Origin of the sequence: Streptomyces sp. NPDC097981, assembly GCF_040302565.1 — a bacterium.
Taxonomy (GTDB): Bacteria; Actinomycetota; Actinomycetes; order Streptomycetales; family Streptomycetaceae; genus Streptomyces.
In genome coordinates this window covers 1-112,893 of record NZ_JBEORW010000005.1, presented here as the reverse complement: position 1 = coordinate 112,893, position 112,893 = coordinate 1, and the positions used below count along the sequence as shown (strand labels likewise).

The 112,893-nt window shown below is 71.9% G+C and carries 100 protein-coding genes, 1 tRNA gene and 5 pseudogenes (1 of these 106 only partly in view); 44 read left to right on the top strand and 62 right to left on the bottom strand.

Annotation, left to right across the window (positions count from 1 at the left end; all coding sequences use genetic code 11):
* Nucleotides 1-631, bottom strand: partial view of a 30S ribosomal protein S1 gene (gene rpsA, locus ABTY04_RS06820; RefSeq protein ID WP_030292147.1) — the 5' portion only. It extends 878 nt beyond the left edge of the window; 631 of the gene's 1,509 nt are visible here — the first part of the coding sequence; it begins with the start codon at nt 629-631; the stop codon falls past the left edge of the window.
* Between the two features lie 356 nt (nt 632-987).
* Here rpsA and ABTY04_RS06815 point away from each other — a divergent pair, with 356 nt between their 5' ends.
* Both ABTY04_RS06815 and ABTY04_RS06810 read left to right on the top strand, forming a co-directional pair.
* Entirely contained in the window at nt 988-1,881 is an 894-nt protein-coding gene (locus tag ABTY04_RS06815) for a class I SAM-dependent methyltransferase (protein WP_352212258.1), read from the top strand.
* Nucleotides 1,878-4,571: an ATP-dependent RNA helicase gene (locus tag ABTY04_RS06810; protein WP_352212257.1), complete on the top strand. Its 2,694-nt coding sequence runs from the start codon at nt 1,878-1,880 to the stop codon at nt 4,569-4,571. Before ABTY04_RS06815 ends, ABTY04_RS06810 begins: the two co-directional genes overlap by 4 nt.
* On the opposite strand, the gene pgfA is transcribed toward ABTY04_RS06810, so the two are convergent.
* From pgfA to ABTY04_RS06790, 4 genes are all read right to left on the bottom strand, one after another.
* The gene (gene pgfA, locus ABTY04_RS06805) at nt 4,561-5,544 is read right to left on the bottom strand and encodes a cell envelope lipid trafficking protein PgfA (RefSeq protein ID WP_352212256.1); all 984 of its coding nucleotides are present in this window, start codon (nt 5,542-5,544) and stop codon (nt 4,561-4,563) included. The genes ABTY04_RS06810 and pgfA overlap by 11 nt on opposite strands.
* A gap of 13 nt (nt 5,545-5,557) precedes the next feature.
* Nucleotides 5,558-5,698 (bottom strand): SPW_0924 family protein, encoded by a 141-nt coding sequence (locus ABTY04_RS06800; RefSeq protein WP_352212255.1) that lies wholly within the window; start codon nt 5,696-5,698, stop codon nt 5,558-5,560.
* A gap of 109 nt (nt 5,699-5,807) precedes the next feature.
* On the bottom strand, nt 5,808-6,860 hold the full coding sequence (locus ABTY04_RS06795; protein ID WP_352212254.1) for a hypothetical protein: 1,053 nt from the start codon (nt 6,858-6,860) through the stop codon (nt 5,808-5,810).
* A gap of 73 nt (nt 6,861-6,933) precedes the next feature.
* A complete protein-coding gene (locus ABTY04_RS06790) occupies nt 6,934-8,178 on the bottom strand; it encodes a lytic transglycosylase domain-containing protein (protein ID WP_352212253.1) in 1,245 nt (414 codons plus the stop codon).
* 164 nt (nt 8,179-8,342) lie between these two features.
* Here ABTY04_RS06790 and ABTY04_RS06785 point away from each other — a divergent pair, with 164 nt between their 5' ends.
* Nucleotides 8,343-9,221 carry a DUF4184 family protein gene (locus ABTY04_RS06785; protein WP_352212252.1) on the top strand — a complete coding sequence of 293 codons (879 nt, stop codon included), beginning with the start codon at nt 8,343-8,345 and terminating at the stop codon, nt 9,219-9,221.
* A gap of 62 nt (nt 9,222-9,283) precedes the next feature.
* Here the strand turns inward: ABTY04_RS06785 and polA are convergent, their stop codons facing one another.
* Nucleotides 9,284-12,004 carry a DNA polymerase I gene (polA, locus tag ABTY04_RS06780; protein ID WP_352212251.1) on the bottom strand — a complete coding sequence of 907 codons (2,721 nt, stop codon included), beginning with the start codon at nt 12,002-12,004 and terminating at the stop codon, nt 9,284-9,286.
* A gap of 133 nt (nt 12,005-12,137) precedes the next feature.
* On the opposite strand from polA, the gene ABTY04_RS06775 reads away from it, so the two are divergent.
* From ABTY04_RS06775 to ABTY04_RS06740, 8 genes are all read left to right on the top strand, one after another.
* Complete coding sequence (locus ABTY04_RS06775; RefSeq protein ID WP_352212250.1) at nt 12,138-14,432, top strand: FdhF/YdeP family oxidoreductase; 2,295 nt, start codon at nt 12,138-12,140, stop codon at nt 14,430-14,432.
* Nucleotides 14,433-14,486: 54 nt separating this feature from the next.
* Nucleotides 14,487-14,957 (top strand): PaaI family thioesterase, encoded by a 471-nt coding sequence (locus ABTY04_RS06770; RefSeq protein WP_352212249.1) that lies wholly within the window; start codon nt 14,487-14,489, stop codon nt 14,955-14,957.
* 371 nt (nt 14,958-15,328) lie between these two features.
* On the top strand, nt 15,329-15,580 hold the full coding sequence (locus ABTY04_RS06765) for a hypothetical protein (protein ID WP_352212248.1): 252 nt from the start codon (nt 15,329-15,331) through the stop codon (nt 15,578-15,580).
* 531 nt (nt 15,581-16,111) lie between these two features.
* Nucleotides 16,112-17,347, top strand: coding sequence for a branched-chain amino acid ABC transporter substrate-binding protein (locus ABTY04_RS06760; protein ID WP_352212247.1), 1,236 nt, complete (start codon nt 16,112-16,114; stop codon nt 17,345-17,347).
* 128 nt (nt 17,348-17,475) lie between these two features.
* Nucleotides 17,476-18,408 carry a branched-chain amino acid ABC transporter permease gene (locus ABTY04_RS06755; protein WP_352212246.1) on the top strand — a complete coding sequence of 311 codons (933 nt, stop codon included), beginning with the start codon at nt 17,476-17,478 and terminating at the stop codon, nt 18,406-18,408.
* A gap of 5 nt (nt 18,409-18,413) precedes the next feature.
* Nucleotides 18,414-20,138, top strand: coding sequence for a branched-chain amino acid ABC transporter permease (locus tag ABTY04_RS06750; RefSeq protein WP_352212245.1), 1,725 nt, complete (start codon nt 18,414-18,416; stop codon nt 20,136-20,138).
* Between the two features lie 5 nt (nt 20,139-20,143).
* Nucleotides 20,144-21,247 carry an ABC transporter ATP-binding protein gene (locus tag ABTY04_RS06745; protein WP_352212412.1) on the top strand — a complete coding sequence of 368 codons (1,104 nt, stop codon included), beginning with the start codon at nt 20,144-20,146 and terminating at the stop codon, nt 21,245-21,247.
* Nucleotides 21,244-21,960, top strand: coding sequence for an ABC transporter ATP-binding protein (locus ABTY04_RS06740; protein WP_352212244.1), 717 nt, complete (start codon nt 21,244-21,246; stop codon nt 21,958-21,960). The genes ABTY04_RS06745 and ABTY04_RS06740 overlap by 4 nt, the downstream gene beginning before the upstream one ends.
* Nucleotides 21,961-22,030: 70 nt before the next feature.
* On the opposite strand, the gene ABTY04_RS06735 is transcribed toward ABTY04_RS06740, so the two are convergent.
* On the bottom strand, nt 22,031-22,684 hold the full coding sequence (locus tag ABTY04_RS06735; RefSeq protein ID WP_352212243.1) for an ANTAR domain-containing response regulator: 654 nt from the start codon (nt 22,682-22,684) through the stop codon (nt 22,031-22,033).
* Between the two features lie 92 nt (nt 22,685-22,776).
* On the opposite strand from ABTY04_RS06735, the gene ABTY04_RS06730 reads away from it, so the two are divergent.
* Nucleotides 22,777-22,859: transfer RNA gene (locus ABTY04_RS06730), tRNA-Leu, on the top strand.
* A gap of 85 nt (nt 22,860-22,944) precedes the next feature.
* Nucleotides 22,945-23,719: pseudogene (locus tag ABTY04_RS06725) on the top strand (helix-turn-helix domain-containing protein).
* Between the two features lie 61 nt (nt 23,720-23,780).
* On the opposite strand, the gene pyk reads toward ABTY04_RS06725, so the two are convergent.
* Both pyk and ABTY04_RS06715 read right to left on the bottom strand, forming a co-directional pair.
* Nucleotides 23,781-25,208, bottom strand: coding sequence for a pyruvate kinase (pyk, locus tag ABTY04_RS06720; RefSeq protein ID WP_352212242.1), 1,428 nt, complete (start codon nt 25,206-25,208; stop codon nt 23,781-23,783).
* A gap of 135 nt (nt 25,209-25,343) precedes the next feature.
* The gene (locus ABTY04_RS06715) at nt 25,344-26,045 is read right to left on the bottom strand and encodes an SIMPL domain-containing protein (protein ID WP_352212241.1); all 702 of its coding nucleotides are present in this window, start codon (nt 26,043-26,045) and stop codon (nt 25,344-25,346) included.
* Nucleotides 26,046-26,208: 163 nt separating this feature from the next.
* Between ABTY04_RS06715 and ABTY04_RS06710 the strand changes: the two genes are divergently transcribed.
* Nucleotides 26,209-28,020 carry a bifunctional metallophosphatase/5'-nucleotidase gene (locus ABTY04_RS06710; RefSeq protein WP_352212240.1) on the top strand — a complete coding sequence of 604 codons (1,812 nt, stop codon included), beginning with the start codon at nt 26,209-26,211 and terminating at the stop codon, nt 28,018-28,020.
* 102 nt (nt 28,021-28,122) lie between these two features.
* Here the strand turns inward: ABTY04_RS06710 and ABTY04_RS06705 are convergent, their stop codons facing one another.
* From ABTY04_RS06705 to ABTY04_RS06685, 5 genes are all read right to left on the bottom strand, one after another.
* Nucleotides 28,123-29,532: a lysine N(6)-hydroxylase/L-ornithine N(5)-oxygenase family protein gene (locus ABTY04_RS06705; RefSeq protein WP_352212239.1), complete on the bottom strand. Its 1,410-nt coding sequence runs from the start codon at nt 29,530-29,532 to the stop codon at nt 28,123-28,125.
* Entirely contained in the window at nt 29,529-30,938 is a 1,410-nt protein-coding gene (locus ABTY04_RS06700; protein WP_352212238.1) for a pyridoxal phosphate-dependent decarboxylase family protein, read from the bottom strand. Before ABTY04_RS06700 ends, ABTY04_RS06705 begins: the two co-directional genes overlap by 4 nt.
* Before the next feature lie 478 nt (nt 30,939-31,416).
* A complete protein-coding gene (gene pepN, locus ABTY04_RS06695) occupies nt 31,417-33,918 on the bottom strand; it encodes an aminopeptidase N (RefSeq protein ID WP_352212237.1) in 2,502 nt (833 codons plus the stop codon).
* Between the two features lie 36 nt (nt 33,919-33,954).
* The gene (locus ABTY04_RS06690) at nt 33,955-34,293 is read right to left on the bottom strand and encodes a chorismate mutase (RefSeq protein WP_352212236.1); all 339 of its coding nucleotides are present in this window, start codon (nt 34,291-34,293) and stop codon (nt 33,955-33,957) included.
* Nucleotides 34,294-34,773: 480 nt separating this feature from the next.
* Complete coding sequence (locus ABTY04_RS06685; RefSeq protein ID WP_502996567.1) at nt 34,774-35,592, bottom strand: serine protease; 819 nt, start codon at nt 35,590-35,592, stop codon at nt 34,774-34,776.
* Between the two features lie 86 nt (nt 35,593-35,678).
* Between ABTY04_RS06685 and ABTY04_RS06680 the strand changes: the two genes are divergently transcribed.
* Nucleotides 35,679-36,575, top strand: a complete 897-nt coding sequence (locus ABTY04_RS06680; protein ID WP_352212234.1) for a hypothetical protein — start codon at nt 35,679-35,681, stop codon at nt 36,573-36,575.
* 343 nt (nt 36,576-36,918) lie between these two features.
* Here ABTY04_RS06680 and ABTY04_RS06675 read toward each other — a convergent pair whose 3' ends face one another.
* Together ABTY04_RS06675 and ABTY04_RS06670 are read right to left on the bottom strand one after the other, a co-directional pair.
* Entirely contained in the window at nt 36,919-37,827 is a 909-nt protein-coding gene (locus ABTY04_RS06675) for an SDR family oxidoreductase (protein WP_352212233.1), read from the bottom strand.
* Between the two features lies 1 nt (nt 37,828).
* Nucleotides 37,829-38,593 (bottom strand): SDR family oxidoreductase, encoded by a 765-nt coding sequence (locus ABTY04_RS06670; protein WP_352212232.1) that lies wholly within the window; start codon nt 38,591-38,593, stop codon nt 37,829-37,831.
* 56 nt (nt 38,594-38,649) lie between these two features.
* On the opposite strand from ABTY04_RS06670, the gene ABTY04_RS06665 reads away from it, so the two are divergent.
* The 5 genes from ABTY04_RS06665 to ABTY04_RS06645 are packed head-to-tail and all read left to right on the top strand — an operon-like array spanning nt 38,650 to nt 43,041.
* Nucleotides 38,650-39,405, top strand: coding sequence for an enoyl-CoA hydratase family protein (locus tag ABTY04_RS06665; protein ID WP_352212231.1), 756 nt, complete (start codon nt 38,650-38,652; stop codon nt 39,403-39,405).
* Nucleotides 39,402-40,253, top strand: a complete 852-nt coding sequence (locus tag ABTY04_RS06660) for a CoA transferase subunit A (RefSeq protein ID WP_352212230.1) — start codon at nt 39,402-39,404, stop codon at nt 40,251-40,253. Before ABTY04_RS06665 ends, ABTY04_RS06660 begins: the two co-directional genes overlap by 4 nt.
* Nucleotides 40,250-40,999, top strand: coding sequence for a CoA-transferase subunit beta (locus ABTY04_RS06655; protein WP_352212229.1), 750 nt, complete (start codon nt 40,250-40,252; stop codon nt 40,997-40,999). Before ABTY04_RS06660 ends, ABTY04_RS06655 begins: the two co-directional genes overlap by 4 nt.
* 4 nt (nt 41,000-41,003) lie before the next feature.
* Nucleotides 41,004-42,080 carry an NAD(P)H-dependent flavin oxidoreductase gene (locus tag ABTY04_RS06650; RefSeq protein WP_352212228.1) on the top strand — a complete coding sequence of 359 codons (1,077 nt, stop codon included), beginning with the start codon at nt 41,004-41,006 and terminating at the stop codon, nt 42,078-42,080.
* 31 nt (nt 42,081-42,111) lie between these two features.
* A complete protein-coding gene (locus ABTY04_RS06645) occupies nt 42,112-43,041 on the top strand; it encodes a tyrosine-protein phosphatase (protein ID WP_352212227.1) in 930 nt (309 codons plus the stop codon).
* 108 nt (nt 43,042-43,149) lie between these two features.
* Here ABTY04_RS06645 and ABTY04_RS06640 read toward each other — a convergent pair whose 3' ends face one another.
* The 5 genes from ABTY04_RS06640 to ABTY04_RS06620 form a co-directional block, all read right to left on the bottom strand.
* Entirely contained in the window at nt 43,150-44,829 is a 1,680-nt protein-coding gene (locus ABTY04_RS06640) for a DEAD/DEAH box helicase (protein WP_352212226.1), read from the bottom strand.
* Nucleotides 44,830-44,930: 101 nt separating this feature from the next.
* Nucleotides 44,931-45,134 carry a cold-shock protein gene (locus ABTY04_RS06635; RefSeq protein WP_030028954.1) on the bottom strand — a complete coding sequence of 68 codons (204 nt, stop codon included), beginning with the start codon at nt 45,132-45,134 and terminating at the stop codon, nt 44,931-44,933.
* A 191-nt stretch (nt 45,135-45,325) separates the two neighbouring features.
* The gene (locus ABTY04_RS06630) at nt 45,326-46,483 is read right to left on the bottom strand and encodes an acetyl-CoA C-acetyltransferase (RefSeq protein ID WP_352212225.1); all 1,158 of its coding nucleotides are present in this window, start codon (nt 46,481-46,483) and stop codon (nt 45,326-45,328) included.
* 23 nt (nt 46,484-46,506) lie between these two features.
* Nucleotides 46,507-47,142 (bottom strand): TetR/AcrR family transcriptional regulator, encoded by a 636-nt coding sequence (locus ABTY04_RS06625; protein WP_352212224.1) that lies wholly within the window; start codon nt 47,140-47,142, stop codon nt 46,507-46,509.
* A 15-nt stretch (nt 47,143-47,157) separates the two neighbouring features.
* A complete protein-coding gene (locus ABTY04_RS06620) occupies nt 47,158-47,943 on the bottom strand; it encodes an SDR family oxidoreductase (RefSeq protein ID WP_352212223.1) in 786 nt (261 codons plus the stop codon).
* 80 nt (nt 47,944-48,023) lie between these two features.
* On the opposite strand from ABTY04_RS06620, the gene ABTY04_RS06615 reads away from it, so the two are divergent.
* Together ABTY04_RS06615 and ABTY04_RS06610 are read left to right on the top strand one after the other, a co-directional pair.
* A complete protein-coding gene (locus ABTY04_RS06615) occupies nt 48,024-49,169 on the top strand; it encodes an acyl-CoA dehydrogenase family protein (protein WP_352212222.1) in 1,146 nt (381 codons plus the stop codon).
* Entirely contained in the window at nt 49,169-50,182 is a 1,014-nt protein-coding gene (locus tag ABTY04_RS06610; protein WP_352212221.1) for an acyl-CoA dehydrogenase family protein, read from the top strand. Before ABTY04_RS06615 ends, ABTY04_RS06610 begins: the two co-directional genes overlap by 1 nt.
* Here the strand turns inward: ABTY04_RS06610 and ABTY04_RS06605 are convergent.
* From ABTY04_RS06605 to ABTY04_RS06585, 5 genes and pseudogenes are all read right to left on the bottom strand, one after another.
* Nucleotides 50,164-50,547 (bottom strand): YrdB family protein, encoded by a 384-nt coding sequence (locus ABTY04_RS06605; RefSeq protein ID WP_352212220.1) that lies wholly within the window; start codon nt 50,545-50,547, stop codon nt 50,164-50,166. The two genes, ABTY04_RS06610 and ABTY04_RS06605, sit on opposite strands and share 19 nt — an antisense overlap.
* Nucleotides 50,544-51,284 carry a class I SAM-dependent methyltransferase gene (locus tag ABTY04_RS06600; protein ID WP_352212219.1) on the bottom strand — a complete coding sequence of 247 codons (741 nt, stop codon included), beginning with the start codon at nt 51,282-51,284 and terminating at the stop codon, nt 50,544-50,546. The genes ABTY04_RS06605 and ABTY04_RS06600 overlap by 4 nt, the downstream gene beginning before the upstream one ends.
* A 73-nt stretch (nt 51,285-51,357) precedes the next feature.
* Nucleotides 51,358-51,711: a hypothetical protein gene (locus ABTY04_RS06595; protein WP_352212218.1), complete on the bottom strand. Its 354-nt coding sequence runs from the start codon at nt 51,709-51,711 to the stop codon at nt 51,358-51,360.
* Between the two features lie 50 nt (nt 51,712-51,761).
* Entirely contained in the window at nt 51,762-52,076 is a 315-nt protein-coding gene (locus ABTY04_RS06590; RefSeq protein WP_352212422.1) for a hypothetical protein, read from the bottom strand.
* A gap of 173 nt (nt 52,077-52,249) precedes the next feature.
* A pseudogene (locus ABTY04_RS06585) lies at nt 52,250-52,987 on the bottom strand (RNA-guided endonuclease InsQ/TnpB family protein); the annotation flags it as partial.
* A 50-nt stretch (nt 52,988-53,037) separates the two neighbouring features.
* On the opposite strand from ABTY04_RS06585, the gene tnpA reads away from it, so the two are divergent.
* The 3 genes and pseudogenes from tnpA to ABTY04_RS06570 all read left to right on the top strand — a co-directional run bounded on the left by tnpA (nt 53,038) and on the right by ABTY04_RS06570 (nt 54,505).
* Nucleotides 53,038-53,466, top strand: coding sequence for an IS200/IS605 family transposase (gene tnpA, locus ABTY04_RS06580; protein WP_352212217.1), 429 nt, complete (start codon nt 53,038-53,040; stop codon nt 53,464-53,466).
* Nucleotides 53,467-53,542: 76 nt separating this feature from the next.
* Nucleotides 53,543-53,959: pseudogene (locus ABTY04_RS06575) on the top strand (VWA domain-containing protein); the annotation flags it as partial.
* A gap of 36 nt (nt 53,960-53,995) precedes the next feature.
* Complete coding sequence (locus ABTY04_RS06570; protein ID WP_352212216.1) at nt 53,996-54,505, top strand: pyridoxamine 5'-phosphate oxidase family protein; 510 nt, start codon at nt 53,996-53,998, stop codon at nt 54,503-54,505.
* Between the two features lie 268 nt (nt 54,506-54,773).
* Here the strand turns inward: ABTY04_RS06570 and ABTY04_RS06565 are convergent, their stop codons facing one another.
* Nucleotides 54,774-54,974: a DUF397 domain-containing protein gene (locus ABTY04_RS06565; RefSeq protein ID WP_352212215.1), complete on the bottom strand. Its 201-nt coding sequence runs from the start codon at nt 54,972-54,974 to the stop codon at nt 54,774-54,776.
* Complete coding sequence (locus ABTY04_RS06560; RefSeq protein ID WP_352212214.1) at nt 54,959-55,795, bottom strand: helix-turn-helix domain-containing protein; 837 nt, start codon at nt 55,793-55,795, stop codon at nt 54,959-54,961. The genes ABTY04_RS06565 and ABTY04_RS06560 overlap by 16 nt, the downstream gene beginning before the upstream one ends.
* A 277-nt stretch (nt 55,796-56,072) precedes the next feature.
* Between ABTY04_RS06560 and ABTY04_RS06555 the strand changes: the two genes are divergently transcribed.
* Entirely contained in the window at nt 56,073-56,504 is a 432-nt protein-coding gene (locus ABTY04_RS06555; protein WP_352212213.1) for a hypothetical protein, read from the top strand.
* A 217-nt stretch (nt 56,505-56,721) separates the two neighbouring features.
* On the opposite strand, the gene ABTY04_RS06550 is transcribed toward ABTY04_RS06555, so the two are convergent.
* From ABTY04_RS06550 to ABTY04_RS06540, 3 genes are all read right to left on the bottom strand, one after another.
* Nucleotides 56,722-58,182, bottom strand: a complete 1,461-nt coding sequence (locus ABTY04_RS06550) for a glutamate synthase subunit beta (protein WP_352212212.1) — start codon at nt 58,180-58,182, stop codon at nt 56,722-56,724.
* Complete coding sequence (gene gltB, locus ABTY04_RS06545) at nt 58,175-62,716, bottom strand: glutamate synthase large subunit (protein WP_352212411.1); 4,542 nt, start codon at nt 62,714-62,716, stop codon at nt 58,175-58,177. The genes ABTY04_RS06550 and gltB overlap by 8 nt, the downstream gene beginning before the upstream one ends.
* Before the next feature lie 372 nt (nt 62,717-63,088).
* A complete protein-coding gene (locus tag ABTY04_RS06540; protein ID WP_352212211.1) occupies nt 63,089-63,820 on the bottom strand; it encodes a VIT1/CCC1 transporter family protein in 732 nt (243 codons plus the stop codon).
* 259 nt (nt 63,821-64,079) lie between these two features.
* On the opposite strand from ABTY04_RS06540, the gene ABTY04_RS06535 reads away from it, so the two are divergent.
* The 7 genes from ABTY04_RS06535 (at nt 64,080) to ABTY04_RS06505 (ending at nt 72,259) form a co-directional block, all read left to right on the top strand.
* Nucleotides 64,080-65,066 (top strand): ADP-ribosylglycohydrolase family protein, encoded by a 987-nt coding sequence (locus ABTY04_RS06535; RefSeq protein ID WP_352212210.1) that lies wholly within the window; start codon nt 64,080-64,082, stop codon nt 65,064-65,066.
* A complete protein-coding gene (locus tag ABTY04_RS06530; RefSeq protein WP_352212209.1) occupies nt 65,063-66,445 on the top strand; it encodes an ADP-ribosylglycohydrolase family protein in 1,383 nt (460 codons plus the stop codon). Before ABTY04_RS06535 ends, ABTY04_RS06530 begins: the two co-directional genes overlap by 4 nt.
* Nucleotides 66,446-66,452: 7 nt before the next feature.
* Nucleotides 66,453-67,598 carry an ADP-ribosylglycohydrolase family protein gene (locus ABTY04_RS06525; protein WP_352212208.1) on the top strand — a complete coding sequence of 382 codons (1,146 nt, stop codon included), beginning with the start codon at nt 66,453-66,455 and terminating at the stop codon, nt 67,596-67,598.
* A 119-nt stretch (nt 67,599-67,717) separates the two neighbouring features.
* Nucleotides 67,718-69,232: an ADP-ribosylglycohydrolase family protein gene (locus tag ABTY04_RS06520; protein ID WP_502996572.1), complete on the top strand. Its 1,515-nt coding sequence runs from the start codon at nt 67,718-67,720 to the stop codon at nt 69,230-69,232.
* Nucleotides 69,229-70,134 carry a ribokinase gene (gene rbsK, locus ABTY04_RS06515; protein ID WP_352212207.1) on the top strand — a complete coding sequence of 302 codons (906 nt, stop codon included), beginning with the start codon at nt 69,229-69,231 and terminating at the stop codon, nt 70,132-70,134. Before ABTY04_RS06520 ends, rbsK begins: the two co-directional genes overlap by 4 nt.
* Nucleotides 70,135-70,265: 131 nt before the next feature.
* Nucleotides 70,266-71,441: a CaiB/BaiF CoA transferase family protein gene (locus tag ABTY04_RS06510; protein ID WP_352212409.1), complete on the top strand. Its 1,176-nt coding sequence runs from the start codon at nt 70,266-70,268 to the stop codon at nt 71,439-71,441.
* Nucleotides 71,438-72,259, top strand: coding sequence for an HpcH/HpaI aldolase/citrate lyase family protein (locus tag ABTY04_RS06505; RefSeq protein ID WP_352212206.1), 822 nt, complete (start codon nt 71,438-71,440; stop codon nt 72,257-72,259). The genes ABTY04_RS06510 and ABTY04_RS06505 overlap by 4 nt, the downstream gene beginning before the upstream one ends.
* A gap of 125 nt (nt 72,260-72,384) precedes the next feature.
* On the opposite strand, the gene lgt is transcribed toward ABTY04_RS06505, so the two are convergent.
* From lgt to hisI, 11 genes and pseudogenes are all read right to left on the bottom strand, one after another.
* The gene (lgt, locus tag ABTY04_RS06500) at nt 72,385-73,425 is read right to left on the bottom strand and encodes a prolipoprotein diacylglyceryl transferase (RefSeq protein ID WP_352212205.1); all 1,041 of its coding nucleotides are present in this window, start codon (nt 73,423-73,425) and stop codon (nt 72,385-72,387) included.
* 316 nt (nt 73,426-73,741) lie between these two features.
* Nucleotides 73,742-74,533, bottom strand: a pseudogene (locus ABTY04_RS06495) (DsbA family protein); the annotation flags it as partial.
* Between the two features lie 110 nt (nt 74,534-74,643).
* Nucleotides 74,644-75,456: a tryptophan synthase subunit alpha gene (gene trpA / locus ABTY04_RS06490; protein WP_352212203.1), complete on the bottom strand. Its 813-nt coding sequence runs from the start codon at nt 75,454-75,456 to the stop codon at nt 74,644-74,646.
* The gene (gene trpB, locus ABTY04_RS06485; RefSeq protein WP_352212202.1) at nt 75,453-76,697 is read right to left on the bottom strand and encodes a tryptophan synthase subunit beta; all 1,245 of its coding nucleotides are present in this window, start codon (nt 76,695-76,697) and stop codon (nt 75,453-75,455) included. Before trpB ends, trpA begins: the two co-directional genes overlap by 4 nt.
* 221 nt (nt 76,698-76,918) lie before the next feature.
* The gene (gene trpM, locus ABTY04_RS06480; RefSeq protein ID WP_352212201.1) at nt 76,919-77,128 is read right to left on the bottom strand and encodes a tryptophan biosynthesis modulator TrpM; all 210 of its coding nucleotides are present in this window, start codon (nt 77,126-77,128) and stop codon (nt 76,919-76,921) included.
* Nucleotides 77,129-77,136: 8 nt separating this feature from the next.
* The gene (gene trpC, locus ABTY04_RS06475; protein ID WP_352212200.1) at nt 77,137-77,946 is read right to left on the bottom strand and encodes an indole-3-glycerol phosphate synthase TrpC; all 810 of its coding nucleotides are present in this window, start codon (nt 77,944-77,946) and stop codon (nt 77,137-77,139) included.
* 162 nt (nt 77,947-78,108) lie between these two features.
* Entirely contained in the window at nt 78,109-78,588 is a 480-nt protein-coding gene (locus ABTY04_RS06470) for a DUF2752 domain-containing protein (protein WP_352212199.1), read from the bottom strand.
* A gap of 62 nt (nt 78,589-78,650) precedes the next feature.
* A complete protein-coding gene (locus tag ABTY04_RS06465; protein WP_352212198.1) occupies nt 78,651-78,902 on the bottom strand; it encodes an HGxxPAAW family protein in 252 nt (83 codons plus the stop codon).
* Nucleotides 78,903-79,000: 98 nt separating this feature from the next.
* Nucleotides 79,001-79,666, bottom strand: a complete 666-nt coding sequence (locus ABTY04_RS06460; RefSeq protein ID WP_352212197.1) for a TIGR02234 family membrane protein — start codon at nt 79,664-79,666, stop codon at nt 79,001-79,003.
* A 14-nt stretch (nt 79,667-79,680) separates the two neighbouring features.
* Nucleotides 79,681-81,171: an anthranilate synthase component I gene (locus tag ABTY04_RS06455; RefSeq protein ID WP_352212196.1), complete on the bottom strand. Its 1,491-nt coding sequence runs from the start codon at nt 81,169-81,171 to the stop codon at nt 79,681-79,683.
* Nucleotides 81,172-81,190: 19 nt separating this feature from the next.
* Nucleotides 81,191-81,553, bottom strand: coding sequence for a phosphoribosyl-AMP cyclohydrolase (gene hisI / locus ABTY04_RS06450; RefSeq protein ID WP_352212194.1), 363 nt, complete (start codon nt 81,551-81,553; stop codon nt 81,191-81,193).
* Between the two features lie 83 nt (nt 81,554-81,636).
* On the opposite strand from hisI, the gene ABTY04_RS06445 reads away from it, so the two are divergent.
* The gene (locus tag ABTY04_RS06445) at nt 81,637-82,269 is read left to right on the top strand and encodes a TIGR03085 family metal-binding protein (RefSeq protein WP_352212193.1); all 633 of its coding nucleotides are present in this window, start codon (nt 81,637-81,639) and stop codon (nt 82,267-82,269) included.
* A gap of 231 nt (nt 82,270-82,500) precedes the next feature.
* Here ABTY04_RS06445 and hisF read toward each other — a convergent pair whose 3' ends face one another.
* Genes hisF through hisD form a run of 8 tightly spaced genes read right to left on the bottom strand, consistent with a single transcriptional unit; the run spans nt 82,501 to nt 88,202 of the window.
* Nucleotides 82,501-83,256, bottom strand: coding sequence for an imidazole glycerol phosphate synthase subunit HisF (gene hisF, locus ABTY04_RS06440; RefSeq protein WP_352212192.1), 756 nt, complete (start codon nt 83,254-83,256; stop codon nt 82,501-82,503).
* A complete protein-coding gene (locus ABTY04_RS06435) occupies nt 83,253-83,639 on the bottom strand; it encodes a RidA family protein (protein WP_352212191.1) in 387 nt (128 codons plus the stop codon). The genes hisF and ABTY04_RS06435 overlap by 4 nt, the downstream gene beginning before the upstream one ends.
* Nucleotides 83,636-84,367: a bifunctional 1-(5-phosphoribosyl)-5-((5-phosphoribosylamino)methylideneamino)imidazole-4-carboxamide isomerase/phosphoribosylanthranilate isomerase PriA gene (gene priA, locus ABTY04_RS06430; RefSeq protein WP_352212190.1), complete on the bottom strand. Its 732-nt coding sequence runs from the start codon at nt 84,365-84,367 to the stop codon at nt 83,636-83,638. The genes ABTY04_RS06435 and priA overlap by 4 nt, the downstream gene beginning before the upstream one ends.
* Entirely contained in the window at nt 84,367-85,017 is a 651-nt protein-coding gene (gene hisH, locus ABTY04_RS06425) for an imidazole glycerol phosphate synthase subunit HisH (protein ID WP_352212189.1), read from the bottom strand. Before hisH ends, priA begins: the two co-directional genes overlap by 1 nt.
* Nucleotides 85,014-85,181 (bottom strand): CG2302 family histidine operon protein, encoded by a 168-nt coding sequence (locus ABTY04_RS06420; protein WP_352212188.1) that lies wholly within the window; start codon nt 85,179-85,181, stop codon nt 85,014-85,016. Before ABTY04_RS06420 ends, hisH begins: the two co-directional genes overlap by 4 nt.
* 2 nt (nt 85,182-85,183) lie before the next feature.
* Nucleotides 85,184-85,777: an imidazoleglycerol-phosphate dehydratase HisB gene (hisB, locus tag ABTY04_RS06415; protein WP_352212187.1), complete on the bottom strand. Its 594-nt coding sequence runs from the start codon at nt 85,775-85,777 to the stop codon at nt 85,184-85,186.
* A complete protein-coding gene (locus tag ABTY04_RS06410; RefSeq protein WP_352212186.1) occupies nt 85,774-86,883 on the bottom strand; it encodes a histidinol-phosphate transaminase in 1,110 nt (369 codons plus the stop codon). Before ABTY04_RS06410 ends, hisB begins: the two co-directional genes overlap by 4 nt.
* Nucleotides 86,880-88,202, bottom strand: coding sequence for a histidinol dehydrogenase (hisD, locus tag ABTY04_RS06405; protein WP_352212185.1), 1,323 nt, complete (start codon nt 88,200-88,202; stop codon nt 86,880-86,882). Before hisD ends, ABTY04_RS06410 begins: the two co-directional genes overlap by 4 nt.
* Before the next feature lie 124 nt (nt 88,203-88,326).
* On the opposite strand from hisD, the gene ABTY04_RS06400 reads away from it, so the two are divergent.
* The 3 genes from ABTY04_RS06400 to ybaK all read left to right on the top strand — a co-directional run bounded on the left by ABTY04_RS06400 (nt 88,327) and on the right by ybaK (nt 91,299).
* Nucleotides 88,327-89,925, top strand: a complete 1,599-nt coding sequence (locus ABTY04_RS06400) for an oxidoreductase (protein WP_352212184.1) — start codon at nt 88,327-88,329, stop codon at nt 89,923-89,925.
* Nucleotides 89,926-89,986: 61 nt separating this feature from the next.
* The gene (locus tag ABTY04_RS06395; RefSeq protein WP_352212183.1) at nt 89,987-90,727 is read left to right on the top strand and encodes an LON peptidase substrate-binding domain-containing protein; all 741 of its coding nucleotides are present in this window, start codon (nt 89,987-89,989) and stop codon (nt 90,725-90,727) included.
* A gap of 80 nt (nt 90,728-90,807) precedes the next feature.
* Nucleotides 90,808-91,299 carry a Cys-tRNA(Pro) deacylase gene (ybaK, locus tag ABTY04_RS06390; protein WP_352212182.1) on the top strand — a complete coding sequence of 164 codons (492 nt, stop codon included), beginning with the start codon at nt 90,808-90,810 and terminating at the stop codon, nt 91,297-91,299.
* Between the two features lie 118 nt (nt 91,300-91,417).
* Here the strand turns inward: ybaK and ABTY04_RS06385 are convergent, their stop codons facing one another.
* The 4 genes from ABTY04_RS06385 to ABTY04_RS06370 are packed head-to-tail and all read right to left on the bottom strand — an operon-like array spanning nt 91,418 to nt 95,312.
* Complete coding sequence (locus ABTY04_RS06385; protein ID WP_352212181.1) at nt 91,418-92,107, bottom strand: hypothetical protein; 690 nt, start codon at nt 92,105-92,107, stop codon at nt 91,418-91,420.
* 34 nt (nt 92,108-92,141) lie between these two features.
* Complete coding sequence (locus ABTY04_RS06380; RefSeq protein ID WP_352212180.1) at nt 92,142-92,912, bottom strand: ABC transporter permease; 771 nt, start codon at nt 92,910-92,912, stop codon at nt 92,142-92,144.
* Nucleotides 92,909-93,949, bottom strand: a complete 1,041-nt coding sequence (locus ABTY04_RS06375) for an ABC transporter ATP-binding protein (protein WP_502996566.1) — start codon at nt 93,947-93,949, stop codon at nt 92,909-92,911. Before ABTY04_RS06375 ends, ABTY04_RS06380 begins: the two co-directional genes overlap by 4 nt.
* A 58-nt stretch (nt 93,950-94,007) precedes the next feature.
* A complete protein-coding gene (locus ABTY04_RS06370; RefSeq protein WP_352212179.1) occupies nt 94,008-95,312 on the bottom strand; it encodes an NYN domain-containing protein in 1,305 nt (434 codons plus the stop codon).
* 218 nt (nt 95,313-95,530) lie between these two features.
* Here ABTY04_RS06370 and ABTY04_RS06365 point away from each other — a divergent pair, with 218 nt between their 5' ends.
* Entirely contained in the window at nt 95,531-95,698 is a 168-nt protein-coding gene (locus ABTY04_RS06365) for a hypothetical protein (RefSeq protein ID WP_352212178.1), read from the top strand.
* A 94-nt stretch (nt 95,699-95,792) separates the two neighbouring features.
* Here ABTY04_RS06365 and dnaE read toward each other — a convergent pair whose 3' ends face one another.
* Nucleotides 95,793-99,335, bottom strand: coding sequence for a DNA polymerase III subunit alpha (gene dnaE / locus ABTY04_RS06360; RefSeq protein ID WP_352212177.1), 3,543 nt, complete (start codon nt 99,333-99,335; stop codon nt 95,793-95,795).
* 169 nt (nt 99,336-99,504) lie between these two features.
* Between dnaE and ABTY04_RS06355 the strand changes: the two genes are divergently transcribed.
* The 5 genes from ABTY04_RS06355 to ABTY04_RS06335 all read left to right on the top strand — a co-directional run bounded on the left by ABTY04_RS06355 (nt 99,505) and on the right by ABTY04_RS06335 (nt 105,364).
* Nucleotides 99,505-100,830, top strand: a complete 1,326-nt coding sequence (locus tag ABTY04_RS06355) for a DUF2252 domain-containing protein (protein WP_352212176.1) — start codon at nt 99,505-99,507, stop codon at nt 100,828-100,830.
* A gap of 60 nt (nt 100,831-100,890) precedes the next feature.
* A complete protein-coding gene (locus ABTY04_RS06350) occupies nt 100,891-101,580 on the top strand; it encodes a hypothetical protein (protein ID WP_352212175.1) in 690 nt (229 codons plus the stop codon).
* Between the two features lie 49 nt (nt 101,581-101,629).
* Nucleotides 101,630-102,427 carry a thioredoxin domain-containing protein gene (locus ABTY04_RS06345; protein ID WP_352212174.1) on the top strand — a complete coding sequence of 266 codons (798 nt, stop codon included), beginning with the start codon at nt 101,630-101,632 and terminating at the stop codon, nt 102,425-102,427.
* A 108-nt stretch (nt 102,428-102,535) separates the two neighbouring features.
* Nucleotides 102,536-104,200: an alkaline phosphatase D family protein gene (locus ABTY04_RS06340; RefSeq protein ID WP_352212173.1), complete on the top strand. Its 1,665-nt coding sequence runs from the start codon at nt 102,536-102,538 to the stop codon at nt 104,198-104,200.
* 222 nt (nt 104,201-104,422) lie between these two features.
* Nucleotides 104,423-105,364 (top strand): zinc metalloprotease, encoded by a 942-nt coding sequence (locus tag ABTY04_RS06335; protein ID WP_352212407.1) that lies wholly within the window; start codon nt 104,423-104,425, stop codon nt 105,362-105,364.
* A 70-nt stretch (nt 105,365-105,434) separates the two neighbouring features.
* On the opposite strand, the gene ABTY04_RS06330 is transcribed toward ABTY04_RS06335, so the two are convergent.
* Nucleotides 105,435-106,013 (bottom strand): dienelactone hydrolase family protein, encoded by a 579-nt coding sequence (locus ABTY04_RS06330; RefSeq protein WP_352212172.1) that lies wholly within the window; start codon nt 106,011-106,013, stop codon nt 105,435-105,437.
* Between the two features lie 57 nt (nt 106,014-106,070).
* Between ABTY04_RS06330 and ABTY04_RS06325 the strand changes: the two genes are divergently transcribed.
* A complete protein-coding gene (locus ABTY04_RS06325) occupies nt 106,071-107,117 on the top strand; it encodes a mechanosensitive ion channel family protein (RefSeq protein ID WP_352212171.1) in 1,047 nt (348 codons plus the stop codon).
* Nucleotides 107,118-107,189: 72 nt separating this feature from the next.
* Here the strand turns inward: ABTY04_RS06325 and ABTY04_RS41090 are convergent.
* The 6 genes and pseudogenes from ABTY04_RS41090 to ABTY04_RS06295 all read right to left on the bottom strand — a co-directional run.
* A pseudogene (locus tag ABTY04_RS41090) lies at nt 107,190-107,288 on the bottom strand (hypothetical protein); the annotation flags it as partial.
* 60 nt (nt 107,289-107,348) lie between these two features.
* Entirely contained in the window at nt 107,349-108,941 is a 1,593-nt protein-coding gene (locus ABTY04_RS06315) for a Na+/H+ antiporter (RefSeq protein ID WP_352212170.1), read from the bottom strand.
* 181 nt (nt 108,942-109,122) lie between these two features.
* A complete protein-coding gene (locus tag ABTY04_RS06310; RefSeq protein WP_352212169.1) occupies nt 109,123-109,596 on the bottom strand; it encodes a GNAT family N-acetyltransferase in 474 nt (157 codons plus the stop codon).
* A complete protein-coding gene (locus ABTY04_RS06305) occupies nt 109,593-110,534 on the bottom strand; it encodes an RluA family pseudouridine synthase (RefSeq protein WP_352212168.1) in 942 nt (313 codons plus the stop codon). Before ABTY04_RS06305 ends, ABTY04_RS06310 begins: the two co-directional genes overlap by 4 nt.
* Nucleotides 110,535-110,575: 41 nt before the next feature.
* Nucleotides 110,576-111,136 carry a signal peptidase II gene (gene lspA / locus ABTY04_RS06300; RefSeq protein WP_352212167.1) on the bottom strand — a complete coding sequence of 187 codons (561 nt, stop codon included), beginning with the start codon at nt 111,134-111,136 and terminating at the stop codon, nt 110,576-110,578.
* A gap of 122 nt (nt 111,137-111,258) precedes the next feature.
* Nucleotides 111,259-112,041 (bottom strand): TraR/DksA family transcriptional regulator, encoded by a 783-nt coding sequence (locus tag ABTY04_RS06295; RefSeq protein WP_352212166.1) that lies wholly within the window; start codon nt 112,039-112,041, stop codon nt 111,259-111,261.
* Between the last annotated feature and the right edge of the window lie 852 nt (nt 112,042-112,893).

Below are 112,893 nucleotides of genomic sequence, written 5' to 3'. Positions count from 1 at the left end.
TCTGCAGGGTGGTGAGGAACGTCTGGCGGACCTCGGACTGGGTCTGCTCCAGCCAGGCGCGGCGGGACAGGACCACGTTGTTGCGGTTCTTGTCCAGCTCGATGATCTTCGCCTCGAGCTCCTTGCCCACGTAGGGCTGGAGGTCGCGGACGCGGCGCATCTCGACGAGGGAGGCCGGCAGGAAGCCACGGAGGCCGATGTCGAGGATGAGACCACCCTTGACGACCTCGATGACGGTACCGGTGACGATGCCGTCTTCTTCCTTGATCTTCTCGATCGTGCCCCAGGCACGCTCGTACTGAGCGCGCTTCTTGGACAGGATCAGACGGCCTTCCTTGTCCTCCTTCTGGAGAACCAGGGCCTCGATCTCGTCGCCGACCTTGACGACCTCGTTCGGGTCGACGTCATGCTTGATCGAGAGCTCACGGCTCGGGATCACGCCTTCGGTCTTGTAACCGATGTCGAGCAGGACCTCGTCCCGGTCGACCTTCACGATGACGCCGTCGACGATGTCGCCGTCGTTGAAGTACTTGATCGTCTCGTCGATCGCGGCGAGGAAGGCTTCCTCGTTACCGATGTCGTTGACCGCTACCTGCGGAGTGGTAGAGGTGGTCTCGGTGCTGCTCGTCATGTGGGAAAGGGCTCCGGTTACGGACAGAAAGTCGTAGGTACTGCTACGCCGGGAGCCCTTATCGGCATCTGCCGAAGAAGCCGGACAGCCAAGGAAGCCCAAATTCCGCGTCAAGCGGACCGGGCCTCGAAAACCGAGGGGTCATCTACAGATGCAAGCGCAGCCTGCTAGGTCTGAGGAGCACAGGCTCGCAGCGCAACTTGTAGCATACGGGGGCAGCCGGACAGGGTCAATGCGCGAAGGCGCACATCCCGGGCAGATCGCCGCACGACCGGCACAATTCGTGGGCAGGCGCGCGCCGATGGCCGTTCCCTGCCTCGTTCCGACTCTTTCCGCAGACTACGACGACAGGCCCCATGAACCAAGAGGACTACGCCCCCGAAGAAGCGTACGAAGCCGACGGCGACGCCGGCGAGGACGCCGAGGCCACCCGGCGTGACGCCGACGATGCGGAGAGCAGCCGGGCGAGCCGGGGCTGGTGGGACCGCAACGCCGACGAGTACCAGAGCGAACACGGAGCGTTCCTCGGCGACGACCGCTTCGTCTGGGGACCGGAGGGCCTGGACGAGGCCGAGGCCGCGCTGCTCGGCCCGGCGGACGCCCTGAAGGGCAAGGTCGTCCTGGAGATCGGCGCCGGCGCCGCGCAGTGCTCGCGCTGGCTGGCCGCGCAGGGCGCCCGCCCGGTGGCCCTGGACCTCTCCCACCGCCAGCTCCAGCACGCCCTGCGCATCGGCGCGGACGTCCCCCTGGTCGAGGCCGACGCGGGGAAGCTGCCCTTCCGCGACGGCTCCTTCGACCTGGCCTGCTCCGCGTACGGGGCCGTCCCCTTCGTCGCCGACCCCGTGAACGTCATGCGCGAGGTCCACCGCGTCCTGCGCCCCGGCGGCCGCTGGGTCTTCTCGGTCACCCACCCCGTCCGCTGGGCTTTCCCCGACGAGCCCGGCCCGGAAGGGCTGTCCGTCGCCGCCTCCTACTTCGACCGGACCCCGTACGTCGAACAGGACGAGCAGGGCCGCGCCGTATACGTGGAGCACCACCGCACGATCGGAGACCGGGTCCGGGACGTGGTGGCGGGCGGGTTCCGCCTGGTCGACCTGGTGGAACCGGAATGGCCCTCGTGGAACACCCAGGAGTGGGGCGGCTGGTCCCCGCTGCGCGGCAACCTGATCCCCGGCACCGCGATCTTCGTCTGCGAGCGAAGCGAGATGGGGGAGCCCCCGGCCGAAGGCCGGGGGGAGCGACTGACGTGATCCGTACCGCCGCCCTCGACGCCCTTCCCGTACGGGAGGCCGTGCCCGCGCTGGTCTCCGCGCTGGACACCCACGGCACGGCGGTGCTGTGCGCCCCGCCCGGCACCGGCAAGACCACGCTGGTGCCGCTGGTCCTGGCCGGGCTGGTCGGCGGCGGGCCCCGGCGCCGGGTCGTCGTCGCCGAGCCCCGGCGGATCGCCGCCCGCGCGGCGGCACGGCGGATGGCGTGGCTGCTGGGCGAGCAGGTCGGCGGCTCGGTGGGCTTCACGGTGCGCGGCGAGCGGGTGGCGGGGCCGGCGACGGTGGTCGAGGTCGTGACCACCGGGGTCCTGCTCCAGCGGCTCCAGCGCGACCAGGAGCTGGCCGGGGTGGACGTGGTGGTGCTGGACGAGTGCCACGAGCGGCACCTCGACGCCGACACGGTCGCCGCCTTCCTCCTGGACGTACGGGAGACCCTGCGCCCCGAGCTGCGGCTCGTGGCGGCTTCGGCGACGACCGACGCCGCCGGCTGGGCCCGCGTCCTTGGTCAGGGCCGTCTCGGCGGCGCGCCGGTGGTGGAGGCCGGGGGGGTCTCGTACCCGGTGGAGACGGTCTGGGCCCCGCCGGCCCGGCCGGTGCGGCCCCCGCACGGGATGCGGGTGGACCCGGCGCAGCTGGCGCACGTGGCCTCGGTGGTGCGGCGGGCGCTGGCGGAACGTTCCGGCGACGTGCTGTGCTTCCTGCCCGGCGTCGGCGAGATCGCTCGTGTCGCGGGGCAGCTCGGCGGGGTGGACGCGGAGGTCCTCCAGGTCCACGGCCGGGCCCCGGCGGCCGTCCAGGACGCGGCGCTGACGCCCGCGGACCACCGCAGGGTGATCCTCTCCACGGCGGTGGCGGAGTCGAGCCTGACCGTGCCGGGGGTACGGGTGGTCGTGGACTCCGGGCTGGCCCGCGAGCCCCGGGTGGACCATGCGCGGGGGCTGGGCGCGCTGGCGACCGTACGGGCCTCCCGCGCGGCCGGGCGCCAGCGGGCGGGCCGGGCCGGCCGTGAGGCGCCGGGGGCGGTGTACCGCTGCTGGCCGGAGGCCGAGGACGGCCGCCTGCCCGCGTTCCCCTCCCCCGAGATCCGGATCGCGGACCTGGCGCAGTTCGCGCTCCAGGCCGCGTGCTGGGGCGACCCGGACGCGACGGGCCTGGCGCTGCTCGACCCGCCGCCGGCCGGGGCGATGGCCGCGGCCCGGGAGGTCCTGTCCGCGGTCGGTGCCGTGGACCCGGCCGGCCGGGTCACCCCGCGCGGGCGGCGGATGGCCCGGCTGGGCCTGCATCCGCGGCTGGCGCGGGCACTGCTGGACGGAACGGCCGCCGTGGGGGCCCGCCGGGCGGCGGAGCTGGTGGCACTGCTGAGCGAGGAGCCGCCGCGGGAGTACGGCGACGACCTGGCCGCCGCCTGGCGCCGCGCCCGCGCGGGCGGCGACGCGTACGCCGCCCGCTGGCGCGCGGAAGCCCGCCGCCTGGAACGCGCCGCGACCCAGACCCCAGCGAACCCGCCCGCGGACCCCGCCACACCGCCCGCGGACCCCGCGAGGCCCGCCGGACCGCCCCCGCACCCCGCCGCACCCGGCGCCGGCCCGGGGGCGAAGGGTGCGGCCACCGTCGTGGGCGGCGGGCGGCCCGGGGGCACGGACCGCCCGGCATCCGTCGACGCCCGCGGGCGAGGGGGTTCCCCGGGCGACGATGCCGCTGCCGGGCTCGTCGCGGCGCTGGCGTTTCCGGAGCGGGTGGCCAGGGCCAAGGCCGAAGGGGCCTTCCTCATGGCCGGCGGGACCGCCGCCGAGCTCGGTGACGGTTCCGGGCTGCGCAGTGCGCCCTGGCTGGCCGTCGCCGTCGCCGACCGGGGCCCCCATTCCACGTCCGCCCGCGTCCGGCTGGCTGCCGTCATCGACGAGGACACCGCCCGCGCTGCCGCCGGGCACCTGCTCACCTCGGGGGAAGAGGTGCACTGGGAGGCCGGCGACGTCGTCGCCCGCACGGCGCAGCGGCTCGGGTCGGTGGAGCTCGCCGTGCGCCCGCTCAAGGACCCCGACCCGGCCCTCGTCAGGGCCGCCCTCCTCGACGGCCTGCGCAGCGACGGGCTCGGCCTGCTGCGCTGGACCGCGGACGCTCAGGCGCTCCGGGACCGGCTCGGCTTCCTGCACCGCACCCTCGGCGGCGGCTGGCCCGACGTCCGGGACGACGGCGCCCTGCTGGACCGCGCCGACGACTGGCTGGAGCCCGAGCTGTCGCGGGCCCGGCGCCGGGCCGACCTCGGGCGGATCGACGCCGGGCAGGCGCTGAACCGGCTGCTGCCCTGGGCCACCGGCGAGGCCGCGCGCCTCGACGAGCTGGCCCCGGAGCGGATCGCCGTGCCCAGCGGCTCCCGGATCCGGGTGGACTATTCCGCCGAGCACGGGCAGCCGGTCCTCGCCGTGAAGCTCCAGGAGCTGTTCGGGCTGGCCGAGACCCCGAAGGTGGCCGGGGTGCCCGTTCTGGTCCACCTGCTGTCCCCGGCCGGGCGGCCCGCCGCCGTGACCGCCGACCTGGCCTCCTTCTGGAAGGGCGGCTACCGCGCCGTCCGCGCCGAGCTGCGCGGCCGCTACCCCAAGCACCCGTGGCCGGAGGACCCGGCGACCGCCGAGCCCACCCGGCACACCAACGCCCGCCTCAGGCGCTGAGCCCCTCCTCCGCCTCGCCCCGGCGGCCACGGCCCCGCGCCTCCAGCCACAGCGCCGCCGCGAACAGGAGGAGTCCGCCCGCCGCCAGGCCGGCCGGGGCGTACGTGTGCAGCGCGAGGACCTTCGTACGGTTCGACTTGACCAGGTCGAGGGTGTACTTCGCGTAGTCCTCGCGCAACTTCACGTCCCCGGCGAAGACCGTGAGCCTGCCGTCGGGCGCGCCGGCCGCGATGCCGCCGCGCATCTCCTGCTCGATGACCTGCTCGGCGTTGACGGGCGCCCCGGTGACCGGGTCGACCCAGAACATCGCCTTGACCTTGTACCAGAGGCTGGTGCCGGTGCTCTGCTCGAAGGTCGCGGGGTCGATGCCCTCGATCGGCATCTTCTTGGGCAGGGAGACCTTCGTCCACGGCACGGTCTGCTCGTAGTAGTAGACGTCCATCCCCTTGTACGTGCGCGGGCCGACGTAGTGGACCGGCGAGTCGGTACGGGTCTGCGCGTCGAAGTAGAGGTAGTCGCGGGGTTCGGTGAAGAACGGCCATTTGAACTCGATGCCCTCGCGCCTGACCGGGTCGCCGTCCACCATCTCGCCGGTGGCGTGCACCGGGGCCTGGGTGTGGGCGTCGAAGATGTAGCGCTCGGGGATCTGGGAGACCATCTTCCCGTCGGGGCCCATGATGTACGACAGCGTGTCCCAGACGACGACGTCCTTGCCGGCGCTCGCCTCGATCTCCTTCGATGCCTCGACGTTGCCCTTCAGGGTCTGGACGACGGTGACCTTGTCGACCTTCTTCGGCTCCATGCCGGCGGTGTAGTCGAGAAGGGTCGCGTCCTTCGCCTCCAGGACCATCTCCTGGTACTGGTTCGGCGGGATCTTGGCGAGCCGGGGGTACGCGTACCAGCGCAGCAGCGGTGCGAGAGCGGCGAGGAACACGGCGAGGGCGAGCAGGACGAGGCTGGCGGTGCGTCTCAAGGCCGGGCCTCCTCTACTGTCCGGGCGCGCTGGGCGCGGTGGTGAGCAGGGGCTTGGGCGAGGTCTTGCCCTCGGGCGCCCCGAGCGCCGTGACGGCGAACACGAGGGCCAGCGCGGCGGCAAGGCCGATGGCGGCGGCGACGAGTGCGCGCATGCCGGGCTCCGGATCTGATGGGGTGTCAGGGCGGGGGCACCGTAGCAACGCGGGGTCGAGATGAGAACCGTCGGGCCGGGAGCGCCGTGCGGGAACGCCGGGCGGGCGGCTAGAGCGGGCCGCTGGACAGGCGGTCGTGGATCGCGCGCAGCCAGGGCAGGCGGACGGCGGGCAGCCGGGCCAGCGTGTAGCGGAACACGCGCGGGTCGGGGCGGAACACCCCGCCCCAGGGATGCATCGGCAGCGGATCGTCGCGCAGGACGCCGTCGGGGAGCCCGCCGCTCGCGGGGACGTGCAGCCGGTCGTTGTGGAAGGCCATGTGCATCCACACGTCCGCGGCGAGCGGCACTGTCCCGGCGGCGCCGGCCGGCGACTGCCAGGCCAGGCCCGTCTGCGGGTGCCGGGGTACGAGGACGATGTCGGGGGCGGGCTCCGGATCGGGCAGGCCCGGTCCGGCCAGGGCCAGGGTCTTCGCCGCCGGCCCGGGCGGAAGCAGCGCGTCGAGCACGCGTCCGAACGCGGTCGCGACGAGGCCGCCGGGGAGGTGCACGCGGGTCCCGCCGGAGGCGGCCAGCAGGTGGGCCAGCGCGACCGCGACGGCCGCCTCCCACTGCGGGCTCCAGCACCCGGGAGGCTCGATCGGGGGCGTGGTCCGCCGCTCCCGCAGCAGGTCCTCCCAGTCGGCCGTCCGGTCGGGGCCGTCGGCGGGGAGCCGGCGTACGGCGGTCGGGTGGAGCCGCACGGCCTGCCAGAGCGAGCAGTCGTCGATGCGGGTCGCGACCGGCCGCGCGCAGTGCGCGCAGGCCAGGTTCGGACCGTCCCGCCCGTCGAGCCCCAGGCAGTATCCGTCGCACCGCTCGGGGATCAGGACGGTGTTGCGGGTGTCGCCCGGCGCGACGACGATCGCTCCGGGCGCCCCGCACGGCAGGAAGGCGACCGGGGCGAACACGCCGCGGGCCGCCGCTTCGTCCGGCCCGACCTCGTCCCAGGGCCGCCATGGCGGACCGGAAGGCTCCGGGTCGACGGCGTAGGTCCCCGGTTCCATCAGCGCGGGGAGCATCTCGTGTCCGTAGTGCTGGTGGGCGCGGACGGGAAGCGCGATCCGCGACACGGGGGCGGTCAGCTCGGCTCCGCACCCCGCACACGCGAACACATCGGCCATGTGCCCTCCCCCGCCCGTCCCCTGAACAGCGGAGATTATTCGGGCCGGGTGATCGACCGCCACCACCTTTGTCCTAGGGGGTCCGGGACGGGCCCGTGCTCGGCGAAGCGGCGACCGGGGTCTTGGTCCCGGTCGGGGTCGGGGTCGGGGTCGGCTTGGCGCTCGCCGTGGGGCTGGGCTTCGGCGAAGGGGTCACGGGCGCGGTGGGCGCGGGCGTGGGCGTCGGCTTCGGCTTCGGCTTCGGAGACGGTGTGGGCGTCGGACTCGGGGTCGGCGTCGAAGTTGGCGTCGGGCTCGGCGTCGGCGTCGGGGTGGGCGTCGGGACCGGGGTGGGCGTCGGGCTCGGCGTGGGCGTCGGTGCGGGTGTCGGGCTCGGCGTGGGTGTGGGCGTCGGCTTCGGGACCGGCGGCGCCGGGGGCTGGGCCGTGCCGCCGTCCGGGATCTCGTGCGCCCCCTTGAGGTAGTACGTGAACCAGGACTTCACCGTCCGCAGGTACTCCCCGGACTGGTTGTACGAGAGCACCGCCCGGTCCAGATCGGCGGCCACCCGCAGGTCCCGGGTCCCCGCGCACAGGTAGCGGCCCGCCGCGAGGGCCGCGTCGTACACGTTGTTCGGGTTGCGCCGGCCGTCGCCGTCGGCGTCCTGGCCCCATGCCGCCCACGTCGACGGGATGAACTGCATCGGCCCGACCGCCCGGTCGTACCTGGCGTCCCCGTCGTACTCCCCGCCGTCCGTGTCCCGGATGTTCGCGAAACCGTTGCCGTCGAGCACGGGGCCCAGGATCGGGCGCAGCGTGGTGCCGGCAGCGTCCACGCGGCCACCGCCCGCCTGCCCGGACTCGACCTTGCCGATCGCCGCGAGCAGCTGCCAGCGCAGTCCGCATCCGAGGTCGCTCTCACCCACCTTCTTCTCCGCCAGCCGGTACGCCGCCAGGACGGTCGCCGGGATCCCCTGCGCGCCCTCCCCGCCGCCCATCGCCACCGGCTCGTTGTGCGCCGCCCCCTCGGCCGCCGCGCCCGGCTCCGCGGCCGGGGCGTCCTGCGGCAGCGGGGCCGCCGACGGCTCGGAGCCGGCCAGGGGCGGGAGTTCGGCAAAGTAGGCGGAGTCCCCGCCGGATCCGGCCGACTGCGACGGCTGCGCGGTCTGCGCACCGTCCCCGCCGGCCGCGGATATCCGCTCGCCGGGCGGGGCTTGGGAGGCTGTCACCGCGGCGGCCACGGCCGCACAGGCCAGGGCGGCGGCCCCGCCCCTGCGCAGCCCGCGTCCGAACCCGGCCGTGAACCATTGCGTCAACCGAGCCGTCTTCCGAACCGACATGATCCGGCTCCCCTCCCCCTCGAAGTCGGCGTGACCATACGTCAGCTCCCTTCACACTGCACGGATCGCTGCCCGGATTTCACGAGTTCCCCACGTCCCGTGCAGCTCACGCATACTGTCCCGACCGTTCGGGACGCATTGGCCCGAAGTAAGGAAGAGATGCAATGCCGTTCACCCTCAGCCACGCGGCCGCCGTGCTGCCGGCCGTCCGCCGGGCCGGGCGCGCCCGTGGGCCGCTGGCCGCTTCAGCGCTCGTCCTGGGATCGTTCGCGCCGGACACGTTCTACTTCGCGGACGCGGTCGTCGGGGGCGTCATGCAGTACGGCGGATTCACCCACTCGCTGCCCGGTGTGTTCACCGCGGACGCGGTGCTGACCGCCGCACTCGCCGCGTTCTGGGTGCTGCTGCGCGAGCCGCTGGTGGCACTCCTGCCGCGGGCCCGGCAGGGCCGGATGCACTCCCTGCTGCGGGGCGAGCCGTGGCGGGGCGGTCGCCGGCCGGGGCGGCTGGCGCTGTGGTTCTACCTGTCGGCGGTCGCCGGCTCCCTGACCCACGTGGTGTGGGACAGCTTCACGCACCTGGACCGGTGGGGGACGAACCTTGTGCCCCGGCTCGGTGAGCCGCTCGCGTTCGGGTACCCCCTGTACACGTTCCTCCAGTACGGGACCTCGGCGCTCGCCGCCGTCGCCCTGCTCTGGTTCACGGTGACGGCCGTGCGCCGGCTGCCCGACCGGCCCGCACCCGCGTGCGTCCCGGCCCTCGGCAGGGCCGCGCTGGCCGGCTCGTACGCCCTGATCGCGGCGTGCGTCGCGGCCGGGGTGACGCTGCGGGTGATCCGCTTCTTCACCTTCTACGACCGGATCAAGAGCCCGCTCGACATCATCCCGACCGTCTGCTTCGGCGCGGGTGGCGGCCTCGCCGTGGGCCTGCTGCTGTTCGCGGCGCTGGTCCGGCTGCGCCACCGCGGCCCCGGCCGCCCGCAGCCGCGGTTCGAGCCCGGGCCGGCCGAGGCGCAAACGCGGACGCCCGCCCCCGCCGGGTAGCGGGGACGGGCGTCACGGGGCGCTGCCGCCGTGGCCGGAGCCGGACCGGGCCGGCTCCGGCATCAGTGCGCGGCGGACTCCCAGTCGGCTCCGACGCCGACGGACACGTCCAGCGGGGCGCGGAGCTCGACGGCGGCGCCCATCTCGCGGCGCACCAGCTCCTCGACCTTCTTGCGCTCGCCCGGGGCGACCTCCAGCACGATTTCGTCGTGCACCTGCAGCAGCATCCGCGACTTCAGGCCGGCCTCGGCGATCGCCTTGTCCACGCGCAGCATGGCGACCTTGACGATGTCGGCGGCGGTGCCCTGGATCGGGGCGTTCAGCGCCATCCGCTCCGCGGCCTCGCGCCGCTGGCGGTTGTCGCTGTTGAGGTCGGGCAGGTAGCGGCGGCGGCCGAAGACCGTCGCCGTGTACCCGGTGGCCCGGGCCTCCTCGACCACGCGGCCCAGGTAGTCCCGGACCCCGCCGAACCGCTCGAAGAAGGTCTCCATCAGGCCGCGCGCCTCGGCGGGCTCGATGTTCAGCTGCTGGGCGAGCCCGAAGGCGGACAGCCCGTACGCCAGCCCGTACGACATGGCCTTGATCTTGCGCCGCATCTCGGCGTCGACCTCGGAGCGCTCCACGGCGAACACCTGGGAGGCGACGGTGGTGTGCAGGTCCTCGCCGGACAGGAACGCCTCGATCAGCCCCTCGTCCTCGGAGAGGTGGGCCATGACGCGCAGCTCGATCTGGCTGTAGTCGGCGGTCATGAGCGATTCGAAGCCCTCGCCGACGACGAAGCCGCGGCGGATGGCCCGGCCCTCGTCGGTGCGCACCGGCACGTTCTGCAGGTTGGGGTCGGTGGAGGACAGGCGTCCGGTCGCGGCGGTGGTCTGGCTGAAGCTGGTGTGCACCCGGCCGTCGGCGGCGATCGTCTTGACCAGGCCCTCGACGGTGACGCGCAGCTTGGCCTGCTCCCGGTGGCGGAGCATGATCACCGGCAGTTCGTGGTCGGTCTGCGTGGCCAGCCAGGCCAGCGCGTCCGCGTCCGTGGTGTAGCCGGTCTTGGTCTTCTTCGTCTTCGGCAGGTCCAGCTCTCCGAAGAAGACCTCCTGGAGCTGCTTGGGCGAGCCGAGGTTGAACTCGTGCCCGACCGCCGCGTGCGCCTCCTTCACCGCCTGCTGCACGGCTCCGGCGAACTGCTGCTCCATGGCCTCCAGGTGGTCGCGGTCGGCGGCGATGCCGGAGCGCTCCATCCGGGCCAGCAGCTCGGAGGTGGGCAGCTCCATGTCGTGGAGCAGCCCGGCGGCGCCCACCTCGTCGAGCTTGCCGGTGAAGGCGTCGCCGAGGTCGAGGACGGCGCGGGCCTGCGCCATCAGGGCCTCCGCCTCGGCGGTCTCGTCCGCGCCGAAGGCCAGCTGCCCGTCGGCCGCGGCGGGCTGGAGCTCCCGGTGCAGGTATTCGTTGGACAGCACGTCCAGGGCGAAGGAGCGGCGGCCCGGCTTGACCAGGTACGCGGCGAGCGCCGTGTCCATGGTCACACCGGCCAGGGTCCAGCCGTGCTCCGGGAAGACCCGCATCAGGCCCTTGGCGTTGTGCACGACCTTCGGCTTCGCCGGATCGGCGGCCCAGGCCGCGAAGGCCTGCTCGTCGGCCTCGTCCAGCGCCGACGGCTCGAACCAGGCGGCGGCCCCGCCGGCCGCGGCCAGCGCGATCTCGCTGACATTGCCCTGGCCCAGCGCCCAGCTGTCCACGGTGGAGACGCCGAGCGGCCCGCCCGCGTGGCTCGCCAGCCACGGCGCCAGCTCGCCCGCGCCCAGCACGCTCGCGTCCAGCTCCACACCGGCGGCCGGAGCCGGAGCCGGCTCCTCGGCCGCACCCGGGTCCACGGCCAGCAGCCGCTCGCGCAGCGAGGCGTTGCGGATCTCCAGCACGTCCAGCACCCCGGTGACGGCCGAGCGGTCGTACGGGGCACGGGCCAGGTCGGCCGGGGCCTTGGGCAGCTCGACGTCCTTGACCATCTCGGTCAGGACCCGGTTGAGCTTCACGGCCTCCAGGTGGTCCCGGAAGTTCTGCCCGGCCTTGCCCTTGACCTCCTCGGCGCGCTCCACGAGCTCCGCGAACGACCCGAACTGGGTGATCCACTTCGCGGCGGTCTTCTCACCGACGCCCGGGATACCCGGCAGGTTGTCGGACGGGTCGCCGCGCAGCGCCGCGAAGTCCGGGTACTGCTGCGGGGTGAGCCCGTACTTCTCCTCGACCTTCTCCGGGGTGAACCGGGTGAGCTCGGAGACGCCCTTGGTCGGGTACAGCACGGTGGTGTGCGCGGAGACGAGCTGGAAGGAGTCCCGGTCGCCCGTGACGATCAGCACCTCGAAGCCGAGCGCCTCCGCCTGCGTCGCCAGCGTGGCGATCACGTCGTCGGCCTCGAAGCCGTCGACCGCGAACCGCGGCACGTTCATCGCGTCGAGGAGCTCGCCGATCAGCTCGACCTGCCCCTTGAACTCGTCCGGGGTCTTGGAACGGTTCGCCTTGTACTCGGGGAACTCCGTCGAGCGCCACGTCTTGCGCGAGACGTCGAACGCCACCGCGAAGTGCGTGGGCGCCTCGTCGCGCAGCGTGTTCGCCAGCATCGACGCGAAGCCGTAGATGGCGTTCGTCGGCTGGCCGCTCGCGGTCGTGAAGTTCTCCGCGGGCAGCGCGAAGAACGCCCGGTACGCCAGGGAGTGCCCGTCCATGAGCATCAGGCGGGGGCGGTCCGCTGCGGTCGTCTGGTCGGTCTTCTTCGATGCGTTCTCTGCCACGCCCCCGATCCTAGGCGGCCCCGCTGACAATTCCGGCGTCGGCGATGTCCGCAGGGCATGACAGGATCGGACGCCCACGCGAATACGTACAGCGGCCGACGCCGCGACGCCCGACTGCTCAAAGGGGAGCGACATGGCCGCCAAGCCGCCCGCAGGTGATCCCGCACAGGACGCGCCGCAGGTCGCGCCCCCCAGGCAAGCCGCCGCCGGCCTGCCCGCGATCGGGCACACCCTGCGCATCGCGCAGCGGCAGATGGGCGTCGCCCGCACCGCGCGCACCCTGCTCAAGGTCAACCAGAAGGACGGCTTCGACTGCCCGGGCTGCGCCTGGCCCGAGGGCGACAAGCGGCACACCGCCGAGTTCTGCGAGAACGGCGCCAAGGCCGTCGCCGAGGAGGCCACGCTGCGCCGGGTCACCCCGGACTTCTTCGCCCGCCACCCGCTGTCCGGCCTCGCCGGCCGCTCCGGCTACTGGCTGGGCCAGCAGGGCCGCATCACTGAGCCCATGTACCTCCCCGAGGGCGCCGACCGGTACCGGGCGATCTCCTGGGAGCAGGCCTTCGAGATCATCGCCGAGGAGCTGACGGCCCTCGACTCCCCCGACGAAGCCCTCTTCTACACCTCGGGCCGCACCAGCAACGAGGCCGCGTTCCTCTTCCAGCTGTTCGCCCGCGAGTTCGGCACCAACAACCTGCCCGACTGCTCCAACATGTGCCACGAGTCCTCGGGCTCCGCACTGAACGAGACCATCGGCATCGGCAAGGGCAGCGTCTCCCTCGAAGACCTCCACCAGGCCGACCTGATCATCGTCGCCGGGCAGAACCCGGGCACCAACCACCCGCGCATGCTCTCCGCCCTGGAGAAGGCCAAGTCCGCCGGCGCGAAAATCATCTCGGTGAATCCGCTGCCCGAGGCCGGCCTGGAGCGCTTCAAGAACCCGCAGACCCCGGTCGGCATGCTCAAGGGCACCGCCCTGAACGACCTCTTCCTCCAGATCCGCATCGGCGGCGACCAGGCCCTCTTCCGCCTCCTCAACAAACTCGTCATCGAAGCATCCGAGAGCGCCTCCGGCGCGGGCTCCGGCGCCATCGACGAGGCCTTCATCCGCGAGCACACCCACGGGTACGAGGAGCTCGCGGCCGCCGCCAAGGAAGCCGACTGGGCCGAGACCCTCACCGCCACCGGGCTGACCCGGCCCGAGATCGAGCGGGCCCTGGCCATGATCCTGGCCTCCGAGCGCACCATCGTCTGCTGGGCCATGGGCCTCACCCAGCACAAGCACGCCGTCGCCACCATCCGCGAGGTCGTCAACCTCCTGCTGCTGCGCGGCAACATCGGCCGCCCCGGCGCCGGCGTCTGCCCCGTCCGCGGCCACTCCAACGTCCAGGGCGACCGCACCATGGGGATCTTCGAACGCCCCGCCCCGGCCTTCCTCGACGCCCTCGACAACGAATTCGGCATCACCTCGCCGCGCGGCCACGGCTACGACGTGGTCCGCTCCATCGAGGCCATGCGCGACGGCAAGGCCAAGGTGCTCTTCGCCATGGGCGGCAACTTCGTCGGCGCCACCCCCGACACCGACGTCACCGAGGCCGCGATCCGCCGCACCGCCCTGACCGTGCACGTCTCCACCAAGCTCAACCGCTCCCACGCGGTCACCGGGCGGCGCGCCCTGATCCTTCCCACCCTCGGCCGCACCGACAAGGACATACAGGCGGGCGGCAAGCAGTTCGTCACCGTCGAGGACTCCATGGGCATGGTCCACGCCTCCCGCGGCAACCTCGCCCCCGCCTCCCCCCACCTGCTCTCCGAGCCCGCCATCGTGGCCCGCATGGCCCGCGCGGTCCTCGGAGCCGCCTCCGCCACCCCGTGGGAGGAGTTCGAGCGCGACTACGCCGCCATCCGCGACCGGATCTCCCGCGTGATCCCCGGCTTCGAGGACTTCAACGCCCGCGCGGCCCGCCCCGAGGGCTTCCGGCTCCCGCACGCCCCGCGCGACGAGCGCCGCTTCCCCACCAAGACCGGCAAGGCCAACTTCACCGCCGCGCCCGTCCAGTACCCGAAGATCCCCGAGGGCCGGCTGCTGCTCCAGACCCTGCGCAGCCACGACCAGTACAACACCACCATCTACGGTCTCGACGACCGCTACCGCGGGATCACCGGCGGCCGCCGCATCGTCATGGTCAACCCCGAGGACGCGGCGGAGCTCGGGCTCGCGGACGGCTCGTACACGGACCTGGTCGGCGAATGGAAGGACGGGGTGGAGCGGCGCGCGCCCGGCTTCCGCGTCGTGCACTACCCGACCGCCCGGGGCTGCGCGGCCGCGTACTACCCCGAGACCAACGTGCTGGTCCCCCTCGACTCCACCGCCGACACCAGCAACACCCCTGCCAGCAAGTCCGTCGTCATCCGCTTCGAACCGGCCTGATAGAACGATCTCAGGACAAGATGGTTAACGATCGTTGACGAACGGAGCCTGCCCATGGGCGAGCAGCACGCTGTGAAGTTCCCGCAGGAGGTCCTCGACGAGTACGCAGCCCTGGGCATAGACCTGCCCGCGCTGTTCTCGGCAGGCGACCTCGGCGAGCGGATGGACATCCGCATCCTGGAGGCCTCGGCCGAGCGGGTCGTCGGAACCATGCCGGTCAAGGGCAACACCCAGCCGTACGGGCTGCTGCACGGCGGGGCCTCCGCCGTCCTGGCCGAGACCCTGGGCTCCGTCGGCGCGATGATGCACGGCGGCATCAGCAAGATCGCCGTCGGCGTGGACCTGAACTGCACCCACCACCGCGGCGTCCGCTCCGGCACCGTCACCGGCGTCGCCACCCCCGTGCACCGGGGCCGCTCCACCACCACCTTCGAGATCGTGATCAGCGACGAGGAGGGCCGGCGGGTCTGCAGCGCCCGCCTGACCTGCCTGCTGCGCGACGCGGGCCCCGCCGCCGAGGCCTGATCCGCCCGCCACGGACCCCGCAGGCCCGGATCCCGCCCCGCAGAGGGCAGGGTCCGGGCCTGCCGCGCACCACGGGCCGGGCCGCCGCCCCTGCGGATCCGATCCGCTGCTTCCAGACCCTCCAGGCCCGGCAACCGCCCGGAATCCGCCAGTCCGCGCACGGTGCCGCGACGACTGTTGTGTCACCGAAGGTGACCGCCTACCTTCCTTTCATGGGCACCCAGCCACGCATCGCGGCCCGCTGCGGGGCCGCCGTACTCCTCACGGCGCTCGCCTTGTCCGGATGCTCCACTTCCGCCCCAGACGCCCGGCAGGCCCCCTCAACACCTGAATCCAGCCCTTCCTCGCCTGCCCAGATCTGTACAAGTCTCGTGTCCTACTGGGCGAAGGAGACCCTCAAGGGCGGCAAATGGTCCGGTCTGGACTGGGAGCAGAAGGGCCTGTCCAACGATCAGTACGCGATCCACGAGGAAGCGGTCGCCGCAGGCCGCGCCGAGGAGCGAACTGCCGGTCTGGACAAGGCACTTGAGCTGGTCGACCGGCTCGTGGCGCAGCGCTGCGCGGCGCAGAACGGGGCCACCTGGAGCTCCGAGAACTGGCGCCTGCCGAGCCCGGGCCGGTGACCGGAATCCCGAGCGCGCTGTCCGGCTTCCGGGCACCTTCCGGCGTACGGCCGATCCGCAGGTCAAAAGCCTGTAGCACGCCATACCAAGATCGATTCACGCGAAGTGGATCAAGGGGAGAAATTACCCTCAGTAATGGAGACGCCCCACAGAATCCCCTTTTTCCCCTCCGGAATGCCACCCGCTGGAATCCTCCGAGCACAGTCAGCGACAATTGGCCCCTTTTGGTCAATGACAGGAGCGTGAACCCCTCAAGCCCCTTAGGGGAACGGTGAATTCTCACGATGCGGACATTCTCCGAAGTCACAGAATGTCCGTTTTGTTCGCACTCCCGCCACACATTCTTGTCCCCGGCATAACAAGACAGTCACATCCTCCTTTCCCCGCTCCCCGCGCTCGCCACCTCGGCCTAGAGTCACGGCCAGTCACCGCGCCGCAGGGCGCGACCAGCACGGCCGTGGACATCCCAGTGCGGCCCGGCGACCCAACGGCACCTCATCTGAGGGGGCCGCGCCAGGGAAAGGAATAATCGTGCGACACCGTTCTCTGCTCGTCCTCACCACCGTGATCACCACGGGAGCACTGACCCTCACCGCTTGCGGTTCGCGCGACGAGGCGAAGGGCGGGGACAAGGCCGACGGCTCCAAGACCGTCGTCGTCATCGGCGTGGACGCCCCCCTTACCGGCTCGCTCTCCGCGCTCGGCCAGGGCATCAAGAACTCCGTCGACCTTGCGGCCAAGACGGCCAACAAGAACAACGAGGTCCCGGGCATCGAGTTCAAGGTCGAGGCCCTCGACGACCAGGCGGTCCCCGCCTCCGGTCAGGCCAACGCCACCAAGCTCGTCGGCAACAAGGACGTCATCGGCGTCGTCGGCCCGCTGAACTCCGGCGTCGCCCAGTCCATGCAGGGCGTCTTCGGCTCCGCCAACCTGGCCCAGGTCTCCCCCGCCAACACCAACCCCTCGCTCAGCCAGGGCGACAACTGGGGCAAGGGCGAGTTCAAGCGCCCCTTCAAGACCTACTTCCGCACCGCCGCCACCGACGTGGTCCAGGGCAAGTTCGCCGCCCAGTACCTCTTCAAGGACGCCGGCAAGAAGAAGGTCTTCGTCGTCGACGACAAGCAGACCTACGGCGCCGGCCTCGCGGCGATCTTCTCCGACGAGTTCAAGAAGCTCGGCGGCGAGGTCGTCGGCACCGACCACGTCACCGTGAAGGAGACCGACTTCTCCTCCACCGCCGACAAGGTCAAGTCCTCCGGCGCCGACTCCGTCTACTTCGGCGGCCAGTACCCCGAGGGCGGCCTCCTCGCCGACCAGGTCAAGAAGACCGGCGCCAACATCCCGCTCATGGGCGGCGACGGCATCCAGGACCCCGCCTTCATCACCGCCTCCGGCGAGGCCAACGAGGGCGACCTCTCCACCTCCATCGGCTACCCGGTCGAGAAGCTCCCCACCGCCAAGACCTTCATCGCCGACTACCAGGCAGCCGGCTACAAGGACCCCTACGCGGCCTACGGCGGCTACTCCTACGACGCCGGCTGGTCCGTCATCCAGGCGGTCAAGGCCGTCGTCGCCGCCAACAGCGGCAAGCTGCCCACCGACGCCCGCGCCAAGGTCGTCGAGGCTCTCGGCAAGGTCTCCTTCGAGGGCGTGACCGGCAAGGTCGCCTTCGACGAGTACGGCGACACCACCAACAAGCAGCTCACGGTCTACAAGGTCGAGGGCGGCAAGTGGGTCGACGTCAAGAGCGACACCTTCAACCAGTAGTCGCCACGCACCACCCGAATCACCCAGGCCCCGGCCTGATCCTCCCCAAATGAACCACGCCGCGCGAGGGCGCAAACAGCGCCCTCGCGCGGACTCATATATCCGACACGCACATCGGAGGCCCTGCGGTGCACGAACTGCCGCAACAGCTGGCCAACGGCCTTTCCCTCGGTGCCCTCTATGGCCTCATAGCCATCGGGTACACCATGGTTTACGGCATCGTCCAGCTCATCAACTTCGCCCACGGCGAGATCTTCATGATCGGCGGCTTCGGCGCCGTCTCCACCTACGCCGCCCTCCCGAGCGGCACCTCCCTGCTGGTGGCGATACCGCTCATGATCATCGGTGGCGCGATCGCCTCCGTAGCCGTCGCAACCGCGGCGGAACGCTTCGCGTACCGCCCCCTCCGCTCCGCCCCCCGACTGGCCCCGCTCATCACCGCGATCGGCCTGTCCATCGTCCTTCAGCAGCTCGTCTGGGGCTTCTACCCCGACGCCAAGAAGGCCGTCAGCTTCCCCGAGTTCACCGGCGAAGCCTTCAAGATCACCTCAAGCCTCTCCATCCAGCGCTCCGACGCGTTCGTCCTCATCCTCGCCCCGCTCTGCATGCTGGTCCTCGGCGTCTTCGTCCAGAAGAGCCGCAGCGGCCGCGCCATGCAGGCCACCGCGCAGGACCCGGACACCGCGAAGCTGATGGGCATCAACACCGACCGCATCATCGTCATGGCCTTCGCCATCGGTGCCGCGTTCGCCGCCGTCGCCGCCGTCGCCTACGGCCTCGACAAGGGCCAGATCAACTTCGAAATGGGCTTCATCCTCGGCCTCAAGGCGTTCACCGCAGCCGTCCTCGGCGGCATCGGCAACATCTACGGCGCCATGGTCGGCGGCGTCGTCCTCGGCCTCGCCGAGGCCCTCTCCATCGCCTACATCGAAGACATCCCCGGCATGCAGCAGCTCGGCGGCGGAGCCTGGTCCAACGTCTGGGCCTTCGTACTCCTCATCGTCGTCCTCCTCGTGCGGCCACAAGGCCTCCTCGGCCAGCGCGTCGCGGATAGGGCGTGACAACCATGACCAACGAAGCCACCCTCCCGCTCGACGCCGAAACCTCCGGCGCCACCTCCCGCACCGCACTGCTCTACGCGGTCATCGGCGGCAGCCTCCTCACCGTCGTCAGCGCCTTCCTCGCCTGGACCTGGACCACCGAGTTCCCCGGCAACCTCACCATCAACGGCAACCCCGCCCAGCTCCAGCTCCTCACCCTGGTCGGCGCCGTCCTCACCGCCCTGCACGCGCTCTCCGCCCTCGGCATCAAGGGCCTCGGCTGGCTCACCCCCGCCGGCTCGCGCAAGGCACTGTGGATCCTCTCCCTCGGCACCTTCGCGACCACCCTCTACACGGCCGTCGCCATCGCCTGGGTCCTCGGCGGATTCGTCCACCTCGAACCCGGCGCCTACGTCGCCCTCATCGGAAGCCTCGTCCCGGCCCTCGCCGCCTACAAGCTCCCCGACGACACCCGCAAGGCCGCCCCGGCGAAGAAGCTGTCCTCCTGGGCCGAAATCCTGATCATCGTCGCCGTCTTCGCCGTCGGCCTCTACGTGATCACCTTCGGCATCGGCACCGACGACAAGGAACCGCAGCTCTTCACCGCGTACCTGATCCTCGTCGCGTTCGCCTCCTTCGCGGTCATGAAGTCCGGCCTCACCGAGCGCCTGACCGAAATCACCGCGAACAACCGCCAGATCACGGTCATCGCCGCCTTCGTCGCAGCCATCGCGTTCCCCCTCACCCAGCAGGGCGGCGACACCTACACGCTGATCGCGGTCAACATCCTGATCTTCGCGACCGTCGCCCTCGGCCTCAACGTCGTCGTCGGCCTCGCCGGCCTCCTCGACCTCGGCTACGTCGCCTTCCTCGGCGTCGGCGCCTACACCGCGGCCCTCGTCTCCGGAAGCGCGTCCTCCGCCTTCCACGTGCACTTCCCCTTCTGGGCCGCAGTCCTCACCGGCGCCCTCGCCTCCCTGGTCTTCGGCGTCATCATCGGCGCACCCACCCTGCGCCTGCGCGGCGACTACCTCGCCATCGTCACCCTCGGCTTCGGAGAAATCTTCCGCATCGCCATGGGCAACCTCGACGGCGTCTCCGGCCCCAAGATCACCAACGGGCCCAACGGCATCACCAACATCCCCGACCTGGAGATGTTCGGCTGGAACTTCGGGGAATCCCACACCGTCCTCGGCGTCCAGCTCGGCGCCTACGCCAACTACTACATGCTCATGCTGCTCGCGATGGTCCTCGTGGTCGTCGTCTTCAGCCGGGCCGGCAGCAGCCGCATCGGACGCGCCTGGGTCGCCATCCGCGAAGACGAGACCGCCGCCACCGCCATGGGCATCAACGGCTTCCGCGTCAAGCTCATCGCCTTCGCCCTCGGCGCCACCCTCGCCGGCCTCGCCGGCACCGTGCAGGCCCACGTCCAGCACACCGTGGTCCCCGAGATGTACCAGTTCGCCGGCCCCGTGCCCCCGAACTCCGCGTTCCTCCTCGCCGCCGTCATCCTCGGCGGCATGGGAACCATCCGCGGCCCCATCCTCGGCGCCTCGCTCCTCTTCCTGATCCCGGCCAAGCTGTCCTTCCTCCAGGACTACCAGCTCCTCGGCTTCGGCATCGCCCTCATCATCCTCATGCGCTTCCGCCCCGAAGGCCTCATCGCCAACAAGCGCGCGAAGCTTGAGTACCACGACGACACCGCTGACCAGGCCCCCGCGGACCTGGCCACCGCCAAGGCGGGTGTGTGAACACCATGACGACCACCACCGAAACCACCACCCCCGCCGCCACCCCGGCCGGCGAGACCGTCCTCGAAGCCAGCGGCGTCACCATGCGCTTCGGCGGCCTCACCGCCGTCCGCTCCGTCGACCTCAAAGTCAACGCAGGCGAAATCGTCGGCCTCATCGGCCCCAACGGCGCCGGCAAGACCACCTTCTTCAACTGCCTCACCGGGCTGTACATCCCCACCGAGGGAACCGTCAGCTACAAGGGCACCGTCCTGCCGCCCAAGCCCCACCTCGTCACCAAGGCAGGCATCGCCCGCACCTTCCAGAACATCCGGCTCTTCTCCAACATGACCGTCATGGAGAACGTCCTCGTCGGACGCCACACCCGGACCAAGGAAGGCCTCTGGTCCGCCCTCCTGCGCGGCCCCGGCTTCAAGAAGGCCGAAGCCGCCTCCGAAGCCCGCGCCATGGAACTCCTTGAGTTCATCGGCCTGGAGCACAAGGCGCAGCACCTCGCCAAGAACCTCCCCTACGGCGAGCAGCGCAAGCTCGAAATCGCCCGCGCCCTCGCGAGCGACCCCGGCCTCCTGCTCCTCGACGAGCCCACCGCCGGCATGAACCCGCAGGAAACCCGCGCCGCCGAAGAACTCATCTTCGCCATCCGCGACATGGGCATCGCCGTACTCGTCATCGAGCACGACATGCGCTTCATCTTCAACCTCTGCGACCGCGTCGCCTGCCTCGTCCAGGGCGAAAAGCTCATCGAAGGCACCGCAGCCGAGGTCCAGGGCGACGAGCGCGTCGTCGCCGCCTACCTCGGCGAGCCCTTCGAGGGCGACCCGGGCGCGGCGGAGGCCGCCGAGGTCGAAGCCGCCGAAGCGCATGCCGCGGCCGCGGCGGAGACCGAGGCAGAGGCCGAGACCGAGGCTCCGGCAGAAGCCGAGGCTGAGGCTGAGGCCGAGGCCGACACCGAGGCTCCGGCCGAGGCTGAGGCCGACACCGAGGCTCCGGCCGAAGCCGAGGCCGAGGCCGAAGCCACCGCAGAGACCGACGCCCCGGCAGAAGCCGAAGCAGACGCCGACGCGGACAGCACCACCAGCACCACCAGCACGGACGGAGACGCCAAGTGACCGCACTGCTCGAGGTCAAGGACCTCAAGGTCGCCTACGGCAAGATCGAAGCCGTCAAGGGCATCTCCTTCGAAGTCAACGAAGGCGAAATCGTCTGCCTCGTCGGCACCAACGGCGCCGGCAAGACGACCACCCTGCGCACCCTCTCCGGCCTCCTCAAGCCCGCCGGCGGCACCGTCACCTTCGACGGCAAGCCCCTCGCGCAGGTCCCCGCCCACAAGATCGTCTCCCTGGGCCTCGCCCACTCCCCCGAGGGACGCCACATCTTCCCCCGGCTGACGATCGCCGAAAACCTCCAGCTCGGCGCCTTCCTGCGCACCGACAAGGACGGCATCGAGAAGGACATCCAGCGCGCCTACGAGATGTTCCCCATCCTGGGCGAACGCCGCAAGCAGGCCGCCGGCACCCTCTCGGGCGGTGAGCAGCAGATGCTCGCCATGGGCCGGGCCCTCATGTCCCAGCCCAAGCTGCTCATGCTGGACGAGCCCTCCATGGGCCTCTCCCCGCTGATGATGCAGAAGATCATGGCGACCATCGCCGAACTCAAGGCCACCGGCACCACCATCCTGCTCGTCGAGCAGAACGCCCAGGCCGCCCTCTCGCTGGCCGACCAGGCCCACGTGATGGAGATCGGCAAGATCGTGCTCTCCGGCACCGGCCAGGAGCTCCTCCACAACGAGGACGTCCGCAAGGCGTACCTCGGCGAGGACTGATCACCCCGCTGTAGACGCGTGAGGCCCGCCACCATCCCCCGGTGGCGGGCCTCACGCGTACTCCCCTCCGCTACCCCTTGGCAGCGTTCTTCTTCTCCTCGTCGTCCTCGATGACCGCCTCGGCAACCTGCTGCATGGACATACGGCGGTCCATGGACGTCTTCTGGATCCACCGGAACGCCGCGGGCTCCGACAGCCCGTACTGCGTCTGCAGAATGCTCTTCGCCCGGTCCACGAGCTTGCGGGTCTCCAGCCGCTGCGAGAGGTCCGCGACCTCCTTCTCCAGCGCCCGCAGCTCCGCGAACCGCGACACGGCCATCTCGATGGCCGGAACGACGTCGCTCTTGCTGAACGGCTTCACCAGGTACGCCATGGCCCCGGCGTCCCGCGCCCGCTCGACGAGGTCGCGCTGCGAGAACGCGGTCAGCATGAGCACGGGGGCGATGGACTCCTCCGCGATCTTCTCGGCCGCGGAGATCCCGTCCAGGACCGGCATCTTCACATCGAGGATCACCAGGTCAGGACGGTGCTCCCGGGCCAGCTCGACGGCGGTCTGCCCGTCCCCGGCCTCGCCGACCACGGCGTAGCCCTCCTCTTCGAGCATCTCTTTCAGATCGAGACGGATGAGCGCCTCGTCCTCGGCGATGACGACGCGGGTCGTCAGCGGCGGAACGTGCGACTGGTCGGCGTCGGGCGTGGGCGTCGACTCGTGCTCGGCGGTCACGATGGCTCCTCGGTGCGGGGCGGTGCTGCTTGGATGAGCCTACCTAGGAGCGCTCCCGCATGGTCACCCGGTACACTCCGACTTGCGACCTTGCCGGGTTGGCGGAATGGCAGACGCTGATGTCTCAAACACATCTGTCCGAAAGGACGTGCGGGTTCGAATCCCGCACCCGGTACTTGTCCGAAAAGCGGACGTTCACCTTCGCGTGAACGTTCGCTTTTTGCCATCCGTGACCATGGGCGCTCAAGCACATTTGCCTCATGGAGTTCCACAGCCTCGAAACACGGCAAATGGCCCTCTCTCTACTCCGAGGCGGCGCAAGGAACGCTGACGTCGCCCGACAACTCGACGTCCCCCTGGGCACCGTCGGCTACTGGAAGCACATGGACCGCGCCAAGCGCGGCGAGTGCCCCGGATCACACGATCCCGACTGCCCACGGTGCGATCGCAGCCCTCTCGACGAAACGGCGTACGCGTACCTCCTGGGCCTCTATCTCGGCGATGGCCACATCAGCCACTACTCGGGGCATCGCGTACCCAACCTGATGATCACCTGCGGGAACACCTGGCCCGGCCTGATGGACTGCGCTGAACAAGCCATGCGCCGGGTCTTCCCGTACAACCAGGTGTGCCGCGTGCGCAGAATCGGTTGCCACAACATCAAGGTGTACTCGAAGCACCTGGAGTGCCTGTTCCCGCAGCACGGGCCGGGCAGGAAGCACGAGCGGCGGATCGCTCTGGAGGACTGGCAGCAGGAGATTGTGGACGCCCATCCCTGGGAGTTCGTCCGGGCTCATCCACTCCGACGGGTGCCGGATCACGAACTGGACCGTGCGGAACGGCAAGCGCTACGAGTACCCGCGGTACTTCTTCACCAACAAGTCCGACGACATCCGTCGGCTGTGCACGGACACGCTCACCAAGGTCGGCGTCGAGTGGACCGTCCTGGCGCGCGGCAGTGACCCCTTCAACGTGTCCATCGCCCGGAAGGCATCGGTCGCCTTGATGGACGCCCACATCGGGCCGAAGTACTAGCGACGGGCCGCGTGGCCGCGTCGGGCGGGACGGGGCCCGACGCGGTGGGTGGTGCGGGCGGTCAGCGTACGGGGTCGCCGATGTGGTGGACGCGGACCAGGTTGGTGGATCCGGTGACACCGGGGGGCGAGCCGGCGGTGATGACGACGACGTCGCCGGGTACGCAGCGGCCGATGCGCAGGAGTTCTTCCTCGACCTGGGCGACCATCGCGTCGGTGGAGTCGACGTGGGGGCCGAGGAAGGTCTCCACGCCCCAGGTGAGGTTCAGCTGGGACCGGGTCGCCGGGTCGGGGGTGAAGGCCAGGAGCGGGATCGGCGAGCGGTAGCGGGAGAGCCGGCGGACGGTGTCTCCGCTCTGGGTGAAGGCGACGAGGAATTTGGCGCCGAGGAAGTCGCCCATTTCGGCGGCGGCGCGGGCGACGGCTCCGCCCTGGGTGCGGGGCTTGCTGCGTTCGGTCAGCGGGGGCAGGCCCTTGGCGAGGATGTCCTCTTCGGCGGCTTCGACGATGCGGGACATCGTCTTGACGGTTTCGACGGGGTATTTGCCGACGCTGGTTTCGCCGGAGAGCATGACGGCGTCGGTGCCGTCGATGACGGCGTTGGCGACGTCGGAGGCTTCTGCGCGGGTGGGCCGGAAGTTGTCGATCATCGAGTCGAGCATTTGGGTGGCGACGATGACGGGTTTGGCGTTGCGCTTGGCGAGTTTGACGGCGCGCTTCTGGACGATGGGGACTTGTTCGAGGGGCATTTCGACGCCGAGGTCGCCGCGGGCGACCATGATGCCGTCGAAGGCGGCGACGATGTCGTCGATGTTCTCGACGGCCTGGGGCTTTTCGATTTTGGCGATGACGGGGAGGCGGCGGTCTTCTTCGTCCATGATGCGGTGGACGTCTTCGATGTCGCGGCCGCTGCGGACGAAGGAGAGGGCGATGACGTCGGCGCCGGTGCGCAGGGCCCAGCGGAGGTCTTCGATGTCCTTTTCGGAGAGTGCGGGGACGGAGACGGCGACGCCGGGGAGGTTGAGTCCCTTGTGGTCGGAGACCATGCCGCCTTCGATGACGGTGGTGCGGACGTGGGGGCCGTCGACGGCGGTGACTTCGAGGGTGACGCGGCCGTCGTCGACGAGGATGCGTTCGCCGGGGGTGACGTCGTCTGCGAGGCCCTTGTAGGTGGTGCCGCAGGTGTGGCGGTCGCCTTCGTGGTCTTCGACGGTGATGGTGAATTCGTCGCCGCGTTCAAGGAGTACGGGGCCTTCGGCGAATCGGCCGAGGCGGATCTTCGGGCCTTGAAGGTCTGCGAGGATGCCGACGCTGCGGCCGGTTTCGTCGGCGGCCTTGCGTACGCGCAGGTAGCGCTCTTCGTGTTCGGCGTAGGTGCCGTGGCTGAGATTGAGGCGGGCGATGTCCATTCCGGCTTCGACCAGGGCTTTGATCTGGTCGTATGAGTCGGTGGCGGGGCCCAGGGTACATACGATTTTTGCTCGGCGCATGGGGCGAGCGTATGCCCCTACCAGGCAGTAGGAGTTTGGTTCCGGGTGTCCACTCAACAACCTTTGGGCAAATGGTTGTTGACAATTGTTGAATGTGCGGGAGGGTGCTCTGATGAGCACCCCCGGAGTGTTGTTTCAGAGTCGGGGCGGGGTCATGGTGAAGCGTGCGTTGACCTGGGCGTAGACGGTCTGGCGTTGGGGTTCGAGGTCGAGCGGCGGGGCGGCTTCCTCGGTGGTGCTGAAGGCCATGGTGCGCATTCCGGCGCCGGGGGCTGCTGCTTGGTAGGGGAGGGCGTTCTCGGCGCCGAGGTCGGCGAGTTCGACGAGGGCGGCGAGGTCGGCGCCGAGGGCTGTGGCGTATTCGCGGGCGCGTTGGACGGCTTCGAGTACGGCTTGGCGGCGGGCTTCGCCGTGGGCGGGTGAGGTGGGGCGCAGGGCCCACCAGGGGCCGTCGACGCTGGTGAGTTCGAGGTCGGCGAGGCGGGTGGTGAGTTCGCCGAGGGCGGTGAAGTCGGCCAGCTCGGCGGTGATGTGGACGCGGCCGTGGTAGGCGCGGATGCGTTCGGCGCGGCCGTGGCGGGTGAGTTCGGGGTTGATGGAGAAGGAGCCGGTTTCGAGTTTTTCGACGGCGTCGCCGTAGCTCTTGACGAGGTCGAGGACGGTGTTGTTGCGGCGGGTGAGGTCTTCGAGTGCGGTGCGTCGGTCGGTGCCGCGGGCGGTGACGGTGATGCCGATGCGGGCGATTTCGGGGTCGACTTCGAGGCGGGCTTCGCCGCGGACCGCGACGCGGGGGACTTCGGGGGTTCCGTAGGGCTGGGGTGCGGGGTCCTGGGTCATGGTTTCACTGTCGCACCGTCAGGTGGCCGGTGCCCGGCCGCGCGACGCGGTGGTCATCGGATCGCAACCTGCCGGGGGTGTTGCCGCTTGTTACCGATCAGTCAGAATCTACGCGCGTTGTTCACGCCTCGACAGTTGTTCACGCCTCACAAGGGGAGATGGCATGGCGTTCGACCGTAGGACGTTTCTGGGTACTTCGGCCGCCACGGGTGCGGCCGTCGCGCTGGCGGGGGCCACGAGCTCCCCGGCCGCCGCGGCGGAGGAGGCCTCCGGGGCCGCCGCGTCCGCGCATGCGCGGACGTACTCGTTCACGGTGATGGGCACGACCGACCTGCACGGGAATGTCTTCAACTGGGACTACTTCACGGACAAGGAGTTCGACGACAAGGCGCACAACGACGTCGGCCTCGCGAAGATCTCGACGCTCGTGGACCAGGTGCGGGCCGAGAAGGGGCGCCGCAACACGCTGCTGATCGACGCGGGCGACACGATCCAGGGCACGCAGCTGTCGTACTACTACGCGAAGGTGGATCCGATCACCGCCAAGCGGGGTCCGGTGCACCCGATGGCGCAGGCGATGAACGCGATCGGCTATGACGCGGCGGCGCTGGGGAACCACGAGTTCAATTACGGCATTCCGGTGCTGCGGAAGTTCGAGGAGCAGTGTCATTTCCCGCTGCTGGGGGCGAACGCGCTGGATGCGAAGACGCTGCGGCCTGCGTTCGCGCCGTACAGCATGCACCGGCTGCGGACCCCGTGCGGGCGGGACGTGAAGGTGGCGGTGCTGGGGCTGACGAACCCGGGTATTGCGATCTGGGACAAGGCGAACGTGCAGGGGAAGATGACGTTCCCGGGTCTGGAGGAGCAGGCGGCGAAGTACGTGCCGAAGCTGCGGTCGATGGGTGCGGACGTGGTGATCGTGTCCGCGCACTCGGGTTCGAGCGGTACGTCCTCGTACGGTGACCAGCTGCCGTACATCGAGAACGCGGCGGGGCTGGTGGCGGAGCAGGTGCCGGGGATCGACGCGATCCTGGTGGGGCACGCGCACACGGAGATCCCGGAGTACCGGGTGAAGAACAAGGCGACCGGCAAGGACGTGGTGCTGTCGGAGCCGCTGAAGTGGGGGCAGCGCCTGACGGTGTTCGACTTCGAGCTGACGTGGTCGAAGGGCTCCTGGTCGGTGGCGAAGGTGTCGGCGAAGGTGCTGAACTCGAACACGGCCGTCGAGGACCCGAAGATCGTGCGGCTGCTGTCGGACGAGCACCGCAAGGTCGTGGCGTACGTGAACCAGGTGATCGGTACGTCGACGCAGGCGATGTCGTCGGCGGACGGTCCGGTCAAGGACGTCGCGATCATCGATCTGATCAACCATGTGCAGGCGGAGACGGTGAAGGGGGCCCTGGCCGGTACGGAGTGGGCGGCGCTGCCGGTGCTGTCGCAGGCGTCGTGCTTCTCGCGGACGGCGGCGATCCCGGCCGGGCAGGTCACGATCAAGGATGCGGCGGGGCTGTACCCGTTCGAGAACACCCTTGAGGCGCGGGTGCTGACGGGTGCGCAGCTGAAGGACTATCTGGAGTACTCGGCCAAGTACTACGTGCAGACGGCTCCGGGTGCGCCGGTGGATCCGGCGGCGCTGACGAACGCGGAGAGCACGCCGGACTACAACTACGACGCGGTGTACGGGCTCGCGTACGACATCGACATCGCGCAGCCGAAGGGGTCGCGGATCGTGGGGCTGTCCTTCCAGGGGAAGGCGGTGGATCCGGCGGCGCGGTTCGTGCTGGCGGTGAACAACTACCGGGCGTCGGGTGGTGGGAACTTCCCGCACGTGCCGCAGGCCAAGCAGGTGTGGGCGAATTCGGACGAGATCCGTAACACGATCATCCAGTGGGTGAAGGCGAAGGGGACGATCGATCCTGCGCAGTTCGCTTCGGTGGACTGGCGGCTGACGCGGGCCGGGGTTGCGGTGTTCTAGTCCGTTCGCGGTGGTGTGCGGCCGGGGCCTGCGGGGGCGGGTCCTGGCCGCGTGCGTTGTGGGGGGCGGGGCGTGGCGGTGTGCGTTGCCCGGTTCGGGGGGCTACGGGTGGTCGACGAGCGGGAGCAGTTCGATCGTGGGGACGGGCCGGGTGTGTTCCCGTTGTTCGAGGCCGAAGGTGGTGAAGGCGGTGCGGGTGGGCTGGGGGTAGGGCTCCTTGCCGGTGAGGGTGTTCAGGATGGCGGCGCTGCGCCAGGCGGCGAGGCCGAGGTCGGGGGCTCCGACGCCGTGGGTGTGGCGTTCGCCGTTCTGGACGAAGATGCTGCCGGTGACGCCGGGGTCGAGGATCATGCGGTGGTTCTCGTCGATGCGGGGGCGGTCGGAGGAGTCTCTGCGCAGGTAGGGGTCGAGGCCGGCGAGGAGGCTGGTGAGGGGGCGTTCGCGGTAGCCGGTGGCGAGGACGACGGCATCGGTGGTGAGGCGGGAGCGGGCGCCTTGCTGGGTGTGTTCGAGGTGGAGTTCGACCTTGGTGGTGGCGACGCGGCCGGCGGTGCGGACGCTGACTCCGGGGGTGAGGACGGCGTCGGGCCAGCCTCCGTGGACGGTGCGGCGGTAGAGCTCGTCGTGGATGGCGGTGATGGTGGCGGCGTCGATGCCTTTGTGGAGTTGCCACTGTGCGGGGACGAGCCGGTCGCGGACGGGTTCGGCGAGGGCGTGGAAGTAGCGGGTGTAGTCGGGGGTGAAGTGTTCGAGGCCGAGCTTGGAGTACTCCATGGGGGCGAAGGAGGGGGTCCGGGCGAGCCAGGTGAGGCGTTCGCGGCCGGCGGGGCGGGAGCGGAGCAGGTCGAGGAAGACCTCGGCGCCGGACTGGCCTGATCCGATGACGGTGACGTGGTCGGCGCCGAGGATGCGCTGGCGGTTGTCGAGGTAGTCGGCGGAGTGGATGACGGGGACGGTGGGGGCTTCGGCGAGGGGGCGCAGGGGTTCGGGGATGTAGGGGGCGGTGCCGATGCCGAGGGCGAGGTTGCGGGTGTAGGTGCGGCCGAGGGCTTCGGCTTCGCCGTCGGTGTCGATCTGGGTGTAGTCGACTTCGAAGAGGTCGCGTTCGGAGTTCCAGCGGACGGCGTCGACCTGGTGGCCGAAGTGGAGTCCGGGGAGGCGGCCGGCGACCCAGCGGCAGTAGGCGTCGTACTCGGCGCGCTGGATGTGGAACTGCTCGGCGAAGTAGAAGGGGAAGAGCCGTTCCTTGTGCTTGAGGTAGTTGAGGAAGCTCCAGGGGCTGGCGGGGTCGGCGAGGGTGACGAGGTCGGCGAGGAAGGGGACTTGGAGGGTGGTGCCGTCGATGAGGAGTCCGGGGTGCCAGCGGAAGTCGTGGCGCTGGTCGTAGAAGGCGGTGGTGAGTTCGCCCGCTCCTCGGGTGGGGAGGCCGTGGGCGAGGGCGGCGAGGGACAGGTTGAAGGGGCCGATGCCGATTCCGACGAGGTCGTGGGGTGCATCGAGCTGGGCGGTCATCGGTGGCTGCTGCCTTCCAGGAGGGTGACGAGGCTGTCCAGGTCCTGCGCGGTGGTGTGGGGGTTGAGCAGGGTGGCTTTGAGCCAGAGACGGCCGTCGGCGGTGGCGCGGCCGAGTACGGCGTGGCCGTCGAGGAGGAGGGTGCGGCGCAGGGCGGCGAGGTGGGTGTCGTCGGTGTGGGTGGGGCGGAAGAGGACGGTGCTGATGGTGGGGGGTGCGTGGAGTTCGAAGCGGGGGTGTGCTGCGAGGAGGCGGGCGAGGTGGTGGGCGAGTTCGCAGGTGCGGTCTATGAGGTGGGCGAGGCCGTCGCGGCCGAGTGAGCGCAGGGTGGCGGCGATTTTGAGGGCGTCGGGGCGTCGGGTGGTGCGCAGGGAGCGGCCGAGGAGGTCTGGGAGGCCGGCTTCGGTGTCGTCGGGGGCGTTGAGGTAGTCGGCCTGGTGGGCGAGGGGGGCCAGCAGGGCGGTGTCGGGGACGGCGAGGAGGCCTGCGGCGACGGGCTGCCAGCCGAGTTTGTGCAGGTCGATGGTGAGGGAGTGGGCGCGGCCGAGGCCTGTGAGCCGGGTGCGGTGGCGGGGGCTGAGGGCGAGGAGGCCTCCGTACGCGGCGTCGGTGTGGAGGTCGGCGCCGTACTGGTGGCAGAGGTCGGCGATGGGGTCGAGGGGGTCGATGAGGCCGGCGTCGGTGGTTCCCGCGGTGGCGGTGACGAGGGTGGGGCCGGGGGTGGAGGCGAGGGCTTCGGCGAGGCGGGCGGGGTCGAGGGTGCCGGTGGGGGTGGGGAGGCAGGTGGTGGGGGGCAGGCCGAGGAGCCAGGCGGCGCGGGGGATGGAGTGGTGGGCGTTGGCTCCGTGGAGGACGGTCAGGCGGGGTCCGTGGCGTTCGCGGGCGAGGAGCAGGGCGAGTTGGTTGGCTTCGGTGCCGCCGGTGGTGACGAGGGCGTCGGGGGTGGGGGTGTCGTAGAACTCGGCGGCGAGGGTGCGGGTGAGGAGGGCTTCGATCGCGGAGGCGGCGGGGGCCTGGTCCCAGGAGTCGAGGGAGGGGTTGAGGGCGGAGGCGGCGAGGTCGGCGGCGGCTGCGACGGCGAGGGGCGGGCCGTGGAGGTGGGCGGCGCACAGGGGGTCGGCGGGGTCGGCGGCGCCTGCAGCGAGGGTGTGGACGAGGGTGCGGAGTGCTTCGTGATCGCCGTGCCCGTGTTCCGGGAGTACGTCGCCCAGCGCGGCCGCGACGCGGGCGGTGACGGTGTCGGGGCCGCCGGCGGGGAGGGGGCCGCCGCGCTCTCGGGCTCCGGTGTGCAGGGCGTCGAGGACGGTGTCGAGCAGGGGGCGCAGGGCGGCGGCTCCGGCTCGGCCGCCGGCGAGCGGGGGCAGTGGGGGCGGCGGTGGGGGCGGGGTGCCGGGCTGCGCTGTCATGCGGTGTCCTCACGGGAACGGGTCTGCGGCAGGGGCCGGCCCTGTCGTGGGGTGCCTGGCGGCGGGCGCCGCTGCGGTGACAGCCTGGGCCCGACCGGTACAACGATCAGACCCGAATGGGGTAACCGCCGGGGTGTGCCGGGTGTCGTTTGCGCCGGGGGCGCGGCCGGGTCCGGTCCGGGCACACAGCCGAACCGCGGCCGGGCAGGGACGGGTACGAGACCAGGACCGGAAAGAGTTCCGGACCCGCGGCCAGAGCCGGAGCCGAGGCCAGGGCCGGAAGGAGGTCCGAAACCGGAGCCGGAGCCAGGGCCGGAGCCGCGGCCGCGGCCTGGCCGGGAACGGGGCCGGGAACGGGCACGCCGCCGGGGCGGGGATGGGCCAGGGGCAGGAGCAGGCTGGGGATGGGCACGCTGCTGGGACGGGGCGCGGGTGGCCGCCGGCCCCGGCCGTGGCGGCGGGGCCGGCGGCCGGGGGGTCAGGCGGAGCGGACGCGCAGGGCGCGCGCGAGGTCGTCGAGCTGGTCGACGAGCTTGCGGCGCAGGCCGGGGACGATGGCGGAGTCGGCGAGGGCGGTGTGGCCGGCCTGGAGGCTGTCCTCGTCCACGGCGTGTCCGGGGAAGGCGTAGCGGCCTGCGGCTTCGGCGATGGCGGGGCCGCGGCGGGCGCCGAGGGCGATGGCTTCGGTGTAGTAGCGCGCCACGTACTCCCGTACGAGGTCGGCCTGTTCGGGCTGCCAGAAGCCTTGCGCGGTGGCGCTGAAGAGGTAGTTGGAGAGGGAGTCGTCGTGGAAGAGGCGCTCCCAGGCGGCTGCCTTGGCCTCGGTGGTGGGGAGGGCGGCGCGGCAGCGGGCGGCGCCTTCCTCGCCGGTGGCGCTGGGGTCGGCGGCGAGGGCGGCGTCGATCTCGCGTTCTCCGACGGCGCCGAGGACGCTGAGGCGGGCGAGGATGCGCCAGCGCAGCTCGGGGTCGAGTTCGGGGCCGCCGGGGACGGTGTCGTCCTCGAACCAGGCGGCGAGGGTGTCGGGCTGGGTGGCGGCGTCGACGAGGGCGCGTACGGCGGCGAGCCGCAGGCCGGGGTCGGAGCCGTCCTCGGTGCGCCGCAGCAGGGCGCGTGCGATGGAGGTGAGGGTGGCGAGGGCTTCGGTGCGGTGTTCGGGGGCGAGGTAGCGGTCGGCGATGTGGTGGCGGGCGAAGGCGAGGACGCCCTGGACGATGGCCAGGTCGGCTTCGGCGGGCAGGTGTGCGTCGGCGGTGGCCAGGTAGGCGGCGGGTTCCAGTTCGCCGTCGCGGACCATGTCGCGCAGGGAGTTCCAGACGACGGCCCGGGTGAGGGGGTCGGGGATGGCGGAGAGGTCGCGCAGGGCGGTCTCGACGGAGGTGTCGTCGAGGCGGACCTTGGCGTAGCCGAAGTCGCCGTCGTTGAGTACGAGGAGGGCCGGGCGGGGGCCGCTGACGGAGACGATCTCGTCGGAGGGGACGTCGACGGTGAGGAGTTCGCGCGGTTCGAGGATGTTGTCGGGGTCGCGGTCGTAGAGGCCGACGGCGATGTGGTGGGGGCGGGTGCCCTGGCGGTCGACGGTGAGGGTCCAGCCTCCGTGGTTCTCTTCGATGCGGGGGGTGAGGGTGTCGATGCCGGTGGTGCGCAGCCAGATGTCCGCCCAGGCGTGGACGTCGCGGTCGGTGTGGGCGGCGAGGGAGTCGACGAAGTCGGCGAGTGAGGCGTTGGCGAACTTGTGGCGGGTGAAGTGGGTGTTGATGCCGGCGAGGAAGTCCTTCTCGCCGAGCCAGGCGACGAGTTGGCGCAGGGCGGAGGCGCCCTTGGCGTAGGAGATGCCGTCGAAGTTGAGGAGGGCGCTGGCGGTGTCGGGGACGGCGTCGGGGTCGGGGGCGACGGGGTGGGTGGTGGGCCGCTGGTCGGCGTCGTAGCCCCAGGACTTGCGGGTGACGCCGAATTCGGTCCAGGTGCCGGTGAAGCGGGTGGCTTCGGTGAGGGTCTGGTACCCCATGTACTCGGCGAAGGACTCGTTCAGCCAGATGTCGTCCCACCAGCGGAGGGTGACGAGGTCGCCGAACCACATGTGGGCCATTTCGTGGGCGATGACCATGGCGCGGGTCTGGCGTTCGGTGTCGGTGACGGCGGAGCGGAAGACGAATTCGTCGCGGAAGGTGACCAGGCCGGGGTTCTCCATGGCGCCGGCGTTGAATTCGGGGACGAAGGCCTGGTCGTAGGAGTCGAAGGGGTAGGGCTCGGAGAACTTCTGGTGGTAGCGGTCGTAGCAGTCGGTGGTGATGGAGAGGATTTCCTCGGCGTCGGTGTCGAGGTGGGGGGCGAGGGACTGGCGGCAGTGGATGCCGAAGGGGAGTCCGGCGTGCTCGGTGCGGATGCTGTGCCAGGGGCCGGCGGCGACTGCGGCGAGGTAGGTGGAGATGACGGGGGTGGGGGCGGACTTCCAGATCCCGGCGCCGTCGGTGTCGCGGTCGCCGACGCGCTCGGTGATGCCGTTGGCGAGGACGGTCCAGTGGGCGGGGGCGGTGACGGTGAACTCGAAGACGGCCTTGAGGTCGGGCTGGTCGAAGGCCGGGAAGACGCGCTGGATGTCGTCCATGAACATCTGGGTGTAGACGTACGCCTCGCCGTCCGCGGGGTCGGTGAAGCGGTGCAGGCCTTCGCCGGTGCGGGAGTAGCGCATGCGGGTGGCGATGCGCAGCTCGTGGGGGCCTTCGCCGAGGCCGGTGAGGGGGAGGCGGTTTCCGGCGAGGGTAGCGGGGTCGAGGGGGTTGCCGTCGAGTTCGGCGGAGTGCAGTTCGTCCGGTTTCAGCTCGACGAAGGTGTCCGCGGTGGTGCGGGCGGTGAAGCGGATGACGGTGGTGGATTCGAAGGTGTCGTCGCCGCCGGTGAGGTCGAGGGTGACGGCGTAGTGCTGGACGTCGAGGAGCCGGGCTCGGAGCTGCGCTTCGTTGCGCGTCAGTGCGGACATGGGGCCCATGCTGCCCGAAGGGTGGGCCCCGGCCGTCTACTCTTCGCCCGCAGCGATCGTCTCGTGGTGGCGGATGACCTCGGCGATGATGAAGTTGAGGAGCTTCTCGGCGAAGGCGGGGTCGAGTTTGGCGTTCTCGGCGAGCTGGCGGAGCCGGGCGATCTGGCTGGCCTCGCGGGTCGGGTCGGCGGGGGGCAGCTGGTGTCTGGCCTTGAGGTGGCCGACCTGCTGGGTGCACTTGAAGCGCTCGGCGAGCATGTGGACCACGGCGGCGTCGATGTTGTCGATGCTGTCGCGCAGGCGGGCCAGCTCGGCGGTGACGGTCTCGTCGATGGGGCCGGTGGCGGCGGCTTCGTCGGGGGCGCTGTTGTTCATGGTTCCCGAGAATACGTGGCGGTCGGGTGCGGGTCTTCGGTGAGTCGGTCCGTGAGACGGGCGGCGGCGGTCGGAGCGGGGGCCGGGCGGGCGGGGCTGTGACCGGCCGTTCTTCGTCGGGGGTGGGTCCGGCGGTGCGGGGGGCTCGGGGTGGGCCTGCGTGCGGACCGCTGCGCGGGCCTCCGTGCGGGCCGTCTCAACCGGTACGGCCGGGGCTGCGTCTTCCAGGGGGAGGCGGATGCTCCCGCGGTGAGCGCCGTGTGGACGTACGCGTCGAGGCCGAAGGTGGTGACGATGACGGTGTGCGGGCCGTCCCGGCCGGTGGTCGCCCTGTGCCGCCCGCCCCGCCGGCGCCTGCGGGGGGCGGGGGCGGTGGTGCTGTGGCCCCGCGGGTCTGCGGCCGGCCGTGGGTACGCACACGGCAGGGAGCCCCGTCCTTCCGGCCCTGGTGCGCCGGGCCGGAGGGGCGGGGCGAGGGGGTCAGAGGCCGGCCGCCGCCGTCTTGATCGCGTCGGCGAAGGTGGAGACCTCGGTGTAGACGCCGGGGTAGCCGGCGCGGGCGCAGCCTTCGCCCCAGCTGACTATGCCGACCTGGATCCAGGCTCCGCCGTTGTCGCGGCGGAACATGGGGCCGCCGGAGTCGCCCTGGCAGGTGTCGACGCCGCCTTCGTCGAAGCCGGCGCAGATCTCCTCGCCGGGGACGAGGGAGCTGCCGTAGGCGCTCTGGCAGTCGGCGTCGGAGACGAAGGGGACGGTGGCCTTCATGAGGTAGCGCTGCTGGCCGCCGCCTTCGCGGGTGGCGCCCCAGCCGGCGACGGTGAAGGTGCCGTTGTCGAAGGCCTTGGTGTCGGCGATTTTGAGGGTGGGCTGGTTGATGGGCTTGGCGAGCTTGATGAGGGCCCAGTCCTTGCCGGAGCCGTTGTAGCCGGGGGCCTGGAGGACCTTGGTGGACTTGACCTTGACGGCGCTGGAGCTGTTGAGGTCGACGGCTCCGGCGGTGGCGGTGATGGAGGTGTTGTTGCCGGAGCCGCTGACGCAGTGGGCTGCGGTGAGGACGATCTGCTGGGTGTAGAGGGCGCCGCCGCAGCCCATGGAGAGGCGGACCATGAAGGGGAACTCGCCCTGCGCCGCGCGGGTGCCGCCGACGACGGGGGCCTGGGAGGCGTTGGCGGCGCCGGGCTGGAGGCTGACGGCGGCGAGGGCCACCGCGCCGACGGCGAGGGTGCGCTTGAGGAGTGCGGCAAGGGTGGACACAGTCGACACACTGCCTTTCGTGGGGGGTTGGGCCGTGCGCGTCATCGGGTGAATGACACGTACATGTCACACCCGTGGTCCGCCGGGCATCAAGGACGCGTTTTCGGACAATGTGCGGCGCGGGGGGCGGCATGACGAAGAACGGGAGCCCCGGCAGGCGCGGCAGCCCGATCGAGCACGGATCTCCCCATCTCGACACCGTCCGCGCCGCGATCACCGCACTGTTCCGGCGGCTCTCGTACGACGGGATCCTGGCCTACGGCACGAGCTTCGCCCCCGCCGACGCCGCCTTCACCGACGCCGACGACCTCCACCTCGGGGCGCACCGCGTGGCCTCGGCGGTCGTGCGCGCCCTGCGGCTGCCCGACGCCCGGATGGTGGTCTCCTTCCGGGCGATGGAGGAGGCGGCCACCGTGGAACTGGCCGCGGGGCCCGAGTACTTCATCGAGGTCAACGACCGCTTCCGCACCCACCGCCGCGACCTGGCGGCCGCCCTGGCGCACGAGGTCACACACGTCCTGCTGCACCGGCTGGACCTGGGCTTCCCCACGACCGCCGACAACGAGATCCTCACCGACACCGCCGCCGCCTACCTGGGGGCCGGCTGGCTGCTCCTCGACGCCTACCGCGAGGACGAGCTCACCCACCAGAAGCTCGGCTACCTCACCCCCGAGGAGTTCGGCTACGTCCTCGCCCGGCGCGCCCTCCTGCTCGGCGAGGACCTGTCGGCCTGGTTCACCAGCCCCCAGGCGTACGAGGCATACGTGCGCGGCCGCGCGCTCGCCGGCCGGGAGCTGCGCCGGGCTCCGCTGGCGGCCGCGGACCGGGCGCAGCGGCGCCGCTACGCCCGGGACCGGCGGGCGGGCGCCGCCGCGCCGGGGGCCTCGTACCGGTTCGAGCAGCACCCGGCCGGGACGCGGGTGAGCTTTCCGTGCCCGGTGTGCGGGCAGCGGCTGCGGCTGCCGGTCCGCGGGCCGGTGCGGGCCCGCTGCGGGCTGTGCCGCACGGTGCTGGACTGCGACACCTGACCGGGTTCGGGGCCCGGGTCCCGGGTCACGGGGTCCCTGGCGCGGGCGCGGGCGGGGGCGGGGCGGAGAACATGTCGGGGCCGCTGCGGTTCGGCACGGGGAAGAAGTGGGTAGTGATACCTCATCGCACGAATGAAGGACCCGGTCCCGACCCCTCGCCAGGGGGCCGGGGCCGTTCCCTGTTCCGGGCCCTCCAGGACCTCACGCGGCCGCCGGCCCGGCGGCCGGTGCCGGGTCGGGGGACACCGCGGTGCGCGGCAGGGCGAGGCAGAGCACGGCCGCGGTGGCCGGCCCCGCACCTCGGACCCGGCAGCAGCCGGGGAGGTGCGGGGCCGGGGCCCGGTTACTGGGTGCCGTAGACCGGCTGGGGGGGTTCCGAGGCGGCGAGGAGTTTCGTCGCGGCCTCGCCCGCCCCGGCCGGGGTCCAGCGGGCTCCGCGGTCCGCCGTCGGGCCCGGGCGCCAGCCCTCCATCACCGTGATCCGGCCGCCCTCGGCCTCGAAGACCCGGCCCGTGACCCCCGCCGAGGCGTCCGAGCCCAGCCACACCACCAGCGGCGACACGTTCTCTGGGGCCATCGCGTCGAAGGCGCCCGCGCCCGGGTCCGCCATCGTCTCCGCGAACGTCCGCTCCGTCATCCGCGTCCGCGCCGCCGGGGCGATCGCGTTGACCTGGACCCCGTACCGGCCCATCTCCGCCGCCGCGACCAGCGTCATCCCGAGGATGCCGGCCTTGGCCGCGCTGTAGTTGCCCTGCCCGACCGAGCCCAGCAGGCCCGCCCCCGAGGAGGTGTTGACCACCCGCGCCGCCACCGTCCGGCCCGCCTTCGCCTCCGCCCGCCAGTGCGCCGCCGCGTACTTCAGCGGCAGGAAATGCCCCTTCAGGTGCACCCGCATCACCGCGTCCCAGTCCGCCTCCTCCAGGTTCACCAGCATCCGGTCGCGCAGGAATCCGGCGTTGTTGACCAGTGTGTCCAGCCGGCCGAACGCCGACAGGGCCGCCCCCACCAGGGAGGACGCGCCCTCCGGCGACGCGATGTCCTTGCCGTGCGCCACCGCCTGACCGCCCAGCGCCCGGATCTCCGCGACCACCTGTCCGGCCGGGCTGTCCTCCCCCGGCTGCCCGTCCAGCCCCACCCCCAGGTCGTTGACCACGACGTTCGCCCCCTCCGCCGCGAAGGCCAGCGCGTGGGCCCGGCCCAGCCCCCGTCCCGCACCCGTCACGATGACCACACGACCCTCGGCCAGTCCCATCTCAGCTCCCCTTGTTGACAGTTGCCGCATCCAGAAACGCCGGGCGCTCCCCGCCCCCGTGAACGAGCAGGCTCGCCCCGCTGACATACCCCGCCCGGCCGGAGGCCAGAAACACCGCCGCCGCCCCGACGTCCGCGGGTTCCGCCAGCCTCCCCAGCGGAACCGTCGCGCCCACGGCCGCGACCCCCGCCTCGTCCCCGTAGTGCAGGTGCGCCAGCTCGGTCCGCACCATGCCCAGGACGAGCGAGTTCACCCGTACCTCGGGGGCCCATTCCACGGCCATGGACCGGGCCAGGTTCTCCAGCCCGGCCTTCGCCGCCCCGTACGCGGCCGTCCCGGGCGAGGGCCGGGTCCCGCTGACGCTGCCGATCATCACGACGGAGCCGTGCGCCTCGCGCAGGTGCGGATACGCAGCCAGCGCGGCCGTCATCGGCGCCACCAGGTTCAGTTCGACGACCCGCGCGTGCCGCTCCGCCTCGCCCTCCCCCAGCAGCCGGTACGGGGTCCCGCCCGCGTTGTTCACGAGGCAGTCGAGCCGCCCGTGGCGGAGGCCGACCCCCTCGAAGAACTCCCGCACTGCGGCCGGATCGCGCAGGTCCAGCGCGGCGTACGAGGCCGTGCGCCCTTGCACGGCGACCGGTTCGAGCGGCGGCCTGCGGGCGCAGACGACGACCTCCGCGCCCGCTTCGAGGAACGACCGGGCGATGCCGGCGCCGACGCCGCGGGTTCCGCCGGTGACGACCACAACCCTCCCGTCCAGCTCCATGGGCTGCTACCTTCCTCACCTAACAAATGTTTGGTGGAAAGGTAGCTGATCCTCTCATGGGTGTCTCCACCTCAAGCCCCGGCAAGGGCATCGCACTGGTCACGGTCGACTTCCCGCCCGTCAACGCGCTTCCGGTGCAGGGCTGGTACGACCTCGCCGACGCAGTGCGCGCCGCCGGCCGCGACCCCGGGACCCGGTGCGTCGTCCTGGCCGCCGAGGGTCGCGGCTTCAACGCCGGCGTCGACATCAAGGAGATGCAGCGCGACACCGGCCACACCGCCCTCATCGGCGCCAACCGCGGCTGCTCCGAGGCCTTCGCCGCCGTGTACGAGTGCGAGGTTCCGGTCGTCGCGGCCGTGCACGGGTTCTGCCTGGGCGGCGGCATCGGCCTCGCCGGCAACGCCGATGCGATCGTGGCGAGCGAGGACGCGTCCTTCGGGCTCCCCGAGCTCGACCGGGGGGCGCTCGGCGCCGCCACCCACCTGGCCCGACTGGTCCCCCAGCACCTGATGCGCACCCTCTACTACACCTCCCGTACCGCCACCGCCGCCGAACTGCACGCGCACGGCTCGGTCTGGAAGGTGGTCCCGCGCGCGGAGCTGCGGGCGGCGGCACTCGCACTGGCCGCCGAGATCGCGCAGAAGGACGGCTCCCTGATCCGGCTGGCCAAGGCCGCCATCAACGGCATCGACCCCGTGGACGTGCGGCGCAGCTACCGCTTCGAGCAGGGCTTCACCTTCGAGGCCAACCTCAGCGGGGTCGCCGACCGGGTCCGCGACACCTTCGGGAAGGGACAGGGGGACACCGCATGACGGACAAGAGCATGACGCCCGACGAGGTGGCCGGGCAGCTGCGCAGCGGCATGACCCTGGGCATCGGCGGCTGGGGCTCGCGGCGCAAGCCCATGGCCCTGGTGCGGGCACTGCTCCGCTCCGAGATCACCGATCTCACCGTGGTCTCGTACGGCGGCCCCGACGTCGGCCTGCTCGCGGCGGCGGGCCGGATCCGCAGGCTCGTCGCCCCCTTCGCCACCCTGGACTCCATCCCGCTGGAGCCGCATTTCCGAGCCGCCCGCGAGAGCGGCGCATTCACCCTCACCGAGCTCGACGAGGCCATGTTCATGTGGGGCCTGCACGCCGCCGCCAACCGGCTCCCCTTCCTCCCCGTCCGCGCCGGCCTCGGCTCCGACGTGATGCGGGTCAATCCGGAGCTGCGGACCGTCACCTCGCCCTACGCCGACGGCGAGGAGCTCGTGGCCGTCCCCGCCCTGCGCATGGACGCCGCCCTGGTCCACCTCAACCGCGCCGACCGCCTCGGCAACGCCCAGTACCTGGGACCGGACCCGTACTTCGACGACCTGTTCTGCGAGGCCGCCGACGCCGCGTACGTCTCCTGCGAGCAGCTCGTGGAGACGGCCGGCCTCTCCAAGGCCGGGCCCCCGCAGTCCCTGCTGGTCAGCAGGCACTCCGTCACCGGTGTCGTCGAGACCCCGAACGGCGCGCACTTCACCTCCTGCGCCCCCGACTACGGGCGCGACGAGGCCTTCCAGAAGCTGTACGCGAGTACCCCCTGGCCCGAGTTCCGCGCCCGCTTCCTCTCCGGCGGCAGCGAGCACGCCTACCAGTCCGCCGTCCAGGCCTGGCACGAGGAGCAGCATTGAGCACAGCGACGGCCGCGTCCCGCGCGGAGTACTGCGTGATCGCCTGCGCCGAGGCATGGCGCGGTGACGGCGAGGTGCTCGCCAGCCCGATGGGCCTGATCCCCTCCTTCGGGGCCCGGCTGGCGAAGCGGACCTTCTCCCCCGGCCTGCTGCTGACCGACGGCGAAGCCATGCTCGTCGGCCTGGACGGCGAGACCGAGGGCTGGCTCCCGTACCGCCGCCACCTCACGATGGTCACCGGCGGGCGGCGGCACGTGATGATGGGCGCGAGCCAGATCGACCGGTTCGGCAACCAGAACATCTCCTGCATCGGTGACTGGGCCCGGCCGGCCCGCCAGCTCCTCGGGGTGCGCGGGGCACCCGTCAACACCCTGAACAACCCGGTCAGTTACTGGGTTCCGAAGCACTCCCCGCGGGTGTTCGTCGAGCGGGTCGACATGGTGAGCGGGGTCGGGTACGACCGGGCCGAGGCGGCCGGGGTGACCCGCTTCCACCGGCTCCCGCGGGTGGTCAGCGATCTCGGCGTCTTCGATTTCGGCGGGCCGGACCACTCGATGCGCCTGGCCTCCCTCCACCCGGGTGTGAGCGTCGAACAGGTCCGGGCGGCCACCGGGTTCGGCCTGGCGGTGGACTCCGCCGACGGCGAGGCCGCCGCGTACACGCGGGAGCCGAGCGCCGAGGAGCTGCGGCTGATCCGCGAGGTGATCGACCCGGAGGGGCTGCGCGACCGGGAAGTGCGGGTCTGAAGCGATGGAGACGGCATTCACCAGGCTGGTCGGTGTCGAGCACCCGATCGTTCAGACGGGCATGGGCTGGGTGGCCGGTCCCCGGCTGGTCTCGGGCGCCGCCGGCGCGGGCGCCCTGGGCATCCTGGCCTCGGCGACGATGGGCGTGGACCAGCTGCGTGCGGCGGTCCACGAGGTCAAGTCCCGTACGGACGCCCCGTTCGGGGTCAATCTCCGTGCGGACGCCGCGGACGCCGCCGAGCGGGTCCGGCTGATCATCGACGAGGGCGTACGGGTCGCCTCGTTCGCGCTCGCGCCGTCCCGGGAGCTGATCGCCCGGCTCAAGGACGCGGGTGTGGTGGTGATCCCGTCGGTCGGCGCCCGGCGGCACGCCGAGAAGGTCGCGGCCTGGGGGGCCGACGCGGTGATCGTGCAGGGCGGCGAGGGCGGCGGGCACACCGGGGACGTGGCCACGACGGTGCTGCTGCCCCAGGTGGTCGACGCGGTGGACATCCCGGTGGTCGCGGCGGGCGGCTTCCACGACGGACGCGGCCTGGTCGCCGCCCTGTCGTACGGGGCCGCGGGCATCGCGATGGGCACCCGCTTCCTGCTGACGTCGGACTCCACCGTCCCCGACGCGGTCAAGGCCCGGTACCTGGCGGCCGGTGTCAAGGACGTCACCGTCACGACGGCCGTGGACGGACTGCCCCACCGGATGCTCCGCAGCGAGCTGGTCGCGTCCCTGGAGCGGGCGGGCCGCACCCAGGCCCTGGTCCGGGCGGTCCGCCACGCGGCCGCGTTCCGCAGGCTCTCCGGCCTGTCCTGGCCGCAGATGGTGCGCGACGGCCTCGCGATGAAGCACGGCAAGGACCTGTCCTGGAGCCAGGTCCTGCTCGCCGCGAACACCCCCATGCTCCTCAAGGCGTCCATGGTCGAGGGCCGTACGGATCTCGGCGTCATGGCATCGGGCCAGGTCGCGGGCGTGATCGAGGATCTTCCGTCCTGTGCGGAGCTCGTCTCCCGCGTCATGGCCGAGGCACACACCGTGCTGGCACGACTGGAACACCTGCACTCGCTCGACGCCCTGCCACCACCAGGGTGATCCCCCTTCTCCCTCACAGGAGTCGCCACAGATGAGCCGTGCCCGAACCCGCCTGGTGACCGCGGTACTCGCTTCCGCTCTCGCCATCGGCACCCTGCCCGCCGCCTCCGCGTACGCCGCGCCGGCGGCGGGTGCCACCTCCTCCCACCGGTACCGCCAGCAGGCGGAAACGATTCACCAGATCCCTCTCCAGGGCGCGGTCAACGTCCGCGACCTGGGCGGTTACCGCACCTGGACCGGCGGTCAGGTCCGCCAGGGGCTGGTCTACCGCTCGGATGCGCTCGGCAAGCTGACCCCGGCGGACACCACCGCCGTCTCCGGTCTCGGCCTCACGAGGGTCGTCGACTTCCGGATTCCCCTGGAGCTCCAGTACGACGGCGCTGACCGGCTGCCCGCGGGGCTCACCCCCACCTCCCGCCCGGTCAGCGACCTCGGCCTGTACGGGACCCTCCTCGGCGTGATCTCCAGCGGCGACCCCGCCCGGCAGGAGCAGATGCTCGGAGGCGGCCGCGCCGAGGCCTACATGCGCGACATCTACCGCACGTTCGTGACCAGCCCCGAGAACCGGGCGCAGTTCGCGGCCACCCTGCGGGAGATCGCGGACGGCAGGCAGGGACCGCTCCTGTTCCACTGCACCTCGGGCAAGGACCGGACGGGCTGGATGAGTTACGTCCTGCTGCGCGCCCTGGCCGTCCCCGAGGACGCGGCCGCGCGCGACTACCTCGCGTCGAACACCTTCCGCGCCGCGTACGACGCGCAGGTGCGGGCGGGCCTGAAGCAGTCCGGGCGGATGCAGAACCCGGACCTGCTGATCCCGCTCCAGGAGGTCCGCCAGGACTACCTGGACGCGGCGACCTCGCAACTGGCCGCGGACTACGGCGGTTTCTACGGCTACCTCACGGACGGGCTCGGACTGGACCTGCCCACGCTCGCGAAGCTCCAGACCAAGCTGGTCCGCTGACCGCTGACCGCTGACCGCTGACCGCCGGCCACCGGCCGTCGCGGAACGCGAAGGAGCCGGGCGGCGCATCCTGCGCCGCCCGGCTCCTTCGTACGTGTCCCGCCCAGGTCAGACCGCGCGGCGGCGGCCCTGGCCGCCGCTGCCGACGCGGCTGCGCGCGGAGGCCGCGGCCGCGCCGCCGGAGGCACCGCCCCCGATGCGTCGGCCCTGGCCGGCGGAACCGGCGCCGGAGCCGCCCTGAGCGCCCTGGCCGCGCCGGGACTGGCCCGATCCGGAGGCCGCGGGGGCCTGCCCGGACGCGCCGGTGCCGGTCCGGCGGCCGCGGCCGCCGCCCGCCGGGGCGCCGCCCGTGGCGGAGCCGGTGCGCGGGCCGCCCGAACGGCGGCGCGAGCCCGAGCCGCCGCCCGAGCCGGAGCGCGGCTTGGCCGGAGCCTGCTGCGGCACCTCCAGCACCACCGGGATGCCCGAGGGCTCCTTGGCGCCGGTGAGCCGGGACAGCTCCTCGTCGGAGGACTTGATCTGCATGGTGCGCGGGGAGATCCCGGCGTCCGACATGAGGCGGGTCATGTCCCGCTTCTGGTCGGGCAGCACGAGGGTGACCACGCTGCCGGACTCGCCGGCGCGGGCGGTACGGCCGCCGCGGTGCAGGTAGTCCTTGTGGTCGGTGGGCGGGTCGATGTTGACGACCAGGTCGAGGTCGTCGATGTGGATGCCGCGTGCGGCCACGTTGGTGGCGATGAGCGCGGTGACCTCGCCCGTCTTGAACCAGTCCAGGGTGCGGTTGCGCTGCGGCTGCGAGCGGCCGCCGTGCAGGCCGGAGGCGCGGACGCCCTCCGCCAGGAGCTTCTTGACCAGGCGGTCGACACCGCGCTTGGTGTCCACGAACATGATCACCCGGCCGTCGCGTGCGGCTATGCGCGTCGCCACGGCCTTCTTGTCGGTCTCGTCCATGACGTACAGGACGTGGTGCTCCATGGTGGTGACCGCGCCGGCCGACGGGTCGACGGAGTGGCCGACCGGGTCGTGCAGGAACATCTTGACGAGCTTGTCGATGTTCTTGTCGAGGGTCGCCGAGAACAGCATGGTCTGGCCCTCGGGCTCGACCTGCTTGAGCAGCGCGGTGACCTGCGGCATGAAGCCCATGTCGGTCATCTGGTCGGCCTCGTCGAGGACGGTGACGGCGACCTGCGAGAGGTCGGCGTCACCGCGGTCGATGAGGTCCTTCAGGCGGCCGGGGGTGGCGACGAGCACCTCGGCGCCGCGGCGCAGGGCGCCGGACTGCCGGTTGATCGACATGCCGCCGACGACGGTCGCGATGCGCAGGTTGACGGCCGTGGCGTACGGGGCCAGGGCGTCGGTGACCTGCTGCGCGAGCTCGCGGGTCGGTACGAGGACCAGCGCGAGCGGCTGCTTCGGCTGCGCGCGGCGGCCGGCGGTGCGGGCCAGCAGCGCGAGGCCGAAGGCCAGCGTCTTGCCGGAGCCGGTGCGGCCGCGGCCGAGCAGGTCACGGCCGGCGAGCGAGTTCGGCAGCGTCGCGGCCTGGATCGGGAACGGCTCGGTGACGCCCTGGGCGGCGAGGGTCTTCAGCAGCGCCTCGGGCATGTCCATGTCCTCGAACGCGGCCACCGGCGGCAGGGCCGGGGTCAGCGGTTCGGGCATGGTGAATTCCTGGGGCCGGGCGACGGGGGCGGACTTCTGCCGTCCCGCGCCAGCCTTCGGACGCCCCTGGGCCGCACCTCGACCCCGGGTGGGGCGGCGGCTGGGTCGTGCGGAGCTGGAGCTGGTCATGCGAGAAAGCCCTCCTGAAACCGGCAGGTAAAACAAAGGTCGAGACAGCAGACAAGCCGGGGCCCGCACCTCGCGGTGCGGACCCCGGCATGCTGAAGAACTTAGGCGGGGATGATGTTCTCCGCCTGGGGGCCCTTCTGGCCCTGGGTGACGTCGAAGGACACGCGCTGGCCCTCGGTGAGCTCACGGAAGCCCTGGGTGGCGATGTTCGAGTAGTGGGCGAAGACGTCCGGGCCGCCGCCGTCCTGCTCGATGAAGCCGAAGCCCTTTTCCGAGTTGAACCACTTCACGGTGCCAAGTGCCATTTTGAATCTCCTGAATAGGCGGCAAAGGGCCCCATCCGGAGAGTCCGGCAAAACAATAAAAGCGCCTGCGGAGCATTCCCGTCAGGCGCACATAAAGTTCATGGGTACCACAACTGCAACGCTCCTAAAGCTAGCACACCTCGGCGCGGGCCGGGGGCGGAGCCCCCGGCGGCGGCACCGGGGGCGCAGGACTACAGCCGCTCGATGATGGTCACGTTGGCCTGGCCGCCGCCCTCGCACATCGTCTGGAGGCCGAACCGGCCGCCCGTGCGCTCCAGTTCGTGGAGCAGCGTGGTCATCAGCTTCACCCCCGTGGCACCCAGCGGGTGGCCCAGGGCGATGGCCCCGCCGTTGACGTTCACCCGATCGGGGTCGGCGCCGGTCTCCTTCAGCCAGGCCAGGACGACGGGGGCGAACGCCTCGTTGATCTCCACCAGGTCGATGTCGGCCATCGACATGCCGGTCTTCTTCAGGGCGTGCGCCGTCGCCGGGATCGGCGCCGACAACATGCGGATCGGGTCCTCGCCCCGCACCGACAGGTGGTGGATTCGCGCCCTGGGTGTCAGGCCGTGCTCCTCCACCGCCCGCTCGGAGGCGATCAGCATCGCCGCCGCGCCGTCCGAGACCTGGGAGGAGACGGCCGCGGTGATGGTGCCGCCCTCCATCACCGGCTTCAGGGCCGCCATCTTCTCCAGCGAGGTGTCCCGGCGAGGGCCCTCGTCGACCGCCACGTACCGGTACGGCACGATCTCCCGCTCGAAACGCCCCTCGTCGATCGCCCGCAGCGCCCGCCGGTGGGACCGCAGGGCGAACTCCTCCATGTCGCGGCGCGTGATCCCCCACTTCTGCGCGATCAGCTCGGCTCCGTGGAACTGGTTCACCGGCGCGTCCCCGTAGCGGTCCCGCCAGCCCTCGCTGCCCGCGTACGGGCCTTCCGTGAGGCCGAGCGGCTCCGCCGCCTGCCGGGAGGCGAAGGCGATCGGGATCATCGACATGTTCTGGGTGCCGCCCGCGACGACCAGGTCCTGGGTCCCGGAGAGCACGCCCTGCGCCGCGAAGTGGACGGCCTGCTGCGAGGACCCGCACTGGCGGTCCACCGTCACCCCGGGCACCTCCTCGGGCAGGCCGGACGCCAGCCACGCCGTCCGCGCGATGTCCCCGGCCTGCGGGCCCACCGTGTCGAGGCAGCCGAACACCACGTCCTCCACGGCGGCCGGGTCCACCCCGGACCGCTCGACGAGCGCCTTCAGGACGTGTGCGCCCAGGTCGGCCGGGTGGACGGCGGACAGGCCGCCTCCTCTGCGCCCCACGGGGGTGCGTACCGCGTCGACTATGTAGGCCTCGGGCATCGGGACTCCTCTGATCGGTCGGGTCAGCTGCGTACGGCGATCCCGTCCAGCACCATCGACAGGTACTGCCGGGCGATCTCCTCGGGGCTGTGCTGTCCTCCCGGCCGGTACCAGGACGCCGCCACCCACACCGTGTCGCGGACGAAGCGGTAGGTGAGGCGGATGTCGAGGTCGGCCCGGAAGACCTTGGCGGCGACCCCGCGCTCCAGCGTCCCCAGCCAGGCGTTCTCGAACTTCACCTGCGAGTCGGACAGGTAGTGGAAGCGGGGCTGCGCGGACAGGTGCCGGGACTCCTTCTGGTAGATCGCGACGGCGGCGCGGTGCCGGTCGATCTCCCGGAAGGACTCGGTGACGAGGGCCTCGATGGTCTCCCTGGGGCCGAGGCCGGCGGCGAGGACGGTGTCGTACCCCTCCCACAGCTCGGTCAGGAAGGCCGAGAGGATCTCGTCGAGCATCGATTCCTTGGAATCGAAGTGGTAGTAGAGGCTGCCGGCGAGCATGCCGGCGGCGTCGGCGATCTTGCGGACGGTGGTGGCGTTGTAGCCCTGCGCGGCGAAGACCTCGGCGGCGGTGTCGAGGAGCTCGCGCCGGCGCTCGGGCGAGGCCGTCACCTGGGGCTTCTTCTTGGCTGTCGGCCGGGTCGGCTGGTTCGTTGGCACGCGCCCATTCTCGGCCTATGCGCGCTGGCTGCTGACCGGGACGGTCTCGCCCGTCATGTACGACGCGTAGCCGCTGGCCAGGAACACGATGACGTTGGCGACCTCCCACGGCTCGGCGTACCGGCCGAAGGCCTCGCGGGCCGTCAGGTCGCGCAGCAGTTCCTCGCTGGTGACCTTCACCAGGTGCGGGTGCATGGCCAGGCTCGGGGCGACCGCGTTGACCCGTACGCCGAACTCGGCCGCCTCCAGCGCCGCGCAGCGGGTCAGGGCCATCACCCCGGCTTTGGCGGCGGCGTAGTGGGCCTGGCCGGTCTGGGCGCGCCAGCCGACGACGGAGGCGTTGTTGACGACGACCCCGCGCCCGGTGCCGGCCGCCTTGAAGGAGCGCAGGGCGGCGCGGGTGCAGCGGAAGGTGCCGTTCAGGGTGACGTCGAGGACCTTGCCCCATTGTTCGTCGGTCATGTCGACGAGGGCGGTGGTGCCGCCGAGGCCGGCGTTGTTGACGACGACGTCCAGGGCTCCGTGGGTTTCCTCGGCCAGCGCGAACAGGGCCCTGACCTGGCCCTCGTCGGTGACGTCGCACGGCAGGGAGGTGACGCGGCCGGCGCCGAACTCGGCGGCTAGGGCTTCTTCGGTCTCCTTCAGGCGGCGGGCGTGCGCGTCGCCGATGACGATGCGGGCGCCCTCCTCCAGGAAGCGGCGGGCGGTGGCTCCGCCGATCCCGGCCCCGGCTGCGGCGGTGATGACGGCGCTGCGGCCTTCCAGCAGGCGGTGGCCGGCCACGTAGCGGGGCTCGTTCATGCGCACTCCTCGACGCTGGTCATGGCCGTACGCTAACCTACCAAACACTTGTTAGGGAAGCGTGGAGGGGCGGGCACCCGATGGATCTGACCCATGCACCGGAGGTGGCGGCCTTCCGGGCCGAGGCCCGGGCCTGGCTGGCCCGGCACGTGCCCGCGTCCCCCCTCCCCTCCCTGGAGACGGCGGAGGGCTTCGCGGCGCACCGCGCGTGGGAGGCCCGCCTCCACGCGGACCGCTGGTCGGCGGTGTCCTGGCCCGAGGAGTACGGAGGCCGGGGCGCCGACATCGAGCGGTGGCTGGTCTTCGAGGAGGAGTACTGGGCGGCGGGCGCGCCCGGCCGGGTCTCCCAGAACGGCATCAGCCTCCTCGCGCCGACCCTCTTCGACCACGGGACGCCCGAGCAGCGGGCCCGGGTGCTGCCGCCGATGGCGAGCGGCGAGGTGATCTGGGCGCAGGCCTGGTCGGAGCCGGAGTCGGGCTCCGACCTGGCCTCGCTGACGTCGCGGGCGGTGCGCGCCGGGGGCGGCTGGCTGCTGTCGGGGCAGAAGACCTGGTCCTCGCGGGCGGCTTTCGCGGACCGGGCCTTCGGGATCTTCCGTACGGATCCGGGGGCCGCGAAACCGCACCAGGGCCTGACGTACCTGATGTTCGACCTGCGGGCGCCGGGGGTGACGGTGCGGCCCATCGGCCGGCTGGACGGGAAGCCCGCCTTCGCCGAGCTCTTCCTCGACGAGGTCTTCGTACCGGACGCGGACGTGATCGGGGAGCCGGGACAGGGCTGGCGGATCGCCATGTCGACGACGGGCAACGAGCGCGGGCTGACGCTGCGCTCGCCGGGGCGGTTCCTTGCGGCGGCGGACCGGCTGGTCGCCCTGTGGCGGGCGGCCGGGGACCCGGCGGACACTGCGCTGCGCGACCGGGTGGCGGACGCGGTGGTCGGGGCGCGCGCGTACGAGCTGTTCACGTGGGCGGGTGCCGCGCGGTTCGCGGCGGGTGAGGCGATCGGCGCCGAGTCCAGCCTGAACAAGGTGTTCTGGTCGCAGTACGACATCGCCCTGCACGAGACGGCGCTGGACCTGCTGGGCGCGGACGCGGAGCTGGCGGAGGGCGCGTGGGCGGAGCCCTGGATCTTCTCGCTGGCCGGGCCGATCTACGCGGGCACGAACGAGATCCAGCGCGACATCATCGCCGAGCGTCTGCTCGGCCTCCCGAAGGGCCGCCGCTGATGCGCTTCCTGCCGACCGCCGAACAGTCGGACTTCGCCCGTACGCTGCACGGCCTGCTCGGCGCCTCGGACGTCCCGGCGGCCGTACGGGCCTGGGGCGCCGGGGACCACGGACCGGGGCGGGCGGTGTGGTCGCGGCTCGCGGGGACGGGCCTGTTCGCGCTCGCGGCGGACGAGGCGTACGGCGACCTGGGAGGGCTGGGGCTGCTGCCGGCGGAACTGGCCGTCGGTTTCGTGGAGCTGGGCCGGGCGGGGATGCCGGGCCCGGTGGTGGAGACGGCCGCGGCGGCCGTGCTCCTGTCGGCGCTCGGGGAGGCCGGGGAGGAGGGGCCGGCGAAACGCTTCCTGCCGGGGCTGGTGGCGGGCGGGGCCCTGGCCACGCTGACGCTGCCCGGCGGGGGTCCGTACGCCCTCGACGCGGACGCGGCGGCGCACTGCTTCACGGTGTCGGCGGCGGGCGAGCTCCGCGTCGCGAGTGGCTCCGCGGGCGGGGAGGGCGGGCTGCTGCGGTCCACGGACCCGGCGCGCCGGCTGTACCCGCCCGCGGCGGACGGGGAGTTGCTGGCCGCCGGCCCCCGGGTCCTGGCGGCGGCGGGCACGGCCCTGACGTGGGCGCGGCTGCTGACGGCGGCCCAGTGCCTGGGGGTGGGCGAGGCCCTGCTGGCCCGCACGGTGGAGTACGCGAAGCAGCGCACGCAGTTCGGCACGCCGATCGGCGGCTTCCAGGCGGTCAAGCACCGGCTGGCGGACACGCTGCTGGCCCTCGAATTCGCGCGGCCGCTGGTGTGGGCGGCGGCGCTGGGCCCGGCACCGTGGGAGGCCGCGGCGGCGAAGCTGGCCGCGGGCGAGGCGGCGTACGCGGCGGCCATGACGGCGCTGCAGCTCCACGGGGCCGTCGGCTACACGGAAGAGCTCGACCTGTCCCTGTGGCTGCGCAAGGCCCGGCCGCTGCGCGATGCGTGGGGGTCGCCGGCGGCGTGCCGGACGGCGGTGCTTCAGGAACGGGAGTGGTAGCCGGGGCGGTAGCGAAGGCGGTAGTACGTGGCGAGAGCGGTGTTCACCAGGACGATTCCGGCGAACCAGAGGCTCCCTGCCCGCTGCCCGAGCGCGAGGAGCGCGAGGGCGGCGGCGCCGAACACCAGCGCCTTCACCGCGAGCTGCGCGGCGAGCGGGACGGCGAAGCGGGCCTTGGGCGCGGCGAACGCCCCCCACAGCACGGCGGCGGCGAGCGGCGCGGCCACGGCGAGCCAGAGCCCGGTGGTGGAGCCCCACCAGGTGAGGGCGCCGAAGGCCACCAGCTCCAGTACGAGGGCGAGGCCCTCGTTGGCCAGGAGGAACGGGCGCGCGGCGGGGTGTCCCGCTCCGGGCTGCCGGCTCATATGACGGCCACGCTGAGGGTGACGACGTAGCGCTCCTCGACCGTCCCGTCGGGGAACAGGGCGGTCAGCCGGGCCCGTTCCGCGTCCAGGAACTCCCGGGTGCCGGCCGGGCCGAGCATCAGGAAGGCGGAGTGGCTGGCGTGGTTGGCGAGGTGGACGTCGAGCGGGATCCGGCGCGACCAGCGCACTTCGCGGGTGGTGAAGTCCAACCGGGCGGGCAGGCCGCGGAAGGTGGCCCCGTCGGCGTTGAACAGGGCCCGGATCCGCTCGTCCTGCTCGGCGATCCACGGGACCGCGGGGTCCATGTCGTTCCACCAGAGCGCGAGCGCACCGCCGGGGCGCAGCACGCGCCGGGCCTCGGGGACGGAGCGGGCGGGGTCGGTCCAGTGCCAGGCCTGGGCGTACGTGAGGAGGTCGAACCCGGCGGTGACGAGCGGCAGCCGGTCGCCGTCCCCGCGTACGAGCGGGATCCGGGGGTTCGTGCGCAGGAACTCGGCGGCCATGCCGTCGCCGGGCTCGACGGCGACGACGTCCGCCCCGCGGGCGTGCAGCAGCCCGGTGGCGATCCCGGTCCCGGCCCCCACGTCGGCGACCCTGGCCCCCCGCAGCGGCCGCCCGGCCAGCACCTCAAGGGCGTCGAACAGCTCCTCCGGATACCCGGGCCGGTTCGCCGAGTACAGCGGGGCGGCGGTGTCGAAGGACCGGGCGCGGATGCGGGGCGGCAATGTGGACGTCATACCGCCATTGTTTTCGATCTCCGCCCCGCGGTGAAGGGTTTTTCCGCCGACGGCCGGGCGGGGCGGCCCCGGCTCAGCGGAACTCGCGGACCACTTCGATCCGGCCCACGATGTGCGCGTTGAACTCGTCCAGCTCCTCCGCCGGCACCCACAGCTCCAGGATCGTCTCCCCGCCCGCCTGCCTGACCGGGTACCGGGCCAGGAACCCGGTGTCGACCTCGAAGCGCGTCACGAATCCCGCGCCGCTGTGCTTGACGTTCCAGTCGCGGGCGATGCGGATCGCGTAGTCCTCGTTCAGGACGGGGTAGAAGATCGGCTGCTCCGGCAGCCTCGGCGGCCAGCCCCGCCAGTCGAGCGCGCGGACGAGGTCGAGCTCCACCGGGCCGGTCGGGCGCCAGAGGGTGGTCGTGGGCCTGGTCGTGTTCATGGGGATGGACCCTAGACCCGGCCGATCCCGCCTGACCAGCGGGTTTCGGTTCACGCGGAGCGGCGCGAGGAGTAGCGGAGCAGGATCAGCGTCTGGACGGCCAGGAGGATCGCGCCCCCGGTTCCGGCCGCCCAGAGGGCGTCCGGCGAGGCCCAGGCCCGGCTGCCCAGTTCGGCGACGCCCACCGCGGTCAGTGCGACCAGGAACCGGGGCACGAACTCGGCCTCGGTGCCGTGCAGTACGCCCGAGCCGACGACAAAGACGGCCAGCAGGACCGGGATCCAGGGGGCGTCCGGCTCGCGCAGCAGCAGCGCGGCGCCGAACTCCATCGCCAGGACGAGGAGGTTGCGGAGCAACATCGACATGAGCACATCATGCCGGGGACATCCGCGTGCGCCGCCGCCGGGGTTCCACGGCCCCCGGCTGACGTACCCTCGGGCCATGACGGGCAGCGCGATCGACCTCCGCAAGGTGACTCCTCCCCCTCGTGAACGAGGGGGCTTCTCGCTATGCCTGGTTGGCGTCGCGACGGACCAGCCCGGCCCGTAGAACGTTGAGCGCTCCGACGACGTCGGCGTGCGCGGTGTGGCCGCAGGCGACGCTGTGCGGCTTCGAGCCTCTTGGCGGCCTTGCGGGCGTGGCGCGGGTTTGGGATGTGCTCGCCGTTGGACGTGGTGAGGAACGAGGCGATGCCCAGGTCGATCCCGACCACACTGCCCGTCGCGGGAAGCGGCTCGGGCTGCTCCTGCTCGGCAGTGAGCACGACGAACCACTTACGTCCCTCACGCTTGACCGACACGGTCTTGACCTTGCCGGCCACCGCACGGTGCTGGTTGACCTTGACGTGACCGACGCCCTGGAAGCGGACGCGGGTGACGGGGTCGTGCGGGGTGGAGTCCCACCGGCAGCCGTCGCCGTCCTTGGGGAAGTCAACAGTGTCGAACCAGTTCACCCCGCGAAAACGCGGGTAGCCCGGCGTGTCACCGGCCTTGATCCGGCGGAAGAACGCGGCGAACGCCTTGTCCAGACGGCGCAAGGTGGCCTGCTGCGAGGAGAAGGACCAGCGGCCCTGACGCTCCGGGTCGAACGCCCGGATGTCCCTGAGCTGCGCCGACTGCATCCCGTACTTCACGGACGTCTTTGACGCGTGCCGGTAGGCATCCCGGCGTTCCTGCAACGCGCCGTTGTAGAGCGAGCAGTGATCCCGCAGCATCTCACCGAGCGCGATCTGCTGGCCCACGGTGGGCCTCATGAGGAACTTGTACGCACGGATCACCCAGCCCACCCCCTTCGGTCAAGTTCGCTTGACCATACTGGCCTTGGTGTATGACACCACGCTGGGAACCAAACCCTGATGTCCGCACGGGACGACATGTCGCCTGTAACTTGCACGCACACTTGGTGTTCGTGACCAGATATCGGCGTGATGTATTCGATGACGACATGCTCAAGCGGTGTGAAGAGATCATGCGGGAGGTATGCGGCAGCTTCGAGACCGAGCTGCGCGAGTTCAACGGCGAAGCCGACCATGTCCACCTGTTGGTGCACTACCCGCCGAAGGTTGCCCTGTCGAAGCTGATCAACTCGCTCAAGGGCGTCAGCTCCAGGTATCTGCGGGCGGAGTACACCGGCCGGATCAACCGGATCGGCACGGGGTCTGCGTTCTGGTCACGCTCGTACTTCGCCGGGTCCTGCGGCGGCGCACCGCTGACCGTGACCCGCCAGTACATCGAGGGCCAGAAGCGGCCCGCCTGACCGTCAACCCAGAGGTGCAGAGAACTCCGGCGCTCCGCGCCTCCGGGCCAAGGATGCGTTTCCCTCCCCGGCTGAAGCCGGGGATACCCACGCAAGATCAGGGATGGGCAAGACGGCGTACCACGCGGTGATGGACGCGGTGATGGACCACTATCTGGATTCGGGATCGGTGAAACCCGCACTCGTCGTCTTCCAGACGGACGGCGGCCCGGTCAACAAGCTCGCGGCGGAGAGGTACCTGTGCAAGGCGGCCCGGCTCCCGCTGTTCTGGCAGTTCGTCGGCTTCGGCCAGACGCGCAGCTCACAGTTCGACTTCCTGCGGCGGCTGGACGAACTGCCGGTGCCGGCCCGGCGGGTGGTGGACAACGCGGGCTACTTCCACGCGGGGCCGGACCCGCGCGAGGTACCGGACCCGGTGCTGTTCGACCGGCTGGTCATGGAGTTCCCGTCCTGGCTGGCAGCGGCCCGCGCGGCGGGCATCGTGCGCGCCTGAGCCGCCGCTGTCGGTGCCAGGCGCTTTGATGGGCGTATGACGCACATCAACTGGGCAGCGTTCGAGAAGGCGGAGCCGGAATTCGCGGAGGCGGTCCGGGCCCGCTTCGCGCAGTACCCGCACCATGTCCTTGCCACCCTCCGCAAGGACGGCTCCCCCCGGGTGAGCGGTCTCAATGTCGACATCCGCGGTGGGGAGCTGTGGCTCGGCATGATGCCGGGCTCCCTGAAGGCCAGGGACCTGCAGCGCGACCCGCGCTTCGCGCTGCACACCAACCCCGGCGAGGGCGAGGAGATGCCGGACGGGGACGTACGGATCTCCGGGCGCGCGATCGAGCTCGTGGACCCGCCCGAGCTGCACCGGTACGCGGAGGAGACGGAGACCCCGCACCCCTTCCACCTCTTCTACGCGGACCTGACGGAGGTGGTCCGCGTCGGCATCGACGGGGACGACCTGGTGGTGCGCTCGTGGACCCCGGCGCACGGTCTGCGCACCATCCGCCGTGGCAACGACGACGAACCGCCGCGCGAGGAACCGGCTGGCTGAGACGCGGCTCGGCTGCCTGCGCGGGAGCGCCGGGGGCGGCGGGGTCGATGTCGATCCGACTGCTGTCGATGTTGATCGTGGCCCCGTCGTACGTCTCGTCGTGGTCGCCGAGGTACTGGTGGGCTCGGCGCGGGCCGGCCCACTGAGCCGTGACCCGGCGCCCCTCAACCGGACCCGGAATCCCTGCAGCTGGTCCGTCCGGCTCATCCCGGCCCAGACGTGCCCGCCGGGGTGCGTCACCTGCACGAGTGAAACCGGCCCGGGCCGGTCAGGCCCAGGTCTTCACGCCCCGGACGAAGGATGACCAGGCCGCGGCCGGGAACGTCAGGACCGGGCCGGCGCCGTCCTGCTTGCTGTCGCGGACGGGGACCAGGCCGGGGAGGTCGTCGGACACCTCGACGCACTCGCCGCCCTCCCCGTTGCTGTACGAGGACTTTCGCCAGGACAGGCCGTTCATGTCTGCGCACACTTCGCATGCTCCTTCGCCACCGACTCGATCAAGGCCAGTGAAGCCTCCGGCGACAGCGCGGCAGCCCTGGCAAGATCGTATGACTTCCAGTGACGCCCGACCAGGGCCGGATAGTCGAGCAACTGCCCGGCGTGGGGCCCCTCCGTGTAGGCCACGTCAGGTGCGTCAGCGAACTGCATGATGCGCACATACGCTCCCTGAGCACCATGGGCACCCGCCGCGAACGGCACCACCTGGACGGTGATCCGATGAGTGCGGACATATGAGGAGATGTGCCGCAGCTGAGCAGCCATCACAGCGTGCCCGCCGACTGCCGTCCGCAGTACAGCCTCGTGCAGAACGACCCACAATTCGGGGGTAACCGGGTCCTCAAGAAGTCGGGCACTCTCTATGCGAGCGGCAATCAGGGAATCGACACGTTCAGCCAGACCGGTGGGACTAGCGGCCCGAATGACGGCGCGCGCATAGTCCGCTGTCTGGAGCAGGCCGGGAACCAGCGTGGGGGCGTAGTCGTAGACGGCCGTCGCCAGACGTTCCAACTCGGCCGCGACGGCGAAGTACTCGACGTGCTTCGACTTGAACGCCCTGGCCAGGCGAGTGAAGTAGTCCCCGGTGCCGAGCACCTCGTCGATCAGCTCCGCGATCTCCGGCCGCAGCCGCCGCGTCCCGCACTCCATCTGGCCGACGTACGCCCCACTCGTGAAGATCCGCTCGCCCAGGCCCTCCTGGGTCAGCCCGGCCGTTTCCCGGTGGCGCCGCAGCTCCTCGCGGGCGAACTCCTCCGGCGTCTGCGCCCCACCCAGGTCCTTCGGCTTGACCATGAGCCAACTCCCCGCTTCCGCAGTGCCCTCGCTCCGCGGAAAAGCGTAGTCCCCGCCAGGTCGACGAAACCTCGGAACGGATTGATACGACTGCACGACGCCACAGCGCCGAGGTTCCGGTCGAGGTCGACGACCCGCCCGCCGGCTGGAGAGAAGACGCTGAGGCCCACCCGCCCGGGCTCTGTCATCAGGCGATGAGGTGCACGAAGGCCGCTGTCAGTGCCGCTGGTTAACGTGACGGGTGTCAGTCGGAACCGCAGACACCATGGGGGATCACATGAAGCACGCACACCTGCGCGGCAAGACCGCCGCGATCGCCACACTGACGGCGGCGCTCATGCTGGCACTTGCGGGCGGCACGGCCCAGGCCGCACCGGGTGACGAGATCATCGGCTACCCGGGGCCCGACGGGCTGATCTGGATTCCCGGGCAGACCGGCTCCAGCGGCTTCGTCTCCGGCGGTCTCTCTCCCCGACTGGACACGTTCATCACCTTCGGCTGCGCGGGCGGCGGCACCATCGAGGTGGCTTTCCGCCTCGACGACCACCCGGACCGCGACCCGGCCCCCTTCACGGTCGACTGCCCCGAGACCGACCCGGCCCGCGTCACCGTCCCCCTCGGCACCGGCCTCCAGGGCGGCTTCGGAGCCTGGGTGACGACCTCGACCCCGTCCACCCGCTGGGGCGCCACGGTCGTCCAGCCCGAATAACCCCACACACGCCACTGCGCCCGCCATCCCTGGTCGGGGACATGGCGGGCGCAGTGTCAGAGTTCCGCACACCGTTGTACGGACCGTATGAGGGATCCTCCCCGCGGGGAGGGGCCTTGCGTGGCGCCAGCCCCGCACCGACGGCCGGAGGCCGGCGCAGCCGGGCGAAGCCCGGGAGGCCGCCTGCGGCCGAGCGGTGCGAGCACGGCGGTGAGGATCAGACCATCAGGGAGCGGTCCGTCGGCTTGACCGGGTACGGGAGGGTGCTGGTGCCGGTCAGGAAGCGGTCCACGCCGCGGGCGGCCGAGCGGCCCTCCGCGATCGCCCAGACGATCAGGGACTGGCCGCGGCCCGCGTCGCCGGCGACGAAGACGCCGTCGACGTTGGTGGCGTACGACGCGTCGCGGGCGACGTTGCCGCGCTCGTCCAGCTCCAGGCCGAACTGCTGGACCAGGCCGTTGGACTGGTCCGTGCCCGTGAAGCCCATGGCCAGGGTGACGAGCTGGGCCGGGAGGACCCGCTCGGTGCCCGGCTTCTGCTCCAGCCTGCCGTCCTTGAACTCGACCTCGACCAGGTGCAGGGACTGGACGTTGCCGTCCTCGTCGCCCTCGAAGTGGGTGGTGGAGACGGAGTAGATCCGCTCGCCGCCCTCCTCGTGCGCCGAGGTGACCTTGTACAGCATCGGGAACGTCGGCCAGGGCTGGTTCGCGTTCCGCTCCTCGCCGGGCTTCGGCATGATCTCCAGCTGCGTGACCGAGGCCGCGCCCTGGCGGTGGGCGGTGCCCACGCAGTCCGCGCCGGTGTCGCCGCCGCCGATGACGACCACGTGCTTGCCCTCGGCCGTGATGGGGGGCGCAACGAAGTCACCCTCCTGGACCTTGTTGGCCAGGGGCAGGTACTCCATCGCGAAGTGGATGCCCTTGAGGTCGCGGCCCGGGACCGGGAGGTCGCGGGAGACCGTGGCGCCGGCCGCGATGACGACCGCGTCGAACCGCTTGCGCAGGTCGGTCGCGGACAGGTCGCGGCCGATCTCGATGCCGGTGCGGAACTTGGTGCCCTCCGCGCGCATCTGCTCGATGCGGCGGTTGATGTGCACCTTCTCCATCTTGAACTCGGGGATGCCGTAGCGCAGCAGGCCGCCGATGCGGTCCGCGCGCTCGTACACCACCACGGTGTGGCCGGCCCGGGTCAGCTGCTGGGCCGCGGCAAGGCCGGCGGGGCCCGAGCCGATGACGGCTGCCGTCTTGCCGGACAGGCGCTCCGGCGCCTGCGGGGTGACGTCGCCGTTGTCCCAGGCCTTGTCGATGATCGAGACTTCGACGTTCTTGATGGTGACGGCCGGCTGGTTGATGCCGAGGACGCACGCCGACTCGCACGGAGCGGGGCACAGGCGGCCCGTGAACTCCGGGAAGTTGTTCGTGGCGTGCAGGCGCTCGGAAGCCGCGGACCAGTCCTCGCGGTACGCGAAGTCGTTCCACTCCGGGATCAGGTTTCCGAGCGGGCACCCGTTGTGGCAGAACGGGATGCCGCAGTCCATGCAGCGGCCGGCCTGCTTGCTGATGATCGGCAGCAGCGAGCCCGGAACGTAGACCTCGTTCCAGTCCTTCAGCCGGTCGGCGACCGGACGGGAACAGGCGGTCTCGCGCTGGGTGGTGAGGAAGCCCTTCGGGTCAGCCATGGGTCGCCGCCTCCATCATCTTCTCCGTGGTCTCGGACTCCGAGAGTCCGGCCAGCTCAGCGGCGTCCTTGGCGGCGAGCACTGCCTTGTACGTGGTCGGGATGATCTTGCTGAAGCGGTCCACCGAGACGGACCAGTCAGCCAGGAGCTTCGCGGCCACGGTCGAGCCGGTCTCCTCCTCGTGGCGGCGCACCACATCGTGCAGCCACTGCTTGTCGGTGTCGGAGAGGGCCTCCACGGCGCCTGCGTTGCCGACGTTGACGTTGTCGATGTCGAGGTCGACGACGTACGCGACGCCGCCCGACATGCCAGCCGCGAAGTTGCGGCCCGTCTCGCCGAGCACGACCGCCGTGCCGCCGGTCATGTACTCGCAGCCGTGGTCGCCCACGCCCTCCGAGACGACCAGGGCACCGGAGTTGCGGACGCAGAAGCGTTCGCCGGTGCGGCCGCGCAGGAACATCTCGCCGCCGGTGGCGCCGTAGCCGATGGTGTTTCCGGCGATGGTCGAGTACTCGGCGAGGTGGTCGGCGCCGCGGTCCGGGCGGACCACGACCCGGCCGCCCGACAGGCCCTTGCCGACGTAGTCGTTGGCGTCGCCCTCCAGGCGGAGGGTGATGCCCTTCGGCAGGAAGGCGCCGAAGGACTGGCCGGCGCTGCCCGTGAAGGTCAGGTCGATGGTGTTGTCGGGCAGGCCCGCACCGCCGAACTTCTTGGTGACCTGGTGGCCGAGCATGGTGCCGACGGTCCGGTTGATGTTCCGGATCGCGACCTGGGCGCGGACCGGGCGGGCCGCCTCGACGGACTCGGCGTTCAGCGCGTCGGCCGCGAGCTCGATGAGTTCGTTGTCGAGCGCCTTCTCCAGGCCGTGGTCCTGCTCGATCAGGGCGTGGCGGACCGCGCCCTCGGGCAGCTCCGGCACGTAGAAGAGGGGCTCCAGGTCGAGACCCTGTGCCTTCCAGTGCGTGACGGCCTTGCTGGTGTCGAGGAGCTCGGCGTGGCCGACAGCCTCCTCGATCGTGCGGAAGCCCAGCTCGGCGAGGAGCTCGCGGACCTCCTCCGCGATGAACTCGAAGAAGTTCACGACGAATTCGGGCTTGCCGGAGAACCGGTCGCGCAGCACCGGGTTCTGGGTGGCGATGCCGACCGGGCAGGTGTCCAGGTGGCAGACGCGCATCATGACGCAGCCGGAGACGACGAGCGGCGCGGTCGCGAAACCGAACTCCTCGGCGCCGAGCAGCGCGGCGATGACGACGTCGCGGCCGGTCTTGAGCTGGCCGTCCGTCTGGACGACGATGCGGTCGCGAAGCCCGTTGAGCAGCAGGGTCTGCTGGGTCTCGGCGAGGCCGAGCTCCCAGGGGCCGCCCGCGTGCTTGAGCGAGGTGAGCGGGGAGGCGCCCGTACCGCCGTCGTGGCCGGAGATGAGGACGACGTCCGCGTGGGCCTTGGAGACACCCGCGGCGACGGTGCCGACACCGACCTCGGAGACCAGCTTCACGTGGATGCGTGCGGCCGGGTTGGCGTTCTTGAGGTCGTGGATCAGCTGAGCCAGGTCCTCGATGGAGTAGATGTCGTGGTGCGGCGGCGGGGAGATCAGGCCGACGCCCGGGGTGGAGTGCCGGGTCTTGGCGACCCACGGGTAGACCTTGTGGCCGGGCAGCTGGCCGCCCTCGCCGGGCTTGGCGCCCTGCGCCATCTTGATCTGGATGTCGTCCGCGTTGACCAGGTACTCGCTGGTGACGCCGAAGCGGCCGGAGGCGACCTGCTTGATCGACGAGCGGCGCGCCGGGTCGTACAGGCGGTCCGGGTCCTCGCCGCCCTCGCCGGTGTTGGACTTGCCGCCCAGCTGGTTCATGGCGATGGCGAGGGTCTCGTGAGCCTCGCGCGAGATGGATCCGTAGCTCATGGCGCCGGTGGAGAAGCGCTTGACGATCTCGGAGACCGGCTCGACCTCGTCGATGGAGATCGACGGGCGGTCCTCGCTCTTGAACCCGAACAGGCCGCGGAGCGTCATCAGGCGCTCGGACTGCTCGTTCACCCGGCCCGTGTACTTCTTGAAGATGTCGTACCGGCGGTTGCGGGTGGCGTGCTGGAGGCGGAAGACCGTCTCCGGGTCGAACAGGTGCGGCTCGCCCTCGCGGCGCCACTGGTACTCGCCGCCGATCTCCAGCGCGCGGTGCGTGGCCGCGATGCCGGAGGCCGGGTACGCCTTGGCGTGGCGCGCGGCCACCTCCTTGGCGATGACGTCCAGGCCGGCGCCGCCGATCTTGGTGGCGGTGCCCTGGAAGTAGGCCCCGACGAACTCCTCGTTCAGGCCGACGGCCTCGAAGACCTGGGCGCCGCGGTAGGAGGCGACGGTGGAGATGCCCATCTTGGACATGACCTTCAGGACGCCCTTGCCGAGCGCGTAGATCAGGTTCTTGATGGCCTGCTCCGGCTCCAGGCCGGACAGGAACGTACCGGCGCGCAGCAGGTCCTCGACGGACTCCATGGCGAGGTACGGGTTCACGGCGGCGGCGCCGTAGCCGATGAGCAGGGCGACGTGGTGGACCTCGCGGACGTCGCCGGCCTCGACCAGCAGGCCCACCTGGGTGCGCTGCTTGGTGGCGATGAGATGGTGGTGCACGGCGGAGGTGAGCAGCAGCGAGGGGATCGGCGCGTGCTCGGCGTCCGAGTGGCGGTCCGAGAGGACGATCAGGTGGGCGCCGTTCGCGATGGCCGCGTCGACCTCGCCGCGGATCTCCTCCAGGCGGGCGGCCAGTGCCTCGCCGCCGCCGGAGACCCGGTAGAGGCCGGAGAGGGTGGCGGCCTTCATGCCCGGCATGTCGCCGTCGGCGTTGACGTGGATGAGCTTGGCGAGCTCGTCGTTGTCGATCACCGGGAAGGGCAGGGTGACGCTGCGGCAGGACGCGGCGTTCGGCTCCAGCAGGTTGCCCTGCGGGCCCAGCGAGGACAGCAGGGAGGTGACGAGCTCCTCGCGGATGGCGTCCAGCGGCGGGTTGGTGACCTGCGCGAAGAGCTGCGTGAAGTAGTCGAAGAGCAGCCGGGGGCGCTCGGAGAGGGCCGCGATCGGGGAGTCCGTGCCCATGGAGCCGAGCGGCTCGCCGCCGGTACGGGCCATCGGCGCGAGGATGACGCGCAGCTCTTCCTCGGTGTAGCCGAAGGTCTGCTGGCGGCGGGTGACCGAGGCGTGGGTGTGGACGATGTGCTCGCGCTCGGGCAGGTCCGTCAGCTCGATCTCGCCGGTCTCGAGCCATTCGGCGTACGGCGCGGCGCCGGCCAGCTCGGCCTTGATCTCGTCGTCCTCGATGATCCGCTTCTGGGCGGTGTCGACGAGGAACATCTTGCCGGGCTGCAGGCGGCCCTTGCGGACGACCTTGGCCGGGTCGATGTCGAGCACGCCGACCTCGGAGCCGAGGACGACGAGGCCGTCGTCGGTGACCCAGTAGCGGCCGGGGCGCAGACCGTTGCGGTCGAGGACCGCGCCGACCTGGGTGCCGTCGGTGAAGGTGACGCAGGCCGGGCCGTCCCAGGGCTCCATCAGCGTGGAGTGGTACTGGTAGAACGCGCGGCGGGCCGGGTCCATGGAGGTGTGGTTCTCCCACGCCTCCGGGATCATCATCAGCACGCTGTGCGGCAGCGAGCGGCCGCCGAGGTGCAGGAGCTCCAGGACCTCGTCGAAGGAGGCCGAGTCGGAGGCGTCCGGGGTGCAGATCGGGAAGATCCGCTCCAGCGCGCCGTCACCGAAGGCGTCGGAGGCCAGCTGGGACTCGCGGGCCTTCATCCAGTTGCGGTTGCCCTTGACCGTGTTGATCTCGCCGTTGTGCGCGACGAAGCGGTACGGGTGGGCCAGCGGCCAGGACGGGAAGGTGTTCGTCGAGAACCGCGAGTGGACCAGGGCCAGCGTCGAGGCGAAGCGGCGGTCGGAGAGGTCCGGGAAGAAGGGCTCCAGCTGGCCCGTGGTGAGCATGCCCTTGTAGACGATGGTGCGGGCGGAGAGCGAGGGGAAGTAGACCCCGGCCTCGCGCTCGGCGCGCTTGCGCAGGACGAACGCCTTGCGGTCCAGCTCGATGCCGCTCGAACCGTTGCTGACGAACAGCTGCGAGAAGGCCGGCATGGTGGCGCGGGCGCCGTTGCCGAGCAGGTCAGGGGTGACCGGGACCTCGCGCCAGCCGAGGACCGTGAGGTTCTCCTCGGCGGCGATGGCCTCGATCTGCTCCACGGCGACGGCCTGTGCGGTGCCGTCGGCGGGGAGGAAGGCGATGCCGACGGCGTACGCACCGGCCTCGGGGAGCTCGAATCCGGCCACCTCGCGCAGGAACGCGTCCGGGACCTGGGACAGGATTCCGGCGCCGTCGCCGGAGTCCGGCTCGGAGCCGGTGGCACCACGGTGCTCAAGGTTCCGCAATACGGTCAGCGCCTGCTCGACCAGCGTGTGGCTGGCCTCGCCGCTGAGGTTGGCCACAAAGCCGACGCCGCAGGCGTCGTGCTCGTTGCGCGGGTCGTACATGCCCTGCTGGGCGGGGCGACCGTCCATGGGCGACCAGGCGGTGCTGAGGCCGGTCGCGGAGTGCGTGGATGCGGAACGCATCGGCTCTCCCGTCGTCGTCGTGGCATATGTGCATAGCCGAGGGACGACGTTGGCCCTCTGCGAAATTTCGTGCAGGTTACATGATGACGCCAATCCCGAGAAGCGGATACGGCGTTTCAGCATGCGGACAGGCACGAGGCAGAAAGTGGAGACCTTCGCGGTCGGATCAAGGGCACACCACGGAGCGAAGGTCCCGGCGCTGGATGGGCATCATTGCCCGGCGCGCCCTGGTGTGATGCCCGACGGACATGGAATCGAAACCGCCGGGTAACGGACTACTTATGTTGCGCAGTGCATAGTGTCTCACTGCTAGTGCGGTCAGCCTACGGCTCCGCCGATCCAGGTTCCCAGGACGTACGTCACACCTGCGGCCGCACCGCCCAGCAGCAGCTGCCGCAGACCGCTGTACCACCAGGTGCGCGCGGTGACCCGGGAGACGACCGCGCCGCAGGCGAAGAGCCCGGCCAGCGCGAGCAGCACCGCGGGCCACAGGGACGTGGCGCCGAGCAGGTACGGCAGTACGGGCAGCAGCGCGCCCAGCGCGAAGGAGCCGAAGGACGAGACCGCGGCGACCATCGGCGACGGCAGGTCGTCGGGGTCGATCCCGAGCTCCTCGCGGGCGTGGATCTCCAGTGCCTGGTCGGGGTCGCGGGACAGCTGCATGGCGACCTCGCGGGCGAGGGACGGCTCGACGCCGCGCGACACGTACAGCTCGGCCAGCTCCTCCATCTCGTCGACGGGGTGCTTGCGCAACTGCTGGCGCTCTATTTCGAGTTCGGCGAGGACCAGCTCGCGCTGCGAGGCGACGGAGGTGTACTCGCCGGCCGCCATCGAGAAGGCTCCGGCCGCGAGGCCCGCCAGCCCGGTGATCACGATGACCTGCGGGGCCACGGCGCCGCCGGCCACGCCGGTCATCAGGGCGAGGTTGGAGACGAGCCCGTCCATGGCACCGAAGACGGCCGGCCGCAGCCATCCGCCGTTGACGTCACGGTGGGTGTGGTTGTCGCGGTGCGCGGTGTGCAGCGGTGCTTCGATGTCGATGATGGACATGCGGCGTATCTCCCCTTTTCGTGCGAGTGGGTACGCGAAGCCGACGCGCAGGCATCCACTCCCCCTGAACACCTCGAAACTACGCACGATTTCTGCCGCCCGCCAGCAAGGAAGGCCGTACTTACCTGGGGTTTCGCGGGTCGGCGACCGGGTGACGGGGGCGTGGGCGGGGTGTTTCGCGGCGAGCGACAAACCACATGCCGTGGCACAAATCCCCCATGGGGCCCACGATGGGTCCCTTCAGATGGAGAGGCGCGCCATGGAGCAGATTGCATGCCATCCGCAGGTCCTCCTCGAACGGGCCAGGGGCGCTCTTCTGGGCCTCGCGGCGGGTGACGCGCTCGGCGCCCCCGCCGAGAACATGAAGCCCTCGCAGATCCGGGCGAAATGGGGCCGCATCGAGGGCTTCGTGTCGGAGGACCCGGCGGGCACCGATGACACCGAGTACGCGATCTTCTCGGGGCTGCTGCTGGCCCGCCACGGGTCGGCGCTGACCGTCTCCCACGTCGAGCGGGCATGGCACCACTGGATCGCCGACCTCGACGAAGGGCCGTTCCGCGGGGCGGGCTTCAGTGAGCGCGGCACCCTGGAGAACCTCCGCCGGGGGCTGGCGGCGCCCATCTCTGCGCAGCACCGCCACGCCTGGTCGGACGGCCTGGCGATGCGGGCGGCCCCCTTCGGGGTGTTCGCGGCGGGCCGTCCCGCCGAAGCCGCCCGGCTGGTCGCGATCGACGGCAGCGTGAGCCACGACGGGGAGGGCATCTACGGCGGCCAGGCGGTGGCGGCCGGCGTCGCCGCGGCGATGGCCGGCGGCAGCCCTGCGTCCGTGGTCTCCGCCGCGCTGTCCGTCATCCCGTCGGACTCCTGGACCGCCCGCTCGCTGCGCCGGGCCGTCACGGCGGCCCCGCGCGGCGAACGGGCGGTGCGCTCCGCGGTGGTGATCGGCGGCTATCCGTGGACCGACCTGGCCCCGGAGGCGGTGGGCCTGGCGTTCGGGGCCTTCGCCGCCTGCCGGGGCGATTTCGCCGCCTCGGTCCTGACGGCGGTGAACATGGGCCGCGACGCGGACACCACGGCGGCGGTGGCGGGCGCCCTCTCCGGCGCCCTGTCGGGCGTCGCCGCGATCCCGGCGGACTGGGCGTCGGCGATCGGCCCGGTCCGGGGCAGCTGCCTCCCCTCGATGCGCGGCCACCACGTCCTGGACATCGCGGACCTCCTCACCCCGGAAGCCGAGACCCCCCGATGACCCGGCCCCCGGCCCCCCTGGACCCCGCGACCCCCTGGCCCCCCGAGGGCGGCCCCGCCGCAGCCGGTCCCGACGACGGCCCGCTGTCCCGGCACCACACCACCCCACCGGAACCCGCCCCCGACGACGGGCTGCGCGTGGAGCGCGCCACCGGCCCGGCGGAAGCCGGACCCCGGCCCGGCGACGGGACGGGCGCGGAGCTCCGGACCGGCCCGGCCGGGGCCGGCGCGCGGGCCCGGACCCCGCAGCCCCCCGCAGGGGACCGGCGGATCGAGGGGTTGCTGCTCGGGCTCGCCTCGGGCGACGCCGCCGGGTGGCCCGCCGCCCGGCACCGGGCCAGCCGCATGCCCGAGTGGACCCGCCGCCTCACCCGCGAGCTCGACACCTTCGCCGAGCAGAACCAGACGACGACCCTCCCCGTGCCCATCGCCCTGAACCAGCCCCCGGAACCCCTGTGCCTCGGCCCCTCCGACGACGCCGAGTGGGCCGCCTTCGCCGCCGAATCCGTGCTGACCGCAGCCGGCGTGCTGCTCAGCGACCTCAGCCGGTCCCGCCGCATGCGGGCCGCCATCGACCTCGCCTGGAACGCCCTGGCCAGCGAGATCGCCGCCGCGGCCGAACGCGCCCCCGAGGTGGAGTCGGCCGTCCTCCCGCTCCGCGCCCGCATCTCCGTCCGCGCCGGCCTCGGCAACCTCGCCGCCGGCCTGCGCCCGCCCGCCACCGGCCACGACAACCCGCACTACTTCGACGACGCCGCCTGCGTCCGCGCCTGCGTCCTCGCCGTCGTCCACCCCGGCGACCCGGCCGCGGCCGCGGACCTCGCCGAGTTCGACGCCCGCTACACCCAGGACGGCGACGGAGTCCACGGCGCCCGCGCCATGGCCGCCGCCATCGCGGCCGCCCTCGCCGGCGCCGACACCGGCACCGCCGTCGACGCCGCCCTCGGCCAGCTCCCCGAGGCCACCGAGATCGGCCGCAACGCCCGCCACGCCGTCAAGCTCGCCCGTGCGCACACGGACGGCGGCGGCGCCTTCGCCATCGTCCCCACCCTGGAGCACGAGATCGTGGACCACGTCTACAGCTACGGCATTGCCGCCGCCGAGACCGTCCCCGTGGCCCTCGCCCTAGCCACCGCCGCCCGCGGCCGGGTCGGTGAGGCCGTCCCGGCCGCCGCCTGCCTGTCCCGCGTCGCGGACTCCGCCCCGGCCCTCGCCGGCGCCCTCACCGGCGCCCTCGGCGGCGGCAGTTCGATCCCCGCCGCCTGGCGCGAAGCCTGCCGCACCCTGTCCGGCTGCGCCCTCCCCCGCCTCGCCGGCACCGATCTGGTCGAACTCGCCGCGCTCCTGGCTCGCACGGAACTCACCTCACCCAAGGGATGATTCGGACATGACGCTCACTCTGGAAGACCGGGCGGCCGGCTGCCTCGTCGGAGCCGCCGTCGGCGACGCGCTCGGCGGCCCGGTGGAGGGCTGGTCCCCGGACCGGATCGTGGAACGGCACGGCGGCCGCGTGCACGGCATCGTCGGCCCGTGGCACGAGGACTGGCGCACGGCCCGCCCCATCGCGCCGTACCACAAGGGGGACGGCCACGTCACCGACGACACCCTCATGACCCATGCGCTGGTGCGCGTCTACGAGGCTGTACGGGACCACCTCGACGCGTACGCGATCGCCGACCACCTGGTCCCGGACCTGATGACGAACCCGCGCTGGATCCCCGAGCTCGAAGCCGAGGCCCTCCCCCTCCAGCGGATCTTCCTCGCGGAGAAGTGGATCGTGACCCGGCTGCACTACGCGCACGCGGACCCGCGCGAGGCGGGCAGCGGCAACATCGTCAACTGCGGTGCGGCGATGTACATGGCACCGGTCGGCATCGTCAACGCGGGCAATCCGGCGGGCGCGTACGCGGAGGCACTGGACATCGCCGGCGCGCACCAGTCCTCGTACGGGCGGGAGGCGGCGGGCGTGTTCGCGGCGGCGGTGGCGGCGGCGTGCGTGCCGGGGGCGACGGCGTCCTCGGTGGTGGACACGGCCCTCGCGCTGGCCAAGGACGGCACCCGGGAGGCGATCGCGGCGGTGTGCGAAGTGGCGGGCCGCCACCGGGACTTCGAGTCGGCGCTGGCCCCGCTGCGGGCGGCGGTCGCGCCGTACGACTCCGTCGGCCCGGACTACCGCAAGCCGTCCCTCGGCGCCCGGCGGCCGTCGCGGCTGCACGCGATCGAGGAGCTCCCGATCGCGCTCGGCATGCTGGTCGTCTCCGACGGGGCGTACGAGGGTTCCGTGCTCGGAGCCGTCAACTACGGCCGGGACTGCGACTCCATCGCCACGATGGCGGGCGCGGTCGCCGGAGCCCTGTCCGGGGCCTCGGCCGTCCCGCCCCCCTGGGCCAAGCAGGTCGCCGAGGCCAGCCGCCTCGATCTGCACGCCCCGGCGTCGGCTCTGGCCGCGGTGGCCCGTGAGGTCTTCGCCCTGGACCGGGCCCGCCGCCGCGCCCACGAGTCGGCCTTCACTTCGATCGCCGCCCCGCAGTGACCGGCACCCCGCCCCGCGATGCCGCTGCGGCCGGCCCCGCTCCGCTCCCGGACCCGCCGCTCCCGGCCGGGGCCGTACGGCTGACCTGGGCCCAGCCGGAGGACCTGGTCGGGCACGAGCTGCGGCAGGCCGTCGAGGACGGCCGGGCAGCGGCCGCCGAGCCGCTGCTCCGCACCTGGCTGGCCGCGGGCGGCCGCCCCGCCCCCGCCCGCGCGGGCAGCTCTCCCTCCCCCGCCTCCCCCGGGCTCCGCGCCCTGGCCGAACACCTCCTGACGGCCCTGGACTCCCTCCCGCTCCCCCTGGCGGCGGACGAGCCCCTCTCCTGGCCCGCCATCACCGCGACCTGGCCCGAGCCCGCCACCGGCCCGAGCCGGCCGGACCCGCTGCCGTGGCCCGACGGCCCCGCACGGGCCAGCGGTGCCGCGGCACCCGCCCCGGCCCCCGCCGCACCCGGGCGGAGCGGCCCGGGCACGGTCGCGGCCGGTGAAGCGCCGCCAAGTCACGGTGGAGCGCGCCCGGCATCCGAAGCCGCTGCCGGGCCCGGCTCCCCGGTTGCCGGGGCCCCGCGGAGCGAGGGGGCGGACGGGTTGTCCCGGATGCTGGAGGCGGCCTGGACGGGCCGGGCCGTCGGGTGCGTACTCGGGAAGCCCGTGGAGAAGCTGCCGCTGGAGGGCATCCGGGCCCTCGCCCGGGCCACCGGGAACTGGCCCCTCGACGACTGGTTCACCGCGGAGGGCGTACCCGCGGAGCTGCTGGCCGCGTACCCGTGGAACCGGCACTCCGCCGCCACCTCCCTCGCCGAGAACATCGACGGCACCCCCGAGGACGACGACCTCGACTACCCGCTCCTGAACCTGCTGCTGCTCCGGCGCCACGGCAAGCGGTTCACCACCGCCGACGTCGCCCGGCTCTGGCTCGACGAGCTCCCCGCCGGCCGGGCCTTCACCGCCGAGCGCCTGGCGTACCGGAACCTGCTGCTCGGGCTGGAGCCCCCGGCCACCGCCACCCGCCACAACCCCTTCCGCGAGTGGATCGGCGCCCTCATCCGGGCCGACGTCCACGGCTGGACCAACCCCGGCGACCCGACCGCCGCCGCGGCCCAGGCGTACCGGGACGCCGCCCTCACCCACACCGGCAACGGCCTGTACGCCGCGCTCTTCACGGCCGCCGCCATCGCCGAGGCCGTGGGGGGGCGGGCCGACATCCACTCCGCGCTCCGGGCCGGTCTGGCCGTCGTACCGCCCCGCTCGCGGCTCGCCGGGGCCGTCCGCGACGCCGTCGACGCAGCGGCGCGGCACACCGATTTCGACCGTGTCGTGGACCACCTGCACGCCCGGCACGGCCACTACCACTGGGTCCACGCCGTTCCCAACACCGCCCTGATCGCCGCCGCCCTCACCCACGCCGACGGGGACTTCACCCGCTCCGTGTGCCGTGCGGTGTCCGGCGGCTGGGACACCGACTCCAACGGGGCCACCGCCGGCTCGCTCGCCGCGCTCGTCGACGGGAACGGCGTCCCGCACCGCTGGAGCGCCCCCCTGAAGAACCGCCTCGCCACCACCGTCCGCGGCTTCGACGGCATCGGCTTCGACACCCTCGCCCAGCTCACCGCACAGGAGGCAGTACGCCCATGACGGCCATCGCCGTGCTCGGCAGTACGAACATGGACCTCGTCGCCTACGTCGCCAAGGCCCCCCGCCTGGGGGAGACCGTCACCGGCCGCGAGTTCCGCACCGTCCCCGGCGGCAAGGGGGCCAACCAGGCCGTCGCCGCCGCCCGCCTCGGCGCGGAGGTGGTGATGATCGGCGCGGTCGGGGCCGACGAGTTCGGCGTACGGCTGCGCTCCGCGCTCGCCACGGCCGGGGTCGAGACGGCGGCCCTGCGCACCGTCGAGGGCGCCAGCGGCACCGCGCACATCACCGTGGACGACGAGGGCGGGAACAGCATCGTCGTCATCCCCGGCGCCAACGCCCGCGTCACCGGCCTGGAGGCCGGCGACGAGAGCCGGATCGGCGCCGCCGACTCCCTCCTCCTCCAGCTCGAACTGCCCCTGTCCGTCGTCCTCGCCGGTGCGACCGCCGCCCGCGCCCACGGGGTCCGTACGATCCTCACCCCGGCCCCCGCCCGGCCGCTGCCCGCGGAACTCCTGGCCGCCACCGACCTGCTGGTGCCCAACGAGCACGAAGCCGCCGCCCTCACCGGGCTCACCCGCCCCCAGCAGGCCGCCGAGGCCCTGCTGGGCGAGGTCCCGGAGGTCGTCATCACCCTCGGCGCGGCCGGGTCCCTGTACGCCGCCCGCGGGCGGGAGCCGGTGACCGTGCCCGCGCCCCGGGTCCGCGCCGTGGACACGACCGCCGCCGGGGACACGTTCGTCGGCGCGCTCGCCGTGGCCCTCGGGGAGGACCGCCCCATGCCGGAGGCGTTGCGCTGGGCCTCGGCGGCGGCGGCGCTGTCCGTCCAGCGCCCCGGCGCCCAGGACTCGATGCCGGCCCGCGCCGAAGCGGACGCGTTCGCCGCATCCGGAGCCGCCTCGTGACCCCCGCCGGTCCGCCGCCGTCTTCCCCGGCCCCGGCGGACACCCCGCCCGCCGGGCGATCCGTACGGGGGGCCGCCCCGGAAACCGGGTGCCCGGGGCCCGCGCCCGGGTCCGGCCGGCGGCCCGGCCCCCTGCAGGGGGTGCGGGTGCTGGACCTCGCCACGCTGTTCGCCGGGCCGCTCGCCGCCACCCTGCTCGGTGACTTCGGCGCCGAGGTCGTCAAGGTCGAGCACCCCGAGCGCCCCGACCCCTCGCGCAGCCACGGCCCCGCCGAGGACGGCGTCGGACTGTGGTGGAAGCTCCTCGGCCGGAACAAGCGGACGATGACCCTCGACCTGTCCACCCCGGGCGGCCGCGACACCCTGCTGCGGCTGGCCGCCACCGCCGACGTGGTCGTGGAGAACTTCCGCCCCGGCACCCTGGAGAAGTGGGGCCTGGGCTGGCCCGAGCTGTCCGCCGTCAACCCGCGGCTGGTCCTGGCCCGCGTCACGGCCTTCGGCCAGCAGGGCCCGTACGCGCACCGCCCCGGCTTCGGCACCCTCGCGGAGGCGATGAGCGGCTTTGCCGCGATCACCGGGGAGCCGGACGGACCCCCGACCCTGCCGCCGTTCGGGCTCGCGGATTCGATCGCCGCGCTGACCACCGCGTACGCCGTGATGACCGCGCTGGCCGGCCGCGACCGCACCGGCCGCGGGCAGGTGGTGGACCTGGCCATCATCGAGCCGATCCTCACCGTGCTGGGCCCGCACCCGCTCTGGTACGACCAGCTCGGCTACGTCCAGCCGCGCACCGGCAACCGCTCCGCCAACAACGCCCCGCGCAACACCTACCGCAGCGCCGACGGCCGCTGGCTGGCGGTGTCCGCCTCGGCCCAGTCCGTCGCGGAGCGCGTCATGTGCCTGGTCGGCCGGCCCGAGCTGATCGCCGAGCCGTGGTTCGCGTCCGGCTCCGGCCGGGCCGCCCACGCGCCCGTCCTCGACGAGGCGGTCGGCGGCTGGATCGGGCGCCACAAGGCGGACGACGTGGTCGCCGCCTTCGAGGAGGCCCAGGCCGCCGTGGCCCGGGTCTACGACGTACGGGACGTCATGGCCGATCCGCAGTTCGCGGCCCTGGACACCGTCACCGAGGTCGAGGACCCCGAGCTCGGCCCGCTCCGGATGCAGAACGTCCTGTTCCGGCTGTCCGAGACCCCCGGGAGGATCCGCTGGGCGGGCCGCGCACACGGCGCGGACACCGACGCCGTACTCACCGAACTCGGCCTGTCCGAGGCCGAGATCAGCGCACTCCGGATGGAGGGGGCCCTGTGATCCTGACCTGGCTCTATGTACCCGGCGACCGCCCGGAGGTGGTCGCCAAGGCCCTGGACTCCGGGGCCGACGCCGTCATCGTCGACTTGGAGGACGCGGTGTCGGCCTCCCGCAAGGAGTACGCCCGGGCCGCTACCGCGGAGCGGCTGGCCGAGTGCCAGCCGGTCCCCGTCGTCGTCCGCGTGAACGCCCTGGCCTCCCCCTGGGCCGGCGCCGACCTCACCGCCCTGACCGGGCTGCGCGGCCTCGCGGGGCTGCGGCTGCCGAAGGTCTCGGCCCCGGAGCAGATCGCCGCGGTCGCCGACCGCACCGGAGGGGTGGCCCTGTACGCCATGCTCGAATCGGCGCTGGGCGTGGAGCGCGCGTACGAGATCGCCCGTGCGCACCCCGCCCTGCGCGGGCTCTCCCTCGGCGAGGCCGACCTCCGCGCCGATCTGGGCATCAGCGCGGAGGCGGGCCTGGACTGGCCCCGCTCCCGGGTGGTGATCGCGGCCCGGGCGGCAGGGCTGGCTCCGCCTGCCCAGTCGGTCTTCCCCGACATCCGGGACCTGGAGGCGCTGGCCGTCTCCTGTGCCCACGGCCGGGCGCTGGGCTTCCTGGGCCGGGCGGCGATCCACCCGCGCCAGCTGCCGGTGATCGAGCGGGCCTATCTGCCCGGCCCGGAGGAGGTCACCGCAGCGCAGGAGATCGTCGCGGCCGCCCGTCGCAGCCCGGGTGCGGTGGCCCTGCCGGACGGCCGGTTCGTCGACCCGGCGGTCCTGGCGGGCGCGGAACGGGTCGTCGCGCTCGCCCGCCGGGAGTCCCCCGTACCCTCGTGAGCGACGAGCGCCTCCGGGGCCGGCGGCCTGCTCCGGCGCGCCGCCGAACGGAACACGGAGCACGGGAACGCAGAACGGGAGGGGCGTCGCGCATCCGCGCGGCGCCCCTCCCGTTCGATGGACGGTCAGAGCTTCTTGGCCCCGGCCTCCGGCTTCGTCGTGCCCTCGGAGCCGGCGTCGGCCGGCTCCGCGTCGGCCTTCGCCGGCTCGGCCTTCGCCGGCTCGGCGCCGGACTCGGCCTTGCCTTCCGCATCCGGCTTCGCGGCGGCCTCGGCATCGGCCTTCTCGGCGCCGCCGTCCTTCGCGTCGTCCTTCGCCTTGTCCTTGGCCGCCGGGTCGGACGCCGCGGGCCCGCGGTCCGGCTCCACGACCTCCTCGCGGCCCGGCCTCAGCTTGGCCGAGAGCACGAAGTAGACGACGGCCAGGATGAAGACCACGATCGCGGTCCACACGTTCAGCCGGACACCGAAGATGTGGTGGGCCTCGTCGACCCGCATGTACTCGATCCAGCCGCGGCCCACGCAGTACGCCGCGACGTACAGGGCGAACGCCCGGCCGTGGCCGAGCCTGAAGCGGCGGTCCGCCCAGATCACGAGCGCGGCGACGCCGAGGCACCACAGCGACTCGTAGAGGAAGGTCGGGTGGTAGGTGCCGGCGACCCGGTTGGGGCCGTCGCTGATCTCCAGCGCCCACGGCAGGTCGGTGGCGCGGCCGTACAGCTCCTGGTTGAACCAGTTGCCCCAGCGTCCGAAGGCCTGGGCGATGGCGATGCCGGGAGCCAGGGCGTCGGCCCAGGCCGGGAGCGGGATGCCGCGCAGGCGGCAGCCGATCCAGGCACCCACCGCGCCCAGCGCGATCGCGCCCCAGATGCCGAGGCCGCCCTCCCAGATCTTGAAGGCGTCGACCCAGTTGCGGCCCTCGACGAAGTACAGCTGGTAGTCGGTGATCACGTGGTAGAGGCGACCGCCGACCAGGCCGAACGGCACCGCCCACACGGCGATGTCCGCGACCGTGCCCGGCTTTCCGCCGCGCGCGATCCACCGCTTGTTGCCGAGCCAGACGGCGACGAAGACGCCGATGATGATGCAGAACGCGTAGCCGCGCAGCGGGATCGGTCCGAGATGGATCACGCCGGTCGACGGGCTGGGGATATAGGCAAGGTTCATGGCAGTGCCGACGCTACCCTGCCGGGCGGTGCGGACCGCAACCCGCCCGGCAACCCGGCACCAAATCGAGACGGGGCGCTCAGCCCTCCGCGGCCCCCTTCGAAGCCCCGGCCGAACCGGCCCTCGACCCCGTCGAGGAGGACCCGGCCGAGCCGGACGAGGTGGTCGAGGACCTCGCCGCGCCGTGGGAAGAGGCCGAAGAGGAGGCCGGCGCCGGCGCGGACCCCGAGGTCTTCGCCCCCTTCGGGGAGACGCCCTGCGAGGCGGACGGCGAGGCGCTCGGCGAGGCGGACGGCGCGTTTCTCGCGCCCCCGGTCCCCTTGGCGGCGCCCTCCAGCTGCTCCTTGAGCTTCTGCGCGGTGAGCGGGTTGGCCTCGTCGGCGAAGATGTCCTTGCCGTCCAGCAGCACGCTCGGGGTGCCCTTGAACTTCCCGGCGCGGAAGGCCTCGAAGGACTTGTTCACCCAGCTGTTGTGCGTCCCGTCCTCGACGCACTTGCGGAACTCCGGAGTGTCCAGACCGTCCACCTTGGCGGCCAGCTCCAGCAGCCTGGCGTTCTTCCCGTACCCGTCGTCGGTCTCCGGTGGCTGGTTCTCGAACAGGACGTCGTGGTACGCGGCGAACTTCCCGGCGTCCTGTGCGCAGGCGGCCGCATTGGCGCCCTTCAGGGAGCCGGTGCCGCCCATGTTCCCGTCGATCAGGGTGACCAGGTGGTAGTCGACCTTGAGCAGGCCCTTGTTCTCCAGCTCGTGGATCGTGTCCCGGTAGTTGGTCTCGAAGGACTTGCACGCCGGGCAGCGGAAGTCCTCCCACACCGTCAGCGTGGACTTGGCCTCGGGTTTGCCGCTCTGGATGGCCAGCGCGTCCTTGCCGGTGGCCCCGGAGGGGGCGGTCACCGGGCCCGCCTCGGCGGACTTGCCGCCCTTGTCGGTGTTGGCCGCGATCAGGCCGATGACGGCCGCCAGGCCGAGGACGCCGACCACGGCCGACGCCACGATGAGGGTCCGCCGCCGCTTCTCCCTCTTCTTCTCGCGCTCGCGCTCCGCCTGGAGCCGCTCACGGGCCGATCGTTTCGCTTCGCGGTTCGCACCGTCGTTCTTCTCGCTCACGCTCGGCCAAACGAAGCGGGGAGGCACTCGCGTGCCTCCCCGCTCCCACTTCCACCCGATCGGACTACAGAACCCGCTCGGGGATTCGTGTCAGTGATCGAACGCGCGGCTCAGCTCCTGCGTACGCCGTCCGCGAGCTCGCCCGCCAGCGCCCGGACGGCGGCCAGCCCGGCCGGCAGGTCGGGCGCGTCCAGCAGCAGCTTCACGAAGGCCGAGCCGACGATCACCCCGTCGGCGAAGCCCGCGACCTCCTTGGCCTGCACCGCGTTGGAGACGCCGAGGCCCACGCAGACGGGGAGCTCCGTGGTGGTGCGGGTGCGGCCGACCAGTTCCCGGGCCTCGTGGCCGACCGACTCGCGGGTACCGGTGACGCCCATCAGCGAGGCGGCGTAGACGAAACCGGAACCGGCGGCCGTGATGGTCGCCAGGCGCTCGTCCTTGCTGCTGGGGGCGACGACGAAGACGGTCGCCAGGCCGTGCTTGTCGGCGTGCTCACGCCACAGCGCGGATTCCTGGACCGGCAGGTCGGGCAGGATGCAGCCCGCGCCGCCCGCGGCGGCCAGCTCGGTGGCGAACCGTTCCACGCCGTAGCGGTCGATGGGGTTCCAGTACGTCATCACCAGCACCGGGGCCCCGGTCGCCTCGTGGGCCTCGCGCACGGTGCGCAGCACGTCGGCGATCTTGACGCCGCCGCGCAGGGCGATGTCGTCGGCGGTCTGGATGATCGCGCCGTCCAGGACCGGGTCGCTGTGCGGGAGGCCGACCTCGACGACGTCCGCGCCGCCCGCGATGACGGCCTTGACGGCCTCGATGCCGCCGTCGACGGTCGGGAAGCCGGCCGGGAGGTAGGCGACGAGGGCCGCCCGGTCCTCGGACCTGGCCTTGGCGAGGGTGGCCGAGAGGAGTTCGATGTTGCCGCTCACTTGGTCTCCCCCTCGGAGTCGTACAGGTTGAAGTAGCGGGCCGCCGTGTCCATGTCCTTGTCGCCGCGGCCGGACAGGTTGACGACGAGCAGTCCGTCCTTGCCCAGCTCCCGGCCCAGGTCGAGGGCGCCCGCGAGGGCGTGCGCCGACTCGATGGCCGGGATGATGCCCTCGGTGCGGGAGAGCAGGCGCAGGGCCTGCATCGCGGCGTCGTCGGTGACCGCGCGGTACTCGCCGCGGCCGGAGTCCTTGAGGAAGGAGTGCTCCGGGCCGATGCCCGGGTAGTCCAGACCGGCCGAGATCGAGTAGGGCTCGGTGATCTGGCCCTCCTCGTCCTGGAGGACGTAACTGCGGGAGCCGTGCAGGATCCCGGGCTCGCCGGCGGTCAGCGTGGCCGCGTGCTCGCCGGTCTCGACGCCGTGTCCGGCGGGCTCGAAGCCGACCAGGCGGACACCGCTGTCCGGGATGAAGGCGTGGAAGAGGCCGATGGCGTTGGAGCCGCCGCCGACGCAGGCCGCGACGGCGTCGGGCAGCCGGCCGGCGCGCTCCAGGATCTGGCGGCGGGCCTCGACTCCGATGACCCGGTGGAAGTCGCGGACCATGGCGGGGAAGGGGTGCGGGCCGGCGACCGTGCCGAAGAGGTAGTGGGTGCGGTCCACGTTGGCGACCCAGTCGCGGAACGCCTCGTTGATGGCGTCCTTGAGGGTCCGGGAGCCGGACTTCACCGCGATGACCTCGGCGCCCAGCATCCGCATGCGGGCCACGTTCAGGGCTTGGCGCTGGGTGTCGATCTCGCCCATGTAGATGGTGCATTCGAGGCCGAAGAGCGCGCAGGCGGTGGCGGTGGCCACGCCGTGCTGGCCTGCCCCGGTCTCGGCGATGACGCGGGTCTTGCCCATGCGCTTGGTGAGCAGTGCCTGGCCCAGCACGTTGTTGATCTTGTGCGAGCCGGTGTGGTTGAGGTCCTCGCGCTTGAGGAAGATCCGGGCGCCGCCGGCGTGCTCGGCGAACCGCGGCACCTCGGTGAGGGCGCTGGGCCGGCCGGTGTAGTTGACCATCAGGTCGTTGAGCTCGGCCGCGAAGGCCGGGTCGCCCTTGGCCTTCTCGTACTCGACGGCGACCTCGTCCACGGCCGCGACGAGCGCCTCCGGGATGAACTTGCCGCCGAAGTCGCCGAAGTAGCCCTCGGCGTCGGGGACGTGACCCTCCGGGTCCGGAATGAAGAACGAGCTGCTGGACATGCCCAGTACTCCTACGGGTGCGATGGGATGGATGCACCGTATTGCGCCGTGGGCCCGCCGCACGTGCACCCCGCTGCGGGGGTGCGATGCGTACGGGCGCAGCGGCCCACGCCCGGAGCCGGCGGCTCGGGGCGACGGGCCGTAAGCGAGCACCGCGCGGGGCGGTACGCCTGGCGGCGTCGGGCGACGACGTCAGACGGACCGGACCGGGACGGCCCTCGTTACAGCGCGCCTGTGGTGCGCCATCGCATGCCGTTGACCTGACCGGGTTCGGAGCCGATCACGTACCTGACCCGCCGCCCGTGCACGCGCCGGGCCGGGGCACGGCAGCCGCGGGGGCGGCAGCCGCGCGCCAGCGGCGCGTGCGCCGTCGGCACGCCGGCCGGGCCGGGGCCCGGTCGGGTGCGGACGGAGGGGCGGTTGGGGGCCATGGGACGGGTCAGCTCCGTCCGTGGCGCAGGGCGGGGTGGGCGCCGGCGGCGACGAGGTCGGCCACGGCCGCCTTCGGGTCGCGTCCGGTGACCAGGGACTCCCCGACGAGGACGGCGTCGGCGCCCTCGTTGGCGTAGGCGATCAGGTCATGCGGCCCGCGGATGCCGGACTCGGCAACCTTGACGATGTGGGCCGGGATCTCGCCGACGACGCGCTCGAAGGTGGAGCGGTCGACCTTGAGGTCCTTGAGGTTGCGGGCATTGACGCCGATGATCTTGGCGCCGGCCGCAACCGCACGCTCGATCTCGTCCTCGTCGTGGACCTCGACGAGCGGGGTGAGGCCGATGGACTCGGCCCGCTCGATGAGGGAGACGAGGGCCTCCTGCTCCAGGGCCGCGACGATCAGCAGCGCGAGGTCGGCGCCGTAGGCGCGGGCCTCCCACAGCTGGTACGCCGTGACGATGAAGTCCTTGCGCAGGATCGGGATGTCCACGCGGGCGCGGACGGCCTCCAGGTCGGCCAGCGAGCCGCCGAAACGGCGCTGCTCGGTGAGGACGGAGATGACCGCCGCACCGCCCGCCTCGTAGTCGGCGGCGAGTCCGGCCGGATCCGCGATCGCGGCCAGCGCGCCCTTGGAGGGGCTGGAGCGCTTGACCTCGCAGATCACCTTGACGCCGTCGCCGCGCAGGGCCGCGACGCCGTCCTTGGCCTGGGGCGCCTTGGCGGCACGCTCCTTGAGCTCGTCGAGGCTCACGCGGGCCTGCCGTTCGGCAAGGTCTTCGCGGACCCCTTCGATGATCTCGTCGAGCACACTCACGCGAGCGGCCCCCTTCCGGGTCGATGACGGTCGGCCGCCTTGCAGACACGTACAACTGCAAGGTCAGCAATTCAAATGGTATCCGCAGGAGGCCTTACCCTCCGCACGCGGTTGACGGCGTCCCAATGACTGGACATTCGGAATCCGGGATTCATACGGGCCTCATGGGGCCAGCGCGGACCCGAAGGGCAGGTTCCGGACAACCACGAAGACCAGGGCCAGCACCCCGAGGGCCCACCAGTACGGACGCCGCAGGGCGAAGCGCGGGGCCGGGGCGCCGCGACAGGCGCGAACCAGCCACAGGACCATGTAGCCGGCGAAGACGAAGTAGCCGACGACAGCCAGGGCATTTGCCCCGAAAGCGGTGATCAGATCGCCGTGGGCGAACGCGTGCGCACTGCGCAGTCCGCCGCATCCGGGACACAGGATTCCGGTGACCCGGAAAAGCGGGCATACCGGATAATGACCGGGTTCATTGGGATCCACGGCCCCCACGTACGCAAAGGCCAGGGCCGCCGAGGCCAGCGTGAGCGCCGGGGAGGCCAGCCGCCGGACGCGGCTCCAGCCCTCGGGCTCCGGGGGGATCGCGGGCACGGCGAAGGGGCTGCGAGAGGCGTCCACCCGCTGATTCTCTCCGCTCATGGCAAAAGGCGCAGCCCGGCGGGACCGCGCCTTTCGAAGGTGTGCACAGGTGCTCGGCCCGGTCAGACCTTCGCGGCGGCCTTGTTGGAGGCGATGACCACGGCCAGGTCGTCGTGGGCGGGCTTCGGCATGCCCATGCCCGCGGCCTTCATCGCCATGCCGACGACACCACCCAGTGCGACGACCACGAGACCGGCCCAGAACCCGAGGGGGTTCGCCATCACCATGAAGGCGCCGGAGATGCAGAAACCGATGAAAGCGATGGTGACACCGGTCCAGGCGGCCGGGGTGTGTCCGTGGTTAGTGCCCGCCATGAGTTGCTCCTCGTTTGCTCTGTCGCATTGCTGTCAAGAAATCGCGGTCTGTGTCGAATACTCGGTGCCCATTGTCCCGCACGGGGCTCGGTGCGCGGTCAGCGGGTCGGGTCCTCGCCCCGGTCCAGGGCCTTCCACAGGTCCTCCGGCCGGTCGGGGTCCACGGCCGCCTGCTTGCGGGCCCGGGGGCTGCCGTCCCGCTCGTAGCGGCCGCCCATCGCGGGCCAGCTGCGGCCGAAGCGCAGGGCCAGCAGTCCGGCGGCCAGGATCAGCGCCGCACCGGCGGCCGTGACGTACGGCCAGGCCGTGTGCGTCAGCGCCCCCACCTGCGCCGCGGTGTCCGCCGTCGTACGGGCGGCCTGCGCGTCCAGCGCCTGCCGGTCGTCGGCCGCCAGCACCGCGGAGAGCGCCGCGCCCAGGCCGCTCAGCGCGAGCAGCCCGGAGACCAGCAGCCGGCTCCTGCCGCGTACGGCGAACACGGCCACCAGGGCGGCGAGGCCCACGATGGCCAGGGCCGCCGGGAGTCCGGTGACGGCCCGCCCGTCCGCGGTCAGCGGCAGCGAGCCGCCCCCGACGGCGGCGGTGCCCCGGGCCCAGACGCGGCCGGAGGCGAGCAGGACGACGGTGGCACCGAGCGCGCCGAGCAGCAGGGCGACGGCCACACTGCGGCGGCCGCCGCGGGCGTCCGGGGTGTCCGGGGTGTCCGGGGCGTCGGTGTCGTCGGTGTCGTTTCGGGGTGGGGGTACGGCGCTCACATACCCCACTATCCCCTACCGGCTCAGGAGCTGCGGAGCCGGTTCGCCGCTCCCACCGCGCGCAGTACGGCGGCCGCCTTGTTGCGGCACTCCAGGTCCTCCAGCTCGGGCACCGAATCCGCGACGACCCCCGCGCCGGCCTGGACGTACGCCGTGCCGTCGCGCAGCAGCGCGGTACGGATGGCGATGGCCGTGTCGGAGTCCCCGGCGAAGTCGAGGTAGCCGACGCAGCCGCCGTACAGGCCGCGGCGGGACGGCTCCAGTTCCTCGATGATCTGCATGGCGCGCGGCTTGGGCGCGCCGGAGAGGGTGCCGGCCGGGAAGCAGGCGGTGAGCACGTCGAAGGCGGTCCGGCCCTCGGCGACCCGGCCGGTGACGGTCGAGACGATGTGCATGACGTGCGAGTACCGCTCGATCGACATGAAGTCGACGACCTCGACCGATCCCGGCTCGCAGACCCGGCCCAGGTCGTTGCGGCCGAGGTCGACGAGCATCAGGTGCTCGGCGCGCTCCTTGGGGTCGGCCAGCAGCTCCTCGGCGAGCTCGTGGTCCTGCTGCGGGGTGGCCCCGCGGTGGCGGGTGCCGGCGATCGGGTGGACCATGGCCCGCCCGTCCTCCACCTTGACCAGGGCCTCGGGGCTGGACCCGACGACGTCGAAGCCGTTCTCGAAGCGGAACAGGTACATGTACGGGGACGGGTTGGTGGCCCGCAGCACCCGGTAGACGTCCAGCGCGGAGGCGTCGCAGCGCGTCTCGAACCGCTGCGAGGGCACCACCTGGAAGGCCTCGCCGGCCCGGATCCGCTCCTTGATGTCCTCGACGGCCTCCTGGTACTTCTCGCCTCCCCACAGGGCGGAGAACTCCGGCAGCTCGGAGGCGGGCAGCGGGGTGGGGGTGTACGGGGCGGGCCGCGCGAGGTCCGCCTCCATCGCGTCGAGCCGGGCCACCGCGTCCGCGTACGCCTCGTCCACACCGGTGTCGAGGTCGTTGTGGTTGATGGCGTTGGCGATGAGCTGGACCGTGCCGTCCCAGTGGTCCATGACCGCCAGGTCGGAGGTGAGCAGCATGGTCAGCTCGGGCAGCTGCAGGTCGTCGGCGGTGTGCTCGCCGATGCGCTCCAGGCGGCGCACGATGTCGTAGCCGAGGTAGCCGACCATGCCGCCGGTGAAGGGCGGCATCCCGCCGGCCAGGTCGCGGGGCGTGTGCAGGGCCTCGACGGTGGCGCGCAGGGCGTCGAGGGGGTCGCCGTCGGTGGGGACGCCGACGGGCGGGGTGCCGATCCAGTGCGCCCGGCCGTCGCGGACGGTCAGCGTGGAGTCGCTGCGGACGCCGACGAAGGAGTAGCGGGACCAGGAGCGGCCGTTCTCGGCGGACTCCAGGAGGAAGGTCCCCGGGCGTTCGGCGGCCAGCTTCCGGTAGAGCCCGACGGGGGTGTCGCCGTCGGCCAGCAGCTTGCGGCTCACGGGGATGACGCGGCGGTCCGCCGCGAGCTTGCGGAACGTCTCAAGATCCATGGGGTGGGACCCTACCTACCTATTCGGCCAGCGGAAGGACATCGGCGTCGAAGCACGTACGGGCGCCCGTGTGGCAGGCGGCGCCGACCTGGTCGACCTTCACGAGGAGGGTGTCGGCGTCGCAGTCGAGGGCGACGGACTTCACGTGCTGGAAGTGGCCGGAAGTATCCCCCTTCACCCAGTACTCCTGGCGGCTGCGGGACCAGTACGTGCAGCGGCCGGTGGTCAGGGTGCGATGCAGGGCCTCGTCGTCCATCCAGCCGAGCATGAGCACCTCACCGGTGTCGTACTGCTGGGCGATGGCCGGTACCAGGCCGTCGGCGGAGCGCTTGAGCCGGGCGGCGACGGCGGGATCGAGGGAGGACGTACTCATGGGGGACATTGTGCCGCGAGCGGGGCCCGGTGACGGATCACTGTCCGCCTGATGAGCAGCACGGGGCGGGTTCCAGCCGTAGGCTGGCCCCCATGTCTACCCATGCGAAGCGCGAACGCCTGCTGCTGGCGGACCTGTTGGAGGCGGTGGGGCCCGAGGCGCCGACGCTGTGCGAGGGCTGGCGTGCCCGGGAGCTGGCGGCGCACGTGGTGGTCCGGGAGCGCCGCCCGGACGCGGCGGGCGGTCTGCTGCTGAACGTCCTGAAGGACCGGCTGGACAAGGCGATGGCCGAGTACACGGCCAAGCCGTACGAGGAACTGATCCAGCTGATCCGGACCGGCCCGCCGAAGCTGTCCCTGTACTCGGTGAAGCAGATCGACGAGGCGGCGAACGCGGTGGAGTTCTACGTCCACGCCGAGGACGTACGGCGCGCCCAGCCGGACTGGTCGCCGCGGCAGCTGGACCCGGTGTTCTCGGGCGCCCTGTGGTCCCGGCTGGAGAAGCTGGCCCGGCTGACGGGCCGCCGCTCCCCGGTGGGCCTGGTGCTGCGCCGCCCGAACGGCCAGACGGCGGTGGCGCACAAGGGCACCCCCGTGGTGACGGTCACGGGCGAGCCGGGCGAGCTGACCCTGTTCTGCTTCGGCCGCCAGGACGCCGCCGCCGTGGAACTGGACGGCCCGCCGGAGGCCATCGCCAAGCTGACGACGGCGAAGCTCGGCATCTGACTTTCCACGGCGCCCTCGCACCGGTCGGCCCTGGCGGGCCTCCCGGGCTTCGGGCGCCTGCGCCGGACTCCGTCCGCCGACCGGGGGTCACGCCCCCCGCCGAAGGGCCGGGGCCCGGCCACGGCTCGGGAGGTCTACGGCAGGCCGGGCCGCGGCACGGCGGCGGGCGCAGCCTCGCGGGGTGCCCGGGGCAGCGCCCCGGGCACCGTCACCGCCGCCCCGGCCAGGGCATCAGCGGACCGGGTGGCCCGCCTCGCGGAGGGCTTCCTTGACCTGAGCGATCCGCAGGTCGCCGAAGTGGAACACCGAGGCGGCGAGCACGGCGTCGGCGCCGGCCGCGATCGCCGGCGCGAAGTGCTCCAGCCGGCCGGCCCCGCCCGAGGCGATCACCGGGACCGTGACGTGCCTGCGCACAGCCGCGATCATCTCGGTGTCGTACCCGTCCTTGGTGCCGTCCGCGTCCATCGAGTTCAGCAGGATCTCCCCGGCGCCCAGTTCGGCCGCCCGGTGCGCCCACTCGACGGCGTCCATGCCGGTGCCCCGGCGGCCGCCGTGCGTGGTGACCTCGAAGGAGCCGGAGTCGGTGCGGCGGGCGTCGACGGACAGGACGAGGACCTGCCGTCCGAAGCGCTCCGCGATCTCCTGGATCAGCTCGGGCCGTGCGATCGCGGCGGTGTTCACGCCGACCTTGTCCGCGCCGGCCCGCAGCAGCTTGTCCACGTCGTCCGCGGTGCGGACGCCGCCGCCCACGGTCAGCGGGATGAAGACCTGCTCGGCGGTCCGCCGCACCACGTCGTACGTGGTCTCGCGGTTTCCGGACGACGCGGTGATGTCGAGGAAGGTCAGCTCGTCGGCGCCCTCGGCGTCGTACAGCTTGGCCATCTCCACCGGGTCGCCCGCGTCCCGCAGGTTCTGGAAGTTGACGCCCTTGACGACGCGGCCGTTGTCCACGTCCAGGCAGGGGATCACTCGTACGGCGAGGGTCACCGCGCCACCTCCCCGTAGGCCTCGACCTCGACCTCGACGACCATGCTCGGGTCGACGAAGCCGGAGACGATCAGCATCGTGGCGGCGGGGCGGACGGAGTCGAAGAGCGTCTTGTGGGCGCGGCCCACCTCGTCCACGTCCCGGGCGTGCGTGAGGTACATCCGGGTGCGGACGACGTTCTGCGGACCCAGGCCCGCCTCGGCGAGCGCCTTGAAGGCGACCTCGAAGGCCTTGACCGTCTGGTCGTACGGGCCGCCCGCGTCGCCCGCGGTGCAGCCGGAGACGAGGACGATGCCGTTCGGGAGCTGCACGGCGCGCGAGTAGCCGATGACGTCCTCGTAGGGGCCGCCGGAGGAGATCCTGCGCACTTCTGCGGAGCTCATGCGGAGACCACCTCCAGGGCCTCTTCCAGGGTGAAGGCCTTGGCGTACAGGGCCTTGCCCACGATGGCGCCCTCGACGCCCAGCGGCACCAGTGCGGACAGGGCCCGCAGGTCGTCGAGCGAGGAGATCCCGCCGGAGGCCACGACCGGGCGGTCGGTGGCGGCGCAGACGTTCTTCAGCAGCTCCAGGTTGGGGCCGGTCAGCGTGCCGTCCTTGCCGATGTCGGTGACGACGTACCGGGCGCAGCCCTCGGAGTCCAGGCGCGCGAGGGTCTCGTAGAGGTCCCCGCCCTCGCTGGTCCAGCCGCGGCCCTTGAGGGTCGTACCGCGTACGTCGAGCCCGACCGCGATCTTGTCGCCGTGCTCGGCGATGGCCTTGGCGGCCCACTCGGGGGTCTCCAGGGCGGCGGTGCCGAGGTTGACGCGGGTGCAGCCGGTGGCGAGGGCCGCGGCGAGGGTGGCGTCGTCGCGGATGCCGCCGGACAGCTCGACCTTGATGTCCATGGCGCCGGTGATCTCGGCGACCAGGGCGCGGTTGTCGCCGGTGCCGAAGGCGGCGTCCAGGTCGACGAGGTGCAGCCATTCGGCGCCGGAGGCCTGCCAGGCGAGGGCCGCCTCCAGCGGGGAGCCGTAGGAGGTCTCGCTTCCGGACACCCCGTGCACGAGGCGGACGGCCTGCCCGTCGCGGACGTCGACCGCGGGGAGGAGTTCCAGCTTGTTGACGGGCATCAAAGGGTCTCGATCCAGTTGGTGAGGAGCTGGGCTCCGGCGTCGCCGGACTTCTCGGGGTGGAACTGGGTGGCCCACAGGGCCCCGTTCTCCACCGCCGCGACGAAGCGCTCGCCGTGGGTGGCCCAGGTGACCTTGGGGGCGCGGATCACCGGGTTGGTGACCTCCAGGCTCCAGCCTCGCACCGCGTACGAGTGCACGAAGTAGAAGTGGGCGTCGTCGTCCAGGCCCTTGAAGGCCTGGCTGTCCGCCGGGGCGTCCACGGTGTTCCAGCCCATGTGGGGCACGATCGGGGCGCGCAGCGGTTCGACGGTGCCGGGCCACTCGTCGAGGCCCTCCGTCTCCACGCCGTGCTCGATGCCGCGCTCGAAGAGGATCTGCATCCCGACGCAGATGCCCATGACCGGGCGGCCGCCGGAGAGCCGGCGGCCGATGATCCAGTCGCCGCGGACGTCCTTGAGGCCCTGCATACAGGCGGAGAAGGCGCCGACGCCGGGGACGAGGAGCCCGTCGGCGTCCATCGCCTTGTCGTAGTCGCGGGTGATCTCGACGTCCGCGCCGACGCGCGCGAGGGCGCGTTCGGCGGAACGGACGTTTCCGAAGCCGTAGTCGAAGACCACGACCGTCTTGGTGGGTCGGACTGCGCTCATGCCCAGATTCCTTGGATCCGCAGGACTCCGGCGGCGAGGCACATCGCGGAGCCGATGGCGAGCAGGATGACGACCGATTTGGGCATCTTCTGCTTCTGGAAGGAGTAGACGCCGCCGGCCAGGAAGAGGCCGAAGACGATCAGGATGGTGTTCAGGCCGTTCACGGCTAGAGGGCGCCCTTCGTCGAGGGCAGGATTCCGGCGGCGCGCGGGTCGAACTCGGCGGCGTAGCGCAGAGCACGGGCGAGGGCCTTGAACTGGCATTCCACGATGTGGTGGGCGTTGCGGCCGTACGGGACGTGGATGTGCAGGGCGATCTGGGCCTGCGCGACGAAGGACTCGAAGATGTGCCGGGTCATCGTCGTGTCGTACTCGCCGATCATCGGCGCCATGTTCTCGGGCTCGGTGTGCACGAGGTACGGGCGGCCGGACAGGTCCACCGTCACCTGGGCGAGGGACTCGTCGAGCGGCACCGTGCAGTTGCCGAAGCGGTAGATGCCGACCTTGTCGCCGAGGGCCTGCCTGAAGGCGGCGCCGAGCGCGAGGGCGGTGTCCTCGATGGTGTGGTGGCTGTCGATGTGCAGGTCGCCGTCCGTCTTGACCGTGAGGTCGAAGAGGCCGTGGCGGCCGAGCTGGTCGAGCATGTGGTCGTAGAAGCCCACGCCCGTCGAGACGTCGACCTTGCCGGTGCCGTCGAGGTTTATCTCGACGACGACCGAGGTCTCCTTCGTCGTCCGTTCGACCCGTCCGATGCGGCTCATGCGTGCTGCTCCTTCTTCAGTGCGCGAACCGCTTCCAGGAACGCGTCGTTCTCGGCCGGGGTGCCGGCGGTGACCCGCAGCCAGCCCGGTACGCCGTTGTCCCTGACCAGGACGCCCTGGTCGAGGATCTTCCGCCAGGCGGTGTGCGAATCCTCGAACTTCCCGAACTGGATGAAGTTCGCGTCGGACTCGGTGACCTCGCAGCCGATGGCCCGCAGCTCGGTCACGAGGCGGTCCCGCTCGGCCTTGAGCTGCTCGACGTAGCCGAGCAGGGTGTCGGTGTGCTCCAGGGCGGCCAGCGCGGTCGCCTGGGTGACGGCCGACAGGTGGTACGGCAGGCGTACGAGCTGGACGGCGTCGACCACGGCCGGGTGCGCGGCCAGGTAGCCCAGGCGCAGCCCGGCGGCGCCGAAGGCCTTGGACATGGTCCGGGAGACCACCATGTTCGGGCGGCCCTCGATCAGCGGGAGGAGGGAGTCCCGGTGGCTGAACTCGACGTACGCCTCGTCCACGATGACCAGGGACGGCTTGGCCGCCTGCGCGGCCTCGTAGAGGGCGAGGACCGTCTCCGCCTCGACCGCGGTACCCGTGGGGTTGTTGGGCGAGGTGATGAAGACGACGTCGGGCGCGTTCTCCGCGATGGCCTGCTCGGCGGCGGCCACGTCGATGGTGAAGTCCTCGTTGCGCGGGCCGGAGATCCAGCCCGTCCCGGTGCCGCGGGCGATCAGCGCGTGCATGGAGTACGAGGGCTCGAAGCCGATCGCGGTGCGGCCGGGCCCGCCGAAGGTCTGCAGCAGCTGCTGGATGACCTCGTTGGAGCCGTTGGCGGCCCATACGTTCTCCCGTGCGACCGGGTGCTTGCCCGTACGGGTGAGGTAGGCGGCCAGGGCCGTCCGCAGCTCGACCGCGTCCCGGTCGGGGTAGCGGTTGAGGGTGCGGGCGGCCTCGGAGACGCGCTCGGCGATGCGCCGGACCAGCTCGTCGGGGAGCTCGTACGGGTTTTCGTTGGTGTTCAGCTGGACGGGCACGTCGAGCTGGGGGGCGCCGTACGGGGTCTTGCCGCGCAGTTCGTCCCGGATGGGGAGGTCGTCGATCCCGAAACTCACTGGTTGGGCACCTTCCATCCGAAGCGCGCCTTGAGGGCGGCGCCGTGCGCGGGCAGGTCCTCGGCCTCGGCCAGCGTCACCACGTGGTGGGTGACCTCGGCGAGCGCGTCGCGCGTGTAGTCGACGATGTGGATGCCGCGCAGGAAGGACTGTACGGACAGGCCGGAGGAGTGGCAGGCGCAGCCGCCGGTGGGCAGCACGTGGTTCGACCCGGCGCAGTAGTCGCCGAGGGAGACCGGGGCCCACGGCCCGACGAAGATCGCGCCGGCGTTGCGGACCCGGGCGGCCCAGGCCGCGGCGTCGGCGGTCTGGATCTCCAGGTGCTCGGCGCCGTACGCGTCGACGACCTTGAGGCCGTCTTCCAGGCTGTCGACCAGCACGATCGCGGACTGCTTGCCCGCGAGCGCCGGCTTGATCCGGTCCTCGACGTGCTTGGTGGCCGCGACCTGCGGCTCCAGCTCCCTCTCGACGGCGGCCGCGAGCTCCTCGGAGTCCGTGACGAGCACGGCGGCGGCCAGCGGGTCGTGCTCGGCCTGGCTGATCAGGTCGGCGGCGACGTGCACCGGGTCGGCCGTGGAGTCCGCGAGGACCGCGATCTCGGTCGGGCCGGCCTCGGTGTCGATGCCGATCTTCCCGGTGAAGTAGCGCTTGGCGGCGGCGACCCAGATGTTGCCGGGGCCGGTCACCATGTTGACCGGCAGGCACTCCTGCGTGCCGTACGCGAACATCGCGACGGCCACGGCGCCGCCGGCCGCGTACACCTCGTCCACGCCGAGGAGCGCGCACGCGGCGAGGATCGTCGGGTGCGGCAGGCCGCCGAACTCCTTCTGCGGCGGGGACGCGAGCGCGATCGATTCGACGCCCGCCTCCTGCGCCGGTACGACGTTCATGACGACGGAGGACGGGTACACGGAGCGGCCGCCCGGGGCGTACAGGCCCACGCGCTGGACCGGAACCCACTTCTCGGTCACGGTGCCGCCGGGGACCACCTGGGTGGTGTGCTCGGTGCGGCGCTGCTCGCGGTGCACGATCCGGGCGCGCCGGATGGACTCCTCCAGGGCGGCGCGGACGGCCGGGTCGAGCGTGTCCAGAGCGGCCTGGAGTGCCTCGGCGGGCACCCTGACCTGCGAGAGCTCCACTCCGTCGAACTTCTGCGCGTACTCGATCAGCGCCGCCGTGCCACGATGATGGACGTCCTCGCAGATGGGCCGCACCTTCTCCAGGGCGGCTTCCACGTCGAACTCGGCACGGGGCAGCAGATCGCGCAGGGCGCCACCCTCGGGGAGGGCGTCACCGCGCAGGTCGATACGAGAGATCACCTCCCAATTCTCTCAGACCGCCTCCCACCGCCGTCCGCCCGTATCACTGGCTGATACACGCCCCGGACGTCACTGCCGCCCGATAGCGTTCCTGTTACACGTATGCACAGCGGAGGGGGCCGCCATGGCGGAGGCACGTGCCGGCGAGGAGCCCGCGGATCTCACCGCTGCCGAACGCCGCATGTGGGAGGCGTACCGGACGGGCAGTGTCTGCGATCTCAGCGCCCGGGCCGCCGACGAGGACGATCCGCACTCCGACCGGGTGTGGGGCCCGGGGCGCAGCGTCCGTGCCCGGGTGGTGGCGCTGCTGCTGCTCCACGGCCCGCCGCCGGTGCCGGGCCGGGTGGCCTCGCTGAAGCTGCGCGGCGTACGGATCACCGGGCGCCTCGACCTGTCCGGCGGCATCGTGCTGCCGTACGTCGAGCTCCAGTCCTGCCGCTTCGACAGCGAGATCCAGCTGTCCGAGACCCGGTTCGGCACCCTGCGCCTGGTCAACTGCGCGATACCGCGGCTGGACGCCTCCCGCCTGCACACGGAGGGCGATCTGCACCTGCCGCGCTGCCGGGTGGCCCGAGGGATCCGGCTGACCGACGCGCAGATCGGCACCGACCTGCTGATCAGCCAGGCCGTGGTGCAGCGGGACAACAGGGGCCGGGCCATCGCCGCGGACGGGATGTCGGTCGCGCAGGACTTCCAGGGCGAGCTTCTGGAGGCGTACGGGGAGGTGAGTCTGCGCGGCGCGAAGGTCGGCGTGTCGATGAACCTGCGGGGGGCCCGGCTGCGCAACCCGTACGGGCGGCGCGCGCTGAACGCCCCGCAGCTGACCGTCGAGCGGACGCTGTACCTGACCTCGATCGCCCTGGACTACGTCCTCGGCGACTCCGGCTCCTCCACTCCCCCGTACGGGCTCGGCCAGACACCCACGCGCGGGCAGCGGGCCCAGCGCTTCGAGTGCCGGGGCGGGCTGCGGCTGGACGACGGCCGCTTCGGGGACGCCGTCGACTTCTACGGCGCCCGGTTCACGCTGGCCGATGACCAGGAGGTGTCGCTGCGCCGGATACAGACCCCGGAGCTGCGGTTCGTCGGCGAGCGGCCGGAGAAGGGGCGGGTGGTGCTGTCCGGGGCGAAGGTGGTGAAGCTGGTGGACACCTCCACGAGCTGGCCCGGCCAGGGCGGCGTGTCGATCGAGGGGTTCGCGTACGAGAACCTCGCGCCCCGCGGCCACTTCCCGCTGGTGCGCCGGCTGGACTGGGTGGAGGCGGCCACCCCGGAGTACTCGCCGGAGCCGTACGAGCGGCTGGCCGCCGTACTGCGCGCCAGCGGCGAGGACGCGGACGCGCGCGAGGTGATGCTGGCCAAGCAGCGGCGGCGCCGGGCCACCCTGCCGCCGGCGCTCAAGGCCTGGGGGTACCTCCAGGACTGGACGGTGGCGTACGGGTACCGCCCCGGGCGGGCCGCACTGTGGATGGCGGTGCTGTGGGCGGCGGGCGCGCTGCTCTTCTCCCGGCACGAGCCGCCGCCGATCAAGGCGGACGAGCACCCGAAGTGGGATGCGGCGCTGTACGCGCTGGACCTGCTGCTCCCGGTGATCGATCTCGGCCAGGAGGGCCAGTGGAAGGTGGAGGGCGGCTGGCAGTGGGGCTCGGCGGCGCTGGTCCTGCTGGGCTGGATCCTGGCGACGACGGTGGCGGCGGGAGCCACACGTCTGCTGAGGAGGGGATGACCTCCGGGTGGGGAACAACTGAGGTGACAGGCCCTGGGCCGGGGCCACTACCCTGTGCCTCGTGACCTCCGTTCGCCTGCCCCTCTTCCCGCTGAACTCGGTGCTGTTCCCGGGACTCGTCCTCCCGCTGAACGTCTTCGAGGAGCGTTATCGCGCCATGATGCGCGAGCTGCTGAAGACGGGCGACGAAGAGCCGCGCCGCTTCGCGGTCGTCGCGATCCGCGACGGCCGCGAGGTCGCGCCGACCGCGCCCGGGCTGCCGGACCAGACGGCCCTGCCCGAGCGGGGCCCGACGGCGGGCTTCGGACCGGACCCCGTCCAGGCCTTCCACCGGGTGGGCTGCATCGCGGACGCGGCGACGATCCGGGAGCGGGAGGACGGCAGCTTCGAGGTCCTCGCCACCGGTACGGCGCGGGTCCGGCTGCTGTCGGTGGACACCTCCGGTCCGTACCTGGTGGCGGAGCTGGAGGAGCTTCCGGAGGACGCGGGAGACGGCGCGGGCGTGCTGGCGGAGGGGGTCCTGCGGGCTTTCCGGAACTACCAGAAGCGGCTGGCCGGAGCCCGTGAGCGGTCCCTGGCGTCGAGCCCGGACCTGCCGGACGAGCCGTCGGTGGTCTCGTACCTGGTGGCGGCGGCGGCCGTGCTGGACATCCCGGCGAAGCAGCGGCTGCTCCAGGCACCGGACACGGCGACCCGGCTCGCGGAGGAGCTGAAACTGCTGCGTTCGGAGACGGCGGTCATCCGCCACCTCCCGTCGCTCCCGGCGGTCGACCTGACGCGGGCGCCGACCAGCCCGAACTGACGGCAGGGACGTACGGCAGGGACGTACGGCACATCAGAGACGGCACAGCAGCGACGGCACGGAACGACGGCGAAGGACCGATGGCGAAGAAGAAGGCTCCGGCCGGCACCCCGGCGATCGCGGCGCTCACGTCCGCACAGGCCGCGTTCACGGTGCACGCGTACGAGCACGACCCGGCGCACCCCTCCTACGGCGAGGAGGCGGCGCAGGCCATGGGGGTCTCCCCGGACCGGGTCTTCAAGACGCTGGTCGCGGACGTGGACGGCGTCCTGACGGTGGCGGTGGTCCCGGTGTCGGGCAGCCTGGACCTGAAGGCCCTCGCCGCCGCGGTGGGCGCCAAGCGGGCGGTCATGGCAGACCCGGCGCTGGCGGAGCGCACCACGGGCTACGTCCTGGGCGGCATCTCCCCGCTGGGGCAGCGCAAGCGGCTGCGGACGGTGCTGGACGCGTCGGCGCAGGACCACGCCACGATCTGTGTCTCGGCCGGCCGCCGCGGCCTGGAGGTCGAGCTTCCGCCCGCCACCCTGACGACCCTGACGTCGGCCACCCTGGCCCCGATCGCCCGGCCGTGACCAACGCCGGCGGGGCTGCATCGCAGCCCCGCCGGCGTTGAGGCGGAAACGGTGGAAGGGCGGGGCGGGGAGGAAGCCTCCGCGCAGCGGTCCCGGCCCGGCCCGGCCCGCCTGACGGTCAGGGCCGCGGGGGCTCGGAGTCCGACGGACCTGACGCGGGCGACCGGTCCGGCCGGTCCGACGGCTCCGCGTGGACGTGGGGCGGCGGGTACACGCCCTGCCAGGCCTGCTCGTCGGCCGGATCCTGGTCGTACGGGGACCACAGGGCCGTCAGGCCCAGGTGGACGGCCACGGCGACCATCGGCCAGACCAGCAGCGCCCCGTGCGCCAGCAGCTGCAGCGGCGCGTCGAACGGCACCCCCTTGCCCGCCTTCAGCGCGGCGGCGGCCACGTCCGACGACGGTCCCAGCCACAGCCCCAGCCGCCACCCCAGCAGCGAGGCGAAGGCGGATCCGAGTACCAGGCCGACGACGAGCGGGACCCCGCCCCGGCGGCGCCACAGGAAGACGAGGACCGCGCTCAGCACGCCGAACCCCAGCGACAGCAGGAAGAACGTCCCGTCGGCCCCTATCCGGGCCTCGCTCTCGGTGTTGCGCAGGAAGACGGCCTCACCGTTCGAGACATACTGCGCCTTGGGCGCCAGCCATGCCCACAGCAGTCCGAGCAGCACACCGGCCACCCCGGTCAGCAGGGCCACGGCGGCCCCGTCGCGGATGTCCCCCGCGGTGATGCCCCCGGCGGAGCCGCCCGGCTTCTCCGGCGGCTGCGGCGGTTCGAACGGGGACGGCGTGGTCACGGCTTCGGTCACCCCCACATCGTGCCAGGTGCCGACGGCGTCGGCGTCAGCGGACTGCCGCCCGCCGGTAGGCCCACGTCGCGACGGCCAGTGAGAGGACCCCGACGGCCCCGCACACTCCGAGGTCCAGCACGACCGCCGCCCAGTCCGGATGCGGTGCGAAGGTCCGTGCGAAGGCCTCCACCCCGTACGTGGACGGCAGCAGGTCCCGCGCCCAGACGATCATGTCCGGCATCCGCTCCGGTGGCAGCACCCCCAGCAGCAGCGCCGCCGACATGCCGAGCTGTCCGGCCAGCGTGGCCAGCTCCTGCCGCGGTGCCAGCAGCCCGAGCGCGGCGCCCAGTCCGGCCAGCGCGGCTCCGGCCAGCGGTACGACCGCGGCCAGGATCCACAGCCCGCCCAGCGGCAGCCCGAACAGCAGGCATCCGAACACCGCCGTCACCAGCGTGCCCGGCAGGGTGAAGGAGGCGTACGCGGCGGCCGCGCCGAGCACCACCGAGGCGGGCGGCACGGGCAGCGTGGCGTAGTGGTCCAGACCCCCGCCGGCCCGCAGCTGCCCGAAGTACTGCGCGAGCAGGTTCAGCGCGACGAACGCGACGACCAGCACGGACGAGCCCGCGACCACGGCCCGGGCCTCCGAGCCGCCGTCCACCACGCCCCGCATCAGGATCATGATCCCGACGGACTGGAAGGTGGCCACGAACAGCAGCGGGATCCGCGACACCCGGGCCCGGGACAGCTGCGCCCGGTACACGGCGGCCAGCGACGGGAAGAGCCGGGCCCGGGGGGCCAGCACAGCCACGGTGGCAGCAGTCACGACTTCACCAGACCCTTCGACGTACGCCCGCCCAGCGCGAGATAGACGTCCTCCAGGCTCGGGGTCGCCAGCGTGAAGTCGTCGAGGGCGGCGAAGGCCGGCCCGCCGGTCACGGCGGCCACCGCGGCGCGCGCCTCGTCGGGCGCGAGCCGCAGCACCCAGCGGCGTCCGGCCCCGGCTGCGGCCGGTGCGAGCGCGGCGACCTCCGGTACCTCCAGCGGCGGCGCGGTGCGCCACACCAGCTCCAGCCGGACCTCGCCGGAGACCCGGGCCTTCAGACCGGCCGGGGTGTCGCAGGCGATGACCCGGCCCTGGTCGATGACGGCGACCCGGTCCAGGACGGTCTCGGCCTCGATGACGTTGTGGGTGACGAGCAGGACGGTGGCCCCGTGCCGGGTGCGCCGCCGGTCCACGGCCGCCCACACGGCCCGCCGGGCCACGGGGTCCATGCCGGTGGTGGGCTCGTCGAGGACCAGCACCGGCCGCTCCCCCACCAGCGAGGCGGCGAAGCAGGCGAGGCGGCGCTGCCCTCCGGAAAGCTTCTTGAGGGGCCGCCCGGCGATCTCGGTGAGCCCGAGTTCCTCCAGTACGGCGTCCCGCTCGGCCCGCGCCGCCCGTACGCCGAGCCCGCGCAGCCGGGCCGTGGTCTCGGCGGCCAGCGCCACCGTGAGCTCGTCGAGGGCGGTGGACTCCTGCCCCAGGTAGGCGAGCAGCCGGGCCGCCCGCTCGGGGTGGCGTACGAGGTCGTGGCCGAGCAGGGTCACGGCGCCCGAGTCGGGCCGCATCAGGCCGGTGAGCTGCCGGACCAGGGTGGACTTGCCGGCGCCGTTGGGGCCGAGCAGGCCGAAGATCTCACCACGCCGGACGTCCAGGGAGATCCCGTCGGTGGCCCGGGTCTCGGGCAGGGCGGGGGCTCCGCGCCGGCCCCGTACCGCGGGGTACGTCTTGACCAGGTCACGCACCGTGCAGACCACGTCTGAAGCCGCGTCCGCGGCGACTGCCGTGCTCGGTTGTGCTGATGCTGTGCCCGTACTCACGAGGGAGCAGCCTACGCGGCTTTCGGCCGGCCGCCGCCGGGAGGTGCCCCCGACCCCTCTACTCGGCCGCCGGGGCGGCCGGCCCCGCGGGCACGGCGGAGGGTGCACCGGCCACGTGCTCGGCGGCCGCGCGGACGTCGATCTCCCGCCAGAAACCGGCCCGGATGGCGTAGCGGTCGTGCTCGTCGATCTGGTCGTCCTTGTGCGCGAGCAGCCCGAACCGGGCCGCGTAGCGCAGCAGCTCCCCGTCGATGCGGTGCGGGATCCGCGGGTACATCGTGGCGAGCTTCTGCAGGTGGACGCTTTCGGGGAGGCGTTCCATCCAGCGCCTGGCGAACACCTGGCCGACCTCGAAGGGGTCGCCGCCGACTGTGGTGATGTCCTCCTCGCGGTCCGCCCAGCGCTGTTCGGCGCTGGTGAGCTGGGCGAGGGTGGGCAGCGAGGCGGTCTCGGCGGGTTCCCCCAGCGGTCCGGCCCGGTCGATCCAGCCCTTGTCGGAGGACCAGCGCAGGGCGCTGCCGGCCGGGGGCTGGGCGCTGCCGTGGCCGCCCGGGGGGCCGGGCTGCGGGCCGGGGGTGCGCAGCGAGCCGGCGAGGTCCTTGGGCGTGGGTACGGTCTTGCCCCCGGCGGCGGGCGCCGGCACGGGGGCGCCGCCCGCCTCGGGCTCGGCCGGGGCCGGGGTCGCGCCGCCGCCCCCGCCGGCGCTGCGGGCGGCCTCGGCGAGGGCCGCCTCGGGCAGCGGGGCGGAGAGGATCGCGGCGATCTCGGGGCGCGGCGCGGGGGGCGGTGCGCACAGTCCGGCGAGGTCCTTGGCGCGGACGGCCCGGGTGATCCAGGCCCGGTCCAGGACGCGTCGCTCGTCTGCCTCGGCGACGAGGTCCTCGGACTGGTTGTAGTCGCCGTCGGCGGCCTGGACGGCCCACAGGTGGACGGCGACCCCGTGTTCCTTGGCGGACATGAGGCCGGGCAGCAGGTCGCCGTCACCCGTGACGAGTACGACGTCGGAACAGGCCCGGTTACGGGCCAGCTCGGTGAGTTCGGCGTGCATGGCGGCGTCCACGCCCTTCTGCGCCCAGCGGCCGTCGCTGCGGGTCAGGGCGCCGAGGCGGACGGTGACGCGGGACATGACGCGCAGCCGCCGGTGCTCGGGCTGGGGCACCCGGTCGGGTGCGCCGTCGAACCAGTAGATGCGCAGCAGGGGCTGCTCGGTGTCGGCCTCGGCCCGCTCGCGCAGGCCCTGGATGAGGGCGGCATGGTCGACGGTGATGCGGGAGCGGGAGGGCTCCCCTGCGAGAAGGCTGGCGGCGGCGCCCAGCAGATAGCCGGCGTCCACCAGGACGACGCAGCGGTCCACGCGTACCACCCTCTTCCCTGGGGATCCCTCTGTTTGTCGCGGGTTCCCCGAGTCTGCCCGACCGCAAGGGTGTTGACGGCCGGAACTCGATCATCGGCGTGGCGGATCCGGCGGTGTGTGCGCACGGGGTCCCGGCTACGCGCAGCAAAGATCCAAAATGCGCGGTTTGCGGTGTCGTGTGAGGGTGAAGGCGGTCCTGGCCCCTAAACCCTCACGGAGGCTCCACCATGGCCAAGAACAAGAACCGTCAGCACGAGCAGAAGCAGCAGGCCCGGTCGTCGTCGCAGGCTCCCTCGAAGAGTTCGGCGGAGTCCGTGTCCGAGCCCTCGGGCGGCAGCCCGAGTCCGATGGACATGGCCCGCAAGGGCAAGCAGAAGAAATTCGGCCATAACTGACGCCTCCGCGAGCACCGCGCACGAGGGCGCGCCCAGAGCTCTGGGCGCGCCCTTCTTCACGTGCGGCGGCGTACGGAGGCCGGTGCGGCCTGTGTCATCCGGCCAGGCAGGACGGCCCGAGGAGGACCTTCAGGTCGCCGAAGAGCGCGGGGTCGGGCTGGACCCGGTGCCGGTCGAGGCGCAGCACGGTGGTGGTCCGCGGCCCCTGGAGCTTGATCCGGACCTCGGTGTTGCCCTTGTGGTGGCGCAGGATCTCGCCCAGCCGGGTGACCATCGGAGGAGTGACCTTGACGGTCGGGATGGTGAGGACGACGGGGGCGTTCGTCCCGGCCGAGGAGAGGTCGGGGACCATCATCTCCATGGCGACCAGCCGGGGGACGTCCTCGCGCTTGTCGAGGCGGCCCTTGACGAAGACGACGGTGTCCTCGACCAGCTGGGTGGAGACGAGCTGGTACGTCGCGGGGAAGAACATGCACTCGATGGAGCCGGCGAGGTCCTCGACGGTGGCGATGGCCCAGGCGTTGCCCTGCTTGGTCATCTTGCGCTGGAGGCCCGAGATGATGCCGCCGATGGTGACGACGGCGCCGTCGGAGTGCTCGCCGCCGGTCAGCTGGGAGATGCCGGCGTCGGTCTTGTCGGAGAGCACGTGCTCCAGGCCGAAGAGCGGGTGGTCGGAGACGTAGAGGCCGAGCATCTCGCGCTCCTGGGCGAGCAGGTAGGACTTCTCCCACTCGACGTCGGAGAACTCGACGTCGAGCCCGAAGCCGGGCTCGTCGCTCGCGCCCTCGTCACCCATTCCGCCGAAGAGGTCGAACTGGCCCTCGGCCTCCTTGCGCTTGACCGCGACCACGTTGTCGATCATCGGTTCGTGGTGGGCGACCAGGCCCTTGCGGGTGTGGCCCATCTCGTCGAAGGCGCCGGCCTTGATCAGCGACTCGACGGTGCGCTTGTTGCACACGACGGCCTCGACCTTGTCCAGGAAGTCGGGGAACGTGGAGTACTTCCCCTTGGCCTTCCTGGTCTTGATGATCGACTCGACGACGTTCTGGCCGACGTTGCGGACGGCGGTGAGGCCGAAGAGGATCACGTCGTCGCCCTGGGCGGCGAAGTTCGGCTCGGACTCGTTCACGTTCGGCGGGAGCACCTTGATGCCCATGCGCCGGCACTCGTTCAGGTAGATCGCGGACTTGTCCTTGTCGTCCTTGACCGAGGTGAGCAGGCCGGCCATGTACTCGGCCGGGAAGTTCGCCTTGAGGTACGCCGTCCAGTACGAGACCAGTCCGTACGCGGCCGAGTGCGCCTTGTTGAAGGCGTAGCCGGCGAAGGGGACCAGGACGTCCCACAGGGCCTGGATGGCCTGGTCGGTGTAGCCGTTCTTGCGGGCGCCCTCCTGGAAGATGGTGAAGTTCTTCGCCAGCTCCTCGGGCTTCTTCTTGCCCATCACGCGGCGCAGGATGTCGGCCTCGCCGAGCGAGTACCCGGCGATGATCTGGGCGGCCTTCTGCACCTGCTCCTGGTACACGATCAGGCCGTAGGTGACCGCGAGCACCTCTTCGAGCGGCTTCTCCAGATCCGGGTGGATCGGGGTGATCTCCTGCTGCTTGTTCTTGCGCAGCGCGTAGTTCGTGTGCGAGTTCATGCCCATCGGGCCCGGCCGGTACAGGGCCGAGACGGCGGAGATGTCCTCGAAGTTGTCGGGCTTCATCAGGCGCAGCAGGGAGCGCATGGGCCCGCCGTCGAACTGGAAGACGCCGAGGGTGTCGCCGCGGCCGAGCAGTTCGAAGGTCTTGGGGTCGTCGAGCGGGAGGGCCAGGAGATCGATGTCGATCCCCTTGTTGGCCTTCACCATCTTGACGGCGTCGTCCATGATCGTGAGGTTGCGCAGGCCGAGGAAGTCCATCTTCAGCAGGCCGAGCGACTCGCAGCTCGGGTAGTCCCACTGGGTGATGGTGACGCCGTCGGTGTGCCGCACCCAGACGGGCACGTGGTCGGTGATCGTCTCGCTGGACATGATCACGCCGGCGGCGTGCACGCCCATCTGGCGGACCAGGCCCTCCACACCGCGGGCGGTGTCGATGACCTTCTTCACGTCCGGCTCGTTCTCGTACATCCCGCGGATCTCGCCGGCCTCGCCGTAGCGGGGGTGCGAGGAGTCGAGGATGCCGGAGAGCGGGATGCCCTTGCCGAGGACGTCGGCGGGCATGGCCTTGGTGAGGCGGTCGCCCATGGCGTACGGGTAGCCCAGCACGCGCGCGGAGTCCTTGATCGCGTTCTTGGCCTTGATGGTGCCGTAGGTGCCGATCATGGCGACCTTGTCGGCGCCGTACTTCTCGGTCACGTACCGGATCACCTCGACGCGCCGGCGCTCGTCGAAGTCGATGTCGACGTCGGGCATGGAGACGCGCTCGGGGTTCAGGAAGCGCTCGAAGATCAGGCCGTGGGTGAGCGGGTCGAGGTCGGTGATGCCCATGGCGTACGCGACGATCGAGCCGGCCGCGGAGCCTCGGCCCGGGCCCACCGCAATGCCCTGGTTCTTGGCCCACATGATGAAGTCGGCGACGACGAGGAAGTAGCCGGGGAAGCCCATCGAGATGATCGTGTCCATCTCGTACTCGGCCTGCTTCATGCGGTCGTCCGGGATGCCCCCGGGGTAGCGGCGGTGCATGCCGCGCATGGTCTCCTCGCGGAACCAGCTGACCTCGGTGTGGCCGTCCGGGATGTCGAACTTCGGCATCAGGTTCCGGAACTTGAACATGCCCTCGGTGTCGATCTGGTCCGCGACCAGCTTCGTGTTGGCGCAGCCCTCCTGCCAGGCGTCCGAGGAGTCGATGGCGTACATCTCGTCCGTGGACTTCAGGTAGTAGCCGGAGCCGTCGAAGCGGAAGCGGTCCGGGTCCGAGAGGTTCTTGCCGGTCTGGATGCAGAGCAGGGCGTCGTGGGCGCCGGCCTCGCTCGCGTAGGTGTAGTGCGAGTCGTTCGTCACCAGTGGCGGGATGCCGAGCTTCTTGCCGATCTCCAGCAGCCCGTCGCGGACCCGGCGCTCGATCTCGATGCCGTGGTCCATCAGCTCCAGGAAGTACCGGTCCTTGCCGAAGATGTCCTGGTACTCGGAGGCCGACTTCAGGGCCTCGTCGAACTGGCCGAGCCGCAGCCGGGTCTGCAGCTCGCCGGAGGGGCAGCCGGTGGAGGCGATCAGCCCCTCGGACCACTTGCCGATGGTCTCCTTGTCCATGCGCGGCCACTTGGTGAGCCAGCCCTCGGCGTACGCGTCGGAGGACAGCCGGAAGAGGTTGTGCAGGCCCGTGGCGTTCGCAGCCCAGATCGTCTTGTGGGTGTAGCCACCGGAACCGGACACGTCGTCCCGCTTCTGGTGGGGCTGGCCCCACTGGATGCGGCGTTTGTTGCGCCGGGACTCGGGTGCGACATATGCCTCGATGCCGATGATCGGGGTGATCCCGGCCTTCTGTGCAGTGTGAAAGAAGTCGTACGCCCCGTGCAGGTTGCCGTGGTCGGACATGGCGATGTGCGTCATGCCCATCTCATTGCACGCGTTGAACATGTCCTTGAGCCGCGCGGCACCGTCCAGCAGCGAGTACTGGGTGTGGACGTGCAGGTGCGTGAACGGCTGCTTGGTCACGGTGGCAGACCTCCGGAGGGAACGAGGGGGGCAGCCTCGAAGTCTACGTCGGCGGAATGACACAACCGGGGCACCGACCGGTACCTTCATCCGTTGCAGGCCCAAGGACACCTGTCCGACCCTGCATGATCAAAAGCACGAGCAACCCGCGCCACCAGGAGGCCCCGCCATGGCGGTTCCCGAGACGACGAACGAGCAGCGCGCCGAGCAGATACTCGACGTGTTCGACACCGCCTTCGGTGAGCTCCTCGCCGCCGATCCCGCCGCCTTCCAGGTCAAATTCCGGAAGATGGCGGCCTCGGCCTTCGCCTTCTACCGGGGCACGGCCTGCCTCTTCTACGCCGACCTGGAGCGGGACCGGCACGGCGGGCCCTACCTGGACGAGCGGACCGGCCGGGTGTGGATCCACGGCGATCTGCACGCCGAGAACTTCGGCACCTACATGGACTCCAACGGCCGGCTGGTCTTCAACGTCAACGACTTCGACGAGGCGTACGTCGGCCCCTTCACCTGGGACCTCAAGCGGTTCGCGGCCTCCGTCGCCCTGATCGGCTACACCAAGGCGCTCAGCGACGAGCAGATCAGCGAGCTGGTCCGGACGTACGCGCGTGCCTACCGGGAGCGCATCCACGCCTTGGCCACGGGGGCCAAGCACGAGGAGGTGCCCTCCTTCACCCTGGACACCGCCGAGGGCCCGCTGCTGACGGCCCTGCGCTCGGCCCGCTCCCGCACCCGCTTCTCGCTGCTGGACTCGATGACCGAGATCCGGGACTACGAGCGCCGCTTCACCTCCGGCGGCGGCTCGATCGAGCTGGACGCGGCCACCCGCTACAAGGTGCTCGCCGCCTTCGACGGGTACCTGGAGACCCTGCCCGACGAGTCCCTGGTCCGTCCGGACTCCTACCGGGTCAAGGACGTGGTGGGCCGCCGGGGCGTCGGGATCGGCTCGGCCGGCCTGCCCTCGTACAACATCCTGCTGGAGGGGCACAGCGACGCCCTGGAGAACGACGTCGTGATCTACCTCAAGCAGGCACAGACCCCCGCGGTGTCCCGGCACATCACCGACCGGGCCGTGCGGGACTACTTCCGGCACGAGGGGCACCGCACGGTGATCTCGCAGCGCGCCCTCCAGGCGCACGCCGATCCGTGGCTGGGCTGGACCGAGCTGGACGGCTCCGGCCAGCTGGTGGCCGAGGTCTCCCCGTACGCGGTGGACCTGGACTGGTCCGATCTGGACGACCCGGAGGAGATCGCGGCCGTCGTCGCGGACCTGGGCCGGGCGACGGCGACCATGCACGCGGCGGCCGACGAGGCCGAGAGCGGGCACACGCTGGTCCCCTTCTCCACCGAGCGGGCCATCGACGCGGCCATCGCCGCCGACGAGGAGGGCTTCGCGGAGCTCCTGGTCGACTTCGCGCACGCGTACGGGGCCCGGGCGCGCGCCGACCACCAGATCTTCGTGGACCTGTTCCGCAACGGCCGGATCAGGCCTTAAGGGCGGGCGGCCGCAGACCGGGGACCCGTTTTCACAGGGACCCGTGGCAGACTCGCGGCGATGGACATATCCAGGGCAGGACTCCGAGGGCTGCGGGCCGCGCTGTTCAGCGCACTCGTCGTGCTGCTCTCGGCCGGCTCGCACGTCCTGATGTCCCGGGTTCCGCTGCCGCCCGCACTGGCGGCCGGGGCCTTCGCCGGCGTGTTCCTGACCGCGTACGCGCTGGCGGGCCGCGAACGCGGCTTCGGCGCCATCGCCGGGCTGCTGGTTCCGCTGGAGCTGGCCGCCGACACGGTCTTCACCGCCGGGCAGCACGTCTGCTACGGCCCGGCCGGCGGACCCGTCGCCGGGCCGCTGCACGCACTGGGCCTGGACGGGCTGTGCGGCGGCGCGCCGCTGGGCGGGCCGCTGGCCGAGGTGCCCGGGCCCGTCCCCGGCGCGGTGGCCCTGCTGGCCTCGCCCGGACCCTGGACCCCGTGGCTGCTGCTCGCCGCACACGTCTCGGTCGGGCTGTCCGCCGCGGCCTGGCTGCGGTACGGCGAGCGGGCGCTGGGCCAGCTGCTGCGCGCGGTGGCCGCTTTCACGTTCCGGCCGCTGCTGCTGGCGGCGGCCTCGGCGGCGGTGGCCGTCGGCCCGGTGCGGCGGGCGCTGCGCCCGGCCCTTCCGGGCGCGGGGGCCCGCACCCGCTTCCCCGTCCACTCCGTGGGACGCCGGGGACCTCCCGTACGCGGCGCGCTCGTCTGCGCCTGACACCCGTACGGCATCCCCCTTTTTTGTGTCACACCCCACGGAGATCACCATGAGTTCACGCAACAGCCAGGCGAACAAGGCGGCGGCCCGCGACCGGCTGCGCGCCGAGCGCGAGAAGCAGGCCAAGAAGGACAAGGCGCGCCGCCAGGTACTGGTGGCCGGCGCCGTCGTCGCCGTCCTCGCGCTGGCCGGCGGCATCGGCTACGCGGTCGTGAAGGCCAACCAGCCGGGCGAGTGGGACAAGGCCACCAAGGCCACGCTGGTCGCCCCGAAGAACACCACGGGCGACAACGGCACCACCGTCGTCATAGGCAAGGCCGACGCCAAGAAGACCCTCGAACTCTACGAGGACGCACGCTGCCCGATCTGCTCGACGTTCGAGCAGGGGGTCGGCCCGCAGATCAAGAAGGACGTCGACGCGGGCAAGTACAAGATCCAGTACGTCGGAGCGACCTTCCTCGACAAGGCCTTCAGCGGCAGCGGCTCGAAGAACGCCCTGAGCGCGCTGGGTGCGGCCCTGAACGTCAGCCCCGAGGCGTTCCTCGACTACAAGTCGGCGCTGTACTCCAAGGACAACCACCCGGACGAGAAGGACGACAAGTTCAGCAAGGACGACTACCTGCTGAAGATCGCGGACGGAGTGCCGGCCCTCAAGGGCAACGCCGAGTTCAAGAAGGCCGTCGAGGACGGCACGTACAACCGCTGGGCGATCGAGATGTCGAAGGTCTTCGACAAGAGCGGGGTCACGGGCACCCCCACGCTGAAGATGGACGGCAAGAAGGTCGAGATCCAGCAGATGACGCCGGAATCCTTCACGGCCGCGATCGACAAGGCCATCGCGGGCTGACCGGTCCCACCGGACCCGAGGACGGGCAGGCGAACTCCCAGAGTTCGCCTGCCCGTTGCTTTGTAAGGGGTGTACCGGCGGTTATACCCATCAGTAATATGATCGCCCGTGACCAGTCATCTCCCCTCCCCCACTGCGGCAACCCCGCGCCGCCGTACGGTCGTCAAGGCCGCTGCGGCCACGGCCGCCCTCGCGCCCTTCGCGACGGCCGCCCTGGGCATCTCCTCCGCGTCGGCGGCCTCGAACGGACCCGCCTTCCTGCACGGCGTCGCCTCCGGTGACCCGCTGCCCGACGGGATCCTCCTGTGGACCCGCGTCACCCCGACCCCCGAGTCCGTGCCCGGCTCCGGCGTCGGCCCCGCCACCGAGGTGGCCTGGGAAGTGGCCGAGGACAAGGCCTTCTCCCGGATCGTCGCGAGCGGCTCCGTCACCGCCACCGCCGCCTCCGACCACACCGTCAAGGCCGACGTGCGCGGACTGCGGCCGCAGACCCCGTACTTCTACCGGTTCACCGCCGGCGCCGCCGTTTCCCCGGTCGCGCGCACCCTGACCGCCCCCGGACACGACGCGACGACGCCTGGGGTCCGCTTCGGCGTGGTCTCCTGCGCCAACTGGGAGTCCGGCTACTTCTCGGCGTACCGCCACCTGGCCGCCCGCACCGACCTGCACGCGATCCTGCACCTCGGCGACTACATCTACGAGTACGCGAACGGGGCCTACCCCGAGGCGAAGTACGTGGTGCGCCCGCACGAGCCGCGGCACGAGATCCTGACCCTCGCCGACTACCGGACCCGGCACGGCAAGTACAAGACCGACGCCGACCTCCAGGCGATGCACGCCGTGCACCCGATCGTCGCGATATGGGACGACCACGAGTTCGCCAACGACGCCTGGTCGGGCGGGGCGGAGAACCACACGCCGGGGACCGAGGGCGACTGGGCGGCCCGCGCGGCCGCCGCCAAGCAGGCGTACTTCGAGTGGATGCCCGTCCGCACCTCCACCGCCGGCACCGTCTACCGGCGGCTGCGCTTCGGCACGCTCGCCCACCTGCACCTGCTGGACCTGCGGACCTTCCGCTCCCAGCAGGCAAAGATCGGCAGCGGTGCGGTGGACGACCCGGAGCGCACCATCACCGGCCGCGCCCAGCTGGACTGGCTCAAGTCGGGGCTGTCGAACTCGAACGCGACCTGGCAGCTGGTCGGGACTTCGGTGATGATCTCACCGGTGGCCTTCGCCTCGCTGCCCGCGCACCTGCTGGCGCCGCTGGCGAAGCTGCTGGGCCTGCCCGAGGGCGGCATCGCGATCAACGTGGACCAGTGGGACGGCTACACGGACGACCGCAAGGAGCTCCTGAACCACCTCAAGGACCGGAAGATCAAGAACACGGTCTTCCTGACGGGCGACATCCACATGGCGTGGGCGAACGACGTCCCGATGGACATGGCGACGTACCCGGGGTCTGGAACGGCGGCCACCGAGTTCGTGGTGACGTCGGTGACCTCCGACAACATCGACGACATCCTGCACGTCCCGGCGGACACCGTGTCGCTCGTAGCGGAATCGGCGATCAAGGCCGCCAACTGGCACGTGAAGTGGCTGGACATGGACGCACACGGCTACGGGGTGCTGGACGTGACGGCCGAGCGCTCACAGATGGACTACTACGTCGTGTCCGACAAGCGGAATCCGGCCGCGACGGCCGCGTGGGCCCGCTCGTACCGCACGCCGAACGGCACGCAGAAGGTGGAGAGGGCGTACCAGCCGGTCGGCTGACGATCCGTCAATTCTGTTGTGCGAAGGGGGGCCTGGCGGGGACCAGGCCCCCCTTCCGGCCCAGAAGCAACAAATCTTTTACTTACAGGGCTTGCTAAGTACATGACATGGACACATAAGCTTCGCGCCAGCGTGAGGAAATCCCTCACCCCCCACCACGCTTCGCGAGGAGTCCACGTGCGCGCCTCTGCCCGCATATCCCCCATGCTCCGCCGCCGCCTCATGGGTACGGCCGTCCTGGCCGGAACCCTGGCGTTCGCCCCGCTCACGGCCCCCACGACCGTGGCCGCAGCCGCCAAGTCCGGTTCCGAGGCCTGTGCCGACGCCGGCACCTCCGCAAACGCCCGTGTCGCCCGCCCGCAGGACCACCACGCGGCCGACCCCAACGAGGTGACGGACGCCCAGGTCAAGGCCATGGACGCCGACCTGGCCAAGAAGGGCGCCGAGCTGGGCCCGCAGCGCCAGATGCGCGCCGCCGAGGTCACCGCCGCGACGACCATCCCGGTCTACGTCCACGTCATCACCTCCGGCTCCGCCGGCAAGCTGACCGCCACGGACGTCAACAACCAGATCGCGGTCCTCAACGCCGCCTACAGCGGCAAGGGCACCGGCAACGTCGACTCGGGCTACCAGTTCTCGCTGGTCTCCACCGACTACACCGACAACGACGCCTGGTACAACGTCTCGGACGGCACCCAGGCCGAGAAGGACATGAAGAACGCCCTGCGCAAGGGCGGCGCGAACGCGCTCAACCTCTACACCGCGAACCTCGGCGGCGGCCTGCTCGGCTGGGCGACCTTCCCGAGCTCCTACGCCTCGCAGCCCAAGATGGACGGCGTGGTCATCCTCAACACCTCGCTGCCGGGCGGCTCCGCCGCCAACTACAACGAGGGCGACACCGGCACCCACGAGGTCGGCCACTGGATGGGCCTCTACCACACCTTCCAGGGCGGCTGCTCGGGCAGCGGCGACTCCGTCGCCGACACCCCCGCCGAGAAGAGCGCCGCGTTCGAGTGCCCGACCGGCCGTGACAGCTGCACCAACAAGACGGGCGTCGACCCGATCCACAACTTCATGGACTACACGTACGACTCCTGCATGTACCAGTTCACCGCGGGCCAGGTGGCCCGTATGAAGAGCATGTGGAGCGCGTACCGCGCCTGAGCACCGACCGGACGATGAGGGGCAGGGCACGATGTCGTGCCCTGCCCCTCATCGTCTTTCCCGTTACCGCCTACAGGCTGTCCAGGAAGGCGAGCGCGGCCGCCCAGGTCTGCTCCGCGGCCTGCGCGTCGTAGTCGTCGAGGTCCGGATCCGTGAACAGGTGCCCGGCGCCCGGGTAACGGTGCACCTCCACGTCCGCACCCGCGCGCTGCATCCGCAGGTACCACGCCGTCAGCCAGTCGTGGGTCTCGAACGGGTCCGGATCCGCGATGTGCAGCTGCACCGGCAGCTCGTCCACCGCGGTGTCCTCCTCCAGGTCCGCCGTCCCGTGCAGGAGCAGCAGCCCGCGCGCCTTCTCGTCGGCCAGGGCCAGGTGCTGGGCGACGGAGCCGCCGAAGGAGAACCCGGCGTAGACCAGGCCCTGGTCGGAGTAGGGGGCGGAGGCCAGCACCGCGCGCTTGAGCAGCTCGTCGCGGCCGACCTCCTCCTGGTGCGCCATGCCCTCCTCGACGGTCTCGAAGGTGCGCCCCTCGAAGAGATCCGGCACCTGGACCTGGTGACCGGCCGCGCGCAGCCGGTCGGCCGCCGCGTGCACCGCGGGCCGCAGCCCGTACGTCGAATGGAAGAGCATGATGTTCATGCACCCCATCGTGCCATTCGTCGGATGGGCGGGGCCCGGGGGCCTGTTCCGGCTACGTTGACGTGTATGGACACGGACACCGTTCTGCGCCCGATCGCGGTCATCGGCGGCTCCCTGGTCGTCACCCTGCTTTCCGGGTGGCTGCTGGACCTCCTGCTGCGGCGCGCCGACGCCCGGCACACCGAGACCCCGCTGTGGGGGCTGCTGCGCCACTGCCGCCTGCCGTTCCAGCTCGTCCTGTGCGCGGCGCTGTTGTACGGATCCCACCGCCGGGCCGGGATCTCGCCGGAGTACGTGCCCGCCGTGGGCCACGCGCTGACCCTCGTCCTGATCGCCTCGGCGTCCTGGCTGCTGGTGCGCATCGCGACGGCGGTCGTGGACTCCTCGTACGCCCGCTACGCCGCCCAGAACCCGGACGACGCGCGGGTGCGCCGGGTCCGCACCCAGGTGACGCTGATCCACCGCGTGGTCACGGCGGTGGTCGTGGTGGTCGCGGTGGCGGCCATGCTGCTGACGTTCCCGCCGATGCGGGCGGTCGGCGCTTCGATGCTGGCATCGGCGGGCGTGCTCGGCATCGTGGCCGGCATCGCCGCCCAGTCCTCGCTGGGCAACCTCTTCGCCGGACTGCAGATCGCCTTCGGCGACACGGTGCGGATCGGCGACACGGTGGTCGTGGACAAGGAGTGGGGCACGGTCGAGGAGATCACCCTGACCTTCCTGGTGGTCCGCACCTGGGACGAGCGCCGGATCACGATGCCCGTGTCGTATTTCACAGGCAAGCCGTACGAGAACTGGTCGCGCGGCGGCGCGCAGATGACCGGGACGGTCTTCTGGCACCTGGACCACAGCGCACCGCTGGACCCGATGCGGGAGGAGCTCCGGCGGATCCTGGAGGAGATCCCGGAATGGGACGGCCGGACCGGCAGCCTGGCGGTCACCGACACGACCCCGCACACGATCCTGGTCCGGGCCGTGGTCACGGCGAAGGACGCCACGGACATCTGGACCCTGCGCTGCGCGGTCCGCGAACGCCTGCTCACCTGGCTGCTGGCACACCACCCGCACGCCCTGCCCCGTACCGCGGCCGTCGACGCCCGGCCGGGGGCATCCTGACGGCTGCGCCCAGAACGTCAGGCGGTACAGGGCTCCGTCGCCCGGGGCCGGCTCCGCGACCAGCCCGGCGGCGTGCGCCCGGGCGATCCGGCGGGCCATCGCGAGCCCCGGCCCCGAGCCCGGCAGGGCCCTGGCCGCCCCCGCCCGGTAGAACCGGTCGAAGACGTACAGCAGGTCTTCGGCCGCTATGCCGGGCCCGTGGTCCCGTACCGCCCGGGGGCGGCGCCGCGGTCACGTGCTGCGGAGGCTGCGGACGTCCAGGTGGCGCAGGACCCGGTCCACGATCTCGGGGTCCGCCCCCGGCTCGCTCCGTGCCGCCAGCACCTCGTGCCGGGCCGCCGACATCATCTCCCGCTGGATCCGCTGGACGTCCCGGATCCGTTCCACCCGCTTCGCGTACGCCTCGCGCCGCTCCTCGTCGACCATGTCGGGGCTGATCCTGGCCCCCACGTCGTACGCCCGCCGGTACAGCGTCTCCATCAGGTCCTCCGGGAGGTCCTCCGCCTCCTCGATCTCCTTCAGCCGCCGCTTCGCGGCCTTCGCCGCGCGGATCGCCAGCTGCCGCTCCGTCTCCCGCTCCGCGTCCTCGTCGGACTCCACGCCCAGCATGCGCACCAGCCGGGGCAGCGTCAGCCCCTGGCACACCAGCGTCACCATGATCACGGCGAAGGCGATGAAGATGATCTGATCGCGTCCGGGGAACGGCGCCCCGCCCTCCACCTTCAGCGGAATGGCCAGCGCCAGCGCCACCGAGGCCACCCCCCGCATCCCGGCCCACCACATCACCACGCTCTCCCGCCAGCTCAGCGGGATCTCCTCGTCGTAGTCGCGCCGCTTGTGCAGCCGCTTGGCCAGCCACCCGGCCGGCAGCAGCCATACCAGCCGTACGCCGACCACCACCGCGATCACGGCGGCCGCCCACCCCGCCATCTCCCCCGCACGGCCGCCCGCGACGGCGAACACGTTGTGCAGCTCCAGCCCGATCAGCCCGAAGGCGACCCCCGTGACCAGCGTGTCCACGACTTCCCAGAAGGTGTGCCCGGCGAGCCGCCCGAGCACGTCGTCCGCGTCGTTGGCGTACTCGGCGAGGAACAGGGCAGTGGTGAGGACGGCGAGGACCCCGGAGCCCTTGAGCTCCTCGGCGACGACGTACGAGACGAAGGGCACCAGCAGCGTGAGCCCGATCTGGAGCGTGGCGTCGCCGAGCCGGTCCATGAGCGCGTTGGCAGCCCAGCCCAGGAGCAGACCGACGGCGACGGCGACCACGGCGGAGAGCACGAACTCGCCCAGCGCGTGCGGCCAGGAGAAACCGCCGCTGACGGCAGCGGCGACGGCCACGTGGTAGAGCACGATCGCGGTGACGTCGTTGAACAGGCCCTCGCCCTCCAGGATCGACACCATGCGGCGCGGCAGCCCGAGCGATCCGGCGACGGCGGTCGCGGCGATGGGGTCGGGCGGGGCCACGAGCGCACCGAGCGCGACCGCGGCCGCCATCGGCAGCCCGGGAACGACGGCCTGCGCGGTGGCGGCGACGGCGGCGGTCGTGACGAAGACGAGCGCCACGGCGAGCAGGAGGATGGGCCGGACGTTGGCGGCGAACTGGCGCCATGAGGTGCGCTGCACCGAGGCGTAGAGCAGCGGGGGCAGCAGGAGCGGCAGGATGTACTCGGGCGGGATGTCGATGTCCGGCACCACCGGCACCAGCGCGAGCACGACCCCGACGATGGTCATCAGGACGGGCGCGGGCAGCCCGAGCCGGTCCCCGAGCGGCACGGTGACCACGGCCCCGAGCAGCAGCACGAACAGCAGAGCAAGCTGATCCACTCCCCCACCCTGCCGTAACGCTGCCGCCGGGCTGCGCGGTCTGGGGGCCGGGCCCGCGTGTCGGTACTCCGCCCGGGCGGGCCCGTACCGGGGCGATGCCGGCCCCGCCCGCGCTTGAGACGCGGTGGCTGGGGCCAGCAGGCCCCGCCACCGTGCGGCACCGGTCCCCGCCCGGCCAGGGCTACGGCAGGCGGCGGCGCATCGCGCGGTGCGGGATGCCCGCGTCCTCGAACTCCGGCCCGTAGGCCGTGTACCCCAGTGCCGCGTAGAAGCCGAGCGCATGCGTCTGCGCCCCGAGGTCCACGGCGGACAGGCCCAGCCGCACGGCCTCCGCCTCGATCGCCCGGACCAGGGCCACGCCCACGCCCAGCCCGCGCGCGGACTTGGCGACGGCCAGCCGCCCCAGCGAGCCGACCGCCGGGTCGCCCGTCTTGCCCAGGGCCGCGGGCCCGTGCAGCAGCCGGCCGGTGCCCAGCGGCTCCCCGTCGGGTCCCACGGCCAGCACGTGCACCGCGCCCGCGTCGTACGCGTCGTACTCGATCGACTCCGGCACGGACTGCTCGACCACGAACACCTCGGTCCGTACCGCGAAGCACGCCTCGATGTCCGCCTCGGAGGCGGCGACCCGGACCTCGAAGTCCGCGGCCGCGGTCACTCGCTCTCGGCCCGGATCACGTCCAGCGCGTGCTGGAGGTCCGCCGGGTAGCTGCTCTCGAACTCCACCCACTGGCCGTCGGAGGGGTGCTCGAAGCCGAGGCGCACCGCATGCAGCCACTGCCGGGTCAGGCCCAGCCGCTTCGCGACGGTCGGGTCGGCGCCGTACGTGAGGTCGCCCACGCACGGGTGCCGGTGCGCGGACATGTGCACGCGGATCTGGTGCGTGCGCCCGGTCTCCAGCTTGATGTCGAGCAGCGAGGCCGCGCGGAAGGCCTCGATCAGGTCGTAGTGGGTGACGGAGGGCTTGCCCTCCTGGGTCACGGCCCACTTGTAGTCCGCGCTGGGGTGGCGGCCGATCGGGGCGTCGATGGTGCCGCTCATCGGGTCCGGGTGGCCCTGGACGAGCGCGTGGTAGCGCTTGTCGACGACCCGCTCGCGGAACTGGTTCTTCAGCGAGGTGTACGCGCGCTCCGACTTGGCGACGGCCATCAGGCCCGACGTGCCGACGTCGAGGCGGTGCACGATGCCCTGGCGCTCGGACGCGCCGGAGGTGGAGATCCGGTAGCCGGCGGCGGCGAGGCCGCCGATGACGGTGGTGCCGCTCCAGCCGGGGCTCGGGTGTGCGGCGACGCCCACCGGCTTCATGATGACGACGATGTCGTCGTCGTCATGGACGATCTCCATGCCGGGGACGGGCTCGGCGACGAGCTCGACCGGCCGCGGCGGCGCGGGCATCTCGACTTCGAGCCAGGCGCCGCCGTGCACGCGCTCGGACTTCCCGACGACGCTGCCGTCGACCGACACCTTCCCCGCGGCAGCGAGCTCGGCCGCCTTCGTCCGGGAAAAACCGAACATACGGGCGATGGCGGCGTCGACGCGCTCGCCTTCGAGGCCATCGGGAACGGGCAGGGTGCGGATCTCGGGAATCGTACTCACCTGTCGAGTATGCAGGACTCGGCAGCGGAGCTTTCCCGCGATCAGTCCTTGTGGACCGTACCGTCCGGGTCCAGACCCTTGAACGACAGCAGCACGATCAGGATGCCGCCGCACACGATCGCCGAGTCCGCCAGGTTGAAGACGGCGAAGTGGGCGGGCGCGATGAAGTCGACGACGGCCCCGCGGAACACGCCCGGAGAACGGAAGATCCGGTCGGTGAGATTGCCCAGCGCACCGCCGAGCAGCAGGCCCAGTGCGATCGCCCACGGAAGGCTGTAGAGCTTCCGGGCCAGCCGCACGATCACGATGATCACCGTGGCCGCGATGCAGGTGAAGATGATGGTGAAGGCCTCGCCGAAGCCGAACGCGGCGCCCGGGTTGCGGATCGCCTCGAACTTCAGCAGGTCGCCGATGATCCGGATCGGCGGCTGGTGCTCAAGCTTCGCGACGACCAGCATCTTGCTGCCGAAGTCGAGCAGGTAGGCGAGCAGCGCGACGACGAGCAGCGCGACGATCCGCCGACGCCCCTTGGGCTCGACGGGCTCCGACTGCGCGCCGCCCTCGACCTCCGGCGTACCGATGATGCTCTCCGCCTCTGCCACGTGAGTCCTTCGACTAGCCCGAACCAGGTTGCCGCCGACACAGCCGTGCCAGGTTCCTGGACCCTTACCAGACACGAGAGTACGTCAGGGTCCTGCCGCCGCGCCGCCCGGCCCGTGCCGCCTCAGTGCCGACGCTCCTGCTTCTGCTTGCAGTCCACGCACAGCGTCGCCCGCGGGAAGGCCTGCATCCTGGCCTTCCCGATGGGCCGGCCGCAGTTCTCGCAGAGCCCGTACGTGCCCGCGTCCAGCCGGTCCAGGGCCCGCTCGGTCTGTTCGAGCATCTCGCGGGCGTTCGCGGCGAGGGCCAGCTCGGACTCGCGGGTGATGTTCTTGGTGCCCGTGTCGGCCTGGTCGTCGCCCGCGCCGTCGCCGGAGTCCCGCATCAGGCCCGAGATGGCCTCGTCGGAGGCGTGCAGCTCGGCGCGCAGCCGCAGCACCTCGCTCTGGAGCTCGGTACGCGCCTCGTCCACCTCCGCCGGGGTCCAGGGGTCCTCGCCGGGCCGTACGGCCAGCTCGCCCGGTACCAGGCCGGCCGTGACCCTGGCCTTCGGCAGCCCGCTGGTGGCGGCCGCAGCCGTCTTCCTGGCCGTGCCGGTGCTCTTCTTGGCAACCACTTTCCGGGCTCCCGTCTGTTGCGCGGCCTGCGCCGCCCCCTCGGCCCCGGCCGCCTTGGCCGTGGCCTTCCTCGCGGTCGTCTTCCCGACGCCGGTCGCCTTCTCGGCGGACACCTTCTTGGCGGCCGCCTTCTTCACGGCCGTCGTGTTCACGGCCGGAGCCTTCCTGGTCGAGGCCTTCTCGGCGGACACCTTCTTGGCGGCCGCCTTCTTCACGGCCGTCGTGTTCACGGCCGGAGCCTTCCTGGTCGGGGCCTTCTCGGCCGAGGTCTTCCCGGCGGCCGTCTTCACGGCTGCCGCCGCCTTCCTGGCAGGGGCCTTTCCGGCTGCCGGTTCCGCCGCCGCTGCGGCAGCAGAAGTCTTCCGGGCGGCCTGTGCGACAGCCTTCTCGGCAGTTCTCCCGGCTGTCTTCTTCGCCACCATGGCCGCGGCCCCTTCACATACTGTGATCTTGCGCGCGAATCGTGCCGGAACGATAAATCGACTCCGGCCTCGCGGCAACGGGGCACGCGTCCGTCGATGCCAACCTGCATCCGTTGTGCCCAGCAGGAAGCCCGGTAATCCGCCACTCCCGTCACACCGGTTCCCGGACCGGCGCATCGGCCCATCCGGGTCACGCCGCGCCCGCCCGGCCTCCGGCCCCCGGCCCCGCCCCGGAGCCCGCCGAAACGCCCGCCCGCCCCCCGTAAACCGGTCTGCCGAGCGCGCCCCTGCCCCGTACACTGGGCCCAGCGAGAGGCATGGACGGGGACGAGTAGCACCGTACGCAGCCATGAGCGACCCGGGGACGGTGAGAGCCCGGGGGCGAGCGCGATGCGAAGGATCACCCCCGAGCCGCCGGAAGAAAGCCGTCGCGGGTCCCCACGGATCCGGGAACGGCGAGTAGAACCGGCTTCGCACCCCAATGAGGGGGCCGCCGGACCCGTCCGGAGGCCAAGGAGGGTGGTACCGCGGGAGCAGCAAGGCTCTCGTCCCTCCGGACGGAAGTGACACCCCGCCGGAGGAAGAGTTCAGCCTCATGACCACACCGCCGCAGTACCGCCCGGTACCCGCCCAGGTCGACCTGCCCGCCCTCGAACACGCCGTTCTCGACTTCTGGCGCGAGAGCAAGACCTTCGCCAAGACCCTGGAGCAGTCCGAGGG

Excerpts from the sequence above, each read along its gene's own strand:
- ABTY04_RS06620 (WP_352212223.1), bottom strand. The coding sequence starts at position 47,943 with ATGAACGAGCCCCGCTACGTGGCCGGCCACCGCCTGCTGGAAGGCCGC.
- ABTY04_RS06705 (WP_352212239.1), bottom strand. The coding sequence starts at position 29,532 with ATGACCGCCCAGCTCGATGCACCCCACGACCTCGTCGGAATCGGCATC.
- ABTY04_RS06710 (WP_352212240.1), top strand. The coding sequence starts at position 26,209 with ATGGCGTTCGACCGTAGGACGTTTCTGGGTACTTCGGCCGCCACGGGT.
- ABTY04_RS06795 (WP_352212254.1), bottom strand. The coding sequence starts at position 6,860 with ATGGCCGATGTGTTCGCGTGTGCGGGGTGCGGAGCCGAGCTGACCGCC.
- ABTY04_RS06345 (WP_352212174.1), top strand. The coding sequence starts at position 101,630 with ATGAGTTCACGCAACAGCCAGGCGAACAAGGCGGCGGCCCGCGACCGG.
- ABTY04_RS06570 (WP_352212216.1), top strand. The coding sequence starts at position 53,996 with ATGACGCACATCAACTGGGCAGCGTTCGAGAAGGCGGAGCCGGAATTC.
- ABTY04_RS06560 (WP_352212214.1), bottom strand. The coding sequence starts at position 55,795 with ATGGTCAAGCCGAAGGACCTGGGTGGGGCGCAGACGCCGGAGGAGTTC.
- ABTY04_RS06700 (WP_352212238.1), bottom strand. The coding sequence starts at position 30,938 with ATGACAGCGCAGCCCGGCACCCCGCCCCCACCGCCGCCCCCACTGCCC.
- ABTY04_RS06465 (WP_352212198.1), bottom strand. The coding sequence starts at position 78,902 with ATGGCGGGCACTAACCACGGACACACCCCGGCCGCCTGGACCGGTGTC.
- ABTY04_RS06350 (WP_352212175.1), top strand. The coding sequence starts at position 100,891 with ATGGACATATCCAGGGCAGGACTCCGAGGGCTGCGGGCCGCGCTGTTC.
- ABTY04_RS06525 (WP_352212208.1), top strand. The coding sequence starts at position 66,453 with ATGACGCTCACTCTGGAAGACCGGGCGGCCGGCTGCCTCGTCGGAGCC.
- ABTY04_RS06800 (WP_352212255.1), bottom strand. The coding sequence starts at position 5,698 with ATGCGCGCACTCGTCGCCGCCGCCATCGGCCTTGCCGCCGCGCTGGCC.
- ABTY04_RS06445 (WP_352212193.1), top strand. The coding sequence starts at position 81,637 with ATGTCTACCCATGCGAAGCGCGAACGCCTGCTGCTGGCGGACCTGTTG.
- ABTY04_RS06365 (WP_352212178.1), top strand. The coding sequence starts at position 95,531 with ATGGCCAAGAACAAGAACCGTCAGCACGAGCAGAAGCAGCAGGCCCGG.
- ybaK (WP_352212182.1), top strand. The coding sequence starts at position 90,808 with ATGGCGAAGAAGAAGGCTCCGGCCGGCACCCCGGCGATCGCGGCGCTC.
- ABTY04_RS06685 (WP_502996567.1), bottom strand. The coding sequence starts at position 35,592 with ATGACGCGCACGGCCCAACCCCCCACGAAAGGCAGTGTGTCGACTGTG.
- ABTY04_RS06400 (WP_352212184.1), top strand. The coding sequence starts at position 88,327 with ATGGCGGAGGCACGTGCCGGCGAGGAGCCCGCGGATCTCACCGCTGCC.
- ABTY04_RS06675 (WP_352212233.1), bottom strand. The coding sequence starts at position 37,827 with ATGGGACTGGCCGAGGGTCGTGTGGTCATCGTGACGGGTGCGGGACGG.
- ABTY04_RS06590 (WP_352212422.1), bottom strand. The coding sequence starts at position 52,076 with ATGTCGATGTTGCTCCGCAACCTCCTCGTCCTGGCGATGGAGTTCGGC.
- ABTY04_RS06770 (WP_352212249.1), top strand. The coding sequence starts at position 14,487 with ATGGGCGAGCAGCACGCTGTGAAGTTCCCGCAGGAGGTCCTCGACGAG.
- ABTY04_RS06610 (WP_352212221.1), top strand. The coding sequence starts at position 49,169 with ATGCGCTTCCTGCCGACCGCCGAACAGTCGGACTTCGCCCGTACGCTG.
- ABTY04_RS06745 (WP_352212412.1), top strand. The coding sequence starts at position 20,144 with ATGACGACCACCACCGAAACCACCACCCCCGCCGCCACCCCGGCCGGC.
- lgt (WP_352212205.1), bottom strand. The coding sequence starts at position 73,425 with ATGAACCTTGCCTATATCCCCAGCCCGTCGACCGGCGTGATCCATCTC.
- ABTY04_RS06660 (WP_352212230.1), top strand. The coding sequence starts at position 39,402 with ATGACGGACAAGAGCATGACGCCCGACGAGGTGGCCGGGCAGCTGCGC.
- ABTY04_RS06530 (WP_352212209.1), top strand. The coding sequence starts at position 65,063 with ATGACCCGGCCCCCGGCCCCCCTGGACCCCGCGACCCCCTGGCCCCCC.
- ABTY04_RS06555 (WP_352212213.1), top strand. The coding sequence starts at position 56,073 with ATGAAGCACGCACACCTGCGCGGCAAGACCGCCGCGATCGCCACACTG.
- gltB (WP_352212411.1), bottom strand. The coding sequence starts at position 62,716 with ATGGACGGTCGCCCCGCCCAGCAGGGCATGTACGACCCGCGCAACGAG.
- ABTY04_RS06595 (WP_352212218.1), bottom strand. The coding sequence starts at position 51,711 with ATGAACACGACCAGGCCCACGACCACCCTCTGGCGCCCGACCGGCCCG.
- ABTY04_RS06455 (WP_352212196.1), bottom strand. The coding sequence starts at position 81,171 with ATGGATCTTGAGACGTTCCGCAAGCTCGCGGCGGACCGCCGCGTCATC.
- ABTY04_RS06715 (WP_352212241.1), bottom strand. The coding sequence starts at position 26,045 with ATGACCCAGGACCCCGCACCCCAGCCCTACGGAACCCCCGAAGTCCCC.
- ABTY04_RS06785 (WP_352212252.1), top strand. The coding sequence starts at position 8,343 with ATGCCGTTCACCCTCAGCCACGCGGCCGCCGTGCTGCCGGCCGTCCGC.
- hisI (WP_352212194.1), bottom strand. The coding sequence starts at position 81,553 with ATGTCCCCCATGAGTACGTCCTCCCTCGATCCCGCCGTCGCCGCCCGG.
- ABTY04_RS06335 (WP_352212407.1), top strand. The coding sequence starts at position 104,423 with ATGGGTACGGCCGTCCTGGCCGGAACCCTGGCGTTCGCCCCGCTCACG.
- ABTY04_RS06540 (WP_352212211.1), bottom strand. The coding sequence starts at position 63,820 with ATGTCCATCATCGACATCGAAGCACCGCTGCACACCGCGCACCGCGAC.
- trpB (WP_352212202.1), bottom strand. The coding sequence starts at position 76,697 with ATGTCCAGCAGCTCGTTCTTCATTCCGGACCCGGAGGGTCACGTCCCC.
- ABTY04_RS06550 (WP_352212212.1), bottom strand. The coding sequence starts at position 58,182 with ATGGCTGACCCGAAGGGCTTCCTCACCACCCAGCGCGAGACCGCCTGT.
- ABTY04_RS06635 (WP_030028954.1), bottom strand. The coding sequence starts at position 45,134 with ATGGCACTTGGCACCGTGAAGTGGTTCAACTCGGAAAAGGGCTTCGGC.
- ABTY04_RS06330 (WP_352212172.1), bottom strand. The coding sequence starts at position 106,013 with ATGGGGTGCATGAACATCATGCTCTTCCATTCGACGTACGGGCTGCGG.
- trpM (WP_352212201.1), bottom strand. The coding sequence starts at position 77,128 with ATGGCCCCCAACCGCCCCTCCGTCCGCACCCGACCGGGCCCCGGCCCG.
- ABTY04_RS06680 (WP_352212234.1), top strand. The coding sequence starts at position 35,679 with ATGACGAAGAACGGGAGCCCCGGCAGGCGCGGCAGCCCGATCGAGCAC.
- hisB (WP_352212187.1), bottom strand. The coding sequence starts at position 85,777 with ATGAGCCGCATCGGACGGGTCGAACGGACGACGAAGGAGACCTCGGTC.
- ABTY04_RS06690 (WP_352212236.1), bottom strand. The coding sequence starts at position 34,293 with ATGAACAACAGCGCCCCCGACGAAGCCGCCGCCACCGGCCCCATCGAC.
- ABTY04_RS06665 (WP_352212231.1), top strand. The coding sequence starts at position 38,650 with ATGGGTGTCTCCACCTCAAGCCCCGGCAAGGGCATCGCACTGGTCACG.
- rbsK (WP_352212207.1), top strand. The coding sequence starts at position 69,229 with ATGACGGCCATCGCCGTGCTCGGCAGTACGAACATGGACCTCGTCGCC.
- tnpA (WP_352212217.1), top strand. The coding sequence starts at position 53,038 with ATGACACCACGCTGGGAACCAAACCCTGATGTCCGCACGGGACGACAT.
- ABTY04_RS06790 (WP_352212253.1), bottom strand. The coding sequence starts at position 8,178 with ATGTCGGTTCGGAAGACGGCTCGGTTGACGCAATGGTTCACGGCCGGG.
- ABTY04_RS06435 (WP_352212191.1), bottom strand. The coding sequence starts at position 83,639 with ATGAGCTCCGCAGAAGTGCGCAGGATCTCCTCCGGCGGCCCCTACGAG.
- pyk (WP_352212242.1), bottom strand. The coding sequence starts at position 25,208 with ATGCGCCGAGCAAAAATCGTATGTACCCTGGGCCCCGCCACCGACTCA.
- ABTY04_RS06355 (WP_352212176.1), top strand. The coding sequence starts at position 99,505 with ATGGCGGTTCCCGAGACGACGAACGAGCAGCGCGCCGAGCAGATACTC.
- ABTY04_RS06775 (WP_352212250.1), top strand. The coding sequence starts at position 12,138 with ATGGCCGCCAAGCCGCCCGCAGGTGATCCCGCACAGGACGCGCCGCAG.
- ABTY04_RS06615 (WP_352212222.1), top strand. The coding sequence starts at position 48,024 with ATGGATCTGACCCATGCACCGGAGGTGGCGGCCTTCCGGGCCGAGGCC.
- ABTY04_RS06535 (WP_352212210.1), top strand. The coding sequence starts at position 64,080 with ATGGAGCAGATTGCATGCCATCCGCAGGTCCTCCTCGAACGGGCCAGG.
- ABTY04_RS06750 (WP_352212245.1), top strand. The coding sequence starts at position 18,414 with ATGACCAACGAAGCCACCCTCCCGCTCGACGCCGAAACCTCCGGCGCC.
- ABTY04_RS06605 (WP_352212220.1), bottom strand. The coding sequence starts at position 50,547 with ATGAGCCGGCAGCCCGGAGCGGGACACCCCGCCGCGCGCCCGTTCCTC.
- priA (WP_352212190.1), bottom strand. The coding sequence starts at position 84,367 with ATGCCCGTCAACAAGCTGGAACTCCTCCCCGCGGTCGACGTCCGCGAC.
- ABTY04_RS06670 (WP_352212232.1), bottom strand. The coding sequence starts at position 38,593 with ATGGAGCTGGACGGGAGGGTTGTGGTCGTCACCGGCGGAACCCGCGGC.
- ABTY04_RS06600 (WP_352212219.1), bottom strand. The coding sequence starts at position 51,284 with ATGACGTCCACATTGCCGCCCCGCATCCGCGCCCGGTCCTTCGACACC.
- pepN (WP_352212237.1), bottom strand. The coding sequence starts at position 33,918 with ATGTCCGCACTGACGCGCAACGAAGCGCAGCTCCGAGCCCGGCTCCTC.
- ABTY04_RS06470 (WP_352212199.1), bottom strand. The coding sequence starts at position 78,588 with ATGAGCGGAGAGAATCAGCGGGTGGACGCCTCTCGCAGCCCCTTCGCC.
- hisH (WP_352212189.1), bottom strand. The coding sequence starts at position 85,017 with ATGAGCGCAGTCCGACCCACCAAGACGGTCGTGGTCTTCGACTACGGC.
- ABTY04_RS06650 (WP_352212228.1), top strand. The coding sequence starts at position 41,004 with ATGGAGACGGCATTCACCAGGCTGGTCGGTGTCGAGCACCCGATCGTT.
- ABTY04_RS06815 (WP_352212258.1), top strand. The coding sequence starts at position 988 with ATGAACCAAGAGGACTACGCCCCCGAAGAAGCGTACGAAGCCGACGGC.
- ABTY04_RS06630 (WP_352212225.1), bottom strand. The coding sequence starts at position 46,483 with ATGCCCGAGGCCTACATAGTCGACGCGGTACGCACCCCCGTGGGGCGC.
- ABTY04_RS06645 (WP_352212227.1), top strand. The coding sequence starts at position 42,112 with ATGAGCCGTGCCCGAACCCGCCTGGTGACCGCGGTACTCGCTTCCGCT.
- ABTY04_RS06640 (WP_352212226.1), bottom strand. The coding sequence starts at position 44,829 with ATGACCAGCTCCAGCTCCGCACGACCCAGCCGCCGCCCCACCCGGGGT.
- ABTY04_RS06325 (WP_352212171.1), top strand. The coding sequence starts at position 106,071 with ATGGACACGGACACCGTTCTGCGCCCGATCGCGGTCATCGGCGGCTCC.